110 protein-coding genes, 1 tRNA gene and 1 pseudogene (2 of these 112 only partly in view) are annotated in these 114168 nt (G+C 59.9%); 86 read left to right on the forward strand and 26 right to left on the reverse strand.

What is annotated here, in order from left to right; all coding sequences use genetic code 11:
- The 3 genes from secD to ybaL all read right to left on the reverse strand — a co-directional run.
- On the reverse strand, positions 1 to 744 hold the 5' portion of the coding sequence (gene secD / locus RGR602_RS03395) for a protein translocase subunit SecD (RefSeq protein ID WP_039843942.1). Its footprint begins 1818 nt before the window's first position; the window shows 744 of its 2562 coding nt (coding positions 1-744); the start codon lies at positions 742 to 744; the stop codon falls past the left edge of the window.
- 87 nt (positions 745 to 831) lie between these two features.
- Entirely contained in the window at positions 832 to 1251 is a 420-nt protein-coding gene (locus tag RGR602_RS03400) for a hypothetical protein (RefSeq protein WP_052451481.1), read from the reverse strand.
- Between the two features lie 15 nt (positions 1252 to 1266).
- Positions 1267 to 3078: a YbaL family putative K(+) efflux transporter gene (gene ybaL / locus RGR602_RS03405; RefSeq protein ID WP_039843943.1), complete on the reverse strand. Its 1812-nt coding sequence runs from the start codon at positions 3076 to 3078 to the stop codon at positions 1267 to 1269.
- Positions 3079 to 3112: 34 nt separating this feature from the next.
- On the opposite strand from ybaL, the gene RGR602_RS03410 reads away from it, so the two are divergent.
- Positions 3113 to 3421, forward strand: a complete 309-nt coding sequence (locus RGR602_RS03410) for a helix-turn-helix domain-containing protein (protein ID WP_039843944.1) — start codon at positions 3113 to 3115, stop codon at positions 3419 to 3421.
- On the opposite strand, the gene RGR602_RS03415 is transcribed toward RGR602_RS03410, so the two are convergent.
- Entirely contained in the window at positions 3418 to 4845 is a 1428-nt protein-coding gene (locus RGR602_RS03415) for an ArnT family glycosyltransferase (RefSeq protein ID WP_039843945.1), read from the reverse strand. The two genes, RGR602_RS03410 and RGR602_RS03415, sit on opposite strands and share 4 nt — an antisense overlap.
- Before the next feature lie 653 nt (positions 4846 to 5498).
- On the opposite strand from RGR602_RS03415, the gene RGR602_RS03420 reads away from it, so the two are divergent.
- The 13 genes from RGR602_RS03420 to visR all read left to right on the forward strand — a co-directional run bounded on the left by RGR602_RS03420 (position 5499) and on the right by visR (position 17781).
- On the forward strand, positions 5499 to 7127 hold the full coding sequence (locus RGR602_RS03420) for a globin-coupled sensor protein (protein WP_039843946.1): 1629 nt from the start codon (positions 5499 to 5501) through the stop codon (positions 7125 to 7127).
- A gap of 63 nt (positions 7128 to 7190) precedes the next feature.
- On the forward strand, positions 7191 to 7487 hold the full coding sequence (locus tag RGR602_RS03425; protein ID WP_039843947.1) for an STAS domain-containing protein: 297 nt from the start codon (positions 7191 to 7193) through the stop codon (positions 7485 to 7487).
- The gene (gene cheY1 / locus RGR602_RS03430; RefSeq protein ID WP_003570362.1) at positions 7484 to 7849 is read left to right on the forward strand and encodes a chemotaxis response regulator CheY1; all 366 of its coding nucleotides are present in this window, start codon (positions 7484 to 7486) and stop codon (positions 7847 to 7849) included. The genes RGR602_RS03425 and cheY1 overlap by 4 nt, the downstream gene beginning before the upstream one ends.
- 17 nt (positions 7850 to 7866) lie before the next feature.
- Positions 7867 to 10146 carry a chemotaxis protein CheA gene (locus RGR602_RS03435; protein WP_039843948.1) on the forward strand — a complete coding sequence of 760 codons (2280 nt, stop codon included), beginning with the start codon at positions 7867 to 7869 and terminating at the stop codon, positions 10144 to 10146.
- A 4-nt stretch (positions 10147 to 10150) separates the two neighbouring features.
- Positions 10151 to 10618 (forward strand): chemotaxis protein CheW, encoded by a 468-nt coding sequence (locus tag RGR602_RS03440; RefSeq protein ID WP_039843949.1) that lies wholly within the window; start codon positions 10151 to 10153, stop codon positions 10616 to 10618.
- Complete coding sequence (gene cheR, locus RGR602_RS03445) at positions 10615 to 11526, forward strand: protein-glutamate O-methyltransferase CheR (RefSeq protein WP_039843950.1); 912 nt, start codon at positions 10615 to 10617, stop codon at positions 11524 to 11526. The genes RGR602_RS03440 and cheR overlap by 4 nt, the downstream gene beginning before the upstream one ends.
- Complete coding sequence (cheB, locus tag RGR602_RS03450; RefSeq protein ID WP_039843951.1) at positions 11523 to 12566, forward strand: protein-glutamate O-methylesterase CheB; 1044 nt, start codon at positions 11523 to 11525, stop codon at positions 12564 to 12566. The genes cheR and cheB overlap by 4 nt, the downstream gene beginning before the upstream one ends.
- Entirely contained in the window at positions 12566 to 12955 is a 390-nt protein-coding gene (locus RGR602_RS03455; RefSeq protein ID WP_022718672.1) for a response regulator, read from the forward strand. The genes cheB and RGR602_RS03455 overlap by 1 nt, the downstream gene beginning before the upstream one ends.
- A complete protein-coding gene (gene cheD, locus RGR602_RS03460; RefSeq protein ID WP_039843952.1) occupies positions 12952 to 13506 on the forward strand; it encodes a chemoreceptor glutamine deamidase CheD in 555 nt (184 codons plus the stop codon). The genes RGR602_RS03455 and cheD overlap by 4 nt, the downstream gene beginning before the upstream one ends.
- Before the next feature lie 16 nt (positions 13507 to 13522).
- Positions 13523 to 13912 carry a chemotaxis protein CheT gene (gene cheT / locus RGR602_RS03465; RefSeq protein WP_039843953.1) on the forward strand — a complete coding sequence of 130 codons (390 nt, stop codon included), beginning with the start codon at positions 13523 to 13525 and terminating at the stop codon, positions 13910 to 13912.
- Between the two features lie 109 nt (positions 13913 to 14021).
- The gene (gene fliF, locus RGR602_RS03470; protein WP_039843954.1) at positions 14022 to 15713 is read left to right on the forward strand and encodes a flagellar basal-body MS-ring/collar protein FliF; all 1692 of its coding nucleotides are present in this window, start codon (positions 14022 to 14024) and stop codon (positions 15711 to 15713) included.
- Between the two features lie 568 nt (positions 15714 to 16281).
- Complete coding sequence (gene visN, locus RGR602_RS03475) at positions 16282 to 17022, forward strand: transcriptional regulator VisN (protein ID WP_039843955.1); 741 nt, start codon at positions 16282 to 16284, stop codon at positions 17020 to 17022.
- A 9-nt stretch (positions 17023 to 17031) separates the two neighbouring features.
- A complete protein-coding gene (gene visR / locus RGR602_RS03480) occupies positions 17032 to 17781 on the forward strand; it encodes a transcriptional regulator VisR (RefSeq protein WP_039843956.1) in 750 nt (249 codons plus the stop codon).
- A 56-nt stretch (positions 17782 to 17837) separates the two neighbouring features.
- On the opposite strand, the gene RGR602_RS03485 is transcribed toward visR, so the two are convergent.
- From RGR602_RS03485 to motA, 6 genes are all read right to left on the reverse strand, one after another.
- Entirely contained in the window at positions 17838 to 18278 is a 441-nt protein-coding gene (locus RGR602_RS03485; protein WP_039843957.1) for a hypothetical protein, read from the reverse strand.
- 5 nt (positions 18279 to 18283) lie between these two features.
- Positions 18284 to 19363 carry a flagellar biosynthesis protein FlhB gene (gene flhB, locus RGR602_RS03490; protein ID WP_039843958.1) on the reverse strand — a complete coding sequence of 360 codons (1080 nt, stop codon included), beginning with the start codon at positions 19361 to 19363 and terminating at the stop codon, positions 18284 to 18286.
- Positions 19364 to 19492: 129 nt separating this feature from the next.
- Positions 19493 to 20533, reverse strand: coding sequence for a flagellar motor switch protein FliG (gene fliG, locus RGR602_RS03495; RefSeq protein WP_039843959.1), 1041 nt, complete (start codon positions 20531 to 20533; stop codon positions 19493 to 19495).
- Between the two features lie 28 nt (positions 20534 to 20561).
- Positions 20562 to 21149 carry a flagellar motor switch protein FliN gene (fliN, locus tag RGR602_RS03500; protein WP_039843960.1) on the reverse strand — a complete coding sequence of 196 codons (588 nt, stop codon included), beginning with the start codon at positions 21147 to 21149 and terminating at the stop codon, positions 20562 to 20564.
- A 64-nt stretch (positions 21150 to 21213) separates the two neighbouring features.
- Complete coding sequence (locus RGR602_RS03505) at positions 21214 to 22155, reverse strand: FliM/FliN family flagellar motor switch protein (protein ID WP_039843961.1); 942 nt, start codon at positions 22153 to 22155, stop codon at positions 21214 to 21216.
- 6 nt (positions 22156 to 22161) lie between these two features.
- Complete coding sequence (gene motA / locus RGR602_RS03510; RefSeq protein WP_022718683.1) at positions 22162 to 23034, reverse strand: flagellar motor stator protein MotA; 873 nt, start codon at positions 23032 to 23034, stop codon at positions 22162 to 22164.
- A 248-nt stretch (positions 23035 to 23282) separates the two neighbouring features.
- On the opposite strand from motA, the gene flgF reads away from it, so the two are divergent.
- From flgF to fliP, 13 genes are all read left to right on the forward strand, one after another.
- Entirely contained in the window at positions 23283 to 24017 is a 735-nt protein-coding gene (flgF, locus tag RGR602_RS03515) for a flagellar basal-body rod protein FlgF (RefSeq protein WP_039843962.1), read from the forward strand.
- A 16-nt stretch (positions 24018 to 24033) separates the two neighbouring features.
- Positions 24034 to 25440: a flagellar protein export ATPase FliI gene (gene fliI / locus RGR602_RS03520; protein ID WP_039843963.1), complete on the forward strand. Its 1407-nt coding sequence runs from the start codon at positions 24034 to 24036 to the stop codon at positions 25438 to 25440.
- 2 nt (positions 25441 to 25442) lie between these two features.
- A complete protein-coding gene (locus tag RGR602_RS03525) occupies positions 25443 to 26000 on the forward strand; it encodes a hypothetical protein (RefSeq protein ID WP_039843964.1) in 558 nt (185 codons plus the stop codon).
- Between the two features lie 160 nt (positions 26001 to 26160).
- On the forward strand, positions 26161 to 26553 hold the full coding sequence (gene flgB, locus RGR602_RS03530) for a flagellar basal body rod protein FlgB (protein WP_039843965.1): 393 nt from the start codon (positions 26161 to 26163) through the stop codon (positions 26551 to 26553).
- 4 nt (positions 26554 to 26557) lie between these two features.
- On the forward strand, positions 26558 to 26974 hold the full coding sequence (flgC, locus tag RGR602_RS03535; RefSeq protein WP_039843966.1) for a flagellar basal body rod protein FlgC: 417 nt from the start codon (positions 26558 to 26560) through the stop codon (positions 26972 to 26974).
- Positions 26974 to 27303 carry a flagellar hook-basal body complex protein FliE gene (locus RGR602_RS03540; protein WP_039843967.1) on the forward strand — a complete coding sequence of 110 codons (330 nt, stop codon included), beginning with the start codon at positions 26974 to 26976 and terminating at the stop codon, positions 27301 to 27303. The genes flgC and RGR602_RS03540 overlap by 1 nt, the downstream gene beginning before the upstream one ends.
- Before the next feature lie 20 nt (positions 27304 to 27323).
- Complete coding sequence (gene flgG / locus RGR602_RS03545) at positions 27324 to 28112, forward strand: flagellar basal-body rod protein FlgG (protein ID WP_022718690.1); 789 nt, start codon at positions 27324 to 27326, stop codon at positions 28110 to 28112.
- Between the two features lie 17 nt (positions 28113 to 28129).
- Complete coding sequence (gene flgA, locus RGR602_RS03550) at positions 28130 to 28612, forward strand: flagellar basal body P-ring formation chaperone FlgA (RefSeq protein ID WP_039843968.1); 483 nt, start codon at positions 28130 to 28132, stop codon at positions 28610 to 28612.
- Positions 28609 to 29730, forward strand: a complete 1122-nt coding sequence (locus RGR602_RS03555; RefSeq protein WP_039843969.1) for a flagellar basal body P-ring protein FlgI — start codon at positions 28609 to 28611, stop codon at positions 29728 to 29730. Before flgA ends, RGR602_RS03555 begins: the two co-directional genes overlap by 4 nt.
- Positions 29727 to 30269 carry a MotE family protein gene (locus RGR602_RS03560; RefSeq protein ID WP_039843970.1) on the forward strand — a complete coding sequence of 181 codons (543 nt, stop codon included), beginning with the start codon at positions 29727 to 29729 and terminating at the stop codon, positions 30267 to 30269. The genes RGR602_RS03555 and RGR602_RS03560 overlap by 4 nt, the downstream gene beginning before the upstream one ends.
- Positions 30266 to 30982: a flagellar basal body L-ring protein FlgH gene (flgH, locus tag RGR602_RS03565; RefSeq protein ID WP_022718694.1), complete on the forward strand. Its 717-nt coding sequence runs from the start codon at positions 30266 to 30268 to the stop codon at positions 30980 to 30982. Before RGR602_RS03560 ends, flgH begins: the two co-directional genes overlap by 4 nt.
- Positions 30983 to 31042: 60 nt before the next feature.
- Entirely contained in the window at positions 31043 to 31516 is a 474-nt protein-coding gene (locus RGR602_RS03570; RefSeq protein ID WP_407692046.1) for a flagellar basal body-associated FliL family protein, read from the forward strand.
- Complete coding sequence (fliP, locus tag RGR602_RS03575) at positions 31513 to 32250, forward strand: flagellar type III secretion system pore protein FliP (protein WP_039843972.1); 738 nt, start codon at positions 31513 to 31515, stop codon at positions 32248 to 32250. Before RGR602_RS03570 ends, fliP begins: the two co-directional genes overlap by 4 nt.
- A 90-nt stretch (positions 32251 to 32340) precedes the next feature.
- Here the strand turns inward: fliP and RGR602_RS03580 are convergent, their stop codons facing one another.
- Entirely contained in the window at positions 32341 to 34215 is a 1875-nt protein-coding gene (locus RGR602_RS03580) for an O-linked N-acetylglucosamine transferase, SPINDLY family protein (RefSeq protein ID WP_082046590.1), read from the reverse strand.
- A 434-nt stretch (positions 34216 to 34649) separates the two neighbouring features.
- On the opposite strand from RGR602_RS03580, the gene RGR602_RS03585 reads away from it, so the two are divergent.
- The 23 genes from RGR602_RS03585 (at position 34650) to RGR602_RS03695 (ending at position 55905) form a co-directional block, all read left to right on the forward strand.
- A complete protein-coding gene (locus RGR602_RS03585) occupies positions 34650 to 35558 on the forward strand; it encodes a flagellin N-terminal helical domain-containing protein (RefSeq protein WP_022718698.1) in 909 nt (302 codons plus the stop codon).
- Positions 35559 to 35843: 285 nt separating this feature from the next.
- The gene (locus RGR602_RS03590; RefSeq protein ID WP_039843974.1) at positions 35844 to 36755 is read left to right on the forward strand and encodes a flagellin N-terminal helical domain-containing protein; all 912 of its coding nucleotides are present in this window, start codon (positions 35844 to 35846) and stop codon (positions 36753 to 36755) included.
- A gap of 244 nt (positions 36756 to 36999) precedes the next feature.
- Positions 37000 to 37905 carry a flagellin N-terminal helical domain-containing protein gene (locus RGR602_RS03595; RefSeq protein ID WP_022717169.1) on the forward strand — a complete coding sequence of 302 codons (906 nt, stop codon included), beginning with the start codon at positions 37000 to 37002 and terminating at the stop codon, positions 37903 to 37905.
- Between the two features lie 312 nt (positions 37906 to 38217).
- Positions 38218 to 39171, forward strand: a complete 954-nt coding sequence (locus tag RGR602_RS03600) for a flagellin N-terminal helical domain-containing protein (RefSeq protein WP_039843975.1) — start codon at positions 38218 to 38220, stop codon at positions 39169 to 39171.
- A 195-nt stretch (positions 39172 to 39366) separates the two neighbouring features.
- Complete coding sequence (locus RGR602_RS03605) at positions 39367 to 40005, forward strand: hypothetical protein (RefSeq protein WP_039843976.1); 639 nt, start codon at positions 39367 to 39369, stop codon at positions 40003 to 40005.
- Positions 40002 to 41288, forward strand: a complete 1287-nt coding sequence (locus RGR602_RS03610; RefSeq protein ID WP_039843977.1) for a MotB family protein — start codon at positions 40002 to 40004, stop codon at positions 41286 to 41288. The genes RGR602_RS03605 and RGR602_RS03610 overlap by 4 nt, the downstream gene beginning before the upstream one ends.
- A 4-nt stretch (positions 41289 to 41292) precedes the next feature.
- Entirely contained in the window at positions 41293 to 42597 is a 1305-nt protein-coding gene (motC, locus tag RGR602_RS03615) for a chemotaxis protein MotC (RefSeq protein ID WP_039846624.1), read from the forward strand.
- Between the two features lies 1 nt (position 42598).
- Positions 42599 to 44020, forward strand: coding sequence for a flagellar hook-length control protein FliK (fliK, locus tag RGR602_RS03620; protein WP_039843978.1), 1422 nt, complete (start codon positions 42599 to 42601; stop codon positions 44018 to 44020).
- Positions 43962 to 44525, forward strand: a complete 564-nt coding sequence (locus tag RGR602_RS03625; RefSeq protein ID WP_039846625.1) for a transglycosylase SLT domain-containing protein — start codon at positions 43962 to 43964, stop codon at positions 44523 to 44525. Before fliK ends, RGR602_RS03625 begins: the two co-directional genes overlap by 59 nt.
- 281 nt (positions 44526 to 44806) lie before the next feature.
- On the forward strand, positions 44807 to 45478 hold the full coding sequence (gene rem, locus RGR602_RS03630) for a transcriptional activator Rem (protein ID WP_039843979.1): 672 nt from the start codon (positions 44807 to 44809) through the stop codon (positions 45476 to 45478).
- A 128-nt stretch (positions 45479 to 45606) separates the two neighbouring features.
- Complete coding sequence (locus RGR602_RS03635; protein ID WP_039843980.1) at positions 45607 to 46917, forward strand: flagellar hook protein FlgE; 1311 nt, start codon at positions 45607 to 45609, stop codon at positions 46915 to 46917.
- Between the two features lie 19 nt (positions 46918 to 46936).
- The gene (gene flgK, locus RGR602_RS03640; protein ID WP_039843981.1) at positions 46937 to 48433 is read left to right on the forward strand and encodes a flagellar hook-associated protein FlgK; all 1497 of its coding nucleotides are present in this window, start codon (positions 46937 to 46939) and stop codon (positions 48431 to 48433) included.
- A gap of 3 nt (positions 48434 to 48436) precedes the next feature.
- Complete coding sequence (locus RGR602_RS03645; protein WP_039843982.1) at positions 48437 to 49483, forward strand: flagellar hook-associated family protein; 1047 nt, start codon at positions 48437 to 48439, stop codon at positions 49481 to 49483.
- 36 nt (positions 49484 to 49519) lie between these two features.
- Positions 49520 to 49867: a flagellar biosynthesis regulator FlaF gene (flaF, locus tag RGR602_RS03650; RefSeq protein ID WP_022717180.1), complete on the forward strand. Its 348-nt coding sequence runs from the start codon at positions 49520 to 49522 to the stop codon at positions 49865 to 49867.
- Complete coding sequence (gene flbT, locus RGR602_RS03655; protein WP_022717181.1) at positions 49864 to 50313, forward strand: flagellar biosynthesis repressor FlbT; 450 nt, start codon at positions 49864 to 49866, stop codon at positions 50311 to 50313. Before flaF ends, flbT begins: the two co-directional genes overlap by 4 nt.
- On the forward strand, positions 50304 to 50729 hold the full coding sequence (gene flgD / locus RGR602_RS03660) for a flagellar hook assembly protein FlgD (RefSeq protein ID WP_039843983.1): 426 nt from the start codon (positions 50304 to 50306) through the stop codon (positions 50727 to 50729). Before flbT ends, flgD begins: the two co-directional genes overlap by 10 nt.
- Before the next feature lie 71 nt (positions 50730 to 50800).
- A complete protein-coding gene (fliQ, locus tag RGR602_RS03665; protein WP_022717183.1) occupies positions 50801 to 51067 on the forward strand; it encodes a flagellar biosynthesis protein FliQ in 267 nt (88 codons plus the stop codon).
- Positions 51068 to 51155: 88 nt separating this feature from the next.
- Positions 51156 to 53243 (forward strand): flagellar biosynthesis protein FlhA, encoded by a 2088-nt coding sequence (flhA, locus tag RGR602_RS03670; protein ID WP_039843984.1) that lies wholly within the window; start codon positions 51156 to 51158, stop codon positions 53241 to 53243.
- The gene (locus tag RGR602_RS03675; protein ID WP_039843985.1) at positions 53240 to 53992 is read left to right on the forward strand and encodes a flagellar biosynthetic protein FliR; all 753 of its coding nucleotides are present in this window, start codon (positions 53240 to 53242) and stop codon (positions 53990 to 53992) included. Before flhA ends, RGR602_RS03675 begins: the two co-directional genes overlap by 4 nt.
- Positions 53993 to 53995: 3 nt before the next feature.
- Entirely contained in the window at positions 53996 to 54409 is a 414-nt protein-coding gene (locus tag RGR602_RS03680) for a hypothetical protein (protein WP_039843986.1), read from the forward strand.
- Between the two features lie 31 nt (positions 54410 to 54440).
- Positions 54441 to 54995, forward strand: coding sequence for a rod-binding protein (locus tag RGR602_RS03685; protein ID WP_039843987.1), 555 nt, complete (start codon positions 54441 to 54443; stop codon positions 54993 to 54995).
- Between the two features lie 11 nt (positions 54996 to 55006).
- The gene (locus tag RGR602_RS03690) at positions 55007 to 55378 is read left to right on the forward strand and encodes a hypothetical protein (RefSeq protein WP_039843988.1); all 372 of its coding nucleotides are present in this window, start codon (positions 55007 to 55009) and stop codon (positions 55376 to 55378) included.
- Complete coding sequence (locus tag RGR602_RS03695) at positions 55372 to 55905, forward strand: membrane protein (protein WP_039843989.1); 534 nt, start codon at positions 55372 to 55374, stop codon at positions 55903 to 55905. The genes RGR602_RS03690 and RGR602_RS03695 overlap by 7 nt, the downstream gene beginning before the upstream one ends.
- Here RGR602_RS03695 and RGR602_RS03700 read toward each other — a convergent pair.
- Positions 55862 to 56704, reverse strand: a complete 843-nt coding sequence (locus RGR602_RS03700) for an NAD(P)H-dependent oxidoreductase (protein WP_052451482.1) — start codon at positions 56702 to 56704, stop codon at positions 55862 to 55864. The genes RGR602_RS03695 and RGR602_RS03700 overlap by 44 nt on opposite strands.
- Positions 56705 to 56798: 94 nt before the next feature.
- Here RGR602_RS03700 and RGR602_RS03705 point away from each other — a divergent pair, with 94 nt between their 5' ends.
- From RGR602_RS03705 to folD, 4 genes are all read left to right on the forward strand, one after another.
- On the forward strand, positions 56799 to 57740 hold the full coding sequence (locus RGR602_RS03705) for a LysR family transcriptional regulator (RefSeq protein WP_039843990.1): 942 nt from the start codon (positions 56799 to 56801) through the stop codon (positions 57738 to 57740).
- 213 nt (positions 57741 to 57953) lie between these two features.
- Entirely contained in the window at positions 57954 to 58796 is an 843-nt protein-coding gene (locus RGR602_RS03710) for a WecB/TagA/CpsF family glycosyltransferase (protein ID WP_052451483.1), read from the forward strand.
- Between the two features lie 113 nt (positions 58797 to 58909).
- On the forward strand, positions 58910 to 60586 hold the full coding sequence (locus RGR602_RS03715; protein ID WP_039843991.1) for a GumC domain-containing protein: 1677 nt from the start codon (positions 58910 to 58912) through the stop codon (positions 60584 to 60586).
- 251 nt (positions 60587 to 60837) lie between these two features.
- Positions 60838 to 61737 carry a bifunctional methylenetetrahydrofolate dehydrogenase/methenyltetrahydrofolate cyclohydrolase FolD gene (gene folD / locus RGR602_RS03720; RefSeq protein WP_039843992.1) on the forward strand — a complete coding sequence of 300 codons (900 nt, stop codon included), beginning with the start codon at positions 60838 to 60840 and terminating at the stop codon, positions 61735 to 61737.
- Between the two features lie 3 nt (positions 61738 to 61740).
- Here folD and RGR602_RS03725 read toward each other — a convergent pair whose 3' ends face one another.
- Positions 61741 to 62763: a LacI family DNA-binding transcriptional regulator gene (locus RGR602_RS03725; RefSeq protein WP_039843993.1), complete on the reverse strand. Its 1023-nt coding sequence runs from the start codon at positions 62761 to 62763 to the stop codon at positions 61741 to 61743.
- Positions 62764 to 63036: 273 nt separating this feature from the next.
- On the opposite strand from RGR602_RS03725, the gene RGR602_RS03730 reads away from it, so the two are divergent.
- The 6 genes from RGR602_RS03730 (at position 63037) to RGR602_RS03755 (ending at position 70060) form a co-directional block, all read left to right on the forward strand.
- Complete coding sequence (locus RGR602_RS03730; RefSeq protein ID WP_039843994.1) at positions 63037 to 64398, forward strand: ABC transporter substrate-binding protein; 1362 nt, start codon at positions 63037 to 63039, stop codon at positions 64396 to 64398.
- A gap of 164 nt (positions 64399 to 64562) precedes the next feature.
- Positions 64563 to 65576 (forward strand): carbohydrate ABC transporter permease, encoded by a 1014-nt coding sequence (locus tag RGR602_RS03735; protein WP_022717197.1) that lies wholly within the window; start codon positions 64563 to 64565, stop codon positions 65574 to 65576.
- Position 65577: 1 nt separating this feature from the next.
- Positions 65578 to 66741: a carbohydrate ABC transporter permease gene (locus tag RGR602_RS03740; protein ID WP_039843995.1), complete on the forward strand. Its 1164-nt coding sequence runs from the start codon at positions 65578 to 65580 to the stop codon at positions 66739 to 66741.
- Positions 66742 to 66775: 34 nt separating this feature from the next.
- Complete coding sequence (gene bglA, locus RGR602_RS03745) at positions 66776 to 68428, forward strand: beta-galactosidase BglA (RefSeq protein ID WP_039843996.1); 1653 nt, start codon at positions 66776 to 66778, stop codon at positions 68426 to 68428.
- Positions 68429 to 68449: 21 nt separating this feature from the next.
- Positions 68450 to 69538 (forward strand): ABC transporter ATP-binding protein, encoded by a 1089-nt coding sequence (locus tag RGR602_RS03750; protein WP_039843997.1) that lies wholly within the window; start codon positions 68450 to 68452, stop codon positions 69536 to 69538.
- A 168-nt stretch (positions 69539 to 69706) separates the two neighbouring features.
- Entirely contained in the window at positions 69707 to 70060 is a 354-nt protein-coding gene (locus tag RGR602_RS03755) for a hypothetical protein (protein ID WP_039843998.1), read from the forward strand.
- A 53-nt stretch (positions 70061 to 70113) separates the two neighbouring features.
- On the opposite strand, the gene edd is transcribed toward RGR602_RS03755, so the two are convergent.
- From edd to RGR602_RS03780, 5 genes are all read right to left on the reverse strand, one after another.
- Positions 70114 to 71934, reverse strand: coding sequence for a phosphogluconate dehydratase (gene edd, locus RGR602_RS03760; protein ID WP_039843999.1), 1821 nt, complete (start codon positions 71932 to 71934; stop codon positions 70114 to 70116).
- 65 nt (positions 71935 to 71999) lie between these two features.
- Complete coding sequence (gene pgl / locus RGR602_RS03765; protein WP_039844000.1) at positions 72000 to 72698, reverse strand: 6-phosphogluconolactonase; 699 nt, start codon at positions 72696 to 72698, stop codon at positions 72000 to 72002.
- Between the two features lie 11 nt (positions 72699 to 72709).
- Positions 72710 to 74185 (reverse strand): glucose-6-phosphate dehydrogenase, encoded by a 1476-nt coding sequence (gene zwf, locus RGR602_RS03770; protein WP_039844001.1) that lies wholly within the window; start codon positions 74183 to 74185, stop codon positions 72710 to 72712.
- A gap of 134 nt (positions 74186 to 74319) precedes the next feature.
- Positions 74320 to 75618, reverse strand: a complete 1299-nt coding sequence (locus RGR602_RS03775; RefSeq protein ID WP_039844002.1) for an NAD(P)/FAD-dependent oxidoreductase — start codon at positions 75616 to 75618, stop codon at positions 74320 to 74322.
- Between the two features lie 12 nt (positions 75619 to 75630).
- A complete protein-coding gene (locus tag RGR602_RS03780) occupies positions 75631 to 77067 on the reverse strand; it encodes a glutamine synthetase family protein (protein ID WP_039844003.1) in 1437 nt (478 codons plus the stop codon).
- 121 nt (positions 77068 to 77188) lie between these two features.
- Between RGR602_RS03780 and RGR602_RS03785 the strand changes: the two genes are divergently transcribed.
- The 4 genes from RGR602_RS03785 to RGR602_RS03795 all read left to right on the forward strand — a co-directional run bounded on the left by RGR602_RS03785 (position 77189) and on the right by RGR602_RS03795 (position 83557).
- Positions 77189 to 78376, forward strand: coding sequence for a BaiN/RdsA family NAD(P)/FAD-dependent oxidoreductase (locus RGR602_RS03785; RefSeq protein ID WP_039846628.1), 1188 nt, complete (start codon positions 77189 to 77191; stop codon positions 78374 to 78376).
- 150 nt (positions 78377 to 78526) lie between these two features.
- Positions 78527 to 78670, forward strand: a complete 144-nt coding sequence (locus RGR602_RS36860) for a hypothetical protein (RefSeq protein ID WP_166677308.1) — start codon at positions 78527 to 78529, stop codon at positions 78668 to 78670.
- 294 nt (positions 78671 to 78964) lie between these two features.
- Positions 78965 to 81496 (forward strand): methyl-accepting chemotaxis protein, encoded by a 2532-nt coding sequence (locus tag RGR602_RS03790; RefSeq protein WP_039844004.1) that lies wholly within the window; start codon positions 78965 to 78967, stop codon positions 81494 to 81496.
- A gap of 216 nt (positions 81497 to 81712) precedes the next feature.
- Complete coding sequence (locus RGR602_RS03795; protein ID WP_039844005.1) at positions 81713 to 83557, forward strand: methyl-accepting chemotaxis protein; 1845 nt, start codon at positions 81713 to 81715, stop codon at positions 83555 to 83557.
- Here RGR602_RS03795 and RGR602_RS03800 read toward each other — a convergent pair.
- Positions 83530 to 83775 (reverse strand): hypothetical protein, encoded by a 246-nt coding sequence (locus tag RGR602_RS03800; protein ID WP_039844006.1) that lies wholly within the window; start codon positions 83773 to 83775, stop codon positions 83530 to 83532. The two genes, RGR602_RS03795 and RGR602_RS03800, sit on opposite strands and share 28 nt — an antisense overlap.
- 88 nt (positions 83776 to 83863) lie before the next feature.
- On the opposite strand from RGR602_RS03800, the gene RGR602_RS03805 reads away from it, so the two are divergent.
- On the forward strand, positions 83864 to 84733 hold the full coding sequence (locus tag RGR602_RS03805) for a LysR family transcriptional regulator (RefSeq protein ID WP_039844007.1): 870 nt from the start codon (positions 83864 to 83866) through the stop codon (positions 84731 to 84733).
- 3 nt (positions 84734 to 84736) lie between these two features.
- On the opposite strand, the gene RGR602_RS03810 is transcribed toward RGR602_RS03805, so the two are convergent.
- From RGR602_RS03810 to aceA, 3 genes are all read right to left on the reverse strand, one after another.
- Entirely contained in the window at positions 84737 to 85828 is a 1092-nt protein-coding gene (locus tag RGR602_RS03810; RefSeq protein WP_039844008.1) for a helix-turn-helix transcriptional regulator, read from the reverse strand.
- A 108-nt stretch (positions 85829 to 85936) separates the two neighbouring features.
- Positions 85937 to 86173: an SMc00767 family acetate metabolism repressor gene (locus RGR602_RS03815; RefSeq protein WP_022717214.1), complete on the reverse strand. Its 237-nt coding sequence runs from the start codon at positions 86171 to 86173 to the stop codon at positions 85937 to 85939.
- A 22-nt stretch (positions 86174 to 86195) separates the two neighbouring features.
- Positions 86196 to 87485 (reverse strand): isocitrate lyase, encoded by a 1290-nt coding sequence (gene aceA, locus RGR602_RS03820; protein ID WP_039844009.1) that lies wholly within the window; start codon positions 87483 to 87485, stop codon positions 86196 to 86198.
- A gap of 185 nt (positions 87486 to 87670) precedes the next feature.
- On the opposite strand from aceA, the gene RGR602_RS03825 reads away from it, so the two are divergent.
- The 5 genes from RGR602_RS03825 (at position 87671) to RGR602_RS03845 (ending at position 93294) form a co-directional block, all read left to right on the forward strand.
- Positions 87671 to 89083, forward strand: a complete 1413-nt coding sequence (locus tag RGR602_RS03825; protein WP_039844010.1) for a helix-turn-helix domain-containing protein — start codon at positions 87671 to 87673, stop codon at positions 89081 to 89083.
- A gap of 139 nt (positions 89084 to 89222) precedes the next feature.
- Positions 89223 to 90320, forward strand: a complete 1098-nt coding sequence (locus RGR602_RS03830; protein ID WP_039844011.1) for a polyamine ABC transporter substrate-binding protein — start codon at positions 89223 to 89225, stop codon at positions 90318 to 90320.
- 95 nt (positions 90321 to 90415) lie between these two features.
- Positions 90416 to 91558, forward strand: a complete 1143-nt coding sequence (locus tag RGR602_RS03835; RefSeq protein ID WP_039844012.1) for an ABC transporter ATP-binding protein — start codon at positions 90416 to 90418, stop codon at positions 91556 to 91558.
- Between the two features lie 2 nt (positions 91559 to 91560).
- Positions 91561 to 92472 (forward strand): ABC transporter permease subunit, encoded by a 912-nt coding sequence (locus RGR602_RS03840; protein ID WP_039844013.1) that lies wholly within the window; start codon positions 91561 to 91563, stop codon positions 92470 to 92472.
- A 3-nt stretch (positions 92473 to 92475) separates the two neighbouring features.
- Complete coding sequence (locus RGR602_RS03845; RefSeq protein WP_039844014.1) at positions 92476 to 93294, forward strand: ABC transporter permease; 819 nt, start codon at positions 92476 to 92478, stop codon at positions 93292 to 93294.
- A 3-nt stretch (positions 93295 to 93297) separates the two neighbouring features.
- Here RGR602_RS03845 and RGR602_RS03850 read toward each other — a convergent pair whose 3' ends face one another.
- The gene (locus RGR602_RS03850) at positions 93298 to 95187 is read right to left on the reverse strand and encodes an AsmA family protein (RefSeq protein WP_039844015.1); all 1890 of its coding nucleotides are present in this window, start codon (positions 95185 to 95187) and stop codon (positions 93298 to 93300) included.
- A gap of 165 nt (positions 95188 to 95352) precedes the next feature.
- Between RGR602_RS03850 and RGR602_RS03855 the strand changes: the two genes are divergently transcribed.
- On the forward strand, positions 95353 to 97305 hold the full coding sequence (locus tag RGR602_RS03855; protein WP_039844016.1) for an acetoacetate--CoA ligase: 1953 nt from the start codon (positions 95353 to 95355) through the stop codon (positions 97303 to 97305).
- 219 nt (positions 97306 to 97524) lie between these two features.
- Here the strand turns inward: RGR602_RS03855 and RGR602_RS03860 are convergent, their stop codons facing one another.
- Positions 97525 to 101067, reverse strand: a complete 3543-nt coding sequence (locus tag RGR602_RS03860; RefSeq protein WP_039844017.1) for a sensor histidine kinase — start codon at positions 101065 to 101067, stop codon at positions 97525 to 97527.
- Between the two features lie 215 nt (positions 101068 to 101282).
- On the opposite strand from RGR602_RS03860, the gene RGR602_RS03865 reads away from it, so the two are divergent.
- From RGR602_RS03865 to RGR602_RS36865, 5 genes are all read left to right on the forward strand, one after another.
- Positions 101283 to 101732, forward strand: coding sequence for a phasin (locus RGR602_RS03865; RefSeq protein ID WP_039844018.1), 450 nt, complete (start codon positions 101283 to 101285; stop codon positions 101730 to 101732).
- A gap of 131 nt (positions 101733 to 101863) precedes the next feature.
- Positions 101864 to 101940 (forward strand) — tRNA-His (locus RGR602_RS03870).
- 202 nt (positions 101941 to 102142) lie between these two features.
- The gene (locus RGR602_RS03875; RefSeq protein ID WP_022717225.1) at positions 102143 to 102388 is read left to right on the forward strand and encodes a helix-turn-helix domain-containing protein; all 246 of its coding nucleotides are present in this window, start codon (positions 102143 to 102145) and stop codon (positions 102386 to 102388) included.
- A gap of 133 nt (positions 102389 to 102521) precedes the next feature.
- Positions 102522 to 102959 (forward strand): DUF4174 domain-containing protein, encoded by a 438-nt coding sequence (locus RGR602_RS03880; protein ID WP_039844019.1) that lies wholly within the window; start codon positions 102522 to 102524, stop codon positions 102957 to 102959.
- A 25-nt stretch (positions 102960 to 102984) separates the two neighbouring features.
- Positions 102985 to 103149, forward strand: a complete 165-nt coding sequence (locus tag RGR602_RS36865) for a hypothetical protein (RefSeq protein ID WP_166677307.1) — start codon at positions 102985 to 102987, stop codon at positions 103147 to 103149.
- Here RGR602_RS36865 and RGR602_RS03885 read toward each other — a convergent pair.
- Together RGR602_RS03885 and RGR602_RS03890 are read right to left on the reverse strand one after the other, a co-directional pair.
- Positions 103146 to 104027: a LysR family transcriptional regulator gene (locus tag RGR602_RS03885; RefSeq protein WP_039844020.1), complete on the reverse strand. Its 882-nt coding sequence runs from the start codon at positions 104025 to 104027 to the stop codon at positions 103146 to 103148. The two genes, RGR602_RS36865 and RGR602_RS03885, sit on opposite strands and share 4 nt — an antisense overlap.
- Before the next feature lie 32 nt (positions 104028 to 104059).
- Complete coding sequence (locus tag RGR602_RS03890) at positions 104060 to 104392, reverse strand: putative quinol monooxygenase (protein ID WP_039844021.1); 333 nt, start codon at positions 104390 to 104392, stop codon at positions 104060 to 104062.
- A 195-nt stretch (positions 104393 to 104587) separates the two neighbouring features.
- On the opposite strand from RGR602_RS03890, the gene RGR602_RS03895 reads away from it, so the two are divergent.
- The 10 genes and pseudogenes from RGR602_RS03895 to RGR602_RS03940 form a co-directional block, all read left to right on the forward strand.
- Complete coding sequence (locus tag RGR602_RS03895; RefSeq protein WP_039844022.1) at positions 104588 to 106084, forward strand: CoA-acylating methylmalonate-semialdehyde dehydrogenase; 1497 nt, start codon at positions 104588 to 104590, stop codon at positions 106082 to 106084.
- Between the two features lie 297 nt (positions 106085 to 106381).
- Positions 106382 to 106797 (forward strand): annotated as a pseudogene (locus RGR602_RS39605) (M48 family metalloprotease); the annotation flags it as partial.
- A gap of 127 nt (positions 106798 to 106924) precedes the next feature.
- The gene (rirA, locus tag RGR602_RS03905) at positions 106925 to 107401 is read left to right on the forward strand and encodes an iron-responsive transcriptional regulator RirA (protein ID WP_039844023.1); all 477 of its coding nucleotides are present in this window, start codon (positions 106925 to 106927) and stop codon (positions 107399 to 107401) included.
- Positions 107402 to 107743: 342 nt separating this feature from the next.
- Entirely contained in the window at positions 107744 to 109339 is a 1596-nt protein-coding gene (locus RGR602_RS03910; protein WP_039844024.1) for an ABC transporter substrate-binding protein, read from the forward strand.
- Between the two features lie 87 nt (positions 109340 to 109426).
- Positions 109427 to 110431 (forward strand): ABC transporter permease subunit, encoded by a 1005-nt coding sequence (locus tag RGR602_RS03915; protein ID WP_039844025.1) that lies wholly within the window; start codon positions 109427 to 109429, stop codon positions 110429 to 110431.
- Between the two features lie 26 nt (positions 110432 to 110457).
- Entirely contained in the window at positions 110458 to 111354 is an 897-nt protein-coding gene (locus RGR602_RS03920) for an ABC transporter permease subunit (protein WP_039844026.1), read from the forward strand.
- Positions 111354 to 112370 carry an ABC transporter ATP-binding protein gene (locus tag RGR602_RS03925; protein ID WP_039846629.1) on the forward strand — a complete coding sequence of 339 codons (1017 nt, stop codon included), beginning with the start codon at positions 111354 to 111356 and terminating at the stop codon, positions 112368 to 112370. The genes RGR602_RS03920 and RGR602_RS03925 overlap by 1 nt, the downstream gene beginning before the upstream one ends.
- On the forward strand, positions 112367 to 113320 hold the full coding sequence (locus RGR602_RS03930) for a peptide ABC transporter ATP-binding protein (RefSeq protein ID WP_039844027.1): 954 nt from the start codon (positions 112367 to 112369) through the stop codon (positions 113318 to 113320). Before RGR602_RS03925 ends, RGR602_RS03930 begins: the two co-directional genes overlap by 4 nt.
- Positions 113321 to 113348: 28 nt before the next feature.
- Positions 113349 to 113882, forward strand: coding sequence for a gluconokinase (locus tag RGR602_RS03935; RefSeq protein WP_039844028.1), 534 nt, complete (start codon positions 113349 to 113351; stop codon positions 113880 to 113882).
- Positions 113883 to 113958: 76 nt separating this feature from the next.
- Positions 113959 to 114168, forward strand: the 5' portion of a protein-coding gene (locus RGR602_RS03940) for an ester cyclase (RefSeq protein WP_039844029.1). 177 nt of this gene lie beyond the right edge of the window; 210 of the gene's 387 nt are visible here — the first part of the coding sequence; its start codon is at positions 113959 to 113961; its stop codon lies off the right edge, out of view.

A 114168-nucleotide genomic window follows, 5' to 3' on the forward strand; every position in this document is an offset into this window, starting at 1 on the left:
GCCGGAGATTTCGACGCGGTCTTCCACCGGATAGGTGTTGCCCTCCTCGTCTTTCATCATGGTCACGCCCGGTGCCGGGGCGTTGTTCGGGGCAAGCATGTGGAACGTCATCTTGGCCGTGGAGCCGAGCAGCTGGCGCAGGCGGGTCGGATCCTGCGTGCCGGGAAGCTGAACGAGGATACGGTTTGCGCCAACGCGCTGGATCGTCGGTTCGGCAACGCCGACCTGGTCGACGCGCTGGCGGATGACCTCGAGGCTCTGCTCGACGGCCGAGTTCACGTTCTGTGTGATACCGGCTTTGGAAAAGGTCATCGTGACGTTGTTCGCGCCGCTGGCAGCGATATCGAGGTCGGACTGACCGGCGGTAAGGCCGACGCCCACGGGGTTCGCCAGCGTCTGCAGATCAGTGATGGCGGCATCGCGCTGCGTCGGGTCCGTCAGCGTCACGACGATCTGGTTCTGGTTGCGGGCGACCGAGCTGGTCGCAACACCCTTTTCGCGCAGCACGCGGCGGGTATCCTGCAGGAGCGATTGCAGGCGTTCCTTCGTCAGTTCCGATTCATCGACTTCGAGAACCAGGTGGGAGCCGCCGCGGAGGTCGAGGCCAAGGGAGACCTGATCGTGAGGCAGCCAGGAAGGTACGCGGTCGAGGACGTTTTGCGGCAGGACGTTCGGCAACGCCGTGAAAATGCCGAAGAGGATGATCACCGTGTAGGTGAGCACCAGCCATGGTGAGGTGCGCATGTCGTTGTATTCCTTGAATATGCGTATACCGGCGCGGTGCGCTGGCGGTGTGTCATGTGATTTTGCAAAGGCGCGATGGTCGCGATATCAAGCGGCGGGCGGGGCTCGCGGCTGATTGCCCGGCAGAGCGGCCGGACGAAGAGCAGTATCGATCGGCGGCAGAGCCGCAGGCGGGCTCCACATTGCGAATTCGAGATGCGGCGGTACCGGCAGCGGGACCGGACCCAAATCGTGAAGCGTTTGTTTCGGCGCAACTTTACGATCGGTGGCGAGAATGCCGCGAACCGCCTCGCGCGCCGTCAGCTGGAGCGGCTGCGTTTCCTTGCCGGGCAAGATCAGCGCGTTATTGTCTGAGGCAGCGGGACCGAGAACGAGATTGCCGCCGATGAGAAGGCCGATATAGGCGGCAATCGCAAGGACGAGCGAAACCGCGATGCGGGCGCTCAACCGGCGTGCATTGAATCCTTCCGCATCATTCTTTGCGATGTCGCTCTCAAATCGGCTCAAAAGCGTAAAAACCCGTCATTCACTCTCGGACGGCGCTGCGGCCGCGCCCGGAATTGTATCAGTCTCATGCCCATCTTCATAGGCCGGACTGTCATGATGCACTTGGGCGAGCCGGTCAACCATTCCCATGGCGATTTCTCGCTCGCCCATGATGACGGTATCGGCGCCGTACTGTTTCAACTCGTCGACTTCAGCGTCCGAATGGGCGCGGGCGACGATCAGGATCGACGGGTTCACGCTGCGGCCGTATTCGGCAACGCGGCACGCTTCGAAGGCATTCGGGATGGCAATCACCAAGCTGCGCGCGCCGAAAAGATTGGCGAGATCGAGCACTTCGCGGGCGCTGGCATTGCCGAGAACCGTCTCAACGCCCTGCCCAGAAAGCTCGTCGATCCGCTTTTCGGAATCCTCGATGACCAAGAAAGGCGTGCCCGAAGACTTAAGGTTCTGACCGACGATGCTGCCGACGCGGCCGTAGCCGACGAGGATGGCGTGGCCGGAAAGCGAAGTCGGCTGGGTTTCGTCTTCGAGTTCGGTGGCCTCGATGGTTTCCTCGGCGGCAGCGGTTGTATCGACTAAAGCCTCCTTCCCCCTCGGACGGTGGAAAAGCGGGCGCATGCGGTCGCAGGCGAAGAAGAGCAGCGGGTTGAGGATGATCGAAATGAGTGCGCCTGCGAGGATGAGATCGCGGCCTTCTTCCGGCAGCAAGCCGAGATCGACGCCGAGGGCGGCAAGGATGAAGGAGAATTCGCCGATCTGTCCCAGGCTCGCGGAGATCGTCAGTGCCGTACCGGCCGGCTTTCGAAAGACCAGCACGATGAGAAAGGCGGCGACGGACTTACCGATGACGATGATGAAGACGGTTGCCAGGATCGGCAGCGGTCTTTCGATCAGGATGTTCGGATCGAAGAGCATGCCGACGGAGACGAAGAAGAGCACAGCGAACGCGTCGCGAAGCGGCAGGCTTTCCTGGGCGGCGCGGTGGCTGAGTTCGCTTTCTGCAAGAACCATACCCGCAAAGAAGGCGCCAAGTGCAAGCGACACGCCGAAGAGCTTCGCGGCGCCGAAAGCGACGCCGAGCGCGATGGCGAGCACGCCGAGGCGGAAGAGTTCACGCGAGCCGGTATGGGCGATCCTGTGCATCGTCCAGGGAATGAGCTTGCGGCCGAAGACAAGCATGAGGGCGACGAAGAGCGCCACCTTCACCAGCGTCATGCCGATGATGCCGGAAATGCCGAGATCGAGCCCGAACAGGCGGTTGAAGCCGGCCGAAAGCGGCTCGACCGGCGCATGTTCACCACCGCCGATGCTGGCTGCTGCGGGTATCAGCACGAGCGCGAGGACCATGGCTAAGTCCTCCACGATCAGCCAGCCGACGGCGATCTTGCCGCGTTCCGTTTCCACGAGGCGGCGTTCCTGCAGCGCCTTTAGGAGAACGACGGTCGAGGCGACGGAGAGCGCAAGACCAAAGACGAGACTGCCGCCGGTCGACCAGCCCATCAGCGCGCCGAGACCCCAGCCGAGCAGGGTCGCGAAGGCGATCTGGGCGATGGCTCCCGGCACGGCTATGCCGCGAACCGAAAGCAGGTCCTTGAGCGAGAAGTGCAGGCCGACGCCGAACATCAATAGGATGACGCCGATTTCGGCGAGTTCGGGCGCGAGATCCTGGTCCGCCACATAGCCCGGGGTGTGCGGGCCAACGAGAATGCCGGCAACGAGATAGCCGACAAGCGGCGGCAATCTCAGGCGGTTGGCGATGGCGCCAAGGATAAATGCCAGCACGAGTCCCCCGACGATCGTCGAAATCAAAGGCGTGTCGTGCGGCATCGCTCTCTCCCGGTCTGGAGTTCCTGCTCAAAAAGTGACATATATGGTTTATATTGACCAATATGGGTGGATTGAGATCATGGGTCAAGGCGCAAAGGAGACGATTCTCACGCCTGCGTTATGCCGGGCGGCACGCGGTTTGCTCGATTGGACGCAGGCCGAACTCGCCGGCCGGGCATCGGTTTCGCGCAGTACAATACGCGACTACGAGGGGCAGAACCATGAAATCCACCGCGCCACCGAGGCGCAGCTGCGCCTGGCCTTCGAGGACGGCGGTGTGCGCTTCGTTGAAATCGAAGGAGCGGGGACAGGGCTTTGCCTGCCTGCCGCGACTAGTCTTTAGCTCGGCGGTCCAAGGCAGCTGGCAGGCGCTTTGTATGCATTGATCGTCCTACCACGGTAGTAGCCGTCGGCCGGCTGCCAGCTTTTGACCAGTTCCGGTGCCGAGGCTGCGCAGGTCAGTTCGTTGCGGGTGACGAAGAGAACCTGATCCTGCACATCCGCCGGCAATGCGAAGTTCTGCTCGTAGTAATTGTCCGGGAAGCCGGCGGGCGGACGCGAATAGATCCTGAGCGGTTCGTTCCTGAGCGTATGGAACATGTCGGCGACGAAATCGCGATTGTCGGTGACGACGATGCCAAGTCCGGCCCGCTTGGCTAGCACACCGGCTTCGCGGCTGATTTCGCTGCGGCCGAGATAGCGCTTCATCACTTCATTGCCGCCCGGCAGTATCAATTGATGCGCAAAGATCGTCGCAAGCGGAAAAAGGAAACTCGCAACGCCGCCGACGATAAGTGAAATGCGCAGGCCCTTCGGCCATAGCTGCGTGAGCACCCAGACGGCGAGGATCGTACCTGCGACATAGGCTGACACGCCCCAATTCGCCTCGGCTTTGGCGACGAAGGCCTGCAGGGTGATCAGCAGGACGACGGGCATGGAGAGCCAGATGAGGAGCTTTTCTTTCTCGCCGCTCTTGCCTTTGAGCATGCGCCAAGTCCCCCAGAGCATCGCGAAGAAGACAATCGGCCCGACGACCCCGAACTGTGCGGCGAAGAATTCAAGCGCCCCGCCAAAGTTCAGCTGCATCTGGTCCCACTTCGCGATGTCTTCGGTGTGGCGCACTGTGGTCGCGTCATGGGTGACGTTCCACCACAGGTTTGGTGAAGCGACGGCGAGGGCGGCGGCGACCGAAATGAAGAAGTCGCGCCAGGCAATCCGCCCAGCCGGAACCAGAAGCAGCGCGATCAGCCCGCCGGGAACGATAAAAAGGATCGCGTATTTCGACAGGAAGGCGCAACCGAAGGCGACACCCATGACGAGAGCAAGTGCGCCCGAGCGCTTCTCGGTCAGTCTGAAATAGGCCCACAGGCCGATCGTCATGAAGAACAGGAGAACGACATCGGTGGAGAAGAAGACGGAGGAGAGCGCGACGGCCGGCATCGTGATGTAGATGACACCGGTCCAGCCTTCAATTTCGGGACCAGCAACGCGCTTTGCGAACTGCATCAGCAGCAATGCCGTGGCCATATGCACGAGAGGCCCGCAGAGCCGCACCCAGAAGATGTCGGTTGAGCCGGCAATTTCCGTCATCGCCCGGATGAACCAGGCGATCATCGGTGGCTTCGAATAATAGCCGAAGTCGAGATTCTGCGACCAGAACCAGTATTGCGCCTCGTCGACGAAGAAATCCGTCGTGTCGAAATGCAGCGTCACAATACGCCACATGGTGACGGCGAGAATGATGAAAAAGCCGGTTCTGGCAGTCATGAACAACGTCCGCTGAGCTTGAGGCGCCTGCGATACATCAGAGGAAGAGGGCTGCCAACGGGGTGGCGCAAGAAAGCCGCACTATGGCGCAGGCGGCAACTGCATTCAGAGCACGCGGAGGGTGAGGCTGCCGCGATTGGCCTCGATCCGGTCGAGCAGGGCGATGGCGGCCAGCGTAGCGATCGCGATGAGGCAGGAGCCCAGTCCAAGAACAATCATTGCTCTATCCTTAACGACATCATGTCATGTCTGAGGTGCCGGATATAGCATGGAGCTTGCGCGGGACTTGTAGCGCGCCTGCAACTGCGCCGGACTATTTCGTTGAACGTGCTCGAAAGGCTTGGAAAGGGCGGTTTGTTAAAACGCCTATTAACCTTCAAGCAAGGAATTAACCATAAACATTGCGAGACACGTCGGAATGGGAAGAAGTTTGCTCGTTCCCACCAGGCATGAAGCCGTCCCGCCGTACCGGCTCGATCCGGTATCCATCTCTTTTCCGAAACAGATTTGCTGATCGGGATACTTCCGCCGTCCGGTTTGCGCCGGTGGCGACAAAGGTCGTTTCCCTGCATTGCGCTCGTCGGATGGAGCACAACGGTTTTTCACCGGACCCGTGTCCGGAATGTGGTTGGGGACAGGCATTGGGGCAGGACATGCCATCAGATCAGGCCAAGGGCGCGCAGGCAGGCAGCCTTCGCGATCGCCTGCGCTTTGCCGGTCTCGATGCCGCGCAATGCGAGGCGGTGCGCCGTCACCGGCCGATGCTCGAAGCCCGGCTGAAGAGCGGACTTCGCGACCTGTTCCAGCGCTTCCAATCTTTCCCGGACGCGGCCTGCAATTTCCAGAACGAGCGCCAGCTCGATCGCTTGCACGATCTTCAGTCCACCCACTGGGACGTGTTGACCGATGCGCGCTTCGACAGCCTCTATGCAGAGCGCGTCAAGGTTCTTTCCGATAGCGAAAGTAAGATGGGGCTCGATCCGCGCTGGCACGTGGCCGGCCATGGCGTCATGCTGGAGCATATCATTTCCGGTCTTGCGGGCGAGCTGGCTCGCAAGCCGCTGCTGCCGGGGGCCAAGCGCCGCGCGAAAGAAATCTCCGAGATGATGACGGCCATCATCCGCCTCGTCATGGTTGATGTCGAAATCGCCGTTTCGCTGCGCTTCAATTCACTGCGTGCCTCCCAACAGCGCGCGCTTGCCGAGCAGCGTGAAAACGACAAGGCGGAGATCGCCCGGATTTTCGGTGACGTGGTCGACGCCCTGGCAGCCCGCGACCTGACCGTGCGCGCAGCCACCGATGGCGATGCCTACGCCGATATCGCCGTTGCGCTCAATGCGGCACTCGACGGCGTTCAGGCTGAATTTGCGGCAATCAGCGAGCGCACGGCAAAAGCCGAACTCTCCACGCGTTCGCTCGCGGCTGCCTCGCAGGGCTTTTCGGGCAATGCAGCCGGTCACTCGCAGCAACTCATGACATCGGCAGCAGCGCTTGAAGCAATCGCTGGAAGCGTCCGCAACGGCGCAGCGGAAAGCCGCGCTGCGGAAAAGGCCACGGCCTCCACCCGCGCGGCGGCAGAAGAGAGTGGCCAGGTCGTCGGCCACGCCATCAGTGCGATGGCGGATATCGAGCAGTCCGCCGAAAAGATCGGCCAGATCATCGGCGCAATCGACGAGATCGCCTTCCAGACGAACCTGCTGGCGCTGAACGCGGGTATCGAAGCCGCCCGTGCCGGCGAATCCGGCCGCGGCTTTGCGGTCGTGGCTCAGGAGGTGCGGGCGCTTGCCCAGCGTTCTGCCGAAGCCGCTCGCGAAATCAAGTCGCTTGTCACGACGACCAAGGCGCAGGTCGATGCCGGCGTTCAGATGGTCGGTCGCACGCAGGATTCGATCGGCAACATCGTGCGGCAGGTAACCGGCATCAATGCGGCAATCGCGACGATTGCAAGCCAGACGGGCGAGCACGCGGCAAGCCTCGACACAGTGACAGCTGACGTCAAGGCGCTTGGCGAGCAGGTTGCCGACAGTGCGGCCTGCGCCAATCGCGCAGCCGAAGGCGCCGATGATCTGCACACGGTGATCCTCGAATTGGGGCAGACGATTCGCGCGTTCCGCATCGCCCGCGAAAACGCCCGTGTCGAGGCCGCGCCGCTCAGCGCTTCCCGCCAACGCAGTATCGAGATCGCGGCCCGTCCCGCCACGCTGGACGAGCAATACGACAACGAGGATTTCGGGTTTTCCCGTCCGGCTGTGAGTTTCGGAGGCGGCCGGAATGTTTACTAGCCTGCGAGAATATGACCGCGCCTTATTTTTTCGGGCACGAGACAAGGGGACAAGGAAAAGCTGATGGCAGCAAAGAAGAGTGGGAAGACGCTGAATTTGGCAGCGGTGCTTGACCTCAACGAGGCTTCGGCCTTGCGCGACAAGCTTATCTCAGTGCGTGGCAGCGATCTTTCGATCGATGCGTCCGCCGTTGAGCGTCTCGGTGGCCTGTGCGCTCAGGTCCTGATGGCTGGCGCGAAGACCTGGAGCGAGGACAAGCATTCGTTCACCTTCACGAAAGTGTCCGATGCATTTCACAAAACCATGCAGCTGGTTGGCGTCGACATCGACCACCTGCTTGCCAAGGAGATCCGGCAATGAAGAAAAAAGTGCTTACCGTGGATGATTCACGGACCATCCGAAACATGCTTCTCGTGACGCTCAACAATGCGGGCTTCGAGACGATCCAGGCCGAAGACGGGGTTGAAGGCCTTGAAGTCCTGGAAGAATCCAACCCGGACGTCATCGTGACCGATATCAACATGCCGCGCCTCGACGGTTTCGGCTTCATCGAAGGTGTTCGCCGCAACGAGAAGTATCGGGCGATTCCGATCCTGGTGCTGACGACCGAAAGCGACGCTGAAAAGAAGAACCGCGCCCGCCAGGCCGGCGCCACCGGCTGGATCGTCAAGCCGTTCGACCCTGCCAAGCTGATCGATGCCATTGAGCGCGTAACCGCTTAAACCCAGGATTCTCTCCTATGGATATGAACGAAATCAAAGAGATCTTTTTCCAGGAATGCGAGGAACAGCTCGCCGAACTGGAATCCGGTCTCATGAAAATGAATGATGGCGATCGCGATCCGGAAACCGTCAACGCGGTGTTCCGTGCCGTCCATTCGATCAAGGGCGGTGCCGGCGCCTTCGGTCTGGACGATCTCGTCGCCTTCGCCCATGTGTTCGAGACCACACTTGATTGCGTTCGTTCCAACAGGCTTGAGCCGACACAGGATGTCCTGAAGGTCATGCTGAAATCGGCCGACGTGCTTGCGGACCTCACCAATGCCGCCCGCGACGGCGGCAGCGTCGACGAGAGCCGCAGCCGCGGTCTGGTGAAGGAACTGGAAGCGTTGGCGAATGGAGAGCTGCCGTCACCTTCCACGGCCGCTGAAGCACCGACACCGAAACCTGTGGCAAAGGCGGCGCTTGCGCCTACCCCAGTGGCGGAGGCCACTAAGGCGGCCGATGACAGCGGTTTCCAGCCGATACCCTTCTCCTTCGACGATTTCGGCGAGGAAGAGGCCGGCTCAGGCCTTCCGGTCTATGAAATCACCTTCAAGCCGCGCTCCGACCTCTATTCGAAGGGCAACGACGCCACGCTGCTGCTACGCGACCTCTCCCGCCTCGGCGAGATGAGTAGCTACTGCAACATCGAAGATCTGCCGGGCCTCGACGATCTCGATGCCGAAGCCGCCTATTTCAGCTGGAATATAACGCTGAAGACGGACAAGGGTGAGGATGCCATCCACGCCGTGTTCGAATTCGCCGAATGGGATTGCGACCTGGCCGTCAAGGCGGTCGAAGCCGCAACGTCTATATCGTCCAACGACGAACTGCCGATGATCCCCGTTCCCTTCGACCTTTCGATCCTGGATGAGGGTGCCGTCGAGGCACCGGCGGAGCCGAAGTCGGATGCTGCAGCTGCCGTGGCCGCCGCCGAGGCGGCCTCAAACGTCACCCAGATGGCGGCCGCCGCGGCTCGCGTCGAGAAGAAGGAATCGGCCGCTTCGGCTGCCGCAAGTGCTGCCGCCGCTGCCCAGAACAATGCCGCGGCCGGTCAGACGATCCGTGTCGATCTCGATCGCGTCGACCGCCTGATCAACCTCGTCGGCGAGCTGGTCATCAACCAGGCGATGCTCTCCCAGAGCGTCATCGAGAACGACACGACCGGCACGTCGTCCATCAACATGGGTCTCGAAGAGCTGCAACAGCTCACCCGCGAGATCCAGGACTCGGTCATGGCGATCCGCGCGCAGCCGGTTAAGCCGGTCTTCCAGCGCATGTCGCGCATCGTTCGCGAAATCGCAGACATGACGGGCAAGACCATCCGCCTGATCACCGAAGGTGAAAACACCGAAGTCGACAAGACGGTCATCGACAAGCTGGCCGAACCACTGACGCACATGATCCGCAATGCGGTCGACCACGGCATCGAAACGCCGGAGAAGCGTGCAGCAGCCGGCAAGAACACCGAAGGCACTGTTCGTCTGACGGCAAAGCACCGTTCCGGCCGCATCCTGATCGAGCTCGCCGACGACGGCGCCGGCATCAATCGCGAGAAGGTTCGCCAAAAGGCAATCGACAACGATCTGATCCCCGCCGACGCTAACCTTTCGGACGAGGAAATCGACAACCTGATCTTCCTGCCGGGCTTCTCGACGGCCGACAAGATCTCCGACATTTCGGGTCGCGGCGTCGGTATGGACGTCGTCAAACGCTCGATCCAGGCCCTTGGCGGCCGCATCAACATCACCTCGCGTCCGGGCCATGGCTCCGTCTTCACGATGAGCCTGCCGCTGACCCTCGCCGTCCTCGACGGCATGGTGGTCACGGTCGCAGGCCAGACGCTTGTGGTACCGCTGACCGCTATTGTCGAAACACTGCAGCCGGAAGCTGCCGCGATCCATTCATTCGGTGCGAACCACCGTTTGATCTCGATCCGCAACAGCTTCTGCCCCCTGGTCGATGTCGGCCGCATCCTGAACTTCCGCGCAACGCAAGCAAACCCGGTCGAAGGCGTCGCACTGCTGGTGGAATCCGAAGGCGGCGGTCAGCGCGCGCTCATGGTCGATGCGATCCAGGGCCAGCGTCAGGTGGTCATCAAGAGCCTCGAGGCGAACTATACGCATGTGCCGGGCATTGCTGCGGCAACGATCCTCGGCGACGGACGCGTGGCGCTCATCCTCGATGTCGATGCCGTCGTCGGCGCTTCGCGCGGCCAGGCACTGAAACCTGAAATGTCGTTGGCAGCAGCTGGATAGCGTCATGTCGTATACCGTGAAAAATCTGAGCCAGGGGGATCGCGAGCTCATCGCGTTCCGCATCGGCGACCAGGAATTTTGCGTAAACATCATGTCGGTTCGCGAAATCCGCGGCTGGACGCCGGCAACGGCCATGCCGCATTCGCCGGCTCACATGAAGGGCGTTATCAACCTGCGCGGCGCGATACTGCCGATCATCGATCTTTCGGCGCGGCTCGGCATGAAACCCGCCGAGCCGTCGGTACGCCACGTCATCATTGTCGCGCAGGTCCGGCGCAAGGTCGTCGGCCTGCTCGTCGACGCGGTCTCGGACATCCTCACCGTGACCGACGACAATATTCAACCGACGCCGGAAGTCTCTTCCGACATAGAGCGCCAGTTTGCCCGGGGCATTCTTGCGATCGAAAAGCGGATGATCTGCCTGGTCGAATTGGAAGCCCTGTTCCCCGATACCGAAAGCGAAGCTGCATGAATGCGTTGAGTGCAAGAGATCTCAGGCAGGGGAACCCGGACGAGGTCCTGGCGAGCGGCGAATATCCGCTGACGCGCCGTGACCTCATGGAAATCGCCGCGATGATCTACTCGGATGCAGGGATTTTCCTGAACGAGACCAAGGCTTCGCTGGTCTATTCACGTCTTTCCAAGCATATCCGCAATCTCGGCCTGTCAGGTTTCCGCGAATACTGCTCGCTGGTTTCTTCGCCTGCGGGCGCCGCGCCGCGCCGCGAAATGCTTTCGCACCTGACCACCAACTTCACGCGATTCTTCCGCGAGAACCATCACTTCGAGCACCTGCGCGACCACGTGTTGCCGGAGCTTCTCAGTCGTGCCAAGACGGGCGGGCGTGTCCGTATCTGGTCGGCTGCATCGTCCGATGGGCAGGAGCCTTATTCGATTGCGCTGACCGTGCTTTCGATGATGTCCAACATCGCCGACTACGATTTCAAGATCCTTGCGACCGATATCGACCCAAAGATACTTAATCTCGCTCGCGCCGGATGCTACGACGACACGGCTCTCGAAACCGTATCGCCGGCCATGCGCAAGCAGTGGTTCACGGAAGTCAACGTGGATGGGCGCCGCAAATTCCAGGTCGATGACCGTGTCAAGCGCCTGATCACATACAACGAGCTGAACCTGATGGCGCAGTGGCCCTTCAAGGGCAAGTTCGACGTCATCTTCTGCCGAAACGTCGTGATCTATTTCGACGAACCGACGCAAATGAAGATCTGGTCGCGCTTTGCCGAACTGCTGCCGGAAGGCGGACATCTTTACATCGGCCACTCCGAGCGCGTTTCCGGCGAAGCAAAGCATGTCTTCGACAATATCGGCGTTACCACCTATCGCCACACCACAAAAGGATTGGGGAGAAAGGGATGAGCGCACCGGCAAGAGTTCTCGTCGTTGACGACTCCCCGACGATGCGCGGGCTGATCAGCGCCGTCTTGAGTTCCGATCCGGACGTCAACGTCATCGGCCAGGCGGGCGATGCGCTGGAAGCGCGCGAGGCGATCAAAAAGCTCAATCCCGATGTCGTCACGCTCGACATCGAGATGCCGAACATGAACGGCCTGGAATTTCTCGAGAAGATCATGAGGCTTCGCCCCATGCCGGTCATCATGGTCTCCACCATGACGCACCGCGGCGCGGAGGCGACGCTCGCCGCGCTCGAGATCGGAGCTTTCGATTGCGTCGGAAAGCCTGCCCCCGGCGAGCCGCGTCCCTTCGGCGATCTGGCCGAGAAGGTCAAGGCCGCCGCGCGCACGCAGCGCCAGTTCGTGCAGCCGCCGGCAGTTCCGGTTCCGCCGGTATCGGTCGCCGATTTCCGCGTCGGACGCAAGATCGTCGCGATCGGTTCGTCGACCGGCGGCGTCGAAGCGCTGATCGCGGTGCTGCAGAAGTTTCCGGCGAACTGCCCGCCGACGGTCATCACCCAGCATATGCCGCCGACCTTCACGAAAAGCTTTGCCGACCGCCTCAATCGCCTCTGTGCTCCGGTCGTTGAAGAAGCAAGGGATGGCGCGCGTTTAGAAATTGGTAAGATTTATCTGGCACCAGGCGGGGAACGTCATTTGCAGGTCGCGAATGCGTCCGCACCCAGTTGCCGTCTCGTCGAGCGCGATCCGGTAAACGGCCATCGCCCCTCGGTCGACGTTCTCTTCGATTCCGTTGCCGAACTTGCCGGACGCAATGCGGTCGGCGTGATCCTGACAGGCATGGGCCGCGATGGCGCGGCTGGCCTCTTGAAGATGCGCCATGCCGGCGCGCGCACTCTCGGACAGAACGAAAAGACCTGCGTGGTCTATGGAATGCCGCGAGTGGCTCATGAACTCGGTGCCGTTGAGCAGCAGCTGCCACTGAATGCCATCGGAGAAGAAATACTGAAAATGACAGCCGCCCGAAAGGAAGGGACAGAATAATGTCGATTGCGGAGAAAATCAAAGTTCTGATCGTCGACGATCAGGTCACGAGCCGGTTGTTGCTCAGCGATGCGCTGACCCAGCTCGGCTTCAAGCAGATCACGGCTGCCGGCGACGGCGAGCAGGGCATGAAGATCATGGCCCAACAGCCGCATCATCTGGTGATCTCGGACTTCAACATGCCGAAGATGGATGGTCTCGGTCTGCTGCAGGCCGTACGCACCAATCCGGCAACCAAGAAGGCTGCCTTCATCATCCTGACTGCACAGGGCGATCGTGCTCTCGTGCAGAAGGCCGCCCAGCTCGGCGCCAACAACGTGCTTGCCAAGCCCTTCACCATCGAAAAGATGAAGGCGGCGATCGAAGCCGTGTTTGGAGCGCTGAAATGAATGTCGAGGCAGCAGCCCGCCGCGTTCATATCATTCAGGGCGAATGGAAGGTCCTGAATGATCCGACCGCGGTTTTGACGACCATCCTTGGTTCGTGTGTGGCTGCCTGTCTGCGCGATCCCGTGGCCGGTGTCGGCGGTATGAACCACTTTCTGCTCCCAGGCACGGGTAACACGCCGATGAATGGCGGGGACGCGACGCGCTATGGCGTTCACCTGATGGAATTGCTGATCAACGGCCTTCTGAAGCAGGGCGCGCGCCGCGACCGCCTGGAAGCCAAGATTTTCGGCGGGGCGAAGACGATCTCGACTTTCTCCAATGTCGGCGAACAGAACGCCGCCTTCGCCATGCAGTTCCTGAGGGATGAAGGCATCCCGGTCGTCAGCTCCAGTACCGGCGGCGAACACGGCCGCAAGCTGGAATACTGGCCGGTTTCGGGGCGCGCGCGCCAGTACCCGCTCACCGGCGCTGAAACGCAGAAGACGGTGGCTCTCGAACAGCGCCCTGTCGCACCCCACAAACCGGTCGAAACAAGTATCGAATTTTTCTGATGACAAGGATCTTTCTATGACTTTCAGTGGAACGATAGAGCTTCCTTCGCCGGTCGAAGCGCTTCCGGACATCCTTATGCGTATCGTTTCCGAACTGCATGATGTCGCCTATCTCATCGAACGCATCGAGCCGCAGCTTCTTGAAATCGGCGGGGCCGATGTCCTGCACTCGCCCGATAGCATGAAGATCATGCAAGGCATCGATCTTGCCGTTCAGAAAACCCGCGGTCTCGCTGAATTCATTGACACGATCACCGGCGAGATCCCGCAGAGCTGGGCTGTTGACGTTGCGACCGCGCTCAGCCTGGTCAAACTTGCCGAAATGCAAAAAGCGCTCGGCGGTGCCACGCGCCACGGCCATTCCCAGCCGCTCAGCAAGGCGGCGGGCGACTTCGATTTCTTCTGATTTGAAAGCTCCCGGCCTGCCCTGACGAAACGCTCGCACAAGTTTCGCCGTCTATCAACAAATGAGGCAATAAGCCTGTTTTGTCTTTGACGGATCGTGCGAGAACAGAATGAATCTGTTAAATCAATTAGTTCAGCTCATTAAGAACTTAGGTTCGCTGGGGCGAACACGCTTGTTGGCGCTCGCTGGCGTTGGCGTTTTTTCAATTGCAATTATCTTGGCTGCTGCCCTTATCGTCAACAAGCCGGCGCAGGAAACGCTCTATGTCGGCCTTGACACCCCTGACCTCAACCAGATCAGCATGGCTCTTGCGGAAGCCAATATCGGCTTCCAGGTCGGTTCCGACGGCTCCAGTATCACTGTGCCTGCCGGCATGACGGGCAAGGCCCGCCTGCTGCTTGCCGAGCGGGGCCTACCGAACAGCGCCAATGCGGGCTATGAACTCTTCGACAATGTCGGCTCACTTGGCCTCACCTCCTTCATGCAGGAAGTCACACGCGTGCGTGCGCTCGAAGGCGAAATAGGCCGCACCATCCAGTCCATTTCAGGCATCACCGCTGCGCGCGTCCATATCGTTATGCCGGAAGTCGGAAACTTCCGTAAGGCGGAGCAGAAGCCGACAGCCTCCGTCATGATCCGGGCGAGCGCTGCGGCAGGCCGCAGTGCCGCCACCTCGATTCGCCACCTCGTCGCCTCGGCCGTGCCGGGGCTTGATGTCGATGACGTGACGATTCTTGATTCCGCCGGCCAGCTGCTCGCATCTGGCGACGAGGCAAGCAACAGCTCGCTGAACCGCTCTTTGAACATCGTCCAGAACGTCCAGCAGGAAGTCGAATCGAATATCGACAAGGCGCTGGCTCCGTTCCTCGGCATGGATAACTTCCGCTCCAGCGTGACCGCCGATCTCAACACGGATGCGCAGGAGATCCAAGAAACCGTCTACGATCCGGAATCAAAGGTGGAGCGCTCCGTGCGCACGACCAAGGAAGCCTCGCAGTCGCAGCAAAAGCAGTCCGATAACGCAACGACCGTCGAGCAGAACGTTCCGCAGGCCGCCCCCGAGCAAGGTGGCAGCAATAGTCCGGAATCGCAGGACAAGTCGGACAAGAAGGAAGAGCAGACAAACTACGAGATCAACAGCAAGACGACGGCCACGACTCGCAACAGCTACGAGATCGAGAAGCTCTCGATCGCCGTTGTCGTCAACAAGGGCCGTATCGCCCAGATGGTCGGCGAACCTGCGGATCAGGCGAAGATCGATGCTTATCTCGCCGAGATGCAGAAGATCGTCTCGTCGGCAGCCGGTATCAGTGCTGGTCGCGGCGACGTCGTCACGGTGACGGCAATGGACTTCCTCGAGAACCAGCTTCTCGAAGATGCCGCCGGCGGCGTCCGCGTCCTCGATATGCTGAGCCGCAACCTGGCGGGCATCATCAACTCGCTGGCCTTCCTCGGCGTCGCCTTCGTGGTGGTCTGGATGGGCGTGCGACCCCTGGTGCGCAGCATCAGCGGCGGCGGTGCGGGGGTCATCGGCGACACGTCTTCAGAAAGCGTTGGCTTGGAGCTTCCTGATTTCGCACCGGCCGGTGGAGCGGCTGCCGGCGGCGCGCTCATGGAGGGCTTCGGTTCGGACTTCGGCTTCGACAGCACGGAGGATCTGCTGAGCCTGGGCGACGACGACGGAAACTTCAACCGCCGCGTCAAGGAAGGCCCGGAGCGGAAGCTCGCGCGAATGGTCGAGATCAACGAGGAACGCGCTGCGAAAATCCTCAGGAAATGGGCGGTCGACAACGCCGCCTAAACGAAGGCCGGGAGACCGGCCTTTTTTAATGTGCACCCGCCCGCTCTCCAGATCACGGATTTGTTATCGAAGCTGCCGTGCGGGACATATTTTACACAAGATTGAAAAGGGCACTCGATTATTCCAGATCGAGGCGAGAGCGGAAGTCTCTCTTTGCACAAATAAAAAGAAATCGCTTGGTAGGAAGACAAAAATTTTTTCTGTAAATACATATTCATATGTCACGCGCCGCAGCGGCAGTTTTTCTCGATACTCGAGTTAATGTTAGCAATGTTTAAAGTATATATGAATTGTGGCGCAGATTTACTTATATGTTGACTCGCCCAAAAGGAGTGGCGTGTTGCGATATAGAGAGAATCACCATAGATTCCAGATACCTAATCAAGCGATGTCTGGGCGCGAATCACGCGCACGGAAAGCGGCAAGAGTAAATCCCAAGAACTCGGATATGGTAGTTTCTATCGTCTGACTTACCCTTGGGTGATTCGTTAGTCATTGCCGCAGGCCGCGTCGGCCCTGCGCAGACAATGCCTTGCAGGAACGGGCACTCAGCCGCGGGACGTTGCCTATGGATATGCACATACTGCTTAAGGGCGAAAATCAGGCCGCGAATTTCGTTGGTCTCCAGGCCGTCAATCTTTGCTCTCGCGAGGAGCTCATCGGGCAGCTCAGCGAAATTGCCGACAGTGGGAGGTTGCAGGTCGCGCTTCGCACCCTGACGGACTACGTTGGAGCGTCGCATTACCTGCTGGCGCGATCCGACCTCATCCAGGAGGCCGGCCTCGATTTCATCGTGTCCTCGGACTGGCCGTTCGATCTCGTGAAGGACCTGGCGACGTCACTGACAAGCAGCTATGCACGCACGACCGAGCTGGAAAAGTGCATGCAGCTCTTCCAGCCAAATTTTGCTCTTCTGCCCGACAATGCCGACGTGCCGGATGGCGCCAGCCGCCAGTATTGTTTCTTGACGTTAAATGTCGGCCGTTCGCGGCTGTCGCTGATGTTCCTCTTCGATGACGGCTTCATCCTATCACCGGAGCGGCTGCGGGACGTGGGGCTCCTTGCAAGTTATCTCGCAAGTTCGCTCCGGTGCGGGGCCGCCCGGGCGGAGCGCGATTTTGAGCTGACGGAGCGGGAGCTCGAATGTCTCTTCTGGATCGCCGAGGGCAAAACCAGCGATGAGATCGCGATGATCCTCGGCATCTCCCGCAATACGATCAACAACTACATTACGAGCGTCATGCGAAAGACGGCGACCAAAACTCGCTCCGAGGCCATAGCGTTTGCGGTGAGAAATAATCTCGTCTAAGGGGAATTTATGGGGCATTCGTCAAGCAGGGCGATGGGTAGTACGGAACACATACGCAGCGTGCGCTTCAACAGGATAAGCAGCCGCTCCGACCTTTTCCCGCGGCTGGTCGCGATGCAGAAGCTGGCGGATGCCCAGAATTTTGCGGTCTACCGGATGAGCGGCTCAGGTCTGCCGGCGAAGCAGCGTCTGGTCTGCGAACTGGAAAACTGGGGACCTTCGGCAGCGGCGGCCTCAAGCAAGGCCCTTGTGGACGCTTATGGCGATGCGCTGCTGGACCATATCGAGAAATCACTTTTGCCTCTGTCTTGGGCCGGCGGCCATGATCGCGCCGCGCCCGGTTCGGCCGATTTCGCGCCGTTCATGGCGCGGCTGAAGGACGGCATTCTACCATTTTCAGGCCTCGCTTTTCCGGTGCGGCTCGGTGCTGCAGGAAATGGCTTCGTCGTCTTCACCGGCGATTATCTTGATCCCGCCGGTGACATGATCGTAGAGCTTCATGGCCGTGGCTGCCAAATCATGATGGATCTGCTCTCGCTGGACGAACGCCGCGCGGCGGCGTCAGAAGCGCTGAGCGAGCGCGAGATCGCTTGCCTGCAGCTTGCCGGCGACGGACGCATCAGCGAAGAGATAGCTGACAAGCTCGGGCTCTCGGTCCATACGGTGAATGCTTACCTCGGCTCGGCGACGATCAAGCTGGATTCGGTCAATCGCATCCAGGCAATCGCCAAGGCGATTCGCCTCGGCTACATCAGCTGACAGGCCCGGCGCGGCGGACCGGCCGGGCTCTTTTATGCCTGTGTTGGAAATCTCTATTAGCCGGCTAGCGTCTGCAGCGGCCGGGTATTGTACCGGCTTTCGCGCAGGCTGCGTTCGAAGAAGGCCGTGTTCACGTCCGGATCGGCGGACGGTTCATGAAAGGCGATGTGATTGATCTCGATGCCGGCATGCTCCTCCGCCAGGGTCAGCTGCGCATAGACCGTCACGCCGTGCGGCTTGATCTCGAGATCTAGGACGACCTCCGGCTTGCCACCCCATTCCAGCGTGTAATTGCCTCCAAGGCCGAAATTGACCGTACCGGGATGAAAGAAGAGCTCCGCAGCCGAGGCCACCAGATCGGCGATGCTGCCGTAATACTCGAAGCGCAGCAGCGAAATCAGATCCGAAGCGTCGAGAAGCCGAAGCTCGGTCGCAACCGGGCTGATGGCTTCGGCAAGAATTCTTTCACGCTGAGAAGAGTAGGGGCATTTCTTCATTCGGCTTATCTTACCCGTTTGTTCCTGGCGTCGGCGGCATAAACCCGGTGAATGAGCTCTGCCACTGCCTTGTAGAATACTGACGGGATGACACTATCGATCGAGACTTGCGCAAACATGGAGCGTGCAAGGGGCGGATCTTCGAAAACCGGAATTCCGTTCTTTTCGGCTATCTCTCTGATTTTCAACGCGATGAGGTCCTGACCCTTGGCGAGTACCACTGGCGCATCGTTTTCTTCGCGCACGTAGCGCAGGGCCACGGCATAGTGTGTCGGGTTGGCGATGACGAGCGTGGCGCGTTCGACATTGGCAATCATGCGGCGGCGGGCACGGTCGCGCATCAGCGAGCGCTGGCGGCCCTTCACGAAGGGATCGCCCTGGGCCTGCTTGTTTTCTTCCTTCACCTCATGCCGCGTCATCTTGAGTTCGGTGAACCAGTGATGCCGCGACCAGAAGAAATCAGCGATCGCAACGACGGCTGTCGCGAAAAGCACGACCAGCACGATCTTGCGCATGATCGTCATCGTCCGCTCGAAGAAGGTTTGCGGGTCGGAGAACATCGCATCGATCGCGTTGAAATATTCGCTCTTCAGCACGAAGAACATGATCACGCCGACGATCAGGATCTTAAACAGCGATTTGCCGAATTCGATCAGGCCGGGCAGGCTGAATATGCGCGCAAAGCCCTTGGCCGGCGAAAGGCGCGACAGCTGCGGACGGATGCGTTCGAGAACCGGAGTGGGCAAATTCTGGCTTATGGATGCTACGACGCCGAAGATCATGAACAGCAGCATGGCCGGCGTGAGAAGCACGGCGCTCACCCAGCCGAGATGAACGAAGAGTGACATTGCGTCCGGCCCGGTCTCGATCTTCCACTGGTCCGGCTGCTCGAAGATGTCGCGAAGTGATTCGCTGACGCGGCTGATGCCGTCGGGCAGATAGAAGGTCAGATAGATGAAGGTCGCAAGAACGGTGGCAAAGATGGGCACTTCGCGTGAGAAGGGCGTATTGCCTTTCTCGGCCGCATCGGCCTGCTTTTTCGCTGTCGGGGCTTCTGTTTTGCTGTCCTTGTCTTCATCAGCCAAGTTCGCGGCCCTCCATCAATGGAAAGGGCCGCGGCAAGGCGCGGCCCGTTCCGAAAAGCGTAGTCTCGTGGTGCATCGCGATCAACGCCGTGCGCGGCCTCTCGTCGGGTTGTCAACAGAAGCAGAAGCTTAGGCGGCCGCCGGTGCTTCGCCCTCTGTCTCCTTGAGCTGGATCTGGCCGGAATTTGCCAGACGAATCGCTTCCTGGGCGACAGCACGCCGCGCAATGGCGATCTCGCGCGGATTGATGCCGACAGTGCCGCTCTGCAGGTCCGATTCGATCATTCGTCGCTGGCGCGGACTGATCGAGGAGAGAACGGCTTCGCGGATTTCGGCCGACGCGCCACGCAAAGCCATGGTAAGAATGTCGGCGGAGATATCGTTGAGCAGCATGACACGGCTGCGCTGCGGCATGAAGAGAATGTCGTCGAAGAGGAAGATCTTCGGGCGAACCTTGTTGACGGATTCGCGGCTGATCGACTCCAGCGAGGTGAGCAAGGTATCGACCTGCGGCTTGTCCATCTCGTTCATCAGTTCGGCAACTTTGTTCGAACCGATCGAATTCTTCTCGGCCTCGACCTCGGCCAGCAGCGTCATCACCTGCTTTTCGATAATTTGCGCGACCTTGGGGCTGACGGATTTCAGGTTCACGGTACGGTTCATGATGTCCGCGCGGCGGCTGTCGGGAAGCTGCATCAGCACCTTGGCGCCGAAGGAAGACGGCATCATCGAAAGGATATAGGCGACGGTCTGCGGATGTTCGCGCAGCAAGAATTTGCCGATGAAGGCCGGATCGCCCTCGCCGAGACGGTCCCAGATTGAGGTTTCGTATGCCTGGAACGCGGTGCGGCGGCCGAGAAGGCTGTCCACCTCGTCCGGTGTCAGGCCCTCCTCGAGAATGCTCTCGATGGCCTTAGCATTGTCCATAAGGCCGGCGCCTTCGGTGAAGAGATCTTCGAATTCGGCTACCAGGCCAAGAAGTTCATCCGGCGGAATGGCCCGCAGAGCCTGTGCGGAGGAAATAATCGTCTGCAACTCGGCCTGGGTGAAATACTTCAATAGCCGGCCTGCGACTCCCTTCCCCATAGCGAGGAGTACAGCCGCTGCCTTTTCAGCCTGGGTCAACGGTTTCCCGGCAAGTGCGCCGCCGAAATCGTCAAAGTCCATCATGGTCTAACCTCTCCGCCCCTAACCGGGGTCAGGCTTTTCTTGTGCTCAAAACTTCTATCAGTTTAACCCCGAAGCGGGTGTCGTCATTCTCCAGGACGGTGATTTCGCCGCGTGCGATCTTGCGGCCGTTCACCATGATTTCAACCGGCTCGCCGATCTTCTTGTCGAGGGCGATGGTCGCGCCTTCGTTGAGATTCATCAGGCCGGAAACCTGCATGCGGCTGCTGCCGAGCATGATCTGGACGTCGATCGGAATGTCCATGATCAGTTCGAAGTTTGAAGACAGCGCGCTGCCGAGCGGTGCCGGTTCGGCGCTCGCCGCGGACAAAGCCGTATCACCGAAATCCGAAGTGCCGCCAAAGTCGCCGCCACCGAAATCGCTGCTGTCGAACGATGTCTCGGCTGCGCCATCGCTGCCGAAATCGCCGAAGGCCGACAAATCGGTGCCGGTTCCGGCGCCGAATGCATCGGCTTCTTCGCCCAACTCCGCAAGCCCGCCGTCCGAATCCTGCTTCAGAACCCCGCGGAGATCATCGATCGCCTGGTCGAGGTCAGCTTCGTTGCCCGCAAGCTCCAGTGACAGATCGTCGTTCTGTTGTGTTTTCTTCGTAGCCATGAAATCACTATTCCAGTTGAAACTTGCCTCAAACTGCCGTCGCAGCCGAGGGGAGGGGAACCGATTAATTCATTAAATGACGGATGAGCTCGTCGTCGGAGCTGATCGTATCTTTGACCCGGACAGTATAATTTTCGCCGGAACGCCCGAATTCGCACACATACAATTCCTTGCTGTTCGCACTGACCTCGACACGGACGTCGCCAGTGTCGCGGAACGGAATGACATCGCCCGGCGCGAGCTTGGAGATGGTGCGCAGCGTCAGATCCTGAAGGCGGATTTTCGCGTCGAGCGTCACATGCGAACGGTGGACCTGTTCGGTGAGCTGTTCGGTCCATTGTGTGGACTTGGTGGACTGGTTCGTTGCCTTCGGTGCGGAAATCTGCGTCTTGAGCAGCGGCGCCTGGGGAACGATCACCGAGAACGCGGACGTGATACCCGAAAGCGTGATTGACATGTTGATGGCCGAGGCGAATTCGTCCGGCATATCGCTGGACGGATGGGGGCGGAATTCGTGCGGATGCGGCGGCGCGAGGTTCGGTTCGAAACCGCCCGGTGCATTGACGGCGGAACGGAAAACATCGGCGATCTTCTCGAAAACCATGACCGCAAGTTCAAGCTCGATGACCGAAAGCGACCGATCGGCCGGCTGCTCGATCGTATCGGACGCAGCCCCAAGCAGGTTTTCCATCAGTGTGATGACGAAGCTGTTGCCGCAGGCAAAGGTGATGTTCTGCGACCAGTTGCGCAATGTCGCCTCGACGAGGGTCACGTTGGCGTCGAGGTCGGCAATCAGATCGTTCTTGTGGCCGGAACTGCAGCCGAGATAGGCGACGGCGATGTCCAGCCCGGTTTCGCTCTTAAAGATATCCGGCAGGAATTCGCCATAGACCTCCGACAATGAAGTGCAGAGCTTTTCTATGGTCGCCCGGTCGCCGAGGCGTCCCGTCAGCTTCGCAAGAAGGACCGGATCCATTGCCGGCCTTTGAGGGGAAAGGTTGCTCATGGTCGTTTAGGCCGCCTTGTTCTCGCCACCCGGGTTCATCATTTCCTGTTCGACCGCGTCGATTGATGGACGCTCGTAAGCAGAAATCGTCTTGCGGCCGTATTCGAGAGCCACCTGCGGTACGGAGCCGTTCATATAGGCAAGCAAGGTCTGCTTCACGATGACGTAGAGGCGATGCTGCTTCGTGCGCACCACCTTGATCTGGGAGACGAGCGGCGAGCAGAGGCAATAAGATAGCAAAATGCCGAGGAAGGTGCCGACGAGCGCCGAACCGATCAGGTGGCCGAGGACTTCCGGCGAATCGTTGATGTGCGCCATGGCCTTGATGACGCCGAGAACGGCGGCAACGATACCGATCGCGGGGAAAGCGTCGCCCATGATTTGGATGGCGTGATAGGGCTTCATCTTGTCGTGCAGGATCGTATTGATCTCTTCGTCCATCAGAGCCTCGATCTCATGCGAGCGGGCATTGCCGATAATGATCAAGCGGACGTAGTCGCAAATGAATGCCGTCAATTCCTTGTTCTTCAGGATCGTCGGAGCTGACAGGAAGATCGAGGATTCGGCCGGATTGTCGATATGAGCCTCGATCTCGTTGCGTGATTTCGTGCGCAGGTCGCGCATCAGCGAATAGAGGACCCCTAGCGTATCGAGGTAATTCCGTTCCTTGGGCACCGTATGCTTGAAGGCTTCACCGAGTGCCTTTCCGGAATCCTTCACCACCTTCATCGGGTTAGCCATGATGAAGCTGCCCAGGCCGGCGCCGCCGATGATGACGAGCTCGAAAGGCTGCCAGAGTGCGCCAACATGGCCACCCATCGCCATGAAGCTGCCAACGATGCAGCCGCAGGTAATCACAAATCCGATAATGATATTCATCGTCAGTCCAAACCTGAACGTTGTTTTCAACCTCAGGGATAGGGTTGCAGGCTTGCGTGAGGCTGATGGTTGGCGCTTTGAGCCCGCATTCTGCATGCCAGCTTCGCACAAGGATTTGCCGTCAGGTTCAATCCGACGAATGGACCGATTCGTCCGTTTCTGAGATGCCGCCTCAGCGAAAACCGTGGTCGAACAAGCGACAGGAACCCGGTCTTCGTTCCGTTCATCGCCAATGCCAGGAGCCTATCATGCAATCCGGTCTTTATGTTTCCTTGTCATCCCAGATGGCGCTCGAAAAGCGCCTGACGACAATCGCGGACAATATGGCGAACGTGAACACGACCGGATTTCGCGGGACGGAGGTGAAGTTCAATCAATTACTGAGCGACTCCGACAACAAGCTGAACGCAAAGGTTGCCTTCGTCTCGCAGGGCAATGACTATCTATCCGGCGACAGCGGCGAGCTGCAGCACACCGGCAACATGCTGGACTTTGCGATCAAGGGCGACGCCTGGTTCGCACTGGATACGCCGGCGGGTCAGGTTCTGACCAAGGACGGCCGGTTTACCATGAAGGACACGGGCGAGCTTGTGTCGATCCGCGGATACCCGGTTCTCGACGCGGGCGGCGCGCCGATTCAGCTGAACACGGCCGGCGGTGAGCCGAAGGTCGGCAATGACGGCATGATCTACCAGGGCGGCCGGCAGGTTGGCTCGCTCGGTCTCTTCGAAGCCGATATCAGCAAGGGTTACCTCCGCTATGAGAACAGCGGCGTCATGACCACGGAGACGCCGCGGGCCGTGACCGACCGGTTCAATATCGGCATCGAGCAAGGCTATCTCGAAAACTCCAACGTCAACGCGATGCACGAAATCACCCAGCTGATCGAAGTCAACCGCGCCTTCGAGAGCATCGCCTCGCTGACGGCCGACAGCGAAAGCTCCTTCAACGAGGCCATCAAGACGCTGGGTGGCAGCCGTTGAGCGACAGGTTTGACGGATGACCAACATGCCGCTGACTGAAGACGCGCTTTCGCCGAAGCTGGATCATCTGGCCGGCCTCGTCAGCCGCTATACCAAGCCGGAACATGCGGTAGCGCATGGCGGCCATGTCCAGACGATCGCCGCCGGCCACTATACGGTAAGCGGTCTTTCCCGCCACGTCCGTCTCGGTGAATTTGTCGCCCACAAGTCGGCGACCGGCATCCATCTCGGCGAGGTCGTTCGCGTCGAGCCGGAACTGGCTTATGTCTGCCCGATCGAACCGGGTGAGCCGATCGGCATTCATGACACGGTCATCCGCAAGGGAGCGTTTCGAATATCGCCGGCCGAAAGCTGGTGCGGCCGGACGATCAATTCGCTTTGCGAACCGATCGATGGCCTTGGCCCGATCGTTGAGGGCCTCGGTCGCCGCTCGATTTCCAATGCCGCGCCGCCTTCGATGACCCGCAAGCGTGTCGACAAGGGTTTCCGGACGGGTGTCCGCGCCATCGATATCTTTTCGCCGCTATGCCACGGCCAGCGCCTCGGCATCTTCGCAGGCTCCGGCGTCGGTAAATCGACGCTGCTCTCGATGCTCGCCAAGGCCGATGCCTTTGACAGGGTGGTGATTGCGCTCGTCGGCGAACGCGGCCGCGAAGTGCGCGAGTTCATCGAGGATACGCTCGGCGAGAACATGAAGAAATCGATCGCCGTTGTCGCGACCAGCGACGAGAGCCCGATGCTGCGCAAGATGGCGCCGTTGACGGCGGTGACGATCGCCGAACATTTCCGCGATCAGGGCGACAACGTTCTGCTGATTGTCGACAGCGTCACGCGTTTTGCCCATGCAATCCGTGAAGTGGCGACGGCATCCGGCGAGCCGCCGATCGCCCGCGGCTATCCCGCATCCGTTTTTACCGAGTTGCCGCGACTGCTCGAGCGTGCGGGCCCCGGGCCGGAAGGCACAGGAACAATCACCGCAATCATCTCGATCCTCGTCGATGGCGACAATCACAACGACCCGATCGCCGACTCCACACGCGGCATTCTCGACGGCCATATCGTCCTGCAGCGCAGCCTTGCAGAGGAGGGCCGCTATCCGCCGATCGACCCGCTGGCTTCCATTTCGCGCCTTGCCCGCAAGGCCTGGACGCCGGATCAGGAAAAGCTGGTCTCGCGTCTCAAGGCGCTGATCCATCGCTTCGAGGAAACGCGCGACCTGCGCCTGATTGGCGGCTACCGACCGGGGGCCGACCCCGATTTGGACATGGCGGTCAAGCAGGTACCAATTATTTACGATGTTTTGAAACAGTCGCCGGGAGACCGCGAGTCGGCCGATGCCTTTTCTGACCTGGCGGCAGCGCTCAAGACGGCTGCCGGGATTTCGAACCAGCCGTCGACGATCCCGACGAGACCCAGAGGCTAGCTTTGACCACCTTCGACGATGATGACGAGCGCATCGCTCCCTTGAAGCCACTGGAAAAGCGGCAGGCGCTGATGCTCGACCGTGTGCTGACGGTGACCGGGCTTGCGCTCGCGGGTGCGGCGGCGTTTTTCCCATGGTATGTCTTCTTCAACGAGGACAAGTTCAGCATCAGAGTCGAACAAGGTGACCGGAGCCGTGACCTGCCGGACTGGCCGGAACGCAACGTTTTCAGCGTCTCTCCGCTTGCGATGGTCAACAAGAACGAAATGGAGAAGAAGCCCGCCCTTCCCTTCGACCCGCTGACGACCGCGACGGTTTCGAATGTCGGCAGGGAGAGCAACAGGGGTATCATTCCCGACGACCAGCCGTTTCCAGCCGTTTCCGGTTTCAAGTTGCTGCATGTCGCCAACGGCCGCGCGCTGATCGAGGATTCCTCGGGCATGTATGTCGTGCGCGTCGGATCGATCCTCCCGGACGAAAGCCGTCTGGCCACGCTGGAAGAGCGCGACGGCAAATGGGTGATCGTCACGTCCAATGGTGAAGTGTACCAGAACAATTGATCGCGATTGCTGTGATCGGTGAAGGCTCCGCGCGTGCGACGGGGTCGCTTTCCTTTTGGCGCTTCCATAAAGATAGCTTCGGCGAGAAGCCGAAATTCCCCGTAAGTCTGACGCAAGATTGCCGCCCTAGGGTCCTCTCAGTAAAAAACGGAGAGTTCCCATGCAACCGATTCAACTTTTCGACTTGGCCTCTCGGCAGGCGGAATGGCTGACGATCCGTCAGGAGGTTGTGGCCGGCAATATCGCGAATGCAAACACGCCGAAATTTCGTGCCAAGGACGTGACGCCTTTCGAGGCCGTGCTCGACAAGGCCGATATCACCATGGCCCGCACCAATCCGGCGCATCTCAGCGGTAACGATTTCAGCACCAGCGGCGGCATCGACGTCAAGGAAGCTGCACTCGACCAGGAAATCGGCGTGCAGGAATCGGGCAATACCGTCGGCCTCGCGGAGGAACTGTCCAAGTCCGGCGAGATCAAGCGTCAGTACGAGTTGAACACCTCTTTGGTGGGCTCCTTCCATCGAATGATGTTGATGAGCGTAAGGAAGTAATCTCGTGGATCCCTTGTCAGCAGCACTGAAGATTGCAGGTTCCGGGCTCGAAGCGCAGTCGACGCGCTTACGCATCGTCTCGGAAAACATCGCAAACGCCCGTTCGACCGGCGATACGCCCGGCGCCGATCCCTATCGCCGCAAGACGATCACGTTTGGCGAGGAGGTCGACCGCGCCGGCGGTGTGACGACAGTGGGCGTCAAGAAGCTTGGCGTCGACGAATCCGATTTCACGACGGAATACGATCCGAGCAATCCGGGCGCCGATGAGCGCGGCGTCGTCAAGCTGCCGAACGTCAACATGCTGGTCGAAATGGCGGACATGCGCGAAGCCAACCGTTCCTATGACGCCAACCTGCAGACCATCAAGCAGACCCGCGACCTGATCTCCTCCACGATCGATCTCCTGAAGAGCCAATAATGATCAACACCATACAGAATGTTAGCTCTCTTTCCGTAACGCGCGGCCTTGGCAGCGTTGCGACCGAGAATTCCTCCACGGCCCCTTCTGCCGCCGAAAGCGCCAAGAACGACCAGAGCTTTGCGGCCGTTCTCGGAAACATGGCAACGCAGGCCGTAGATACCATGAAGGGCGCCGAAAGCATGTCCTTCGCCGGCATCAAGGGCACGGCGACGACCCGCGAAGTGGTCGATTCCATGCTGCAGGCCGAGCAGACCCTGCAAACCGCAATCGCAATCCGTGACAAGGTCGTATCGGCCTTTCTCGAAGTCACCAAGATGCAGATGTAACTGGATTTAAGGACGAACCGATGAGAGCGCTCGCCATTGCGGCTACCGGCATGGATGCCCAGCAGACTAACCTCGAAGTGATCGCGAACAACATCGCGAACATCAATACGACAGGCTTCAAGCGTGCACGCGCCGAGTTCACCGATCTTCTCTACCAGACCGAACGCGCCAAGGGCGTCGCAAACCGCGCCAATCAGGCGATCGTTCCGGAAGGCGCCAATATCGGCCTCGGCGTGCAGACTTCTGCGATCCGCAACCTGCACATTCAGGGCGAGCTCAGCCAGACCGGCAACGATCTCGACGTGGCGCTGATCGGCAAGGGTTTCTTCCAGATCGAGGCCCCGGACGGCACAACGCTCTACACACGCGCCGGCGCTTTTAACAAGAACGACCAGGGCCAGCTCGTCACCGTCGATGGTTATGAAGTCGTCCCGGGCATCACGATCCCGACCGGTTCGACGGAACTGACGATCAGCCGGTCCGGTGAAGTCACCGCAAAGCTCCCGGGCCAGACGGATCCGACGACGCTCGGCCAGCTGACGCTTGCAAGTTTCGTCAACGAAGCCGGCCTTCAGCCGCTTGGCGACAATCTTTTCCAGCAGACGCCGGCCTCCGGCGACCCGGTCGTAGGTACGCCGGATGAAGAGGGCTTTGCGTACATGAAGCAGGGCTACCTGGAATCTTCGAACGTCGATCCGGTGAAGGAAATCACCGAGCTGATATCGGCCCAGCGCGCCTATGAAATGAACTCCAAGGTCATCACCACGGCCGACGAAATGGCCTCCATCGTCAGCAAGAACCTGAAATAAAGAGGAAAGGGCCGAACATGATGTTTCGCCGGGCGAGAAATATCGTCGCTTTGACGGCATTAGCCTCGGTTGCGATCGCAGGCATCTTCATGCCCGGCGCTGCGAGCGCCGGCATGGGCTATGCGGTCGTGCCGACGGCCATTATCTATCCCGGAGAAACGATCAGCGGCGGCCAGCTTCAGGAGGTCGAAGTCACCAATCCGAATCTTGCAAGCGGCTATGCGAAATCCATCGACGAAGTTTCCGGCATGATCTCGAAGCGTACGCTGCTTCCGGGGCGGACGATCCCTGTTTCGGCGCTGCGCGAGCCTTACACCGTCACCCGCGGATCGCAGATTCGCCTTATCTTTCGTATCGGCGCGATGACGATCTCGGCGGCAGGCTCGCCGCTCGAGGACGGCTCTACCGGCCAGGTCGTTCGTGCCCGCAACATGGATTCAGGCGTCATCGTCAGCGGCACCGTGCTTGCCGACGGCACCATACACGTGGCGGCAAAATGAAGATTGTCTCTCGCATTTTTTTCGCACTCGCGGCTCTTTCCATGTGCATGGCGCATGTGACGCCGGCATTTGCGCTGACCTCGCGCATCAAGGACATCGCCTCGCTGCAGGCCGGGCGCGATAATCAGCTCATCGGCTACGGTCTTGTCGTCGGTCTTCAGGGCACGGGCGACGGTTTCCGCGCTTCACCGTTCACCGAACAGTCGATGCGCGCCATGCTGCAGAACCTCGGCATTTCGACGCAGGGCGGCGAATCGAATGCGAAGAATACGGCGGCTGTCATGGTCACGGCGAACCTTCCGCCTTTTGCAAGCCCCGGCAGCCGCATCGACGTCAGCGTCAGTTCGCTGGGCGACGCGACGTCGCTGCGTGGCGGCACGCTCGTCATGACGTCGCTGTCGGGCGCCGACGGTCAGATTTATGCCGTCGCGCAAGGCTCCGTCGTTGTCTCCGGCTTCCAAGCGCAAGGCCAGGCTGCAACGCTGACCGAGGGCGTCACGACGGCCGGCCGCGTTCCGGGCGGCGCAATTATCGAGCGCGAGCTTCCCTCGCACTTCAAGGATTCCGTCAATCTGGTGCTGCAGCTTCGCAATCCGGATTTCTCGACGGCCGTGCGCATTGCCGATGTGGTGAACGGCTATGCCGCTGCCCGCTTCGGCGGTCCGGTCGCGGAGGCGAGGGACGCGCAGGAAGTTGTCGTCCAGAAGCCGCGTGTGGCGGACCTGACGCGATTGATGGCCGATATCGAAAATCTCGTCGTCGAGACCGATACGCCGGCGAAGGTCGTGGTCAACGAGCGCACCGGCACGATCGTCATCGGGGCGGACGTTCGCGTCTCGCCGGTCGCCGTCAGCTACGGAACTCTGACCGTACAGGTTACCGAGCTGCCGCAGATTATCCAGCCCGAGCCCTTCTCGCGCGGCGTCACAGCCGTTCAGCCGCAGACCGATATCGCCGCGCAGCAAAACGGCGGACGTGTCGCGATCCTCGACGGTCCGGACCTCCGGACCCTGGTGGCAGGTCTCAACAACATCGGCGTCAAGCCGGATGGTATCATCGCAATCCTGCAGGGCATCAAGTCCGCGGGCGCCCTGCAGGCGGAGCTCGTACTGCAATGATCGGCTTGAAGTTCGACACCAGAATTTCCAAACTGCTACGGCAGCTCTCGTTACCGGCTGCCGTGGCCGTCCTTCTTTCCATCCCCGGCGCCTTCGCCCAGGAAGCCGCAAGACCTGCCGGCGACCTGAGCTCGGAAGAGGAAATCAAGCAGTTCTGCACCAACATTGCCGATCCGGCGCGCGACCAGCGCTATCTGCTGCAGAAGCAGGAACTGGAAAAGCTGCGCGCCGATATCGACGCCCGCATGGCGGAGATGGACAAGCGCAAGGCCGAGTATCAGGACTGGCTGAAGCGTCGCGACGACTTCCTTAAGCAGGCCCAGGCGGGCCTTACCGACATCTTCAAGAATATGAAGCCGGATGCTGCGGCGCTGCAGCTTCAGGAAGTCAAGATCGAGGTTGCGGCGGCGGTGATCATGCGGCTCGGCTCGCGTCAGTCGAGCCTGATCCTGAACGAGATGGACCCGCTGAAGGCGGCCGTCATCGCCAATATCATCGCAAGTGCGTCCGATCCCAATACGTCGAAGGATCCCTCATGAACAAGCGTTTCCCGGCTGTCATGGCCGCTGTTGCCCTACTAGCCGGCTGCCAGTCGCCGCAGGCTGTGAGGGAGATCGGCAGGGCGCCTGCCATGAGCCCGATCGGCAGTGGCCTTGCTTATGGCCAAACACCGCAGATGGCGCTTTATCCGAAGCAGCCGCGCCAGGTAGCGCAGGGTTATTCGCTGTGGAGCGATTCCCAGGCGGCCCTCTTCAAGGATGCGCGCGCACTCAACGTCGGCGACATTCTGACGGTCAATATCCAGATCAACGACAAGGCGACGTTCGACAACGAAACCAATCGCAGTCGCCAGAATTCGAGCGGGCTCAATTGGGATGTGCAGGCGAACATCTTCGGCTGGAACCCGACCTCCCAGACGGACATAACCTACGGTTCCGACACGAGCACTGACGGCAAGGGCAAGATCGAGCGTTCCGAAAAGCTGACGCTCCTCGTGGCGGCTGTCGTCACCGGTATCCTCGAAAACGGCAACCTCGTCATCAGTGGATCGCAGGAAGTCCGCGTAAACCAGGAAATCCGCATCCTCAATGTTGCCGGTATCGTGCGCCCGCAGGACGTCGATGCCGAAAACCAGATCTCCTACGAGAAGATCGCCGAAGCCCGCATCTCCTACGGCGGCCGCGGCCGCCTGATGGAAGTGCAGCAGCCGCCGCGCGGCCAGCAGGCCATCGATCTCTTTTCGCCGCTCTAAGGCCGGATGACCATGGCAGACGCAGAAGAAACCGACGGCAAGCCGAAAGCGAAATCCGCCATGCTGGTCATGGCGGCGGGGCTGCTTACGCTCACCTTTCTCGGCGCCGGCGGCGGCTGGCTCGTCGGCACGATGATTGCGCCGAACGTCAGAAGCGCCGAGCAGGCGGAGGAGGCGGCACAAACGGCTTCGGCCAGCGCCGAAGATAAAAAGGAAGGCGAGGGCGGACTGCCCCATATTTCCACCGAGGCGAACAACGTCGTCCAGCTTGAGCCGATCACGTCGAACCTCGCCTATCCCTCGGAAAACTGGGTCCGCCTCGAAGTGGCGTTGCTCTTCAACGGTCCGCCTGATGTGAAAGTGGCCGAGGATATCCACCAGGATGTCCTGGCTTACATCCGCACCGTTTCCCTTCAGCAGATCGAAGGGCCGCGCGGCTTTCAATATCTCCGGGATGACATACAGGAACGTGTTGACCTGCGTTCGCAAGGACGAGTATCGAAGGTCATGTTCAGGACCTTTGTCATCGAATGATTCGATTCATAGTTTTCTTCGCTGCCATGATGGCGGCGCCGGAATTGGCGGTTGCCCAGCAGCTGCCGGCAGATCTTTTGAACATACCCGTCGATGGTTCCGTCGCCGCCTGGATCATCCGCACCTTCGGCCTTTTGACCGTCCTTTCGGTTGCGCCCGGCATCCTGATCATGGTGACGAGCTTTCCGCGCTTCGTCATCGCCTTTTCGATCCTGCGCACGGGCATGGGGCTTTCTTCCACCCCATCCAACATGATCCTGCTTTCGTTGGCGCTCTTCATGACCTTCTATGTCATGTCGCCAACCTTCGATCAGGCCTGGCAGAGCGGCGTGCAGCCGCTGCTTTCCAACCAGATCAACGAGCAGGAGGCCGTACAACGCATTGCGGAGCCCTTCCGCACCTTCATGGCCGCCAACACACGCGACAAGGATCTGGCGCTCTTCGTCGACCTTGCGCGTGAGCGCGGCCAGACCGTCCAGACCGGTGCCCAGATCGACTACCGCGTTCTTATTCCGGCTTTCATGATTTCGGAGATCAGGCGCGGGTTTGAGATCGGTTTCCTGATCGTCCTGCCGTTCCTCGTCATCGACCTGATCGTTGCAACGATTACTATGGCGATGGGCATGATGATGCTGCCGCCGACCTCGATCTCGCTGCCTTTCAAGATCCTGTTCTTCGTGTTGATCGACGGCTGGAACCTGCTGGTCGGCAGCCTGGTGCGATCCTTCAGCTAATCTCCATGGCGAATTGCGATCGGCCGGCATGGCCGCAATGAAAAACCGCCGGGCATTGCACCCGGCGGTTTCCTTCATCTTATAGAGCAGCTATTCCGCCGAGTAGAACGGCTCTGTACGCCGCGGCAAAGCCGGCACGTCGATGTGATCGGGATCAAGGCCGTTCCTGGCGCGCTCAGCCATCATTTCATAGGCTTTTTCCAGGTGATGGCAGAAGCGCTCCGCATCGAAAAGCGGCATGATCGGGCCGTTGGCTTTCAGGCGCGCCTTGTACTCGGCGATCTTTTCGGGATTTTGCGCCAGCTCGACGGCCAGCTCTTCATAAGCCTTCAGGTCCGGAGCAACGAGTTCGGGCAGGCCGATGGCGTGCTGCAGGCTCTCGCTGACGCGCGACGCGAAGTTCGTGCCCTTGACTGTGAGGACCGGCAGACCGCCCCATAGCTGCTCCGACGTGGTCGTGTGACCATTGACCGGGAATGTGTCGATGCCGATGTCGGCTGCCTGCTGGCGGGTGATATGTTCTTCGTAGGTGACACGCGGGCAAAAGATGATGCGCTTTTGCGGGATGCCGGCCTGCTGGAACCTCTTCGAGAGATTTTCCTGGTTCCGCGTCCCGTTGGACATGATCCAAAGGACGCTGTTGGGCGCGCGCTTCAGGATATTGCACCAGATGTCGATCGTCTCGGCGATGATTTTGCGGTTGCCGTTGAACGAAGCGAAGATGAAGGCATCTTCAGGCAGGCCGAGGTCGGCGCGCGTGATCGGCTTCGGTTTCGGACGGTTCGTCGGGTCATTCGGTTGGTAGCTTTCCGGCATCCGGCAGAATTTCTCATGGTAATGAGGTTTTGCCGCATCCGGAAGGACGAAACGGTCGCCGATGACGTAGTCGAGATCGATGTTGAGCGTGCTGCCCGGAAAACCGAGCCAGGCGACATGAACAGGTGCCAGCGGCAGATTGAAAGACGATGCCCGGCTGCCGGCGGTGTGGCCCTTCAGGTCGACCATGATGTCGATGTTATGCTCGCGAACGACGGCAGCGATTGCTTCATTGGAAAGGCCGTACACATCGACGACGTTTCCCCAACGGCTGCGGTCGGTCGTGTTCTTCGCCAGATGCTCCGGCTCGGTGTGGCAAAACAGCGTAATTTCGAAGCGGCTCGTGTCGTGCAGTTCGAGGATGCGCTGCAGGAGCTTCATCGTCGCGTGGTGATCCCAGAAGTCCGAGGACATGTAGCCGACGCGGATCTTGTCGGACCAGGTGTGCGGCATCTTCCGCCGCATGGCGACGCGTTCTGGATTGAGGGGGGTCGTACCGATCGTGGCAAACCGGTTGAGGCTCTCGTCGCCGTTCCAGTGGAGATGATAGAACGGGTTGTCCTTGCGAAGCACGTCAAGATCGCCTTTGGCGATGCGCTCGATGATCGGGGCGCTGTGTTTGTCGGTTTCGTCGAAATCGTTGAACTCGCGCAAGAAGACCAGATAGAGAAAGCGGAAAGCGATATTGCCGGGATACCGCTTGAACAGATTGCGCGCGAGCATCTGGTTGGTCTGATCATGCAGGTCGTCGGTCAGGAGCAGGGCGGCGAGCCTGGAGTGGTCCGGATTGGAACTTTCCGACAGCACTTTCTTGAACGGCTTTACGATGTCGCGCTGCTGGCGGTTCAGGTAGATCGAGGTCAGGATATAGGCGAGCTCCGCGTCATCCTGCGCCTTCGAAAGATTGCGCATGCCGATCAGCAATGCGTCGTCTTCGTTCCCGCACTCAAAATGCAGACGTGCGGCCTGCTTGTGGTATTCGTAGGCGTTCGGGCTGTCGTATTGAGCAGCGAGCGCATAGGATCTCGCCGCGTCTGCCTTGAAGCCCAGCTGCAGAAGGTTCTTTGCAAGCAGCGCGTAGGTCTTGGCGTCCTGTTGGCTGTCGATGAGCTGGTTCAGTGTTGCAAGCGATTGGGTATAGCGGCCCATCTGGTAGTCTTTGGAGGCTGCCGAAAACGAAACTTTGCTGTTCAAAACCAACTCCGTGCGGAAATATCCGTTTGAATGTCGCCGTTCAGGGTCGCGCCCACGGCGCCGCAAAGGCGCAATTATCCCAACCCTGGTTCATCGCATATTGCCGGGCGAAGCTTGCTTGAAACAGGTGACCAGTGAATGCGCTCTACGAATTATTTTTAGCTTGAGATTACAGATGTTTACCGCGCATTAACTACGCCTTCTGTCCGCGTTCGGGCACTGCTTCGTTTTTAAGAAGTTGGCAAGCATTGGCTGCGAGATTGCTCCCCGACATGACGGGTTTGGGCCAAGAAAACAGGGCACCGAGGGGCATGAAGCTGCTCCGTCATCGCCGGTAAGCAGTCCGGTAATGTCCTCCTTTTGTATCCAGTTTTCTAGGGGACAGACTTATGACAAGTATTAATACGAACAACTCTTCCATGGCAGCTCTCCAGACGCTGCGTAACGTCAACAAGGGCCTGAACCAGACGCAGAACCACGTTTCGACGGGTCTGCGCGTAGGCTCGGCTTCCGACAACGCCGCTTACTGGTCGATCGCAACGACCATGCGTTCCGACAACAAGGCCCTTTCGGCCGTTTCCGACGCTCTCGGCATGGGTGCCGCCAAGGTTGACACCGCCTACACCGCGATGGACAGCGCCATCGACGTCGTTTCCGAAATCAAGGCCAAGCTGGTCGCCGCGACTGAAAACGGCGTCGACAAGGCGAAGGTCCAGGAAGAAATCAGCCAGCTGCAAGCGCAGTTGATGAGCATCGCTCAGTCGGCTTCCTTCAATGGCGAAAACTGGGTTGCCGGCGCAAACAACACCACGAAGAGCGTTGTTTCGTCCTTCGTTCGCGACGGTTCGAACGGCGTCTCGGTCAAGACCACCGACTACAAGCTCGACAACACCTCGGCCGGCAACGTGCTGTTCGGCATGAGCGGTGGCTCGATCGAAACCTCCACCGGCATCCTCGGCACCTCGACGGGCGCAACCGGTTCCGTCTACTCGATGGACATCACCAACTTCACGCTGGGCCAGATCTCGACGGCTCTGTCCAACGTCGAATCCGCACTGAAGGCAATGACTTCGGCTGGTGCCGAGCTCGGCTCGCTCTCCACCCGCATCGAACTGCAGGACGATTTCGTCTCGGCTCTGAGCGACTCGATCGACTCCGGTATCGGCCGTCTCGTCGATGCCGACATGGAAGAAGAGTCCTCCAAGCTCAGCGCCCTGCAGACGCAGCAGCAGCTGGCGATCCAGTCTCTCTCAATCGCCAACTCCTCTTCGCAGAACATCCTGTCGCTCTTCCGCTAAGAGCGGTCGAAATCGACAAGCACGAGTCTTCGCGGCCGGGTCATCCCGGCCGCGAAATGTTTTAAGAACAGGTTAATCAAACGACATTTAACATTCAGAATTCATTAACTAAATTTCTTTTTTGGTTTCAGTATTCCTTAACCATCTTGCTGTTTCCTAAGCCCATCGAAATGGCGAGTTAACCTTAATGGATAGGGTTAGCAGGCATGAGGCTGATCGCTGTGGGCCGGCTAAAAATTCCGGAATGTCCCTTCCTTGTTTTTCCTGCCAAAGGGGCAAATAGACATGACGAGTATCGTTACCAATAACGCTGCAATGGCAGCTCTCCAGACTCTCCGCGGCATCAACCAGGGCCTCGGCGAAACCCAGGATCATGTTTCGTCCGGCCTGCGCGTCGGCAAGGCGGCTGACAATGCCGCTTACTGGTCGATCGCAACGACCATGCGTTCCGACAACAAGGCGCTTTCGGCCGTTTCCGACGCTCTGGGCCTCGGTGCCGCCAAGGTCGACACTGCCTATGCTGCGATGGACAGCGCCATCGACGTCGTTTCCGAAATCAAGGCCAAGCTGGTCGCCGCAACTGAAAACGGCGTCGACAAGGCGAAGGTCCAGGAAGAAATCGACCAGCTTCAGGAACAATTGCTGAGCATTGCTCAGTCGGCTGCCTTCTCCGGCGAAAACTGGGTTGCCGGCGCAAACAACACCACGAAGAGCGTTGTTTCGACCTTCGTTCGCGACGGTTCGAACGGCGTCTCGGTCAAGATGACCGACTACAAGCTCGACAACACCTCGGCCGGCAACGTGCTGTTTGGCATGAGCGGTGGCTCGATCGAAACCTCCACCGGCATCCTCGGCACCTCGACGGGCGCAACCGGTTCCGTCTACTCGATGGACATCACCAACTTCACGCTGGGCCAGCTCTCGACGGCTCTGTCCAACGTCGAATCCGCACTGAAGGCAATGACTTCGGCTGGTGCCGAGCTCGGCTCGATCTCCACCCGCATCGAAATGCAGGACGATTTCGTCTCGGCTCTGAGCGACTCGATCGACTCCGGTATCGGCCGTCTCGTCGATGCCGACATGGAAGAAGAGTCCTCCAAGCTCAGCGCCCTGCAGACGCAGCAGCAGCTGGCGATCCAGTCTCTCTCGATCGCCAACTCCTCTTCGCAGAACATCCTGTCGCTCTTCCGCGGCTAACGGGTCGAAGAACATACACCTGCCGGCTCGTCCGGCAGGCCACGATAAGAAGCCGCGCTTTGTTGGAGCGCGGCTTTTTCTGTTGGCGTTAACGATTCGTTAACCATTTTGGCGTCTTCTGCGCTCAACGAAACGGCGGGTTAACCAATATTGATTTTCGGTTAACAGGCATGAAAGCTGACCGCCGCTCCCGGTAGTCCGGAATGTCCCTTTCCAATATATGCCAACAAGGGGCAATCATTTTATGACCAGTATTTTGACCAATGTCGCTGCAATGGCCGCTCTCCAGACGCTGCGCGCCATCAATGACAGTCTGGAGGAAACTCAAAATCATGTTTCATCCGGTTATCGCGTAGAAAAAGCAGCCGACAATGCCGCCTATTGGTCGATCGCAACGACCATGCGCTCCGACAATAAGGCGCTTTCGGCGGTCTCCGATGCTCTGGGCCTCGGTGCCGCCAAGGTCGACACTGCCTATTCTGCGATGGACAGCGCCGTCGACGTGGTAACAGAAATCAAGGCCAAGCTGGTTGCAGCGACCGAGAAGGGTGTCGACAGAACGAAAATCCAGGAAGAGATCAAGCAGCTGCAGGCGCAGCTCCTCAGCATTGCGCAATCCGCATCCTTCTCCGGCGAAAACTGGGTCGCAGGCAACGAAACGAAAAGCGTCGTCTCCTCCTTCGTCCGCGACGGCAACGGAAACACTTCCGTTACGACCACCGACTATAAGCTCGACTCCTCGTCGACCGGCAACGTTCTGTTTGGCGTGAGCGGTGGCGCAATCGAAACCTCGTCGGGCATTATCGGCTCTTCCAACGGGACCATCGGTTCAATCTACTCGATGGACATCACATCCTTCGGAACGGACGGGATTTCGCTCGCTCTGACGGCCGTCGAACTAGGCCTCGAGGCGATGACGAGGGCAGCCTCGCAGCTCGGCTCGATCTCGACACGCATCCAGCTACAGGAGGATTTCGTCTCAGCGCTGAGCGACTCGATCGACTCGGGTGTCGGCCGTCTCGTCGATGCAAACATGGAAGAGGAATCCAGCAAGCTGACGGCATTGCAGACGCAGCAACAGCTAGCGATCCAGTCGCTGTCGATTGCGAATTCCAGCGCGCAGAACATTCTTTCGCTCTTCCGCAGTTAAGCTTCAGGTTGAAGCTAAGCCAGGCCCAGATCCTGGACAAGCGGCGGCTTTCGGCCGCACCAGCAGACAGCAAATCGCGCCGTGATGGCGCGATTTCGATTTTGGAAATCAAGAGCTTGCGTCAAGCTTGCCGGTGCGTTCGGCGGATGCGTTCAAGCTCTTGCCGTCAAGGTAAATGTCGGGTTAACCTCATTGTAGAGTTGATTTGTTTGCGACGTACCGGCCTGGAGGGACCAGCCGGCGGCATGAAGCCAGTTAAGTCGCTGCCGGCAATCCGGCCTGTCCCATTCATATTATTTCAGGGATTAATCGATGGCCTACACGATCACAGACGTAGGCGCGTTGAACGTGCTCACTGTTCTTCGCGGCGTTAGCAAGGAAGCCGACACCGTTCAGCGGCAGGTATCGTCGGAGCTGCGCGTCGAGACTGCGGCGGATAATGCCTCCTCATGGGCTTCGGCAACGACCCTGCGGTCGGACGAAAACGCGTTGAAGACGGTCGGCGATGCACTAGGTCTCGGTGCTGCGAAGGTCGATACCGCCTACACGGCGATAACCTCGCTTATCGACGTGGTCTCGGAGATACGCAAAACCGTCGTGTCGGCGACCGACCCCGCCAATGATCGCGACAAGCTCAGCGTCACGATGGAGCAGTATAAGTCACAGTTGGAAAGCGCCGTGAATTCCGTCAATTTTTCCGGTGAGAACTGGCTGTTGAACCGAGATGCGACGGCACCTGTGCAACGGTCGGTCATCGGCGGCTTCGTGCGCGGTCCGAACGGTGAATACTACCCGCAGAATATTACTTACCCGGCAGCCAATACGATCATGATCGACACGAACAACGCCAGCCGCGGTCTTTTGACGAAATCGATCAGCGCCGATCCGGACGCAGTGCCGGCCCGCGATTACTATCTGCTCGATGTAGGTTCGACGACGTCTGCGGCTGGTACCGAAATATCGATCTCCACAACCTCGACGTCGCAGGACCTGCAGGACATGCTGACGGTATTGGACAATATCCTTTCCAGCCTCAATGCCACCGCCGCGGGCCTTGGCACGATGAATTCGCGCATCGAAGACCGGCAGGATTTCGTCGCCACGCTTTCGACGTCGCTGAAGACAAGCATAGGCGCCCTTGTCGATACTGACATGGACGAAGCCTCGGTCCGCCTGTCCGCAGCTCAAACAGCACGTGATATGGCAACCGAAGCACTTTCTGTCATGAACACGTCCGCGAGCAAGGTCTTAATCCTGCTCGAGTAGAGTCGGCCTGAATGGCAGGTGTGGAGCCTGCCATTCATCCTCGCACAAGTTTGGATTTCTAGTCTGAAGAAGAAACGCTGTTTGAGCCGTGCGAAGGCTGAAGAATGCCTTCGCGTCCGTTGCCGGCGTAAGTGTTTGGTTCGTGCAAGGCGGGACGCGCATGTTGAAATTGATTGCAGATGCCGGGTGGTTTCAATGAGCGCTATGCTTGCTCGGTATTTGAAGGACTTCGGTGAGACGAAACCTGCCGCACCGGTCGTCGATACCGACAACTTCGCCGAGGACGTCTTCGGCGGTTTTCCGGACGTCGCGCAAGAGCCTGCGGTCGATGTCAAAGCCGAGCGCCGTCACGCCTATGGCGAGGGCTATGCCGCAGCGGCGGCCGAGCTGACGGAGCGATACGAGTTGGAGGCGCAGACGGTCGCGCTTGTGCACCAGCGCGAGATTGAAGAACTGACGGCAAGGTATGAAGAAGAGACGGCAGCAGTAATTGCCCGCCGTCTCGATGAGATCGCGGCGGAGGTCGCAAATCTCGTAAGTGCGGCAACCGCGAAAGCGATTGCGCCGATGCTGACGCAAGCGCTTGCCGTCCAGGCGGTCTCAAGTCTTGCAGCCTTGCTACGCGAAGCGATCCTGGAAGGAGCAGCAGGTTCGATGACGGTTAAAGGCCCGGTGCGGCTTTTCGAATTGCTGAAGGCCGAAATGGGTGAAAGGCCGGATCTGCTGCGCCATCAGGAATCCGATGACGCCGATCTCTCTGTTGAAGTCGGCGATTCGGTATTGGTGACGCGCATTTCCGCCTGGTCTGCCAGCCTGAAGAAGGTTCTTGAATGAGTGAAAGCGAAAACCATCACCACGGCAGGAATGAAGTCATCATCGTCAAGCGACATGGCGGCGGCGATCATGACGGCGCGCATGGCGGAGCCTGGAAAATCGCCTATGCCGACTTCATGACCGCGATGATGGCGTTCTTCCTCGTCATGTGGCTGGTCAATGCAGCAAACGAGGAAACCAAGGCCTCCGTCGCCACCTATTTCAATCCGATCAAACTTGCCGATGAGAAGCCCACCGAGAAGGGCTTGAAGAAGCCCGTCGACCAGGCCGATGGCGATCAGAAGCAGGACAAGTCGAAAGAAGAGGAAGAAGAACCCACCAAAGGCGCATCGGCCGCGAATGGTGACGATCAGACGTCGACTTCAGGCGACCAGAGGAATTACTCCGAAGCGGATTTCTTTGAGAACCCCTATTCGGTTCTTGCCGAAATCGCCCAGGAAGTCGGCCAGCAGGCAAATGTCAGCGCGAAAGGCGAGGGTGGAGCAAGCGATTCGGGTCCCGCAACCGGGGCTGATGGCGGAAAGGCGTATCGCGATCCGTTCGATCCGGATTTCTGGACGAAGCAGGTCGAGGTCACGCATGCCGACAAGGCCGAACAGGCCGCAGCCGACGAGGCCGACCCCGAACAAAAGCCCGATGCGACGGAACTGGCGAAGGCAGAGGCTCTCAAGCCCGCAGCCGCAGATCAGGCGTCCGCCTCAGCAGCCGAAGCGCAGGACAAAAGCACCCTCTTGCCGGAAAAATCAGGTGAAGCTGCAGCCGAGGCACAAAATCCCGGCCAACAGCAGGCTGCCGATGCACCAAAGCTCGCCGACGTGCACAAACAGGCCGAGGAACTGCAGCAGGAGATCGCCAGGCAGATCAGCGGTATTGCCGGCAAGCTTGCGGAGGGTTTGACCGTCACTGCAGCAGAGGGCGGCCTCCTCGTCAGCCTGGCTGACCAGAACGACAGTTCCATGTTCAATATCGGCTCGGCCGTTCCGCGTAAGGAAATGGTGCTGGCGATGGAGAAGATCGGCGAAATCCTGAAGAGCCGTCAGGGCGCTGTCGTAATCCGCGGCCATACGGACGGCCGTCAATACAAGGGCACCGACAATGAAAACTGGCGTCTTTCCATGGATCGTGCGCAGGCAGCCTATTACATGATCGTTCGGGGCGGGGTGGACGAGAAGCGCGTCTCCCAGGTTTCGGGCTTTGCTGACCGGAGGCTGAAGTTGCCCGACGATCCATTCAATGCCGGCAACCGCCGCATCGAAATCCTGGTTCAGGCGGATCAAGGATAGTTTCATGGCGCGCCCGCAGCACCGGCATCTTCTCCTGGCTCTCGGACTGGCGATCGCTTCGCCGGCCGTCGCTGCGGGTGAGGATCAGGCGAACCTTTCGCCGTACAAGATGTTGCGTTCGCTGCAGTTCGTACAGGACTCGGTCGCCCTCGGCGATCATTCGGCGGCGGAGATGCAGCGCTTCATGCTCGGCACGATCGATCAGCGCCTGCGCAGTGCAGATGCCTCAGTCTTCGATGATGACCGCAATGTCGATGCCGCACTCGTCTATGCCATGAGCGGCGGCAATCCGGCCACGCTTGAATATCTGATTGCCCGGGACGTGAACGGCTATTTCGACACTCGTGTAACCGATGTCCTGCGCAAGTACCTGAGCGGCAAGGGCCTGCTCGTTGCAAAGACACTGGTCGAAACCGCAAATGAGTACCGCGACAAGAAGATCGGTCCCTATCTCGCGCTTGTCGGCGGCAACGTCATGGTGGCGCGAAGCCCGGATGAAGCGCTCAAGCTTTATGATCAGGCGCGGCTCTCGGCGCCGGGAACGATCGTAGAAGAGGCGGCCCTGCGCCGCTCGGTGGCGATTTGCGTCGAAGCGGGTCTCCTTGACAAGGGGCTTGCCTATTCGCAGCGCTATGTGCGGCGGTTCCTCCATTCGCCCTATGCGAGCCAGTTCGCCGATCTTTTCGTCAAGCTTATCGTCGACCACGACCATGTGAAGACGGAAGATATCGTCGGCATCCTCTCCTTCATGGACGAGTCGCGGCGGCGCGAGGTCTATCTGCGCATTGCGCGCGCCGCCGGTATTGCCGGCAAGGCGGAAGTTGCGAGGACGGCAGCCGCATACGCGCAATCGCTTGCCGGCGAACCGAACAATGCGCTCGGCGCGCTCGCGGATTTCTACGGCAACATGGCCTTGGTCTCCACGCCCGACGTGGGTACGGCCGCAAAGAGCATCAGCAGCGTTGCAGACAGCGAGCTCTCCCCGCGCGACCGCGCGCTACGCGCTGCGGCCAAATCAATCGCCGAACAGGTGCTGCAGCCGCCGGATCCGGCAAGCCTGACACAAGCGTCCGATTCTAAACCTGCTAATGAAGAAATTACTTCTGAACAGGCAGCCGTATCCACGGCCGACGGAAACCAGCCCGTAGAGGTCGCGGCGCCCTCCAAGCCTGCTGACGGTGGGGCGGCGCCGGCGCTGATGCCGGACGGTGCAGGGCAAGACGCTGAAGCGTCATTCAAATCCTTTGTGACGACGAGCCGTTCGAAACTCGATGAAATCGACGGTCTCTTGAGCCAAGAGAGCAATTGAAATGATTGATATGAGCGTTACAGGGGGAGCGGCCGCAACCGAGGCGTCGTCAGCCGCCAGAGGCAATGGTCCGGCAGCCAAGGGCGGCGACGCTGGCAATGGCGGCTTTTCGGACGTGCTCTCGAAGGCAGGAAACAGTCCGCAAAACAGTACCGGCGGCGAGCCTGCTGGGGCCCCTGCGGCTGATGATGCCCAACCAGAAATCGATGAAGGCGCCGCCGGCAGTATTGCCCTCAGTCTGCGCGATCGCGCTCGCAGCAAGCCGATGATCGCCCTCAGCGATGCATCGTTGAAACAACAGGCCGCGACGCAGCCTCAGACAGTTGCAACCGTCACAGGCACATCCGGCAAGGATCAAATGAAAAGCCGCGTCGATACGGCTTCGGTAAAATTCAAAATCAAAGGAGACGCCGGCGAGGTCGCGGAAGATGCACATGTCGCAAAAGACGAAAAATCGGCAAAGCCCTTGGAGACCAAGGCCGGAGTCGATGAAGGCCCTTCGTCGGATGCGACGTCTGTTTCTGATGCGCTCGGTCTTTTGAACAAGGATGCCACGGATACGGTGATCCCGGTGGCCTTCCTGGCTGCAGCCAACGTGAATGCGAAGGACGATAAGGCCGGCAAGGAAAAGGGTGCCGGCGGTGGCACTGGTATTGCGCCTGCGGCCGATGCGCTGGCGGCGATCAGCGCCGGCGACGCGCAGATGCCGGCCGTGGACGACGCAGCCAATCTTGATGGAAAGACGTTTCGTTTGAGCCGCGCGGACGGGCGCGGCGAGTCCATGGACATCCGTATCGGTGCTGACCAGGAAGGGTCGGCCGCCAAGGCAAGGAGCGATATCGAAAACGTCACGGTTCTCGATTCACGCCGCTATATCGGCCTCGCGCAGAATTCCGCGTCCGTAACCGCTGCAATCCTTGGCGACAGGGAGTGGACGGGTGCGATGCAGCCGAGTTCCGCACTGTCGAACGCTGCCGAATGGACGAGCACCGGGAAGGTTGTCAACACCCTCAAGATCCAGATGACGCCGATCGACCTCGGCCTCGTGACGGCAACGATGCGCCTTTCCGGCGATGCCCTGAACGTCGATCTGAAGGTCGAAACCGGTGCGGCCTATCGGCAGCTCAAGGAAGATCACGGCAAGATCATCGAGGCGCTTCGCAGCCAGGGTTATGCCATCGACAACGTCACGATCAGCATGGCGCCGGTAGAAAAGCCCGACGCGGGGAACCAGGCAAATGCGCAAGAGCAGTCTTCCCAGCAACAATCCCTGCAGCAGGGGCAGGGCGGTGAAGCGCGCGAGCGCCACACCCAGACAGCACAGCGGGGCAATGGAGGCCTTAATGGGGCAGGGGAGACAAATGTTGAAGATGTTGCTTCTGGCGCCGCTGGCGGCGGCGCTCCTGGCAGCGTTTACCTGTGAGACGCGTGCCTCCAACGGTGCCTGCGAAAGGGAAATCCAGTCTGCTGCCGCCAAATACGGCATACCGGAAGGCATTCTCTATTCCGTGGGCCTGACGGAGACCGGACGCAAAGGTTCGCTCTATCCTTTTGCGCTGAACATAGAAGGTAAGGCAGTCTTCCCGCCTTCCGAGCTGGACGCCATGAGGCAGTTCTATTCGGCGCGAAAAAGCGGGGCAAAGCTCATCGACGTCGGCTGCATGCAGATCAACCATTACTTTCATGGCGAGAATTTCAGCTCGGCGGAAGCCATGTTCGACCCCCACCGCAACGTCGAATATGCGGCAAAGTTCCTTCGCAATCTTCACGACCGGCATGAAACCTGGACGATGGCGGTAGCCAGATACCACGCCGGACCAAATAACGACCCTGCGCAGAAGCGGTATGTCTGCCGCGTGATCGCCAATCTCGTCGCTACCGGTTATGGCAAGTGGACTCCCAATGCGAGTAACTTCTGCCATAACTGATGCAAGCAAAAATAGAAAAATGTGAACAAAACGGAATCGTGCCATAATGTGGCAGGAATTGGCCGAAAATTGGGTCTCCAAGATCTAATTTACCCGCCGTTAACTTTTCCACGAAATTTTTGTGTGCATAACCGAGGCGGCATACTAGATATAGAGCAAATCGGGACCCAGTTCTTAATCAACTGTTAATTCCTGCCATTAAGTTCCAGCAGCTTGTCCCAGATTCGTGCGATTCGTACCCATAGATCATCGAGGTGCCACACTGATTCGGAGGCGGACGAATGATCGTAGTGGTTGATGAGCGTGAGCTCGTAAAAGATGGTTACACATCACTGTTTGGCCGCGAGGGCATTCCCTCGACCGGCTTTGATCCAAGCGAATTCGGCGAGTGGGTGCAAACGGCGGCGGATTCCGATATCGCGGCTGTCGAAGCTTTCCTGATCGGCCAGGGCAGGCGGACCTTAGAGCTGCCACGGGCGATCCGGGATCGCTCCCAGGCCCCGGTGATTGCGGTCAGCGACCAGCATTCGCTCGAAAACACCCTTGCACTTTTTGATTGCGGCGTCGACGATGTCGTCCGCAAGCCAGTGCACCCCCGTGAAATCCTGGCGCGCGCCGCTGCAATCCGCCGCCGCCTGAAAGCGATTTCGACCCACACCGATATCGGCGCAATCCGCGTCTTTTCGGACGGCCGCGATCCGGAAATCAACGGTGAAGTCTTTGCGCTTCCGCGCCGCGAACGCCGCATTTTGGAATACTTGATCGCCAACCGCGGCCGCCGCGTCACCAAGACCCAGATCTTCAACGCCATCTACGGCATCTTCGACGAGGAAGTCGAAGAGAATGTCGTTGAGAGCCATATCTCCAAGCTGCGCAAGAAGTTGCGCAAGAAGCTCGGCTTCGACCCTGTCGATTCGAAGCGCTTTCTCGGCTACTGCATCGACTGGAACTGATTTTCAGCGGCGGGCCCGGCCCGCGGAAACGTGCCTTTCAATATTTCGATCAGGCAGCTCCGCTACAGACAGCTTCACGCAAGGCCCGCCAAATACTCTCCAGCTATCAAGGAAAACGAGGTTTTCAGATGAGCATTTTTGGCAGCATGAAGACGGCAGTGTCGGGGATGAACGCACAGGCAAACCGCCTGAGCACCGTTGCCGACAACATCGCGAATGCAAATACCACCGGCTACAAGGCTGTCTCGACCGCCTTCTCCTCTCTCGTCCTGCCGTCCACGGCAGGCAACTACAATTCCGGTGGTGTGCAGACGTCCATCCGTCAGGCTGTTTCCGACCAAGGCGACATCTCCTACACGACTTCGGGCTACGACCTCGCCATTTCCGGCGACGGCTTTTTCATCGTGCAGGGCGCCGACGGCACGCCGGTCTTGACGCGCGCCGGTGACTTCACGAAGGACGACGAAGGCAACCTCGTCAACTCGGCGGGCTTCACGCTGATGGGCTATCCTTATGGTTCGTCCGCTCCGGCCGTCGTCGTCAACGGCTTCGACGGCCTCGTTCCGATCAATGTCCTCGGCGACCAGAAACTGGAAGCCGTGCCGACGGCGAATGGTACGTGGACGGGCAACCTCAAGCCATCTTCGCCCATCGAAACCACTGCGGCAGACCTCCCGAGCGCAAACAACGCAACGGCCACATCCGACACGCAGAAATATTCGATCGTCACCTATGACAAGCTCGGCAGCAAGGTGATGTACGACATCTACTTCACAAAGGTCCCGGTAACGGCCGTGGCGCCGCTGCCGCCGACTGGCACCGCCTACGAATGGGAAATGGCCGTATTCCGCAACGCCGACAAGGCCGCGACTGGCACGAGCTCCTTCCCGTACTCTTCCGCCGCCGTTGACGTGAAGCGGGTATATTTCGACAGTGCAGGGCAGATGCTGACGGATGCAACGCATACCAGCACCACGGACATCATCGATCCGGTGACGGGTCTCACCATCAATATGAGCCTCGATCTCTCGCAGGTCGGCGACAGTTGGTCCGGCACCGGTAATGTCGATGGACAGGGCGCAAACTCGCCGGTCGATATCACCATCGACGCCGATGGTGTGGTGTATTCGAAGTACGACGACGGCAGCACCAAGCCCGTCTTCCAGATCCCGCTCGCAAACGTGCCAAGCCCCGATCTGCTGACGCTGATGTCCGGCAACGTCTACTCAGCGAACGGCAGGTCCGGCGTCACCGTCACCGGCTTCCCGCAGACGAGTGGCTTCGGCAAGATCCAATCTGGCGCGCTTGAAGGTTCGAACGTCGATATGGCGGGCGAACTCACGGAAATGATCGAGTCGCAGCGCAGCTATACGGCAAACTCGAAAGTATTCCAGACGGGTTCGGACTTGATGGACGTCCTCGTCAATCTCAAAAGATAAGTAAGGTAACGGCTAAGCCATGTCGCTCACTTCCGCACTTAATACGGCACAGGGCATATTCAACAATACAGGCGCGCAAAGCAGCGTCGTATCGAACAATATCGCCAATGCCGGCAATAAGGATTATGTGCGTCGGCAGGCGATGCTCACCACCTCCTTGAATGGCGCGCAGGTGGTCAAGATCAACCGTGCGCAGGAGGATGCTCTCCTGCGCCAATACCTGAAGAGCAATTCTCAAGACAGTGCCCAGCAGACCCTTTTGAACGGCTTGGAAGACATCAAGTCCGTCATCGGCGGCAACGATTACGAGACGGCGCCCTCCACCTACCTTGCGGTCTTTCGTGACAAGCTTAGCGCGTTCAGAGCCGCACCGAACAGCACGATCGCCGGCCAGGGCGCGATCACGGCGGCGCAGGACGTCGTGAACTCGCTCAACAATGCGACCAACGCTGTCCAGCAGGTGCGGATGAATGCGGACAAATCGATTGCAAATTCCGTAGAAGAGCTGAATGAGCTGCTGGCGCAATTCGAAACCGCAAACAACGCCGTCAAGTCTGCCACGTCCGCCGGTGCCGATCCCTCGCAAGCGCTCGACCAGCGCGATGCCTTGCTCAAGCAGATTTCGGGGATCGTGGGAGTCACGACCGTCACCCGCGATAACAACGACATGGTACTTTATACCTCCGACGGGGTGACGCTCTTCGAGACCATTCCGCGCGCGGTGACGTTCAAGCCGACCCAGAGCTACGGCGCCTCCACCGACGGCAACGGCGTTTACATCGATGGCGTGGCGCTCGGCAAGGGCTCGGGCGGCACGACGTCGGCAAAGGGCAGTCTCCAGGCGCTTCTCCAGCTTCGTGACGAAGTCGCGCCGACGTTCCAATCCCAGCTCGACGAAATCGCCAAGGGTCTCGTTGCGTTATTTTCGGAAACGAACACGGCCGGAACCAGCACGCTACCGGGTCTCTTTACCTGGACGTTGCCGAGCGGGCTTCCGGGCGGAACGCCGACGACGGCCACGATCATCGACGGCATTGCTGGTTCCATCACGGTCAATCCGGCAGTGGTGACCTCGCTGGGCGGCGATCCGATGAAGCTGCGCAACGGTTCGATCAACGGCGCCGCCTTCGATCAGAATACCGCTGCCAATGGCGGCTACACCGCCCAGCTCGACAAGTTCTACACGGCCATGGGCGCCAAGATGGATTTCGATCCGGGCGCTGGCGTAATCGGCTTCAACTCGGCGACGGGTATCGACTCGAACGTCAGCATCATGGATTTTTCGTCTAGCTCGATCGGCTGGTTCGAACAGTACCGCAGCGACGCGAGCGGTGCCACGGAGAACACGGCGGCAGCGCTTTCGCGATCCGACGAAGCCTATTCCAACGAGACCGGCGTCAACCTGGACGAAGAGCTGACGCTGCTTCTCGACATCGAACAATCCTACAAGGCGGCGACGAAGATTTTGAACGCCATCGATGAAATGTTGAAGTCATTGCTGGATATAGCGAGTTAAGCCATGAAGAGCTCTTTTATTTCTAGTTCAGCCATTCAGAACGCGATGCGATTGACGATCCGCCAGTCGCAGAACCAGATGGTCAAGGCTTCGATTGAAGCCACCACGAAAACCTACGCCGATATCGGCGTATCGCTCGGCATCGACGCGGCCAAGAGCGTGAACTATGCGCGCGAGCTTGATCGGATCTCCTCGTTCAAGGACAGCAACTCCACGGTCAATCTTCGTCTCGAAATGTCCCAGAGCGGGTTGGCCGACGTGCAGAAGGCGAGTGATGCGCTGGTCAAGAATCTGACGGCGCTCAAGGGAAGTCAGGCATCGACCGCCATCACCGTTACTCTCCAGTCCTCGGCGGCGGCACTTTCACAGCTCTTGGACACCGGCAACATGATCACCGGCGGCGAATACCTGTTTTCCGGTGTCAATACGGACGTTCCGCCACTGACGGATCGCAGCGCGACCGTTGAGGCCGATATCGTCACTGCCCTGAACACATACGCGACCGGGCTTTCCAAGCCGGTCAGCGCCTTGACCGCGGCTGAAATCGATACCTTCATGACCAGCACCGTGGAGCCGATGTTCAGCGCTGCGGCATGGACGAACCCCGCCACCGGCTGGTCCAAGGCCTCCAATCAGAACATGACGAGCCGGATCAGCAACTCGGAAGTCATCACATCGTCCACCAACGCCAATTCCGACGGCATGCGCTACCTCGCAATGGCCACGGTGATGACGAATGCGCTGATCGATCAGGGCCTTGGCACTGATGCCATGGACGCGGTTTCCTCGCGCGCCATCGGCTATGCGGCGCAGGCGACATCCGGCCTCGTGACGCAACAGAGCCAGCTCGGCCTGTCGCAGGAGCGCGTCGAGAAGGCGAACGACGCTCTCGATGCCCAGGCTGCCATCATCAACAACAAGGTCGTGGACCTCCAAGGTGTTGACCCTGCAGAAGCTTCGACCCTCGTCAAGACCTTGGAAACGCAGCTGGAGACGGCTTACACGATCGTATCGAAAATACAGCAGCTGAGCCTCGTGAATTACCTTTGATGATCAAAGGCGCGCAATACAAAGAAGGATGCATGAATGTATCAATTCTCTTATGCCGAGGTCATGCAAGACTCGGTGACCGACGCAAAAGAGCGGGAGCGGCAAGTTCTCGACCGGTCTATCGAATTGCTCTCGCTGGCGCGCGACAAGGAAAAGTACAGCCGGGAATCCGTTGAGGCATTGTTTTACACCCGGCGTGTTTGGGTGAGTTTTATCGAGGATCTCAAGCATCCCGACAATCAGCTCCAGATCGAGCTGCGGGCCAACCTGATTTCGATCGCAATCTGGATTTTGAAGGAATGCGACAAGATCAGGCGACGCCAATCGAGTAACTATCAAGGCATTATCGACGTTACCACCATCATCAGGGATGGACTTAAATGAAAAGTACACTTCGCATTTCGCTAAAAGCCGGAGAGAGAATCTTCATCAACGGCGCGGTTTTGCGCGTTGACCGCAAGGTCGCGCTGGAATTCCTGAATGATGTGACGTTTCTTCTTGAAAACCATGTTCTTCAGCCGGAAGACGCCACGACGCCACTGCGCCAGCTCTACTTCATCGCGCAGATGATCCTGATTAATCCGGAAGGCAAGGAGCAGTCGACGGCAATGTTCCGCAAGTCGATCACCATGCTTTTGACCTGCTTCAAGAACGAAGAGGTTCTCGCCGAGCTGAAGCGCATCGATGGCCTCGTCTCGACGGGGCGCGCATTCGATGCGCTGAAGGCGATCCGCGCGCTCTACCCGACCGAGGACGGCATCTTGAACAACCAGGAAATGCACCCGGCGATGGTCGAGCAAATCCGCAAGGAGATCGCACCATGGCGGTAGACGGCGTTTCCAGCGTCGGCACGACGTCGACCACGCAGACTGCGCAGCAGAAGGCAACGCTCAACTACGACAACTTCCTGCAGTTGCTCATCGCGCAGATGAAGAACCAGGATCCGACGGATCCGATGGACGCCAGCGAGCAGATGTCGCAGCTCGCAAGCTTTTCGCAGGTGGAGCAGACGATCCAGACCAACACGAAATTGGACACGCTGCTCGCAAGCTCCAGCCTCACCCAGGCAGGCAGCTATATCGGCAAGTACATGACCAGCGCCGACGGCACCGTTAAAGGCACCGTCGCCTCGGTCAAGGTGTATTCCGACGGAATTATCGCGACGACGACGGACGGGAAGAGTATTCTCGTGCAGGCGGGAATCACTCTCGCGGATGAAGCGCCCGCGTCAGACACGTCGTCGTGACCTGACTTTCAACGCAATAATGGTCCGGCCACTGAGGGGCGGACCGAAAGGCGATATGAGGTTGCCTGACGATGAATGAAGCCGATGCACTCGACCTTTTTCAGGCGGCCATCTGGACCGTTTTGATCGCAGCCGGCCCTGCGGTCGCTGCTGCCATGATTGTTGGCCTCGTCATCGCACTGATCCAGGCGCTGACGCAGATTCAGGAAGCGACGCTCACCTTCGTTCCAAAGATTGTCGCCGTTCTCATTACCGTCGGCATTTCCGCACCGTTCGTCGGTTCCCAGATCTCCATTTTCACCGACATGGTCTTCTCGCGCATCCAGTCTGGCTTCTGAGCTACCTTCGCGCAAGCTTCGCCGGTTAATTCTCGATCCGAATTGGGCAGGGCATACCTGCCTCCTCTCATGAAGAGACGGAATCGAAATGGCGCAACCACCTGCACTCCCCCTTCCGAAATCTGCTCCGAGTCTTCGTGATGTCGGTTTTGCCCTCGGCATCATGGTCATCATCTGTGTGCTCTTCCTGCCGATTCCGCCGTTTCTGATCGACTTGGGGCTGGCGTTTTCGATCGCGTTTTCCGTTCTGATCCTGATGGTTGCCCTCTGGATTCAGAAGCCTCTCGAATTTTCGTCCTTCCCGACCATCCTGCTGATCGCGACCATGACGCGACTGTCGCTGAACATTGCAACGACGCGCGTGATCCTTTCGCATGGCAATGAGGGTCATGACGCCGCCGGCGGCGTAATCGCCGGTTTTGCAAGCCTGGTGATGTCCGGCGATTTCGTGATCGGTCTGATCGTGTTCCTGATCCTGATCACCATCAATTTCATTGTCATCACCAAGGGTGCGACGCGTATCGCTGAAGTCGGCGCGCGTTTCACCCTGGATGCGATCCCCGGTAAGCAGATGTCGATCGACGCCGATCTTTCCGCGGGCATCATCGACGAGAAGGAAGCGCAGCGCCGCCGTAAGGAGTTGGAGGAGGAAAGCTCGTTCTTCGGTGCCATGGATGGTGCCTCCAAGTTCGTCCGCGGCGACGCGGTTGCCGGCCTCCTTATTACCTGCATCAATATTTTTGGCGGCATCATCATCGGCTATTTCCGCCATGACATGCCGATTTCCGAAGCGGCCGACGTTTTCGTCAAGCTCTCGGTCGGCGACGGCCTGGTCGCCCAGATGCCGGCGCTTATCGTTTCCTTGGCGGCCGGCCTTCTCGTTTCGCGCGGCGGCACCATCGGCTCGACCGACCAGGCCGTCGTCAATCAGCTGAGCGGTTATCCGCGCGCGCTTTCCGTTTCCGCCGTGCTGATGGCGGTCCTGGGCCTGATGCCCGGCTTGCCGACAGTCCCCTTCCTGTTCCTCGGCGGCCTCATGGCGTTCGGTGCGTGGTTCATTCCGAGGCAGATAGAAGCAGAGAACAAGGTCCGCCGCGAGCAGGAGGAAAAGAAGGTCGTTCAGACCAAGGAGCTCGAAAAGGACTCGGTCAAATCGGTGCTGCGCACCTCCGAAATCGAACTCGCGCTCGGCAAGATGGTGTCGACACGCCTCCTCGGCGCACACCAGGAACTCGCCTTCCGGGTCGGCAAGATGCGCAAGAAATTTGCAACGCAGTATGGCTTCGTCGTTCCGGAGATCAAGGTCACCGACGATATCAGCATTCCCGAGAAGTCCTACCAGATCCGCATCCACGGCACGACGGTGGCATCGAACGCGTTGCGTGTCGGCGAAGTGCTGGTCGTCACCGGCTCCGGCCGCAAGCCGCGCATTCCAGGAGACGAAATCCGCGAACCGGCTTTCGGCATGCCGGCGGTTTCCATTCTTGAGGCTTTCGCCGAGGACTTGAAACGCGAAGGTTTCCAGCCGATCGACAACGTCTCGGTGGTCCTCACCCACATGAGCGAGGTCATCCGCAACAACTTGCCGCAGCTTCTCTCCTACAAGGACGTGAAGGTTCTCATCGACCGTCTCGATCCCGAATACAAGAAGCTTGCAGACGAGATCTGCACCTCGCATATGTCGTATTCGGGCCTGCAGGCCGTCCTCAAGCTGCTGCTTGCCGAGCGCGTCTCGATCCGTAACCTGCATCTGATCCTGGAAGCCGTGGCCGAGCTCGCGCCGCATGTCCGCAAGACCGAGCAGATCGTCGAGCATGTGCGGATCCGCATGGCACAGCAGCTCTGCGGCGACCTTGCGGACAATGGCGTGCTGCGCGTCCTGCGGCTCGGCAGCAAGTGGGACATGGCCTTCCACCAGGCGCTCAAGCGCGACAACAAGGGCGAGGTCGTCGAATTCGACATCGACCCGCGCAGCCTTGAGGAGTTCAGCGAGCAGGCAACGAAGGTTATCCGTGAATTCATGGACCGCGGCCTGCCATTCGCCCTTGTCACATCGCCGGAAACACGCTCCTATGTGCGCATGATCATCGAACGGCTGTTCGCCACGCTTCCGGTTCTTTCGCACGTCGAACTGGCCAAGGGCATCGAGATAAAGATTTTGGGCTCTATTTCATGATTTCCGACCCGCAAGGGACTGTTCTGGCGCTCTTCCTGGTTTTCTGCCGGATCGGCGGCTGTGTCCTTGCAATGCCAGGCTTTTCCTCCGCGCGCGTGCCGGAACTGCTGAGGGTCTTTGTGGCCGGCGGCCTTTCGATCGCCATGCTGCCGGTTCTTTGGGATACGGTTTATCCGGCCGTCAGCAATACGGGCGCGACCTATATCGGGCTCATCGTCAGCGAATCACTAATCGGCGTCATGTACGGCTTGCTGGCGCGGCTCTACACGCTGGGCTTCCAATTCGCCGCCAGCATCATCGCCATGATGGTCGGATACACCTCGCCGGGTGCGGCAGATGTCATCGAGGATTCGGTGGAAACAAGTCTCTCCGGTTTCATCACCTTTGCCGGAATGATGATCCTCTTCATGATGGACTTCCATCATGTCGTGTTCCGGGCGCTGATCGATTCCTACACGACGATGCCCTTCGGCGGCATTGCCGATATGCGCGCCAATCTGATTTCGCTCACCGATACGCTACAATCGACGACCTACATCATGCTCCGGCTCGCAAGCCCGTTCCTCATCTACAGCATGATGTTCAACGTCTCGATCGGCTTCATCAACAAGCTGGCGCCGCAGATTCCCGTGTACTTCATCTCGACGCCCTACATGCTGCTTGGCGGCTTGTTCCTGTTCTATTTCTCGGTTGCTGCCTTGATCAGCCAGTATGCACAATCTTTCCCAAGCGTGTTTATCGGAAGATAGCGAATGGCCGAGAAGACCCGTTCGGAAAAACTGAAGCGGCTCGTCGCAGTCCAGCGGCATCTGGAGCAGATGGCGGAATACGACCTTGCCGAAACGAGCCGCCAGCGCGCCGAGGTCAACCAGTCGATCGACAATGTCGTCATGGCGCTCGGCTCCATGGATCCGGTCCATCGTGCGTTTTCGCAAAGCTATGCCGACCGGTTCGAGCGGCTGAGCACCAAGGACAAGCAGCTGACCGGCATGCAGCAGCTGCACGAGATGCGTCTGCAGCGCGAGCGGGCCAAGGGCGACCGGCTGGAAGAGGGCATGAAGGAAGCCCTTGAAGCCGAACGGCGCGAGGCCGATGACAACGCGGTCTACGATGTCATCGATCAGAAATTTGCAACACCAGCCTCCAGCAAGCTTCAAAAACCATAATCCCTACAACTTAACTTAGAGGATTGTGACATTGGCTATTTCACCCCCGAGTGATCTGGTCCTGGATGTTGTCAAAGCCGCCGACCCGATGGAGGTTCAGGTGGCCCAGGAGAAATTGAAAGCGAGCCGCGCGGCGTTTCGGGCAACGGGGCTTGCCGAGAACGGCGATGGCTTTTCTGCCAAGGTCGACGTGCTTGATGGCGCCACCGGCCTCGACAACGTCAAGAATCGCGCCAAGTCTGAAGAGATTCCGGAAACCTACCGGAAGTTCGAGGCAATGGTGCTTCAGAATTTCATCAAGAACATGCTGCCGAGCGACAGTGAACAGGTCTACGGCAAGGGCGCAACGGGCGACATCTGGAAGGGCATGATGGCCGAGCAACTCGGCAACGTCATCTCCGAAGGTGACGGCGTCGGCATAGCCAAGCAGATGTATAACGAGGCGCTTCGCAAGAAGGAAGGCGCCATCGTGAACGCGTCGGCGGACCAGGATGACCGGAAGGTCGCCTTTAGCATGATCGACGAATTCCAGCGCAAGACATTCGGCACGCCAACGGCGGATGCCAAGATCAATAATGAAGCATAACCGAGGATAAAATGGAAATCATCTCGAATGAATATCGTATCAAGTCGGTCCTCGGCCGCCTGGAAATGATCATTGACAACGAGAACACGCGGATTGGCAGCGACCCGCAGTTCGATCTCAAGGTCTCGAACGCACATAAGAGCCGCTGCCTCTATGAGCTGTCGATGCTCTTCCGCGATACGGACCCGGCCGAGCTTGCTGCGTCGCATCTGGAGCAGCTTCACGGGCTGAAGCAGAAGCTGACGCTGAACGCCCGGCGCGTTGAGGCACATCTCGAAGCCGTTCGTGCGGTTGCCGACCTGTTGAAGAATGCCGTTCAGGATGCGGATGCCGACGGCACCTATTCCCAGGAACAGTTCGTCGCGCGTGATGCCGGATGGTGAAGCTCGTCCTGACAGGCATCTGGGTTTGCGCCATCACGCTTGCTTCGGTCTATTTCTCCGTGAAGCTGGCGACAGCGCCGGCCCCGCCGGCTGATGATTCGAAGCAGAGCCAGCTTGAGCTTGTGAAGGGCGAGACAATCACCGTACCGATTATCGGCGACGGCGCGGTGACTGGTTACTTCCTCGGCCGCGTGTCCTTCATGATGAACAAGGACACCGTGAAGGGTATGACCCTGCCGCTTAGCGAAATGACCACCGACGAGCTTTTCACTCTGCTCGTCGGCAATAAGATGGTCGATATCAGCAAGCTGAAATCCTTCGACCCGCAGGCCTTCCGCGACGCGATCAAGAAAGGCATGAACGAGAAACTCGGCGGCGAATACGTTTCAGAGGTCATGCTGGAGCAGCTCGACTACCTTTCCAAGGAAGACGTGAAGGCCAATGCCTCAGGCCAACAAAAGAAAACGGCCGATCCGGTCAAGATCATCGAGCCGCCGCCACCTGAAGCGGCGAGCGCTGCCCACTAGTTTCGCTGCCTTCGTCTGCGCCGTTCAGGTGAAGCGCAAAGCCGGTCGCGCCCGGTTCGCCCAGCTCAGGGCGTAGCTCCATGCTGGGGATCAGATAGTCTCCGCCATTCTGCTGACGATAGGGGATAGGTGGGGTGGACTCGAGCGTGCGCATCCTCTCACGCAGGCGCTCGGCTGCGCGTTCGAAGCCGGCCTCATCCAGACCATCGACCCTGTAAGCCACGAAAGGCGGAAGAACGGCATAGCCCGGGTAATAGAGGATTCCATGATTGATCGGGAATAGGAGGTCGTCGATCGGTCCGTTGACCCCGCGGGTCGAGTAATGTTCCTCCCAGCCGCCGGTCGTCACAATCAACATGGCCCGCTTGCCCGCCAGAGTCCCTTCGCCATAGCGGTCGCCCCATCGCTTGTCGCTGTGCTCGCCGACGCCGTAGGCGAACCCATAGGCATAGACCCGCTCGACCCAGCCCTTGAGGATTGCCGGCATGCTGAACCACCAAAGCGGAAACTGGAGGATTAGCATATCGGCCCACAGGAGCTTATCGATCTCGGTTTTGACATCCTCGGTCAGCGCCCCAGTTTCGAAAGCTCTCTTGGATGCAGCGACAGGCATGAACCGCGTATCCGTTTCCAGCGATGGAAAGTCGGCACGGTCAATCTCGGATTTCCAGCCCCCGGCATACAGGTCGGACACGCGCACCTCATGGCCCTGGGCCTCGAGCGCCTTCATGGCAACGTCTCGTAGTGCCCCATTGAGCGAGCGCGGTTCGGGATGAGCGAAGACAAGCAGAACTTTCATAGCCAGTGATCCTTGATGGTGAGAACTGACCCATAGGTAGACAGGGTTTAAATCATCCACTAGATGTGCGTAATGCATAAGATTATGCCGAATAATGGATAGTTCAGACGTTACGCTGGAACGTATGCGAACCTTCATCCGTGTTGCCGAACGCGGCAGCCTGTCGGCGGTCGCGCGCGAGTTCGGGGTCGGTCAGTCGACGGTCACGCGGCATTTGCGGGAGCTTGAGGAGGCCGTCGGCGTGCCTCTGCTGAGCAGGACCACCCGGCGTGTCGCGCTGACCGATGAAGGCAGCCGATATTATGCCAACAGCGTCCAGATCCTGCGCCTTGTCGAACAGGCCGGCGATGAGGCGCGGGGCACGCGCGGTGCGACGGCCGGCACGATCCGGATCTCCTGCACTGCGGCTTTTGGGGTTCTGCACGTCAGCCGGCTGATCTTCGCGTTTCAGGACCGCTATCCCGATATCGGAGTCGACCTCAGCCTTACCGATGAGCGTGTCGACCTTGTGCGGGAAGGCGTCGATATCGCGCTTCGCTTAGGCCCGCTCACCGACAGTTCGATGAAGCTGCGGGCGCTCGGCCAGTCCCGGCGTCTGCTCGTCGCGTCACCGGACTATCTTGCAGCGCGGGGCAAGCCGGTTGTCCCGCAGGATTTGCTCGGTCATGAAGGCATCCGTATGTCGAATGTGGCAGGGAGCGACATGCTCGCTTTGCGGGGGCCTGGAGGCGAAGACCATGCCGTTCCCTTTGAAGGGCGCTTTCGGGTCGACCATGGGCTTGCTGCACGCCAGGCCATGGTCGCCGGGCGCGGCATCGCACCGACCCATCAATGGCTTGTCGACGATCTCGTGACGGCTGCCAAGCTTGAGGTGATCTTGCCGGACTATTCGCTGCGGCCTGTCCCGCTCAGCATGCTGATTGTCCCCGAACGCGCCGGCGTTGCCCGGGTCCGGCTGCTCGTCGACTTCCTCGTCGAGCAGATTGGCGGCATTGCGGGGATCGAAAAGCCGCAGCGCTTTGGCGCACAAGCTTAACAAAGCCTTGAAAGCGGCGGCGGAATTCGAACGACTTTTCTAAGAGTTGTTTGAAACCCACCTGCTATAGCTCCCTTCATATTCCCGATGCAGCATTCGGGACTTGCTGCAGGCGGGGCGGGTGCTGCCGGTTCGTAAAAACCTGCTGGTGCGGAATATATCTTGTGTTTTCCGGGATGTTGGGCGCGTGAAGCACCCTAGCTGGAGGTTGGAATGAACCTGATCGCGAATTTCGCGGTTCTCGCATCGCGCCGCACGATCTTCGACGTGCCGGTGTGCGACCTCGGATGGGACGACGCGCTCGTCTTCATCAACGAGCTCGCCTCGTTTCCTGTCGGCCAGACCGTCATTTCCTTCGTCAACGCTCACAACATGCTGACGACGCTGCGCGATGGCGAATACCGGGATATCCTCCTGCAGAATCTTGTCCTGCCGGACGGCATCGGCCTGAACATCGCTTCCAAGATAGCGCATGGGGCGCCGTTTCCTGCCAATCTCAATGGCACGGACTTCGTTCCCGCCTTTCTGACCTATATGGAAAATCCGCGCCGTGTCGGCCTGATCGGCGGCAGGCGCGAAGTCGTCGAAAAAGCCGCAGCGAATTTCCGCAAGCATGCGCCCTGGCACGAATTCATCGTCATTTCGGACGGTTATTTCGACAAGGAGAACCCAACGGAGCTCATCGACGAGGTTGAGCGCCAGGACCTCGACATCCTGATCATTGGCATGGGAACGCCGCTGCAGGAGAAGTGGGCGCATCATCACATTCGCGCCGACCATGCCCGGCTTGTTCTGACTGTCGGGGCGCTCTTCGATTTCATCTCCGGAGTTGTTCCCCGCGCTCCGGAAACCGTTCGCATGATGCGGCTGGAGTGGGCCTACCGGATGCTGCAGGAACCGGCCCGTCTCTGGCGGCGTTATGTGCTCGGCATCCCGGTCTTTCTGTTTTACGTGATGCAATACCGCTTCAATCGCCGCGAGCGCATCCTTAGCCAGGCGGGCAACAACAGCGTCCCCTTGCCGTTACCGCAGGAACAGAGCGAGGGGGCTCACTGAGACCCTGCTTCTTGCCTCGCTGTGTTAACCATTTCTTTGCCATGAAAATTTAGAGTGTCTTAATCATCCGCTTCCTACGGGCGGCTCGGCTCGTGCGCTTGAGATAGGGCGTCATGTATGACAGCAGGTTAAGAGGCAGCATTGATAGGCGTCGAGCGGCAACGGCGGGGCCTATCGATGCACGAGACCGAAATCTCGAAACCCTTCCCGTTCGCCCCTCGGAGGCCGAACTGCTGAGGGTGATCGGAAAAGCACTCGAAGAGCAGCGCCTGCAGCGGAGCGCACCGCCCCAACCGTCGCATCTGGTCGAACGCATCGAGACAATCCTCGAAACACGTCTTCGTGCCGCAAACGATGTCCGTCCGCCGCAGCCGCCGCAGTATAAACCGGAGGCGTCTGCCGAGGCCCGGCAGGTAGACGCAGCAAATCTCAGCGCTCGACCCGTCCGCCGCCGCAGTTTGGCGAAGCCGATCGGCACAATCGCAGTTGCTGCCTTGATCGGCGCAGGCATCCCCTTGCTGATGCCTGCCGACCCCCCCCATTATGCGGCGGAGGCGGCATTTCAAGTGCAGGCGGGCAAAGCCGAGCGCGGCGCCGTGACCGCGGCAGCCGTGAAACGCCTGCTTTCCGGCCGCACCATGTCTGCCGCCGTAGGGGCGCTGAAGCTCGATCGCGATCCAGAGTTCACCGGCGACCAATCCGCGATCGGCGTAGCACTTGATCTCCTATCGGGCACTGGTGTTGCGGCCGACGCGGCCTCGCGTGCGGAAGCGGCGCTTGCGGGAATGGTCGAGGCCAATGCGGATGGAACGCAGGGCGCAGTCCGTCTGACAGTCACGACGGCCGATGGCGCCAAGTCTTTGCGTATCGCTTCCTGGCTTTCCGATATGCTGACGTCCAGCGGGCCTCCTGCATCGGCGGAGGCAGGCGCAGGGTTGCGCAAGGCCTATGAGGACGTGAAGGCGCAGCTGGTCGCCTTCACCGCAAGCAGCGGCGAAGGCAACGTCAAAGTCGCAAGTGATCTTCAGCAGCGCATCAACCAGCTTGACGCCGATCTCAAGGTCGCCGAGCAGCGGATCACGCTTGCCAAACAAGAGACCGATCGTCTCAAGGTGGCCAAGCCCGGCGATGTGCTCAACGGTTCCTTGCCACTCGAAGTGATTTCGCCTGCGCTGCAGGACGCGCGCGACAAATACGTCACCGAGAAGGCGACGCTGTCGCTGCTTTCGAACGAGCTCGGTCCGCGCCATCCGCGCCGTCTCGGACAGCAGGCTGTCGTTGACGGCCTGAAGGAGAAGGTTGCGAAGGAGCTGGCTCGCCAGGCCCAAGACGCAAATGCCGCTCTCAAGGCAGCCGCAGAAGCACGAAAGACGCTGAACGATCAGCGCAACACGCTGATCGCAATGAGCCGGGACACCGGTGTCGATCTCGCCAGACTGACCGAACTGCGCGACAAGACAGAGGCGGCGAGATCGCGGATGGCAGATGCCGTTAGAGCGACGGCTTCCATCGTCGCTCCGATCACTGCCGCCAAGCCGATAAAGACCACTGCCGTTGCCGCCGGCCCCGGACTTCCGGTTCGCTCTGCTGTCGGGGCTGCACTTGCAATGGCAATCGGCCTTGCTGGCATGCTTGGTTTGCGCCTCTTGCGAGAGCGTCCCCCACGTGCCGCGCACACGCTAACGGTCCCGGAACAACCGGAGGTGGCAGCCGGCGAACTCGAACTGCTGCGCGATCGGCTCGCCTTCCTGCGCGACAGGCTGCAATCCCACGGCGCCGGCCATCGTTGATCTCGGCCGCGGCATCATCGAAATCGCGCGCGGAACCTCGTGATGCGCAAGCTTCATATCCTCGCCAACGCGCTCTTGCGCAACGGTCGGGTATGGTCCGTCAACGCCGCTTGACCAACCCAGATACTTTAGCGCCGGGAAGATGTTAAAGCTCTTGCATTTGCCGCTTTTAAACAGGATACGGCGTTCTGAGGCAAACAGCGCGGCTGGCGAGAGCCTAGTTTGCGCGCGAGGCAGTGCAGGAGAATCGCGTGACGACAGTGATCGATGGCAAGCAGGTGGCCGCTTCGATAATCGAAACAGTAAAGATGGCAGCGGCTTCGCTCGAAAAGCAGAGCGGCGTGAAGGCCGGGCTTGCCGTTGTGATCGTCGGCGACGATCCGGCAAGCCATGCTTATGTCAATGCAAAGAGCAAGATGGCCAAGCAATGCGGCTTCAAGTCGGTACAGCACACCCTGTCGGCCGAGACGACGCAACAAGAGCTTGCCGCGCTCGTTTCGTCACTCAACGCCGATCCCTCGATCCATGGCATCCTCGTACAGCTACCGCTGCCGAAGCATCTGAACAGCGATCCGATCATCCAGTCGATCCTGCCGGAAAAGGATGTCGACGGGCTGCACGTCGTCAATGCCGGCAAGCTTGCGACTGGCGACCTTGAAACTGGCCTCGTCTCCTGCACGCCGGCCGGTGCCATGGTGTTCGTCCGCCGAATGCATGGCGAGGACCTGTCTGGGCTGAGCGCCGTCGTCATCGGCCGATCGAACCTGTTTGGAAAGCCGATGGCGCAGTTGCTGCTCAATGCCAATGCGACGGTGACGATTGCTCATTCGCGCACCAAGGATCTGCCCGCCGTCTGCCGCAATGCCGATATCCTGGTTGCGGCCGTCGGCCGGCCGCAGATGGTCAAGGCCGATTGGGTCAAGCCCGGCGCCACTGTCATCGATGTCGGCATCAACCGCATCGCCGCACCGGAAAGGGGCGAGGGCAAAACACGGCTGGTCGGCGACGTCGCCTTCGAGGAAGCATCGAATGTTGCCGCGGTGATCACCCCGGTTCCCGGTGGCGTCGGCCCGATGACGATCGCCATGCTGATGGCCAATACCGTCATTGCCGGGCATCGCGCGGCCGGCCAGACGCCGCCGAAATTTTGAGGCCTATCGCGGTGCAGGGCCGGTCGAGGCCCTAACGATCAGCTCCGCTTTCCACAGCTCGTGCTCCGGATAGGAGCCGGTCTCTTTGACGGTGCCGATCAGGCGCTGCGCAATCCGGGCGCCGGCGGCACGAAGAGACGAGCGCGTCGTCGTCAGCGGGACCGAAAAATTCTCCGGCTTCAGAAGCGGCAGCTCGTCGTCATGGGCGATGAGCGAGATATCCTCACCGAGCTTCAGGCCGGCCTGGTTCAGGGCGCGGATCGCGCCGAGTGCGAGCGCGGTGCTGGAACAGAGGACGGCAGTCGGACGCTCCGCCATCTGCAGAAACTGCTCCATCGCGATCAGGCCTTGCTCGTCGGTCATCAGCGAGTGACTGACGCAGGTTTTGGAAAGGGCCAGTCCCCGTTCCGACAAGGCCGCGACGACGCCGTTCTTCCGGCGGATCGCAAAGTCGAGATGCGCCGGCCCGTTCATCAGCGCGAATCGCGTATGGCCGAGCTGCAAAAGGAGTTTCGCGGCATCGTAGAAGGTGGTCTCGTTGTCGATATCGAGAAAGGGATAATCCGGCTCCGACCCGAACGAGCGGCCATGCACTATGAACGGCATCGCCAGCGATTTCAGCATCGCCAGGCGCGGGTCGTGAGCGCGCATATAGGCAACGAAAAGCGCATCGACATTGCCGCTGATCGCGAGGCGGCGAAGTGCAGCCACTTCGTCGTCGGGGTCAGAGGGCATGATGACGAGATGGAAGTCCTGCCGGACGGCCTCTTCTCCGAGACCGGCCAGGAACTCGCCAAAATGTATATCCGATTGATGGCCGGGCGCCATCGGCATCACCAGTCCGATCGAACCCGCCTTGCCGGTCGCGAGACGCTGAGCCGCCTTGTTCGGCCGGTATCCCGTTTCCTTGACGGCGCGAAGCACACGTTCGCGCGTCGCCTCGTTGACTTCAGGATAGCCATTGAGTGCACGGCTGACGGTCGTCTGCGAAAGACCAAGCATTTCCGAGAGCTGTTTGAGATTCACCTGCCGCGTTTCCTCCTCAGCGCCCTCAACACGCCTCCCTGCGTCCAAAGCGCTTTCAATTATGTAGCAACTCCGGCGCTTGACTCAAGAAAAATCGCTCCATATTCCCCTCCAGGTGCCGCTGCAATGGGCAATGCAAGCGTCTCGTTCCGCGGTATTTTGGAAATGGCTTGACTCTTTTCTGCCGAAAGTGAAATGAGTGTCAAAGCGCTTTGAAATTTGCTCTCGGGAGGTTGGGAAGCGCCGTTGGGATTGTGATGGGAGGTTGATCACATGAAAAAAATTCTGTTGATGGGCGTTGCCGTAACGGCGCTGTTTGCCGGGGCAGCTTCTGCTGCCGATCTGAAGTTTCCTCCAGGCCAGGATACGAAGTTCAACTGGAAAAGCTATGACGAGTTCAAGGCAGCTCACGCCGATTTGAAAGGCGAGCCGTTGACAATCTTCGGGCCGTGGCGCGGTGAGGACGAGGCCTTTTTCCGCAGCATTCTGGCTTATTTCACTGAGGCGACGGGCGTCGATGCCACCTATTCATCCTCTGAAAACTACGAACAGCAGATCGTCATCGATACGCAGGCGGGCTCGCCTCCGAACGTCGCGATCCTGCCGCAGCCCGGCCTCCTGGCCGATCTCGCCAGCAAGGGCCTCCTGACGCCGCTGGGCGAGGAGAATTCCAAGTGGGTGAAGGAAAATTACGGCGCAGGCGACAGCTGGGTCGGTTACGGCACCTACAAGGGCAAGGACGGCAAGGACGGTTACTATGCATTCCCGTACAAGGCCGACGTGAAGTCGCTTGTCTGGTATGTTCCGGAAAACTTCAAGGAAGCTGGATATAAGGTTCCGACCACGATGGAAGAGCTCCATGCCCTGACGGATCAGATCGTCAAGGACGGCGGCGTTCCGTGGTGCATCGGCCTCGGGTCTGGCGGTGCGACCGGCTGGCCTGCGACCGACTGGATCGAAGACATCATGCTGCGCATGAACAAGCCGGATGTCTATGACAAGTGGACCACGAACGAAGTGAAGTTCACCGACCCGGCCGTCGTTGCTGCAATCGATGAATTCGGCAAGTTCGCCAAGAACGAGAGCTATGTCGATGGCGGTGCTGCGGCCGTTGCTTCGACCGACTTCCGCGACAGCCCGAAAGGTCTCTTCGCCGTTCCGCCGAAGTGCTACCTGCACCATCAGGCTTCGTTCATCCCGTCCTTCTTCCCCGAAGGCACGAAGCTCGGTCAGGACGCCGACTTCTTCTATATGCCGACCTATGCGGCGCATGCCGACCTCGGCAAGCCGGTTCTCGGTGCCGGCACGCTTGTCTCGATCACCAAGGATTCGAAGGCCGCCCGCGCTTTCGTCGAATTCCTGAAGACGCCGATCGCGCATGAGGTCTGGATGGCGCAGTCGAGCTTCCTGACGCCGTACAAGGGTGTGAACACCGCGGCCTATGCCAACGAGCAGATGAAGAGGGAAGGCGAGATCTTGACGACGGCCACGACCTTCCGCTTCGACGGTTCGGACCTAATGCCCGGCAAGATCGGCGCAGGCGCCTTCTGGACCGGCATGGTCGATTTCGTCGGCGGCAAGTCTGCGCAAGACACCGGCAAGGAAATCCAGGCCTCCTGGGACGCCATCAAGTAATCGCGATTGCCGGTGCCGCGGCAAACCCGCGGCATTGCTGGCACGAATGACCGGACCCGTGGGGGGCCGGTCAACGCCGGATACTGTGATCAAACGCATAAAGAATTTGACGGTAACTGGTGTCGGCCCTTCAACATGGGCAAGGGTAGCACGGGGAGGGACGAATGCTGTCGCAGATAGTTTCCGCGTTGGGCGTTGTGGTGGTGGCGGTATTCGCCTGCTCGGCCTACTTCTATTTTTCGAACAAGATTCTGGATCTGGCGCTCCCCGTGAAGGATGGCGACATTCGTTCGGCAGCGCGCAATCTGAACCGCCGTGCGATGATCCGCCCGTGGCTCTTTCTCGGGCCGGCGCTGTTTTTGCTGATCGTCTATCTCGTCTACCCCGTCGTGGCGACCCTCATCCTCTCCTTCTACGATCGCTCCGGTGAGCAGTTCGTCGGCTTTGCAAATTACCAGTGGGCCTTCGGCGATCGTGAATTTCGCCAATCCATCTTCAATAATATTCTCTGGCTTGCCGTCGTTCCGGCGGCCTGCACGTTCTTCGGCCTGGTCATCGCAGTGATGACCGACCGCATCTGGTGGGGCAACATCGCCAAGAGCATCGTCTTCATGCCGATGGCGATCTCCTTCGTCGGCGCATCCGTCATTTGGAAGTTCATCTACGAGTTTCGCGGCGGCAACGACACCCAGATCGGGCTCTTGAACGCGATCGTGCAGCTTTTCGGCGGCACGCCGCAGGTGTGGATTTCGGTGCCCTTCTGGAACAACTTCTTCCTCATGGTGATCTTGATCTGGATCCAGACGGGCTTTGCCATGGTCATTCTTTCCGCAGCGCTGCGCGGTATTCCGGAAGAAACCATCGAGGCGGCTGTCATCGACGGCGCCAACGGCTGGCAAATCTTCTGGCGCATCATGGTGCCGCAGGTCTGGGGATCGATCGCCGTCGTGTGGACCACCATCACCATTCTCGTGCTGAAGGTCTTCGACATCGTTCTGACCATGACCAACGGTCAATGGAACTCGATGGTTCTTGCCAATCTGATGTTCAACTGGATGTTCCGCGGAGGCGGCGATTCCGGCCGAAGCGCCGTCATCGCCCTCATCATCATGCTGGCCGTGACGCCGATCATGGTCTGGAACGTCCGCCGCGCCAATCGTGAGCTGGGAGGCCACTGAGATGACGCTTGCCAGAGATTTCTTCAAGATTGGCCCCGCTCGCCTTTTCGTGCACTTCGTTGTTCTGGTCATCGTGATCCTGTGGCTGATTCCGACGCTCGGCATCTTCATCAGCGCGCTGCGAGACAAGGACCAGCTCGTCGTCTCCGGCTGGTGGACAGCCTTCGCCGGCTCCTCCCGAACCGTGGCATCGCGCCTTGGACAGCCCGACCAGCAGAAGCAAGAGGGCGCGACCTATGTGATCGCCGGCAATGTCCTGGAAGGCCAGCAGGGACGTTCGATCAAAGCCTTCGGCACGCGTGTCCAGCAGCCCGCTGCCTACAGCGCCGGTGAGACCGCCGACCTCGGCGACGGCGTCTCGCTGCTCGTCGACAGCGACGGCAGCTACCGCTACACAAAGAATGGCCCCTTCGGCCCGGACGACGGCGGCCGGCGCGTCTACGTTTCGATCGCAACGCCGCCGGAATTCACGATGCAGAACTACCGGACGGTTTTGACGGGCGAGGGCATCGGCCAATCCTTCATCAATTCGCTGACGGTGACGATCCCGGCGACCATCATTCCGATCCTCATAGCTGCCTTTGCAGCATACGCCTTGAGCTGGATGGAGTTCCCGGGCCGCGCACTGTTGATCGCGCTCGTCGTCGGTCTCATCGTCGTGCCGCTGCAGATGTCGCTGATCCCGCTGCTGCGCCTCTACAATATGGTCGGCGCGGCTTTCGATGCGCCGTCCAAGACCTATCTCGGCATCTGGCTGGCGCACACGGCCTTCGGCATGCCGCTCGCCATCTACCTGCTCCGCGCATATATCGCAGGGCTGCCGAAGGAGATCATCGAATCGGCGCGCGTCGATGGCGCGAGCGATTTCGAAATCTTCGTCCGCATCGTTTTGCCTCTTTCTTTCCCCGCACTTGCATCCTTCGCGATCTTCCAGTTCCTCTGGGTGTGGAACGACCTGCTTGTTGCCATGGTCTTCCTCGGCACCGACAGGCAGCACCTCGTGCTGACCGGCGCGCTGAACGCGCTGCTCGGCTCGCGCGGCGGCAACTGGGAAATCCTAACGGCTTCGGCCTTCGTCACCATCATCATACCGTTGCTCGTCTTCTTCGGGCTGCAGCGCTATCTGGTGCGCGGCCTGCTCGCCGGTTCGGTCAAGGGGGGCTGATCATCCCAATACGACACATCCCGCAGGAACAGACATGAGCATAGCATCCCAAACCAATTTGACCGTCGACAAGGACTGGTGGCGCGGTGCGGTAATCTATCAGATCTACCCGCGCTCCTTTCAGGATTCAAACGGCGACGGCATCGGTGATCTGAAGGGCATCACCGCCCGCCTTCCGTATGTAGCAAACCTCGGTGCCGACGCGATCTGGATTTCACCCTTCTTCACCTCGCCGATGCGCGATTTCGGCTACGACGTTTCGGACTACGAGAACGTCGATTCGATCTTCGGCACGCTGGTGGATTTCGACACGATGATCGCAGAGGCCCATCGCCTCGGCATCAAGGTGATGATCGACCTCGTCATCTCGCACAGCTCGGACCAGCACCCCTGGTTTGCCGAAAGCCGTTCCAGCAAGACGAATGCAAAGGCGGATTGGTATGTCTGGGCGGATGCAAAGCCGGATGGCGCGCCGCCGAACAACTGGCTGTCGATTTTCGGCGGCTCGGCATGGGCGTGGGATCCGCGGCGCATGCAGTATTACCTGCACAATTTCCTGACCTCGCAGCCGGACATGAACCTGCACAATCCGGAAGTACAGGACCGGTTGCTCAATGTTGTCCGCTTTTGGCTGACGCGCGGCGTCGACGGCTTTCGTCTCGACACGATCAATTTTTACTTTCACGACCAGCAGCTGCGCGACAATCCGGCGCTGCCGCCCGCCCGCCGCAACGCTTCGACCGCGCCGGCGGTGAACCCCTATAATTTCCAGGAACACATCTACGACAAGAACCGGCCGGAGAACCTGGAGTTTCTGAAGCGCTTCCGTGCGGTTCTGGAAGAATTTCCGGCAATCGCGGCCGTCGGCGAAGTAGGTGACAGCCAGCGCGGCCTGGAGATCGTCGGCGAATACACTTCCGGAAACGACAAGATGCATATGTGCTATGCCTTCGAGTTTCTCGCCCCCGATCCGCTTTCGCCGGAGCGCGTCGAAGAAGTGATGGAAGATTTCGCCGCCGCAGCGCCCGATGGCTGGGCCTGCTGGGCATTCTCCAATCACGACGTCATGCGTCATGTCAGCCGCTGGGGTTCGCTCGTCGCCGATCATGACGCATTTGCCAAGCAATATGCTTCCCTGCTGATGACCCTGCGTGGCTCCGTCTGCCTCTATCAGGGTGAGGAGCTCGGCCTGACCGAAGCCGATCTTGCCTACCAGGACCTGCAGGATCCATACGGCATCCAGTTCTGGCCGGAGTACAAGGGACGCGACGGCTGCCGCACGCCTATGGTCTGGGACTCGCAGGTTTCCCAGGGCGGCTTTTCGACCGTCACGCCGTGGCTGCCGGTGCCGGTCGAGCATATCCTGCGCGCCGTCAGCGTGCAGCAGGGCGACGAGAATTCCGTGCTCGAGCACTACCGCCGCTTCCTCGCCTTTCGCAAGCAGCATCCGGCGTTTGCCAAGGGCGAGATCGAATTCGAGCAGCCGCAAGGCGATGGGCTCGTCTTCACGCGCAGATATGGCAACGAGCAATTGCTCTGCGTTTTCAACATGAGCCCGGTGGAAATCAACGTCAGCTTACCGATGGGAGAATGGCAGGCATTGACGGGACACGGTTTCACCAGCAACAACTACGGCGACAAGATCGATATTCCGGCTTGGGGGGCGTATTTCGCCCGTCTCGCCTAAGGATCAGGAGGGGAGCACCAAATGACAGGACTTACTCTAAAGGAAATCCGTAAATCCTACGGCTCCGTGGATGTCCTCCACGGCATCGACCTGGAGATCAACCAGGGTGAGTTCATCGTCTTCGTGGGGCCGTCGGGTTGCGGCAAGTCAACGCTGCTGCGCATGATCGCCGGCCTTGAGAACATCACGGGCGGCGAGATGTATATCGATGGCCAGCTCGTCAACGACGTCCCGCCGTCGAAGCGCGGCATCGCCATGGTGTTCCAGTCCTACGCGCTTTATCCGCACATGACGGTCTTCGACAACATGGCTTTCGGCATGAAGATCGCTGGCGAGAGCAAGCAGGAGATCGATCGTCGCGTGAGAGCCGCCGCCGAAAGCCTGCAGCTCACCAATTATCTGGACCGCCTGCCGAAGGCGCTCTCCGGTGGCCAGCGCCAGCGCGTTGCGATCGGCCGCGCCATCTGCCGTGATCCGAAGGTCTTCCTCTTCGACGAGCCGCTGTCGAACCTCGACGCAGCATTGCGCGTCGCGACCCGTATCGAAATCGCCCGCCTCAATGAGCAGATGGCCGATACCACGATGATTTACGTCACCCACGACCAGGTCGAGGCGATGACGCTTGCCGACCGTATCGTCGTCCTGTCGGCCGGCCACATCGAGCAGGTCGGCGCACCGCTGGAGCTTTACGAGCGTCCGGCCAACCTCTTCGTCGCGAAGTTCATCGGCTCTCCGGCCATGAACATCATCCCCTCTACCATCAGTGAAGCGGGTGCCACCACGACGATCACGCTGAAGGGCGGCAGGTCGGTCGGGCTCGACATTCCGACCGCGGCTTCCGAAAAAGGCAAGACGGCAAGCTTCGGCGTGCGCCCTGAAGACCTGCAGATCGCCAATGGCGACGACTACATCTTCGAAGGCGAGGTCTCGATCGTCGAAGCGCTCGGCGAAGTCACGCTTCTTTACATCGAAGGCCTGGTGCCGGGCGAGCCGATCATCGTCAAGCTGCCGGGCATCACCGACATCAAGAAAGGTCAGAAGATGAGGTTCGCTGCCGATCGCTCGAAACTGCATCTTTTCGATGCCGAAGGCCACACGTACAGAAGGTAGGAGACTATTTTTGGGCGGTTCTTTATGACCGCCTGAAACGCAGCGATCATCACCTTCTGTTAAACATCCGCTGCTAGCTTTCCCCTTATAGTTACAAGGGGAATCAGGGTCGTGGGTGCATCCAATCCATTGCCTCCAGGGCATTTTCTCAACAGGGAAGAATCCTTCATGTACGACCGCGAACAGCGGTTCAAAATGGAGGATACGATGAACGCTGCGCGGATCGAGTACACCGAAAAGGGGGTCATGCACATGGCGTCCCGTCGCTGCGATATCATACGAATTTCGATGAGCAGCGCGATCCTGGCGATCCTGACGCAGTTCACTTTGCCGAAGCAGTTTTATCTGGATATTCCCGATGCACGCATCACCAAGGTCGGCTGCATGCTGATGCGGGTGAACGCCAACAACACCATCGAGGTCCGCTTCCTGCGCCTGCTGACGCAGAAGGAACTGAACAAGATTTTCGTCTACAGCACGCATCCGGCGCATCGCGACTACGTTCTAGACGTTCGCGCCTGATCGGACATTTCTGGAATTGAACAAGCCCGCGATCCGTTCGCGGGTTGTTTGCGTCAGTGGAAGAGGACGCTGGCGCCGTGGTCGGAGGCGCCGACGGAGCGGCGGAACGGAGCGAAGAGCTCGCGCCCCATGCCGAATTCATTGTCCGAAAGATCGGCCGTCACCGGCTCGCGGTCTGCCAGGGTGGCGGCATCGAGGAGGACTTCCAGCGTGCCGCGAATTGCATCGAGCCGGATGATGTCGCCGTCCATTATGCGGGCGATAGGCCCGCCCTCGACAGCTTCCGGCGTCACATGGATCGCAGCCGGAACCTTGCCTGACGCGCCGGACATGCGTCCGTCCGTCAGGAGGGCGACGTGGAAGCCGCGGTCCTGCAGTACGCCGAGCGGCGGCGTCAGCTTGTGCAGCTCCGGCATGCCGTTTGCCTTCGGCCCCTGGAAGCGCACAACCGCCACGAAGTCGCGGTTGAGCTTGCCTTCCTTGAAGGCGTCCTGCAGCTCCTGCTGGCTATGGAAGACGATCGCCGGCGCCTCGATGATATGGCGATCCGGCTTCACCGCGGATATCTTGATGACCGCCTTGCCGAGATTGCCGCGCAGCATCTTAAGGCCGCCATTCGACTGGAACGGCGTTTCGATGCTGGCGAGCACCTTGCCATCGTGGCTCTTTTCCGGTGCCGGTTCGCGAACCACCGTGGCGTTGTCGCCGAGGCGCACGTCGATCGTATAGGCTTCGAGACCCTGGCCGGCCACTGTGCGCACGTCATCGTGCAGCATGCCCTTCTTCAAAAGCTCCTTGATGAGGAAGCCCATGCCGCCTGCGGCGTGGAAATGGTTAACATCCGCCAGTCCGTTCGGATAGACGCGGGCAAGCAGCGGGATTTCCTCGGAGAGTTCGGCAATATCCTGCCAGGTGAGCTGGATGCCGGCAGCGCGCGCCATGGCGACGAGATGCAGCGTGTGATTTGTGGAGCCGCCGGTTGCATGCAGGCCGACGACGCCGTTGACGATGGAGCGCTCGTCGATCATTTCGCCGGCGGGCGTGAACTCGTTGCCGAGTGCAGTGATCGCCAGAGCGCGCTTTGCCGCCTCGCGCGTCAGCGCTTCGCGCAGCGGCGTGCCCGGATTGATAAAGGAAGAGCCGGGCAGATGGAAGCCCATGATCTCCATCAGCATTTGGTTGGAGTTTGCCGTGCCGTAGAAGGTGCAGGTTCCCGGGCCGTGATAGGACTTGGACTCGGCCTCGAGCAGCTCGGCGCGGCCGACCTTGCCTTCCGCATAGAGTTGGCGGACACGAGACTTCTCGTCGTTGGGCAGCCCGCTGGTCATCGGCCCCGCCGGCACGAAGATCGAGGGCAGGTGCCCGAAGGAGAGGGCCGCGATCACGAGGCCCGGCACGATCTTGTCGCAGACGCCGAGGAAGAGCGCCGCATCGAACATGTTGTGTGACAGGCCGATGCCGGCAGACATGGCAATCAGGTCGCGGGAAAAGAGCGACAGCTCCATGCCCGGCTGGCCCTGCGTGACGCCGTCGCACATGGCCGGAACGCCGCCGGCGACCTGGGCAATGCCCCCAGCCTCCGCCGCAGCTTCGCGGATGATCGCCGGATAGGTCTCGAACGGCTGATGGGCCGAGAGCATATCGTTGTAGGCGGTAATGATGCCGAGATTGGGCACGCGGTCGCCCGCCAGTGCATCCTTTTCGGAGGGGGAACAGATCGCAAAGCCGTGGGCGAGGTTGGCGCAGCCGAGTATCGAGCGGTTCACGCCGTTGGAAGTCGCGGCTTGCAGGCGTTCCAGATATCGATCACGCGTCGGTTTTGATCGTTCGACGATGCGGGATGTGATCGCGGAAATGCGTGCGTTAGCGGACATGGGAGGTATCCTGCCTTGGTTGCTCTCAAGTTTTACATTCGGCGGCTCTGCCCGAAGGCTTGGTTTTACGGCGCCCAGTAGATTTCGACCGGGGAAGCCGCCCGGCGCAAAACGGCCCGGATCGGCATCTCGGCCTCTTCTCCGGCATCTTCCGCTTTCGACAGCGTATCTTTCTTACCCGCGCCTTCTATGTGAAGCACCAGGAGCCCGGCATCCTGAAGGCTGGAGAAGGTGAAGGTCAGGCGCGGCTCGCCGGCGCCTTCCGCTTCCATCGTGATGATGCCGCGCGGCGTCGCCGGATCGAGCGCGGCAGCAAGGTTGCTGCCGCCGGGAAAAAACGATGCCGTGTGGCCGTCGCCGCCCATACCGAGGATCACCACATCGAACGGGTTGCCAATCGTTTTCGTCTCGGCAGTCGCAAGCTTTGCCGCATCTTCGGCAGAGCCTGATTTCTGATAGAGCGGCAGGAAGCGCGCCGCCTTCGCCTTGTTCTGCAGCAGATTGTTGGCGACCAGCAGATGGTTCGAACGCTCATTGTCCGCGGGAACGAAGCGCTCGTCAACAAGCGTGACGGTCACCTTGCTCCAGTCGAGGTCGCGGACGGAGAGCTCTTGGAAGAAGGCCTTCGGGGTCGAGCCGCCGGAAACGGCGATGCTGGCCGCTGCGCGGGCTGTGATCGCTGCAGAAAGCCGCTCCGTCACCTTGTCGGCAAGGCCGCTTGCAAGTTCCGCTGCATTGGTAAAAGCATGCAAGATTGCTGCCATCGCTCGCGATCCTAGATGTTGTCGTGCCAGGTGCGGCCTTCACGCTCGATAAGCGCGATGGCCTGGCTTGGGCCCCAAGTGCCGGCGGTATAGCCTTGCACGAGCTGGCCGGTTGTTTCCCAACCCTTGAGCATTGGATCGACCCACTGCCAAGCGGCTTCAACTTCGTCGCGGCGCATGAAGAGCGTCTGGTTGGAGCGGATGACGTCCATCAGCAGGCGCTCATAGGCGTCCGGATTGCGCACATTGAAGGCTGACGCAAAGCTCATGTCGAGCGAGACGTTGCGCAGGCGCATGCCGCCCGGGCCGGGATCCTTGATCATCAGCGACTGCTTGACGCCTTCGTCGGGCTGCAGGCGGATGATGAGCTGGTTCTGGTTGATGCGGCCGGCCGCCTGGTCGAAGATTGCGTGCGGGATCGGCTTGAAGGTAATGACGATTTCCGACATGCGGCCGGTAAGTCGCTTGCCGGTGCGGATGAAGAACGGAACACCCGCCCAGCGCCAATTGTTGATCTCGGCCTTGATAGCAACGAAGGTCTCGGTGTTCGAAACGCCGCCTTCGAGCTCCTCGAGGTAACCCCTGACCGGGCCGCTGCTGGAGGCGCCGGCGCGATACTGGCCGCGCACGGTGACTTGCTCGACGTTGGAAGCATCGATCGGCTTCAGGGCGCGCAGGACCTTCAGCTTTTCGTCGCGAACCGCCTCGGAATCCATCGATGACGGTACTTCCATGGCGGTCAGGCACAGGAGCTGCAAAATGTGGTTCTGCACCATGTCGCGCAATGCGCCGGCGGTGTCGTAATAGCCGGCGCGGCCTTCGAGGCCGACGGCTTCGGCAACCGTGATCTGCACGTGATCGATGTAATTGGCGTTCCACAGCGGCTCGTACAGGGCGTTCGCAAAGCGCAGCGCCATCAGGTTCTGCACCGTTTCTTTGCCGAGATAATGGTCGATACGGAAGATCTGCTCTTCCTTGAAGACACGGCCGATCGTATCGTTCAGTGACAGCGCCGAGGAAAGGTCGCGGCCGATCGGTTTTTCGACGACGATGCGCGTCGACTTGGTGATCAGCTTATGTTCGGCGATCTTCTGCGAGATGTCACCGAAGATGCCGGGTGCGACGGCGAGGTAGAAGGCGCGGACGCGGTCCTTGCCCTCGTCCAGCAGCTTCTTCAGCTGATCCCAACCGCCGTCAGAACGCGCGTCGACGGAGACGTAAAAGAGGCGCTTGCAGAATTTCTCGACTTCGGCCTCGTCATACTCGCCCTTCTTCAGATGCTCCTTGAGGGCATCCTGGGCGAACTTGCGGTATTCGTCATCGGAAAGCGGGCTGCGCGAAGCGCCGATAATGCGCGTCGGCTCGGTGAACTGGCCCTCGATCTGGCGGTGATAAAGGGCGGGAAGGAGCTTGCGCTCGGCAAGATCGCCGCTGCCGCCGAAGACGACATAATCAAAGGGTTCGACGGGAATGATCTGGCTGCTCATGAGCTCTTCTCTCAATCAGGCTGGTTGCGGCCTTTTAATCTAATCGATTTAAAAAAGCCAGTGTGCGATGCAATGAATCTGTCGGGTCCCGGTTTTAAAGCGAATTGCCCCGGGAGGAAATCCCGCAATCGCCCTTAAAACTTGTCGCGCAGCGCGAACCAAGACAAGGCGAGGAAAAGCAGCGGCGCGCGCATTGCCGCACCACCGGGAAATGCCGGAATATCGAGCGCCTTGAGGAGCTCCAGATCGGCTGATTTCCCAAGCACCGCTTCTGCATAAAGTTTGCCGCAGTAATTTGACAGCATCACTCCATGGCCCGAATATCCGCCGATTGAGGTGACGCCCGGCATCACTTCGCGCACGAAGGGCTGGCGCGGCATCGTTATGCCGACGCTGCCGCCCCAGGCGTGCGTGATCTCGATGTCCCTGAGTGCCGGATAGATTTCGGCGATCTGGCGGCGGATATGTTCGCTGATATCGCGCGGATTGTCGGCGGTATAGGCTTCCCGCCCGCCGAATAGCAGTCGTCCATCCTTGGACTTGCGGAAATAACGCACGACGAAACGCGAGTCGGCGACGGCTTCCCCGCCGGGAAGCACGGCAGGATATTCGTGGAGCCGCACGGTTGCGCCGATGAAGGAGCGGATCGGCATGACATGGCTTGCCGTCACCGGCTCCAGATTGCCGATATAGCCATTGCAGGCAATCAGCGCGCGGGACGCGGCAAGTGTGCCCTTCGGCGTTTCGATCCTCACCTTGCCGCCGCCCTGGCCGATTGCGGTCGCCTTGGTCATCTCGAAAATCTGCGCCCCGGCATTGGCCGCAATGCGCGCCAGCCCGATCAGCAGCTTCAGCGGATGAATGTGGCCGGTGCCGGTGTCGCGCACGCCGCAGTAGTAGCGTTTGGAGCCGAGGCGTTCCTGCGTCTCTTCTTTGTCCATGAACCGCAGATGCGGATAATCGTAACGAAGGGCTGCGATCTCGGCATTTTCGTAGTAGAAACGCGTGTAGCTTTCCTTGTGCGAGACGTTCATCTGCCCGGGCATGAATTCGATGTCGATCTGATGTTCGGTCGCAAAATCGAGCAGGTGTTTCTTGGAAGCCTCCGCAAGATCGAAGAGCGCTTTGGAACGCTCGTAGCCGATCTTCTCCTCCAGTTCCTCCGGCCACCAGCGCTGGCCGGTGCCGAGCTGCCCACCGTTGCGGCCGGATGCCCCGTCGCCGAAACGGCAGGCATCGATCAGCACGACCGAGACGCCGGCTTTCGCCAGATTGTATGCCGCCTGCAAGCCGGTATAGCCGCCGCCCACGATGGCGACGTCGCATGTCTTCGATCCGTCAAGCTGCGGATAGGTCGGCCGCTCGCCTACCGTCGCCTGGTACCACGAAACGCCCGGCGCGATGGGGCTCTGCCAGTTTTCTTGCACCGTCATGCGGCGGCCTCCTCACACGTTGAGCAGCAGGAATTCGCGTTCCCAGGGGCTGATCACCTGCATGAAGGTTTCGAACTCTCCCCGCTTCACGCCTGCATAAAGGCCGATGAATTCCTTGCCGAACACCTCCTCGAATGCCGGTTCGTCTTCCAAGAGTGCCACGGCTTCGAGCAGGCCGCGCGGAAGGTCGATCGACCCTTCATTGGCTGCCTCCTCGGTCGGTGCCGTCGGCTCGATCTCCTTGATGATGCCGAGAAGGCCCGATGCCAGCGAAGCAGCCAGGGCCAGATAGGGGTTGGCATCGGAACTCGGCAGCCGGTTTTCGACGCGCCGTGCCTGCGGGTCGGAAACCGGCACGCGGAATGCGGTGGTGCGGTTGTCGTAACCCCAAGCGTTGTTGACTGGGCAGGACATGTCCGGCGCAAGGCGCCGGTAGGAATTGACGTAGGGCGCCAGCATCACAAGTGCGCTCGGCACATATTTCTGCATGCCGCCGATGAAGTGGAAGAACTCCTTCGAAGCCGATCCATCGGAATTGGAAAAGACGTTCTTGCCGGACCCGATGTTGACGACCGACTGATGGATGTGCATCGCCGAGCCCGGCTGACCCTGCATCGGCTTGGCCATGAACGTCGCATAGATATCGTGCTTCAGCGCAGCCTCGCGGATGGTGCGCTTGAACATGAAGACCTGGTCGGCAAGCTCGATAGGGTCGCCATGGCGCAGATTGATCTCGAGCTGCGCTGGGCCCTCCTCATGGATCAGCGTGTCGATCTCGAGGCCCTGTTTCTCGGAGAAATGATAGATATCGTCGATCAGTTCGTCGAACTCGTTGATGCCGGCGATCGAATAACCCTGGCCGCCGAGGATCGAGCGGCCCGAGCGTCCCTTCGGCGGGCGCAACGGATAATCCGGGTCGTCGTTGTTGGCGACGAGATAGAATTCGATCTCCGGCGCGACGACCGGTTTCCAACCGCGTTCGGCGTAAAGTCCCATGATGCGCTTGAGGAGGTTGCGCGGTGTATAAGGAACCTCCTCGCCTTCCGAATTGACGATATCGCAGATCACCTGCGCCGTCGGATCAGTCTCCCAGGGAACGACGGAAAGCGTCGAAAGATCAGGCATCAGCTTGAGGTCGCTGTCACGGGGCTCGTAGCGGAAGCTCTCGGTCTCCTCGGGATATTCGCCGGAGATCGTGTGGCGATAGATCGCCGAGGGCAGGGCGAGCGACGTATTGGACGTGAATTTCGATGTCGGCATCATCTTGCCGCGCGGAACGCCGGCGAGGTCCGGGGTGATGCACTCGATGTCCTCGATGCCGCGTGCGCGAAGCCACTGCGCCGCTTCCTTCCAGTTTGCCACACCGCGCGAAGATCCGGGATCTGGGGGAATTTTCGTAGAGGCAGGCACGTTTCTGGCAGGCTTCAGCGTCGTCTTCTTGGGTGACATGACACACATGGTCGCGGTTGATCGGAAGGTCATCATAACTGGAGTTTGGCAATTGGCGAGGGGCGGCAGCGTTGACTTTCGCCATTTGATAGAAAAAGAAGGCGCCTTTCACAGAAAGGAAATGGGCTTGAGACTGAAGAGCGACGTGATCGTCATAGGCGCGGGCGCCGCCGGAATGATGTGCGCCATTCGCGCCGGGCAGCGCAGCCGTTCGGTGGTCGTGCTCGATCACGCGAAATTGCCGGGGGAGAAAATCCGCATCTCGGGCGGCGGACGCTGCAACTTCACCAATATCCATGCTGGCCCGAAGACCTTCCTGTCCGCCAATCCGCACTTCTGCAAATCCGCCCTTGCACGCTTTACGCCCGCCGATTTCATCGCCATGGTCGACCGGCACGGAATTGCCTGGCACGAAAAGTCGCTCGGCCAGCTCTTCTGCGACAACAGTGCCAAGGACATCATCCGGATGCTGCTCGACGAGATGCGGGCGGCAGGCGTGCAACTGCGGTTGCAGACCGAAATGCTCACCGTTGAAAAAGACAGCGACGGCTTTCGCGTCAGGACGTCCGACGGCGAATACGAGTGCGCCTCGCTCGTCGTGGCGACCGGCGGCAAGTCGATACCGAAGATGGGTGCGACGGGATTTGCTTACCGCATCGCCGAACTGTTCGGTCTCGCGCTCGTCGAAACGCGCCCGGGTCTCGTGCCGCTGACGCTCGATCCCGTCCTGCTGGAAAGCATTGCGCCGCTTTCGGGGATCTCGGCGCCGTCCGAAATCAGGCATGGAAAAACCGGCTTTCGCGAGGCCCTGCTCTTTACCCACCGCGGCCTCAGCGGCCCGGCAATCCTGCAGATATCCTCCTATTGGCGGGAAGGGGATGAGATCGCCATCGATATCGAGCCGGATGTCGACCTTCTGCTGCATCTGAAAAAAGCCAAGCAGGCGAACGGCCGCCAGTCGGCCCAGACGGCGCTCGGTGAAATCCTGCCGAAGCGGCTGGCGCAATATCTGACGGAACGCCAAGCCATTTCCGGCAACATGGCCGATCTCTCGGACAAGGGGCTGATCCGTCTCTGCGATGCGGTGCAGAACTGGAAGATCAAGCCGTCCGGCTCGGAAGGCTATCGCACCGCAGAAGTGACGCTTGGAGGCGTAGATACCGCTGGGCTCGACTCCCGCACGATGCAGGCGAAAAGCGTACCCGGCCTCTATTTCATCGGCGAATGCGTCGATGTGACGGGATGGCTCGGCGGCTATAATTTCCAGTGGGCCTGGGCCTCGGGTTTTGCCGCAGGTGAATCCTTGTAGGCAGGAATCTGGAGCAGGAGATTCAAGACCTGTTAAGAAGGTTGCGCCATCGTGTCCCAATGGCCGTTAGGAAAGAGCTTCCTAAATTGCGCTTTACCGGCAAGCCGTTTTGATGGATTGTTGAGTCTTGAAAGAAGTGGGGATCTTCGCATGAACAGGAACGCTCGACGCGCCCGCGCCATCGCAATCGCCCAGGTAAAGCCTGATACGAGGCTTGCGATCTCCCGCTTCCTCATGCTCGCGACCGGTGCAACGGCGGCGCTTGTGACCCTCCTGATCGCTCAGGGCTTCTGACACATCCCTTTCGTCATACTTTTTGCGCTTTGTCCTTGCGCGGCACACTGCTGGGCGGATATGCCGATGCGGGAAGACGCGATTTCAAACGGTTCAGCTTATCTGAATATTAAGATATCTTCTGTCACATTCACCGCGAATGTTTGGGCATCGCCGCTTTTGTGCCGGAGATGATTTGGCAATGATTGCCGCCTGACCCTCGGGTTCCCCAGTGTCCCACAATCAGCTCGATGCACTCGGCCGGCGCCGATTTCGGCCGGTGGGAGGAGTGGTGTATGGAAGGCCGGTATCGCCATGTTTATTGACAAGATCCTTTCGCGCTTCAAGATCAAGACCAAGGTTCTGATCTTCGTCCTGCCTTTTGTGATCACCATTTCCGCCGTCGGTCTGACAGGCCTCTATGCCTCCGGCCTGCTGCAGGGCCGCATGGAGATTTCAAACAGCGTGCTCCAGTCGCTCAGTGGCTTCAAGGATCTGTATGGCTCGATGGGCGATTTCCTGCAGATCACCAACCAGGAAGCACGCGACAAGCTCTACACCGACATCAAGACGCAGCGGGATACGCTGAAAGCCACCCTGAACCAGATCGGCGACAATGATGGCCGCGAGAACCTGCAAGCCGCGTCGGACGGCACGGCTGGGATTGCGGATACCGTCGGCAAGCTATGGTCTCTTCATGAACAGGAGCTGGCGCTTCGCAAGTCGATCGATGACGCACAGAAGACGCTGATCAGCAGCCGTTTCAATGTCAATTACGACGCACAGCAGCTCCAGGAAAATATCCGCAACGACGAAGGCAATGCCACCGCGACGCTGCGCGCGGCAGATCGGCTGTTGAAGGGTGGCGATACGCTTGCCTCCGTCATGACCGCCTTCAACAAGGCGCAGGCGCCTGCCGACAAGCTGAAGGTCGTCACCGATGCGATCCCGCAGATCGCCAAGGCGCAGCGCCTCATCGAAATCTCCGTGCCGCAAAACCAGAAGAGCATGACGCAGTCGATTGCCCAGACGATCAACGACCTGAAGACGCAGGCGGCAGCCCCTGATGCAGCGACCGATGAAGCGATTGCCAACCTTGGCCGCCTTGTTTCCCGCTTCCGCCAGATGTCCACCTATACGCAGTTGACGGCTACGCAGATGATGCGGGAAGCGACGACGACGTTCGTCGAGCTCGACGGCCGCATCGCTCAGACGAACTCCGTTCTCGAAGACACTCGCCGTCTTGAGACCTCGATCTATTCGCTGCAGCTGGTGCTCGGCGAATTCACCGCCAAGCCGAACCCGGACAACCGCGTTCGCCTGCATCAGGAAATCACGACGCTTGGCACCAATCTGAACACGCTGCTTGCGAGCGCCAAAGGCATGGACTTCGCGGAAGATATCGTTGCCGCCATGTCGCCCGCACTGGCTTCCATGGACAGCGACGGCGAAAAGCTGGTCGCGACAATCGGCCAGCGTACCACTGACTATGCAGCCGCCCGCCAGCAGCTCGATAGCGTCTGGGGCCAACTGACGACCTTCGCCGAGCTGCAGAAGCAGTCGGCAGGAACCGAGCGCACGCAGGCAAACAGCATCTCCGTTCTGACGACGGGCCTCGGCATCCTCGTCTCGATCGTCGGCGGCTTTGCCCTGGTGCTGACGCTGCAGCGTCCGATCGGCCAGATCACTGCCGCCATGCGTCGCATTGCCGACGGTGCGCTGGATACCAGCATTTCCGGTGAGAAACGGTCCGACGAGATCGGCGACATGGCCCGCGCCCTCGGCATCTTCAAGGAAAATGCGATCTCGAAGATCCGCATCGAGGAAGAAAGCGAAGAAGAGCGCGCAGCCGCCGAACAGGAGCGCCAGCGCAACGACGCCGAAAAGCGCGAGATGGATCGCCAGATCGAGTTCGCCGTCAACGAGCTTGCCGCTGGCCTCGAACGTATGGCGCAGGGCGACATTTCGACCACGATCGAAACACCGTTCATCGGCCGCCTCGAGCAGCTGCGCCAGGATTTCAACGGCTCGATGCTGCGCCTCCAGGCAACGATGAGCCAGATCCGCGACAATGTCGAAATGATCCAGGGCAACGGCAATCAGATGGCTCAGTCCGCCGAAGATCTCGCAAGGCGCACGGAGCATCAGGCCGCGTCTCTCGAGGAAACGGCGGCTGCTGTCGATGAGATCACCGTCACCGTCCGTTCCTCGGCGGCGCGTGCCAAGGATGCCGACCAGGTCGTTCGCGAGGCCAAGCGCAGCGCCGACGATTCGGCAACCGTCGTCAGCAACGCCATCGACGCGATGACCCGCATCGAGGACGCATCGCGCCAGATCGAACAGATCATCGGCGTCATCGACGAGATAGCCTTCCAGACCAACCTCCTGGCGCTGAACGCCGGCATCGAAGCCGCGCGGGCGGGCGATGCAGGCAAGGGGTTTGCAGTTGTTGCCATGGAAGTCCGCGAACTGGCGCAGCGTTCCGCCGCTGCCGCGCAGGAAATTAAGGGCCTGATCAACAAGTCGACGACGGAGGTCAGCTCAGGCTCGCAGTTCGTGCAGGAGACTGGTACCGTGCTTGCAAAGATCAGCGCGCAGATCGTGACGATCAGCCAGCATGTCGAGATGATCGCCCGTGCAAGCCATGACCAGTCGGGTGCGCTGCAGGAAGTCAACGCGACCGTCAATCAGATGGACCAGATGACCCAGCAGAATGCCGCGATGGTGGAGGAGACGACAGCCGCGAGCCGCGAACTTGCCGGTCAGGCGGATGCGCTTCTCGGTCTCGTCCAGCAGTTCAAGATCGACGGCGAAGGCTCCGACGCAGCGTTCTATCGCGCGGCATAAGCTTTGCGCCATCTTGCCACTCGAAAAGCGGCTTCGGTCTGCGGAGCCGCTTTTCCTATGGTTGCAAACTGGCCATCCCGGTGCGGCTAATCCGGAAGGAAGGAAAGCAGCTGCCAGAGGGCCACTGGCAACTTCTTTGAAGGCAAGCCGTTTGCGAGAAAAATCCTTAACGCTTTTCTCTTATTCTTACTTTGGTTGTACTCACCGGAGGTCTTCATGCCGCGATTCTTTTCGACGTCCATCGTGCGTCAGGTGGTTGCGATCACGCTTGCTCTGCTCGCCATCAGCACCGCGGCGATTGTCGCTGTCACATACCACAATCTCGGCCGATACGTGATGGAAAGCGCCGTTTCGGACGCAAGGGGCGCAAGCCGCACGATGGCGGTACTCTATGGTGTGGCGGATGCGAACGCGGCTGTCGGCGTGACGGGGGATGAGCTTCTCTCCGTGACGGAAGATGGCATTCCCGAATTCAAGGACCATGCCCTCGTCGATCGCACGGCCCAGTCGATCGCAGGTGTCGCGACGGTCTTTCAAAAGCAGGGCAATGACTATGTCCGCGTTTCGACCAACTTGAAGAAGGAAGATGGCAGCCGCGCTGTCGGCACCAAGCTTGCAGCCGATCATCCCGCGCAGCCGGTTCTCGGCAACGGCAAGGCCTACTACGGTCCGGCGCAGCTCTTCGGCCGGAATTTCATGACCGGCTACTTCCCGGTCAAGAGTGCCGCCGGCGCCAATATCGGCATCCTCTTCATCGGCATTCCGATGGAGGTCTATTTCGCCCGCATCAATCACCTGCAGACGATGGTTCTCGGCGTCGGCGCCGCCGTCATGCTGCTTGTCGGCATGCTCGGCTTTTTTGCGATCCGCGCCTGCGTGAAGCCGCTGTTTGCGCTGACGCAGACCGTGCACTCGATCTCGGCCGGCAATCTTGACGGCACAATCCCCTGCCTCGAGAAGAAGAACGAATTCGGGGAGATCGGACGTGCTTTGGCCGCCTTCCGCGACAGCGCCCGCGCCCAGCAGGATCTCGAAACGCAGGCTGTGGAACAGCGGGCATTGAGCGAAGCCGAGCGTGCCCGCAACGACGCCGACAAGCGTTCGCTCGATGGTCAGATCGACTTTGCCGTGAACCAGCTTGCGGCCGGCCTCGGACGCCTCGCTAAGGGCGATGTCTCACAGACGATCGAGACGCCGTTTGTCGGCCGGCTGGAGCAGTTGCGCGTCGATTTCAACGCATCGCTTGTCCGCCTGCAGGATACCCTCGTGCAGATTCGCGAGAACGCCAATGCCATCCAGCGCAATAGCGGCGCGATGCTGACATCGGCCGGCGAGCTTTCCAAGCGAACCGAAGCGCAGGCCGCCAGCTTGGAGGAAACGGCAGCTGCCGTCGAAGAGATTACTGTGACCGTGCGCTCGTCTGCAGGGCGCGCTCGCGAAGCAAACAACGCGGTCACCGCCACGAAGAAGACCGCCGACAGCTCCGGGGTCGTCGTCAGCGAGGCCGTGGCCGCCATGGGGCGCATCGAGCAGGCTTCGCAGCAGATCGAACAGATCATCGAAGTCATCGACGACATCGCTTTCCAGACGAACCTTCTCGCCCTCAATGCCGGTATCGAAGCGGCTCGCGCCGGCGAGGCTGGCAAGGGCTTTGCGGTTGTCGCCCAGGAAGTCCGCGAATTGGCACAGCGCTCGGCCGATGCCGCCCGTGAGATCAAGGGTCTGATCGAGAAGTCCAGCCAAGAAGTGACGGCGGGCTCTGCGCTGGTGCAGAAAACCGGCAGCGTGCTCGCCTCGATCAGCGAGGAGATCATTGTGATCAGCAAGCACGTCGAAACCATTGCCACGGCGAGCCAGGATCAGTCGGCGGCGCTGCAGGAGGTCAACGGTTCGGTCAACGCCATGGACCAGATGACCCAGAAGAACGCGTCGATGGTCGAGGAAACCACACAAGCAAGCCGCCAGCTCGCCGAGGAGGCCGACACGCTGATGAGCCTGCTGCAGCAGTTCCGCATCGAAGCGTCGGCGCAGTCTCATGGCCGGGCAAGGCAGGCAGCCTGATCGGGCTTGCAGCTTGAAGGTATTGAGGAGGATCGCGCCGGAAAGGCGCGGTCCTTCTGCCTTTTGAGGCTGATGCTTGTAAGCCACGCGGTGACGCTTACGAAAGGCGAGCTTCCAAAATCCCTGTAGAAGTCGTCCTCAGTCCGCTCACGCTTTTGGATTGGCTGGAAGGCCTGCGAAAGGCCGAGAAAATTGGCAATCATGATCTGCTCGATCATTGGTGATGTCCTCCGTTAAAGACATCCCTTCAAATACACATCAAAAATCGCTTCATAAACATCGAAGATCCGGCTATGTTTTTCATCAATGAAAAATACCCCATGGGATTCCTATCAGCTTTTCCTGCAGGTCGCGCGCCGCGGCGGGCTGACGGGCGCGAGTGTCGTGAGCGGCTTGAGCCCGGCCACGGTCGGCCGGCGTATGCTTGAACTGGAGCAGGAAACGGGACGGATGCTCTTTGCCCGCAGCCAGACCGGCTACCGCTTGACGGCCGACGGTCAGACGCTCCTCGACCATCTCCAGGAGATGGAAGCGGCGGCCCGGAAAGTCGATGCCTGGCGCCAGGCCGGCGAGGGCGGCGCAACGGTAAAGATCGCAGCCGGGACCTGGGTGGCCTGGCTGCTGACAGAAAACTTCTCCGCAATCCGCATTCCTGCCGACGCTTTCAACATTGTGCTGACGATCGGAGAGGCGCGGGCCAATCTCGCCTACCGCGAGAGCGATATCGGCATCCGCGCTTTCGAGCCGGACGAAGCCAATCTCGCCGCTCGCCTTTTGGGCGAAGTCGCTTATGCCGTCTATGTCCGGCGCAATGCCGGCGAGTTGGAAACCCGATGGATTGCGGTTGCTGAGGATGAGGCCATTTCTGCCTATCTCCGCTGGCCGTACCGCCAGACGCCGGAGCCGATCGTGGCGACGGTCAACCGGCCCCGGTCACTGCCGGACCTCGTCCGTGCCGGTGCGGGAAAGGCGGTGCTCCCCTGTTTCGTGGGTGATCTCGATCCGGAACTGCAACGGCTCGGCGGCGAGCTCGCGGAACTGCGCCACCGGCAATGGATCGTGTTGAACAACGAGGATCGCCATCGCCCGGAGATCCGCACGGTCGCAGATCGTATGACGAAGCTGCTGAAAAGCTACGCCGATCTTTTCGCCGGCAAGCGCGCCAGCCGCAGCTGAATTCTACGGCATCAGACGTCGCACAAGCGCGACCTGGCTGTTCACGCCGAGCTTGGAATAGATGTTCTTCAGATGCGTCCGGGCCGTCTCGTAGCTGATGCCATGCAGCTTGGCCGTCTCGCGCGGCGAGAGACCCGCGGCGATGGAGGAGGCGATCCGCAGTTCGGCAGCAGTCAGTTGCCGCTTTGCAGGCAAATGATCGTTCAATTCGGGGCGCGCAACGGGTATTCGCTCGATGACGACTGCTGCGGTTGGTCCCTGCAGGAACTCGGTCATGAAATCGGAGGTGAGGCGCACGAGCGTGCATTTGAACGAGGCGCAGGCAGAATCGAACCTCGCGGTGAACGGCCCCGCTGCGGCGGGGGGGCGGTAGCGAGAAAAGGAGCCGAGATGTTCGAGGAAATCCCGATCGCTGGAGCTCAGACGTCCTGTTGGCGTGACGCTGATCCCGGCATCTGTGGCGAGCATCTGTTGCGCGGCAAGATTCATCGATCGGATCTGGCGGCCTTCGCTGATATAAATGAGCCCGACGCCGATCGCGTCGAACAGCGAACGGCCCGTCTCATTGCCTGCTTTGTCCCGGCGGATGAAATCGAAGGCCCGCTGTAAATGCGGCGCAAGCCGCGTCAGGAGATCGGCGTTGACCCGGTTAAACCCGGTGTCGGTGCTCGATGTCAGCGTCGATAGATTGAAGGACCGGTTGTTCTCGCGAAGGATCGTCACGCCAACGCTGCTGCGGCAGCCGATACTGCGCATAAAGTCATTGTAGAATTCCGTTTTGACGAGTTCGGCATGCGGCAGCATCTGGTCGGCGATGACGCCGAGGCCGACCGGCCGGACAGCTGCCTTCGGCATCCACGGGTTTATGGTGCAATAATACCGGTTGTAGCCTTCCAGGCCGGTATCGTCCAAGCCCGAGCAGAGCGAAAAGGCACCGGCGCCCGCCACGCTGTCATGGTAAAAGAGCGTCGTCTTGGCATCGGGCATTCTCGTGTTGAGGGTGTCGAGAAAGTCCTGCCAGTCCGTTTCGCCAAACAATGCGCCATAGACCAGGTCAGTTAGAGATTCAAGATTGGCGTGCGTCGTGGCGGGCATCCGGCGTCTCATATGAGCGGATGCTGATTATGCCCGCCTTTCGTGACAGTGACAATTACGTCGAATAACGCAGATGGCGGCGCCGGAGCGGCGCCGCCATCTCTGATCCTACATCCTGTTGGCGACGACGACGGGGATCAGGAGATCGCCCCAATTTCCGTCTCCGCCATGGTGGCGGGCGGAGCGCACGAGTTCGACCGAGACCCCGGCCTCTACGGCCTTCATCACGGACTGATTGAGCCGATGCAGGTCGTTTGCGAGCATGCGGATGGTGGCCTGCTGATCGGCGCTCATGCTGGAGGATTGTTCTTCCGCTCTTTCGCGGACACGTGCGATGGAAGCCATGGCCTTTTCTCCTTTGGTGTGGCTACTCGGCTGCGGGTTTGAACTGGGCATGTTCGGTCGATTCCTTCATTGCGGTGGTCGAGGACTTGCCGCCGGTGATGGCGAGCGAGACGGCATCGAAATAGCCGGTCCCGACTTCGCGCTGGTGCTTGGTCGCTGTGTAGCCCTGTGCCTCGGCGGCGAACTCGGCCTGCTGCAGTTGCGAATAGGCGGCCATCTGCCGGTCCTTGTAGCCCCGCGCCAGTTCGTACATGCCGAAGTTCAGCTGGTGGAAACCAGCGAGCGTGATGAACTGGAATTTGTAGCCCATCGCGCCGAGTTCCCGCTGGAACTTGGCGATCGTCGCGTCATCGAGGTTTTTCTTCCAGTTGAACGACGGTGAGCAGTTGTAGGCAAGCAGCTTGCCGGGATGGATCTTGTGCACGCCCTCGGCAAAGCGCCGCGCCTGCTCCAGATCCGGCTTGGAGGTTTCGCACCAGATGAGATCACAATGCGGCGCATAGGCAACGGCACGGGCAATGCAGGGCTCAAGGCCATTGCGCACCTGATAGAAGCCTTCGACCGTGCGGCCGGCATCGTAGTCGACGAAGGGCCGGTCGCGCTCGTCGATGTCCGAGGTCAGAAGCTTTGCCGCTTCCGCATCCGTACGGGCGATAACGAGCGTGGGAACCCCCATGACGTCTGCGGCAAGCCGCGCCGCGTTCAGATTGCGGATGTGGGCCGCAGTCGGAATCAGCACCTTGCCGCCGAGATGCCCGCACTTCTTTTCCGATGCCAGCTGGTCCTCGAAGTGGACACCGGCAGCGCCAGCTTCGATATAGGCCTTCATGATCTCGAAGGCATTGAGCGGTCCGCCGAAGCCGGCTTCGGCATCGGCAACGATCGGCGCAAACCATGTTTCGACGGAAAGTCCCCGATCCTCCGATGTCTCGATCTGGTCGGCGCGCTGAAGCGTGCGGTTGATCCGCTTGGCGAGTTCTGGCCCGGCATTGGCGGGATAAAGCGACTGGTCGGGATACATCGCCGAAGCTGTGTTCGCATCGGCCGCGACCTGCCAGCCGGACAGGTAGATTGCCTTCAGTCCGGCACGGACCATCTGCATGGCCTGATTGCCAGATAGCGCTCCGAGCGCATTGACGAAATCATCGTGATGCAGCAGTTGCCACAGCCGGTTCGCCCCCATCTCGGCAAGCGAATAACGAAGTTCGACGGAGCCCCGCAATCTCTTCACGTCCTGGAGCGAATAGGGCCGCTCGATACCCTCAAAACGGCCTGCCGGAGCATTGCGGATAAGCTTGTCAAATTCTGTCACGATTTCCTCCTTCGCGATAATTATTGCCTCAACAGCTATGTGACATATTTTACAAAAACACGCGCGATGCCAGGAAAAGCTTGATTTGTAGGAGGGAATTGAGGTTAGGTTGCGAGAGCATTTACAACAACACTTTGTAAATTTGTGAATGTTTGTAAACATTCGTACGATGCGGGAGGTGTCAAATGGTCGAGCGGAAGATATTTGCTGGTCCGAAAGTTCGCCGGATTCGCAACGGCCTGGCGGTCACGCAGACGGCGATGGCCGAGGCATTGGGAATTTCGCCATCCTACCTCAATCTGATCGAGCGCAATCAGAGGCCATTGACGGTGCAACTCCTCTTGAAGCTGGCGTCGGTCTACAAGGTCGACCTTGAGGAGCTGCAGAGTGAGCCTGGAAACAATCTTGCGCAATTGCGCGAGGTTTTTGCCGATCCCTTGCTTTCGGGCGAACTGCCAGGAGACCAGGAACTCATCGAAGTCGCAGAAGCCGCGCCCAATGCGGCAAGCGGTGTCGTGAAACTCTATCGCGCCTATCGCGAGCAGGCCATGCGGCTTTCCGACTTTGCGGTCCTGATGGCGGGAGAGGGGCAGGCGCCGGCCGCTGGCGCACGGCTGCCGGCAGATGAGGTGCGCGACGTGCTGGAGCGCCGTTCTGCCTATTTCGGCGCGCTTGAAGAGGCTGCGGAGGCTTTCTTCGTCACTCTGCCAGCGGGTGAGCGCACGCAGGTTCTGAAGGACTGGTTGCAGAAAGAGCGTGGCATCAGCGTCCGCATCCTGCCGGTGCACGTGATGCCCGATCTGCGTCGCCGCTTCGACCGGCATTCCATGCGGCTTTTTATTTCGGAGCGCCTTGCGGCTTCCGATCAGCTCCAGGAAATCGCCGTCGAGGTCTCAACGCTCGCGCTTGGCGACGCCATTGCGCGAGAACTGGAAACGCTCAGCCTCTCGACGCAGGAAGCGAGGCGCATTGTCCGCTTCGAGCTTGCGCGCTACGCAGCACTTGCGCTGATGATGCCTTACGATGCGTTCCTTTCCGCAGCAAAAGCATCGCGTTATGACATCGATATTCTTTGCGCGCGCTTCGGCTGTTCGTTCGGCCAGGCCGCGACACGGCTGACGATGCTGCAGCGGCCAGCGAATGCCGGCGTTGCGTTCTTTGTCATGGAGGCCGATGCCGCAGGCCATCGGCTGCGGCGGGGAGGAGCGGCAGGTTTTCCCCACGCCCGCTTCGGCGGCGGCTGTCCGAAGCTTAACATCCACGCCGCCTTTCTCCAGCCGGGCCAAGTTCTGGCCGAAGCTGCCGAGATGCCGGATGGCTCCGCGTATCTTACCATCGCGCGGACGCTTGAAGGGCCGCATGCGCCATTTGGCGAACGGGTCCGGCGTACAGCACTTCTGCTCGGCTGCGATATCGCGCTCAAAGACAGCACTGCCTATGGCCAGGCCCTTTCTGCGAACCTGCATCCGGTGGCAATCGGGCCTGCCTGTCGCCTCTGCGAAAGGAAGGGTTGTCTTGCGCGCGCCGAACCGCCTGTCACTCGCCCGCTTGGGTTAGATGAGATGGTAGCAGGGCTCAGTGCCTTCGATTTCCAGTGACGGGTGAAATCATTGAGAGTGCAGGATTTTGCGCTTGTCGCCTCACAAAATCCTTTCTAGTCTACCTGAAAATCCAGAGGGAAACGGTGTCCGGAGTGATGCCTGCAAACGCTTATAATAAGAACGGACAGGAGATAATATGAGGTCAAGAATCGCAAGACTTGCGGCCACGGCCGTCGTTGCCGTTTTCGCTGCAACGCCGGGCTTTGCGCAGGAGCGTGTCGTCAACGTCTATAACTGGTCGGATTATATCGACAGTTCCATCCTCGAGGATTTCACCAAGGAAACCGGCATCAAGGTCGTCTACGACACCTTCGATTCCAATGAGACGCTTGAAACCAAGCTTCTTGCAGGCGGGACCGGCTACGACGTCGTCGTTCCGACCGCGGACTTCCTGCAGCGCCAGATCCAGGCGGGCGTTTTCCAGAAGCTCGACAAGTCGAAGCTGCCGAATATCTCCAACATGTGGGACGTGATCCAGCAGCGCACGGCGCAGTACGATCCCGGCAACGAGTACGCCATCGACTACATGTGGGGCACCAACGGCATCGGCTATAACGTCAAGAAGGTGGCCGAAATTCTCGGTCCGGACGCCAAGCCGGGTCTCGAAGTGATCTTCGATCCGAAGGTTGCCGAGAAGTTCAAGGATTGCGGCATCTATCTGCTCGATGCGCCGAAGGACGTGCTCTCGGCTGCCTTCCAGTATCTCGGCGTTGATCCGAACACGACCAGCGCGGATGACTTCAAGAAGGCCGAGGATCTGATGACCTCGATCCGCCCCTTCGTCCGCAAGTTCCATTCGTCCGAATACATCAACGCGCTCGCCAACGGCGACATCTGCATCGCCTTCGGTTATTCCGGCGACATGCTGCAGGCCCGCGACCGCGCTGCCGAAGCCAAAGGCAATGTCGAGGTCAACTACTCGATCCCGACTCAGGGTGCCCAGATGTGGTTCGACATGATGGCAATCCCGACCGATGCGCCGCATGTTGCCGAAGCGCACGAGTTCCTGAACTACATCATGAAGCCGGAAGTCATCGCCAAGGCGAGCGACGTTGTTTTCTACGCTAACGGCAACAAGGCTTCGCAGCAGTTCATCAGCAAGGAGGTTCTCGAAGATCCGGCGATCTATCCGACCGAGGACGTGATGAAGAAGCTCTTCACGGTTTCGCCCTGGGATCCGAAAACGCAGCGCACCGCGACCCGGCTCTGGACGAAAATTGTCACTGGCCAATAAGAAAATTCAGGCCCGGACGGAAACGCCCGGGCCTTTTCTTGGCGACTGCCGGCCGTGGGGAGGGCCTGTTCTCAAATCATGTCTCGGGGAACAACATGAAGTCACTTGGCAATATTCGCCGCACCTTCGCGCCTTGGGCCGATCCGGCTTCCAAGCCGTTTATCTCCTTCAAGAACGTGACGAAGAAGTTCGGCGACTTTACCGCCGTAAATGACCTGTCGCTGAATATCTATCATCGCGAATTCTTTGCATTGCTCGGCGCATCGGGCTGCGGCAAGTCGACATTGTTGCGCATGCTTGCGGGCTTCGAGCAGCCGACCTCCGGCGAAGTGATCCTCGACGGCACGAACCTGGCAGGTACTCCGCCCCACAGGCGGCCGGTCAACATGATGTTCCAGTCTTATGCGCTCTTCCCCCACATGACGGTCGAGAAGAACATCGCTTTCGGCCTTCGCCAGGACGGCATGCCGAAGGACGAGATTATCGAGCGCGTTATGCAGATGCTGAAGATGGTGAAGCTGGAGCAGTTTGCCTCCCGCAAGCCGAACCAGCTTTCGGGCGGTCAGCGTCAGCGCGTGGCGCTCGCCCGCTCGCTTGCCAAGCGCCCCAAAGTCCTTTTGCTCGACGAACCGCTTGGTGCACTCGACAAGAAGCTGCGCGAGGAAACGCAGTTCGAGCTCATGGACCTGCAGCAGAATCTCGGCCTCACCTTCGTCGTCGTGACCCACGACCAGGAAGAGGCGATGACGATGGCGGATCGCATCGCAGTCATGAGCCACGGCAAGGTCATCCAGGTGGCGACGCCGGCGGAAATCTACGAGGCCCCGAACTCACGTTTCGTTGCGGATTTCATCGGCGATGTGAACATCTTCGACGGCCAGGTCGCTTCCGCCGGGGCCGGTAGGGTCGAGATTGCGGTCGACAGCGGCCTCACCATCAAGGTCGCGACATCCGACAAGCCCGCGAAGGGCAGCAATGCCGGCTTTGCGATCCGCCCTGAAAAACTGAAGGTGCTTCGTCATCCGCCGCCGCACTCTTCGGTCAATGCGGCCTCCGGCGAGCTTTGGGATATCGGCTATCTCGGCGATATGACGGTTTTCCATGTCAAGCTGAAGAGCGGAAAGGTCGTGAAGGCTTCCTCGCTCAATGCGCAGCGTGCGGTCGATGATCCTTTCACATACGATCAGGAAGTGTGGATCTCCTTCGCCGAAGATGCCGGCGTGCTGCTGAGGGATTGACCATGGGCAAGCTCGGTTCCGCGATCTACAGCCGCCTCGTGATCATCGTTCCCTATGCTTGGTTGCTCATCTTCTTCCTCGCGCCGTTCTTCATCGTCTTCCGCATCTCGATGTCGGCAACCGCGATCGCGATGCCGCCCTATACGCCCGTCTTTTCGCTCGGCGATGGCTGGACCGGCTTCTGGGACAAGGTATCGACCTTCTCTTTCGAAAATTACAGTTACCTCATCGACGATCCGCTGTATTTCAACGCTTATGTCTCGAGCGTCGTTATCGCCGCGATCTCGACATTCCTGACGCTACTCATCGCTTATCCGATCGCCTATGGCATGGCGCAGGCCCCTCGCAGCATCCGTCCGACACTGCTTATGCTCGTCATCCTGCCGTTCTGGACGAGCTTCCTGATCCGTGTCTACGCCTGGATCGCGATCCTGAAGCCGGAAGGCTTGCTCAATCAGGTGCTGCTGGCCACCGGGATCATCGACAGTCCGCTGATCATCCTAAACACCAACATCGCGGTCTATATCGGCATCGTCTACTCCTACCTGCCGTTCATGGTTCTGCCGCTCTATTCATCGCTGGAAAAGATGGACGGGACGCTGATCGAGGCCGCGCAGGATCTCGGCTGCACGCCGATCACGGCCTTTTGGCGTGTGACGTTCCCTCTTTCGCTCCCGGGCGTTATCGCCGGCTGCATGCTGGTTTTCATCCCGGCCGTCGGCGAATTCGTCATCCCCGATCTGCTCGGCGGATCGCAGACGCTGATGATCGGCAAGACGCTCTGGAGCGAGTTCAATTCGAACCGCGATTGGCCGGTCTCCTCCGCGGTCGCGACGATCCTGCTGTTGATCCTGGTGATCCCGATCGTCTTCTTCCAGAACGCGCAAGCCAAAGCCGACGAGCAGGGAAGGTAAGCCATGCTGCAATGGACCCGCTTCAATATCGTCTCGGTTACGCTCGGCTTCGCCTTCCTCTATCTGCCGATCGTCCTGCTCGTGATCTTCTCGTTCAACGAATCGAAGCTCGTCACCGTCTGGGGTGGCTTCTCGACGAAATGGTACGCACAGCTGCTGTACAATCAGGCTTTGCTCGACGCTGCCTGGGTGACGGTGCGCGTGGGCGTGCTCTCCGCCACGTTGGCTACCATCCTCGGCACGCTCGCCGCGCTCACGCTCGTGCGCTACACGCGGTTTCGCGGACGCATGCTCTTCTCCGGGATGGTCTATGCCCCGCTCGTCATGCCCGAGGTGATCACCGGCCTTTCGTTGCTGCTTTTGTTTGTGGCAATCGGGTTTGACCGCGGCTTCTGGACGATCACGCTGGCGCATACGACGCTGACGATGTGCTTTGTCGCCGTTGTCGTGCAGTCGCGCCTGGTGAGCTTCGATCATTCAATCGAAGAAGCGGCGCAGGACCTCGGCGCTCCACCCGTCAGGACGTTCTTCGAGGTGACGCTGCCGATCATTGCGCCTGCCGTCTTTTCGGGCTGGATCCTGGCATTCACCCTGTCGCTCGACGACCTCGTGATTGCGAGCTTCACGTCAGGCCCGGGCGCCACGACCCTGCCGATGCGAATCTATAGCCAGGTGCGCCTCGGCGTGACCCCGGAAATCAATGCGGTCTGCACGATTTTGATCGGTATTGTCACGGTTGGGGTGATCTGCGCCTCGATCGTCTCCAAGCGCCGCGAGATACAGCGCGAACGCGATGAGCGTGCGGCAGCCAACGCGCCTTGAAAATCACTGGACGCCGGGTGGCTGCTGATTGATCAGCGGAACCGGCGAAATCACCGGGTTCGGCCAAGAGCCGCCGACGAAGAACGGCAGAAGTGGCAACACCGCCTTCTTGGTGTCATCGGTCGCCTGCAGCGATCCGGAAAGGGCCAGTCCGTTGGATTCGTAGGGGATGATGCCTGAAAGGGTCAGCGTCTCGTCTGTACCTTGAACGCTGACGCCGCGAAGTTCGGCCGAGCCATCCGCGAGACTGGCAGCCACATCAATCCGATTGAATTCGAACGCGCGGCCCGAAACGGCGCTCAGCGGGAAAAATTTCTGCAGGGCGGCCTGGCTTCGGATGGCTTCGACGTCAAGGCCGGCGATCGAGCCTGCATTGCCGCGGAATGCAAGCTGTCCGCTCACGTCGGCAGCACCTGCCGTCCAGATCGGCTTGTTGGTTTTCAGCGAAATGTCGAGCGATCCATTGGCAAGCGGTAATGGGCCCTTCAACTGCAGCCGTTCGATCAGCCCAGCAAAATCGGCACCGCGGATCGAGACCTGCAGCTTGCCGCCGCCGTCGAAGTTCCCTCGCATTGCCTCCAGATGCGCCGTCATCTCTCCGCCTTCGAACTGGCTGTCGCCGACGTCGAATTTGGCTTCGTTGCTGGAAACGATAATGCTTGCGGCGACATCAAAGAGCTGGAAGGGCGGAAGCTGCATTTCCTTGGCGGAAAGCCTGAGGTCGACATCAAGCTTCTGCAGCGGACCGCCATCGTCCGGCGCGCCCGCTTCGCCGGCGGCCAGGCGCAGAGTAAAGGCGTCGAAGAAGGGCTTCAGGTTCATACGGTCGAAGGCCAGCGTGCCGCCAAGTCTTGCCCGCGCGTTTGTGCCAATGGAGATGTCCATGACGCCGGTTGCATTCGCATCGTTGAGCCCAAGCGCGACTTCGTTGAAGCGCAGGCCGTTGGCGGCGGAAAATATGTCGCTCTGGATCGAAAACGATCTCAGCGTCTCAACGTCCGGAATGGATATGCCAGACCAGGCCAAAAGCGCCGGCAGGTCGGGAATATTGACCGACATGTTACCGGATAGTCCGGCAAGATCTGAGATACCGCCGATACCGGTGAACTCTGCCGTCACGAGCTTGGAGGTGAGTGCGGTTTTGATCTGAGCAACCTTGCCGCCGAAGATCAGTAAAGGGCTGTTGGACGAGAAGTCGAGCTTCAAGTCTTGCCCGCTCGTTCTCGCGATCAGCACCGCCGTCATCGGGCTTGAAAGCCGCGGCCAGGTGATATCGGCGGTCACGCCTTCGAAGTGATAGGTCTTGCCGGTTGCAAGGTCGGCGACATTGAGCGTGCCGTCTTCGACGGTGATCGCACCGATCGTCGCATCAAGCCTTTGATCGAGGACTTCGGCTCCGCCTTCCTGGCGCGCGCTGGTGATCGCCTTGGCAAGCTGCCCGGCATAGGTCCAGTCGATCAGCCCCTGTTGGTCGCGCGTGAGGGAAAGATTGGGGCGCAGCAGGTGGAATTCATGAAAGCGGGCGCTGCCTCGGATGGCGTCGATGAGGCTGAAATCGGCCGAAAGGCTCTCGATCGTGCCGAGCAGCTTGTTGCCGCTGCTTTCGGGCTGTCGGATGGTGATCTGGTTCAGCGTAATGCGCGGTGTCGGCCAGAATTCGAGAACCGGCGTGCCCTTGATCTCGGCCTGATAGCCGGTCCATTTCGACAATACGTCCTCGATGCCGGAGCGCACCAGTCCGCTCGAAACAAGGTAAGGGGCGGCAACACGAAGCGCCACGAAAATGATGGCGGCGAAAAGGATCAGGCTGGTTGCAATTCGCGCGAAACCCGGCAGCCAGCGGGAAACGGGTATCATCTTGCGCCGCCATTTTGGTTGTCTTGACGTACCCATAAGCTCCGCCAGTATTTTCAGCTGCTTATCCGTTAGCTATCGATTTCGCCGGATATATGAAACAGGAGACATATGCAAATCTCGGAGAGCCTGCGTCCGAAAGCGAAGCACACTTTATAATGCGGTGCAGCATGGTATATAGCGGATAATTGGGGAGGAGATTAAATGAGTGACACCGTGCCGCTTTGGGTGCCTTCGAAAGAGTCGATTGAGGCAAGCCCGATGCATGCCTTCATGCAGCGCTGCAACGCCGAGTTTGGTCTAGAGTTTGAGACCTATCTGGACCTTCATGCCTGGTCGACCGACGAGCCCGAAAAGTTCTGGACCTCGGTTTGGGCGTTTTGCGGTGTGAAGGGGGAGCAGGGCGCACGAGCGCTCGCCGACGGCGATCTCATGCTCAAGGCTCGTTTCTTTCCTGATGCGAAGCTGAACTTCGCCGAGAACCTGCTTTCGAGCGAAGGGCCGGCTGACGCGATCGTCTTCCGCGGCGAGGACAAGGTCGAGTATCGCTGGTCGTGGGAGCGCCTGCGTGCGCTCGTATCCCAGCTGCAGCAAGCCTACCGCGCGCTCGGCATCGGTGAGGGGGATCGCATCGCCGCGATGATGCCCAACATGCCGGAGACGGTCGCCTGCATGCTGGCCGCCGCCTCGATCGGTGCCATTTGGTCGTCCTGTTCACCGGATTTCGGCGAACAGGGCGTGCTCGACCGCTTCGGCCAGATCGGCCCCAAGCTTTTCATTGCCTGCGACGCCTATTGGTATGGCGGCAAGCTGCAGGATGTGAAGGCGAAGGTTGCTTCGGTCTCAAGGAGCCTCGGTGCTCCGGTTGTGATTGTCCACTATGCCGGCGATGCCGCAGCGGTTGCGAGCGAGACCCCGAAGGCGAAGACGCTGGAAGAATTTATCAAACCTTACCAGCCAAAAGTCGTCGAGTTCGTGCGGCTTCCCTTCGCGCATCCGCTTTATATTCTCTTCTCCTCCGGCACCACCGGTGTGCCGAAATGCATCGTTCATTCCGCTGGCGGCACGCTTTTGCAGCATCTGAAGGAGCATGTGCTGCATTGCGGCCTCAAGCGTGGCGAGAAGCTCTTCTATTTCACCACATGCGGCTGGATGATGTGGAACTGGCTTGTAAGCGGCCTTGCGGTGGGCGTCACGCTTTGCCTGTTCGACGGCTCGCCGTTCGCGCCGGACGGCAATGTGCTCTTCGACTATGCGCAGGCTGAAGACTTCGCGGTCTTCGGCACTTCCGCGAAATATATCGACGCGGTGCGCAAGGGAGGGCTGACGCCGCGCACCACGCATGATCTTTCGAGCCTGCGTCTCATGACATCTACGGGATCGCCGCTTTCGCCCGAAGGCTTCACCTTCGTCTATGAAGGCATCAAGGAAGACATCCAGCTAGCCTCCATCTCGGGCGGCACGGATATCGTCTCATGCTTCGTGCTGGGCAATCCGCTGCAGCCGGTCTGGCGCGGCGAAATCCAGGGGGCGGGCCTCGGCCTTGCCGTCGACGTATGGGACGATGAAGGCAGGCCTGTGCGCCAGCAGAAGGGCGAACTGGTCTGCACCAGGGCCTTCCCGTCGATGCCGGTCGGCTTCTGGAACGATCCGGATGGCGCGAAATACAAAGCGGCCTATTTCGAGCGCTTCGAGAATATCTGGTGCCATGGCGATTTCGCCGAATGGACGGAGCATGGCGGCCTTGTCATTCATGGCCGCTCCGACGCGACGCTCAACCCCGGCGGTGTGCGCATCGGCACCGCCGAGATCTACAATCAGGTCGAGCAGATGGAAGAGGTGGCCGAAGCACTTTGCATCGGCCAGGATTGGGAAGACGACGTCCGGGTGGTTCTCTTCGTTCGCCTCGCGCCGGGCGTCGCATTGACGGACGACCTCGTCAAGGCCATCAAGACCCGCATCCGCACCGGGGCCTCGCCGCGCCATGTGCCGGCGAAGATCATTGCGGTCCGCGATATTCCGCGCACCAAATCCGGCAAGATCGTCGAGCTTGCGGTGCGCGAGGTCGTGCACGGGCGGCCGGTGAAAAACAAGGAGGCGCTCGCCAATCCCGAGGCGCTCGACCTTTTCGTCGGACTCGAGGAATTGCAAGTCTGATCTCAATCCAATGCACCGCAAACTATCAGCTATCGTTTGATCGTTTCCGTCGCCTGGAAACCTTTCGTTAAGAAAGGTTGGTCAAGGGTAAAAAGAATTCGGGGCTGCGCATGAACGAAGCAGCTTGCCTGCGGGCTCCCGAAACATGATGTTGATCGACGAAGCTCTTGTTGAACAGCACCGAATTCCAGGCAGCCATTCGTGGCTGCCTTTTTTGATTCAGCCTGCCAGCACGCGCTGCGACGGGAAGGTGACCTCAACCAGCGTGCCCTCGTTCGGCGCCGAATTGATCGAGAAGATCGCCCGGTTTGCATCCACCATCGCCTTGGTCAACGGCAAGCCGAGACCCGTACCGTCGCCGCGGTGGCGCGACTGGGCGGAAACCTGCCGGAACGGCTTCATCGCTTGGTCGAGTTCGCTGCGCGTCATGCCGATGCCTGTATCGCGCACACGCAGCACGACGCTGCCATTCGCTTCATATGACGTTGAAACCACGATCTGACCGCCTGACGGCGTGAAGCGGATGGCGTTGGAAAGGATGTTGAGGGCGATCTGCTTGACGGAGCGGAGATCGGCAACGACATTCGGCACCGACTGCGACAGCGCCGTGCGAATTATGACACGTTGTCCGTTTGCCTGCGGCTGGACCAGAGCCACGGCCTCCGAAATCGCTTCGTTGAGGCCGACGGATGCGAAATCGAGATCCATCTCGCCCGCTTCGATCTTCGAGATATCGAGCAGATCGTTGACAATATCGAGAACATGGCGGCCCGACCGGCCGATGTCGTTCGCATATTCGATGTAGCGCGGATGGCCGATCGGTCCGAAGCGCTCGCTCGCCATCATGTCCGAGAAGCCGATGATGGCGTTGAGCGGCGTGCGGATTTCATGGCTGATGCGCGCCAGGAAATCCGTTTTGTGGGCATTCGCCGTTTCGGCGGCGCCCTTGGCATTGCGAAGCTCGTCCTCGGTGCGCTTCCACTGGGTGATGTCGCGGATGACGGCGCAATAGCCGCTCGAGGAGGTGAGCCGGCCCATGGTCATGAACAGCGGAACAAAGCCGCCGGATGACTCGCGGCCGATCACCTCACGCCCGTCGTTCAGAACGCTTGCGACGCCATGGCCGGAAAGGCCGTTCAGATAGTCGAGCACCGCCTTCTGGCTTTCATGCGCAAAGAGTATCACGAAGGGTTTGCCGCGGGTCTCTTCCTCATCATAGTTGAAAAGCGCGCTTGCCGAGCGGTTCATCGATCGAATGTCGCCTTCTGCGCCGATGACGACCACGCCGTCCGTCGCCGTTTCCAGGATGGAGCGAAGTTCTTCCACCTCGACCTGCAGCTTGGCGACCTTTTCGACCATGCGGTCGGAACGGAGGTCCGGACGGGGTTCTTCGTTCTGGGCCGGCGCGACGTCGCTTCCCTCGACAGGCATTAGCGCCAGCATGAGCGCGCTGGATTCTTCCCAGCGGATCGATTGCAGGCGGGCGGTGACCGGTACGAGCGAGTCGTCGGCCGTCACGAGCACCATTGCACCCGGGCGTCCCGCTTTTTCATCCAAGTCGCGGCGTTGAAGCAGCGCGTCGATCCCGCCCACATCGCTGAGATCCTCAAGCGAAGCATAGCCGGTCATTCGCATGAATTCGGGATTGGCGTGGATCAGCGCATCGCCGGCATGGACGAGCACGGCAACCGGCAACTGGTCGACGGTATTGGCCGATAGCCCGTCCGTCATCTTCACCCGCGGCGGGATGGCACTGTGCAGTACTTCGATCGGGCTGAAGGTTTCGTGCAGGCCTTCGGTGGCGTCGTCTTCATTCGGCTCGGGCGTTTCGACATGCTCTTCCGCTCGCTCCGCTGCATCGGCCGGTTCTTCGGCGGCCCCGCTCGCGCTCTCGAAGATTGCCTCGTTCGGCTCGCCTTCAAATGCAGCTTCTGCCGGCTCTGTGGAAGCCGGGCTCTCTGCAGCATCGGCCTCGGCGGGAGCCGGCTCATCGTCGCGAACGCCGAAAGCCTCCAGGCGTTTGGCGATCTCGCGGAAGTTTGCCTGCTCGGCCGCGCTCAGCGTCGGGCCTGCACCATGGAGTTGAACGATCTTGTCCGTCAGCCGGCGGCTCGGCGTTTCCACCACGCGCAGGACTGGCGGCTCTTCGCGAGGCACGGTTTCGGAGGCTGCCTCGGGCTCCGGTGCGGCTGCCGGCACTTCGGGCTGGGGATGCCCGTTGGATGCCTCCGGAGCAGCCCCTTCCGACGGCTGTTCGAGGCTGGCCGTGTCGCGGCCGAAGGCATCGGCGCCGAGCGCCAGACCGAGCGCCAGCGGATCCTCGGTGGCATCGGAAAGCCGGACAACGCCGAAGCCGCGGAAGCCGTCGAACTCCCGGTTGCGCGTATAGGTCGGCAGCGCGGCGAGATCGACGGGAACGATCAGGCTCGTCCCCTCGATCGGCCAATGGATCGTCTTGCCTGACCATGTGTCACGGCGCTCGAGTGCTTCGGCGATCTTGCCTTCGGGATCGAGGTTAAAGAGTGCCGCAATGTCGGAAAAGGCAACGCCGATGATATTGGCTGCGTGTGGACCAACGGCGTCGGCGAATTCACCCGACACTTCGCTGAAGTGGCCGTCGGCGTCGATCTTCCACACAAAGCGCGTCGCGCGGCTGTTTGGCTTGAACGCAAAGCCGTTTGCTGTTGGCGGGGCGGCAACCTTGTCTTTGCCGCCATCTTCGGTTTCGTGCCCCGGATTGCTTCCGACAGGTTCGATCTCGCGCCGCACCTCGGCATCGGCAGGCTCTGTCCCGGTCTCCGAGTCTACCGTATCGTCCCCGCCCGCCTCAGCGCGGTCGGTCAGCGGCATCTCGGGTTCAGACAGGATAAGCTCTTCTGTTTCTTGGTGATCGATGAGCGGCTCATCTGCGGCTTCCGCTGCCGGTTTGGTTTCCTCGCCGTCGACAGTCTCCAGCGCCTCTTCGAGGTCCTCGATATGCGCAACTGCATTGAGCGCGTCGTGGAATTTCGCGCCCTTCGGCTCGTCGATATGGTTAACGGCGGCTGTGGACAACGGCTCTTCCGGCGCTGCCGCGTCGATCGAGTCGAGATTGCCAAGCACGGTTTCGACGGCAAAGAGTAGATTGAGCGCCGGTTCGTCGCTGAGCTTGCCGACGGCAGCAGGCAGATAACCCTTGCCGGTTGCGACCGGCCGCTTGACAAGCCGGTCGGGATGGGCGCCTGCAAGGTTCGTCAGCGTCTTGGCGGTCTGCTGGGTGATGCCAAGCGACGCAAAGCCGGGCGAGGACGCGATGACGTCGCCTTCTGCGCCGATCACGGCCATATGCGTATCGGGATCGTCGAGCCCCTGTAGCATTCTCGCGGCCGTTTCTGCGGCAGGAAGCGGTTGTGAAGAAACGGGAACCGAGAACAGAATGCCGCGCTCGCCGGACGAGAGCCCGATCATTTCGGCCGTTGCTTGGGCCGGAGCCCGCTGGAAGCCCTTGGCGATCCGAATCATCAAGCTTCTGGTGTCGCCAATTGCGGCGAGTTGGCGAGCGGTCGTCTCGATCTGGCGGAAGGTGATGTCGGTGCGATTCACACCTTGATCGAGAAGATCATAGACGGCGGTCTGGCTGAAAAGTTCCGCGCCGGCGCCATTGGCCCAGAGCAGGCGGGAAAGATCGGCCGAGAAAAGCACCATGGCTTCGCCACGCGAAAAGCGTTCCCGCACCCGTTGATGCACGGCAATGTCGATGAACGGGTATTGGACTGCGGGCATGTCGGAACCTTGTCCCTTTCGGCCTCTTCAAAAATTAACAGTCTATTAATAACGACGCGCCGGAAATGGGTCCAGCGTAGGGGTCGGGTTTCGGGTGGAAAGGTTAATTCGTTGTGCGACGCACAATTATGTTGCAATGCACAATGGAATGCCTTATATAAGATATATCCAAACTATGCAGGCGTTATCGGCCTGAACCCAAGGAGCTTAATTCGATGGCTAACATAAAGATCGACGACGTTTTTTCAATGTCCTCCTTCGACCCGTCCAAGTTCGCCGAATCCTTCCGCGACTTCGCCGAAAAAGGCGCCCAGCAGTCGCGTGAGGCCTATGCAAAGATGAAGGCCGCCGGCGAAGATGCCGGCAAGACCCTCGAAGCCACGGTTCAGACCGCGCAGGCCGGCACGGTCGAAATCGGCCTGAAGGCGATCGACGCACTCCGCACGAACGCTGAAAATTCCCTCTCGCACATGGAAGCTCTGCTCGGTGTGAAGTCGATCGCAGAACTCGTCGAACTTCAGACTGCTTTTCTGCGCAAGCAGGCGGAACTGACCGTCGAGCAAGCGAAGTCGATGCAGGAAACCTCCAAGCAGGTTGCCGAGAAGCTCGCAAAGCCCAGCAAGGAAGCCGCCGAAAAGGTCATGGCCTCCTTCAAGGCTGCCTGATCCCATACGGGTGCAATCAAAACAAGAGGCTGGACCGTATGTCCGGCCTTTTTGTACATTGAGGGGAGATAGGACTTGAATTAATTTCCAAGTCCTCGTATGTGACCCCCGTCGCGCCAGGCGCGATTTGTGCGGTTGTAGCTCAGTTGGTTAGAGCGCAGGTTTGTGGCACCTGAGGTCGGTGGTTCGAGACCACCCAACCGTACCATTCCTCTCAAAAAACCGAAATTCGGCAGATCCACTTCGGCCGTCCGGCCTGTTATCTGCTGAACTATTGCCCTCTGGCACCGGCTCCCTATCTAGCCAACGCAGCACAGGTAAACTTTGTGTTATATTGCGTTGCAAAATGTGAGCCGGAATGTCATTTTGTGCCGGGGGTTACATCAGAGTGCTTTTAGAAGGAGACTTTAATGTCCATTTCTCTCAAGAATCTGGATGAATCCAAAGCGACGGTGGTTTCCGCGATGAATGTTGCCGCCGAGGTCAGGAAAGCGCGTGAGGCCGTTGGGTACAGCGTCGATGATCTGGCGGTCACCTGTGGCCTCGTCACCAATGAAATCATCGAAATCGAAAATGGGGAAAATGCAGATCCTGCAAAATTGCGACGCATTGCTGCCGCCTTGCAGGTTCCGCCGTCCGATTTCGTTCCTCTGTAAGGCTACACTGTGAACGAACTAAAAAGCCGGTCAAATTTGACCGGCTTTTTTTCGGCTTTGCGCCATGCTCTGCGAAATGATGGAACCTGCCCATCCTCCCGCCGTTTTACAGGCGACGGGAGAGAAAATGAGAATGTCAAAAAGGTTTCTTTACGGTGCAACCAAGGTCGAGGAGACGGACGGCGCTCAGGCGCCGGTCGCAAGCCTCGAAACGTTCCGGTGGAAGAGCCGGGTTCTGGTGATTTTCGCCGACAGGGACAATAGCCGCGCTGCGCGCCAGGAAAACCAGCTGCTTGCCGATCGCACCGGCTTGGGCGAGCGCGACATGGTCGTTCTCAAGATTTCCGGCAGCACGGTCAAGTCGATCTTCGGCGCAGGCGGCAATCTGAATGAAGGGGCGCTTCGAAAGGAGCTTGGGGCTCCCGAGACTGGTGAATTCGGAGCCGCCCTTGTCGGCAAGGACGGCACGGTGAAGCTTAAGGTCAGCGAGCCGGTGAGCAACGGCGAACTCTTTGCCATCATCGACAGCATGCCGATGCGTGCGGCCGAAGCCCTGAAACCCGACAAGTAAGCAAATCGAAGACGGAAGGAGCAGGATGTCCGTTCCCAACGAACCTATCCCCGATCAGCCGCCGATGCCCGGACCTGGCTGGAAACCGGAGCCGCCTGTCAAGGAGCCGGATCCCGATCGCCTGCCGGACGAGACGCCCAATCCCAATCCGGACGAAAACGACGCGCCACCAAAGCAGGCCGGCGGTTAGAGAAATATCTGCCGTTCCGCGCCGACCAGTTCCTGAAGAAAGTCGGCGACGGTGCGTACGCGCACCAGATCGCGGGCGCTCTCGTGATAGGTCGTCCAGTAGGCACGCCGGATCGAGACATCGGGCAGGATACGAACCAGTTCGTCATACTGCCGGGCGATGTAGTCGTGTAAGATTCCGATACCGGCGCCGGAACGCACCGCTTCGGTCTGACCGGTCGCCGAGGAGATCTCGAAGGAAGCACTCCAGTTGCGCATGACCTCGCCGGTGAAATTCAGCGATTGAGAGAAGAGCAGGTCCTCCACATAACCAATGCGGCGATGCTGCTTGAGCGCCTCGTTGTTGTCGGGCAGGCCGTTTTGTTCGGCGTAACCGCGCGAGGCATAGAGCCCCAGCGTATAGTCGGTCAGCTTCGAGGATACGAGGCGACCCTGTTCGGGCCGTTCCAGCGTGACGGCGATGTCCGCCTCGCGTTGCGAGAGTGAAAAAGAGCGCGGCACCGGCACCAACTGGATTTTCAGCTCCGGATGACGCTCGATCAGCCGTCCGATACGCGGCGCCAAAAAGGAAACGCCGAAGCCGTCCGGCGCCCCGACGCGGACCGTGCCAGCGATAGCCGTGTCTGTGCGGCCGAGGTTGGCCTGCGCGGCGAGCATTTCCGTCTCCATCCGCTCTGCCGAGGCGAGGAACACTTCGCCCTCGGCGGTCAGTTCGCAGCCATTGGTGCGGCGAGTAAAGAGGCGGGTCTTCAGTGCCCCCTCGAGCGACGTCACCCGCCGCGAGAGGGTGGCGTGGTTAAGTCCCAGCCGCTTGGAGGCGGCAAGGATCTGCCCGGTTCTCGCTACGGCGAGGAAGATGCGGACGTCGTCCCAATTCATGTCATTAAGTCCTTGCTGCCCGAGTCCCGACCCTACCTCACCAAGTGATCGCCGGTCTTAGCGAGCAGAATGATGGGGTCGACATCAATGAGTGACAGCGACCTGACCATGCGGGCGGTCGACGACTTGTACTTGAGGAAATGCGGCGTCTGGAGGTGCGCTTCGTAGTCCTCCTGGCTGGCATAGACTTCGAAGATGCGGATTTTTTCCGGATGATCCTTGATCGAGACCGCGTATAGGGTCAACACGCCTCGTTCGGACGTGACCGACGCCTCGATTTCTTCAGCCAGGAGCGCACGATAGGCATCGAGCTGCGCAGGGTCTATCTCCAGTTCCGCCATTCTCACGACACGTTTGCCGCTCATCGGTGGACGACCTCCTCTTGCGTTCGGCCTCGCGCGCGGCTGTCCAGGGTTGCGCCTTGGAGAAGGCCTGCCGGAGGAGTGCTTATACGTTTTGGCTTCGATTTTTGCACAACGGTTGCTTATAGCATTGCATTGATTTGTGCAAATTGAAGTGCGATTATGCGCTATCAACGGAAATCAAGAGGAGGCACATCCATGCGTGAGATCGGTCATTTCATTGGCGGCGAGCATGTTGGGGGCAAAAGCGGCCGCAGCAGCAACATCTACAATCCGGCAACCGGTGAGGTTCAGGCGACGGTGGCGCTCGCAAGCCTCGAGGAAATCCGTGCCGCGGTCGAAAACGCCAAGGCGGCGCAGCCAAAGTGGGCCGCAACCAATCCGCAGCGCCGCGCCCGCGTGTTCTTCAAGTTCGTGGAACTCTTGAACAAGCATATGGACGAGCTTGCCGAGCTGCTCTCCAGGGAGCACGGCAAGACCGTCGAAGACTCCAAGGGCGATATCGTCCGCGGTCTTGAAGTCTGCGAGTTCGTCTGCGGTATCCCGCATCTGCAAAAGGGCGAATTCACCGAAGGCGCAGGTCCGGCGATCGACATGTATTCCCTGCGCCAGGCCGTTGGCATTGGCGCTGGCATCACGCCATTCAACTTCCCAGCCATGATCCCGATGTGGATGTTTGCGCCGGCAATCGCCTGCGGCAACGCCTTCATCCTCAAGCCCTCCGAGCGCGACCCGTCCGTTCCTCTGCGTCTGGCCGAACTGATGATCGAAGCGGGACTTCCGGCCGGCATCCTGAACGTCGTCAACGGCGACAAGGCCGCCGTCGATGCGATCCTGACGGACCCGGATATCGGCGCCGTCTCCTTCGTCGGTTCCACGCCCATCGCCCGTTACGTCTATGGCACCGCCGCCATGAACGGCAAGCGTGCCCAGTGCTTCGGCGGCGCCAAGAACCACATGATCATCATGCCGGATGCCGACTTGGACCAGGCCGTCAACGCGCTGATGGGCGCAGGCTACGGTTCGGCTGGCGAACGCTGCATGGCGATCTCGGTTGCGGTCCCCGTCGGTGAGGAAACCGCAAACCGCCTCGTCGAGAAGCTTGCCCCGAAGATCGAGTCGCTTCGCATCGGCCCTTATACCGATGACAAGGCCGACATGGGACCGCTCGTCACCAAGGAAGCCTATGCCCGCGTCAATAGCCTGATCGATCGCGGCGTCGAGCAGGGCGCGAAACTCGTCGTCGACGGCCGCGGCTTCAAGCTGCAGGGTTATGAAGACGGCTATTTCGTCGGCGGTTCGCTCTTCGATCACGTCACGCCTGACATGGATATCTACAAGACCGAAATCTTCGGACCCGTGCTTTCGGTCGTGCGCGCCAAGAACTACGAAGAGGCCCTCGATCTGCCGATGAAGCACGAATACGGCAACGGCGTCGCCATCTATACCCGCGACGGCGATGCCGCCCGCGACTTTGCCTCGCGCATCAATATCGGCATGATCGGCATCAACGTCCCGATCCCGGTTCCGCTCGCCTATCACTCCTTCGGCGGCTGGAAGGCCTCCAGCTTCGGCGACCTCAACCAGCACGGTACGGACTCGATCAAGTTCTGGACCAAGACCAAGACCGTGACCGCCCGCTGGCCGTCAGGCATCAAGGACGGCGCCGAATTCGTCATGCCGACGATGAAGTAGTATCGAAAAGCGTCAGCTGGTGCCAATGCGGCTTTCGCGCCCATGCCGACCACGATGCTGCAATCGACATCCTGGTCGGAACACGGCGTCTATGATCGCGGAGGAAGGGCAGCGGCTTTCCGTTGAAGCGATAACTATCGGCGGAGCTTCCCGCCCCTTCCGAAATCCCCCGCTTTCGAGCGGGGGAAGATTAACCGGTGCTGGACAATAAGCCTTGTCTGCGGATCGCCCGCAACTCATCCTCGAGCGCTTGGCGCGCGTGGGCGTTAATGCGCAGGGTGGCGTCAGGGTTGCACGCTCAACGTCCGCTCGGGGGGCCTGATCGGCTCGAATGCCTTTGTGCTCCGGGGCAATATCGTCCTGACGAACGCGTGGAATTGGCAGGCGGCGACACCGAAGTGATTGCCTCCGTTCGCCCACGAGATCGGCATGTCGAGCAAAAGTAGAGCCTGCGTCAAATCTATCGCGCCGCCGGCATCAAGGCGGTTGGATGGCTGGCAATTTCCTACTCGCGATCCGCCGAAAGCGGAGCCGATCTCAGGTCCGTCGACCTCCTGAGAAGGTCCGGTATGGACCCGGCCGCGATCGTGCGATTTTTCGGTATGATCGAAACGAAGCTCGGCGAGCACTCCGAAACCAGCATGTTCTCCACCCATCCCGGTACGCCAGAGAGGAAAGGGGCCATCTTGAAATATGCCGGAAACGCCGACTGAAATGGCGCGGCCGTGATGACGGTGCAAACGTGAATGTGAATTTCATATTTTGGAATTGTTCAAAACTACGAAAGCCACTATATAGCATCCATAGGGGTATCCAGCCCACGCGATTCAGGAGAACGGCATGCGATTGACGAAGCAGACCAACTATGCGGTTCGCATGTTGATGTATTGCGCTGCCAATGAAGGACATCTGAGCCGGATTCCCGAAATTGCCAAGGCATACGGGGTTTCTGAACTCTTTCTATTCAAGATTCTGCAGCCGCTGAATAAGGCGGGCCTGGTCGAAACGGTCCGGGGCCGCAACGGTGGCGTCCGGCTCGGCAAACCGGCGAAGGAGATCAGCCTCTTCGACGTCGTCAAAGTGACCGAAGACAGCTTTGCGATGGCCGAGTGCTTCGAAGACGGCGCCGTCGACTGCCCGCTGGTCGACAGCTGCGGTCTGAACTCGGCGCTGCGCAAGGCGCTCAACGCTTTCTTCGACGTGCTGGCCGAATATTCGATCGACGATCTCGTGAGGGCGCGCCCGCAGATCAACTTCCTTCTCGGCCTGACTGGCGAAGATTTCCGCAAACCCGTCATCAGCGCTCCGGCTGCCTGACGCCTGACACGTAATAGTCGAATATGCTCATTGACCGCAGCTGCAGCATGCATCTGCGGTTTTTGCGTTTAGCGCCCCGGGATTGAATGCAGAGAGGCAATTTCGCGTATCCAAAAAGCGCGAAATTATACCAAAAGCGACAAAAACTCAGCTTCTTACGTCCGAATATTTCCAAATGAGGCCGATTTTTGACGGAAAATTTCTAAAGTTGTCCAACTGGAAAAATTTTCTGCGGATACCGTTGCTTTCAGCAAATAAATATCGTTCCATCGGCCCGCTGATCGGGAATATTTGTGCTCGATCTCCAAAGATCAAAAAAGAACAAACCTGGGAAACAAAATTATGAAAAAGCTCTCCGTCCTGCTGGCAGCGACGGCCCTGGCTTCGGTCATGGCGACGTCGGCCTGGTCAAAAACCCTTGTCTATTGCTCTGAAGGTTCGCCGGAAGGCTTCGATCCGGGCCTCTACACCGCAGGCACGACCTTCGACGCGACCTCGCGCACGGTCTACAACCGCCTCGTCGAATTCAAGCACGGCAGCACCGAGATCGAGCCGGGTCTCGCTGAAAGCTGGACCGTTTCCGACGACGGCACGGTCTATACCTTCAAGCTGCGGTCGGGCGTCAAGTTCCAGACGACCGAGTTCTTCACGCCGACGCGCGATCTCAACGCCGACGATGTCATCTTCTCCTTCGAGCGCCAGCTGAAGGCCGACAATCCGTGGAACAAGTATGTCGAAGGCGGTTCTTACGAATACGCCGCCGGCATGGGTTTCCCGGAGCTCATCAAGTCGATCGAGAAGGTCGACGACCTGACGGTCAAGTTCACCCTGGCGCATCCTGAAGCGCCCTTCATGGCCGACCTCGCCATGGACTTTGCTTCTATCCTGTCGAAGGAATATGCCGACAAGCTCGCGGCCGACGGCAAGATGAACCAGATGAACCAGATGCCGCTCGGCACCGGTCCGTTCACATTCGTCGCCTACCAGCCGGATGCCGTCATCCGCTATAAGGCCAACGAGAGCTACTTCAAGGGCAAGGAAAAGATTGACGATCTCGTTTTCGCGATCACCTCCGACGCTGCCGTGCGCGCGCAGAAGCTGAAGGCCGGCGAATGCCACATCATGCCGTACCCGAATGCTGCCGACGTAGCCGAATTGAAGAAGGACGAGAACCTGACCGTCATGGAACAGGCCGGCCTCAACGTTTCCTACGTTGCCTACAACACGCTGATCCCGCCGTTCGACAAGGTTGAAGTCCGCAAGGCTCTCAACATGGCGATCAACAAGCAGGCGATTATCGATGCCGTCTTCCAGGGCGCTGCAGCGGTTGCCAAGAACCCGATCCCGCCGACGATGTGGTCGTATAACGATGCCGTCGAAGACGACAAGTATGATCCGGATGCGGCAAAGAAGATGCTTGCCGATGCCGGCGTCAAGGATCTCAAGATGAAGCTTTGGGCGATGCCCGTCTCGCGTCCGTACATGCTCAACGCTCGCCGCGCAGCTGAACTGATGCAGGCCGACCTCGCAAAGATCGGCGTCGAAGTCGAGATCGTGACCCATGAATGGGCCGAGTACCTGAAGCTCTCCTCCGCCAAGGACCGTGACGGTGCCGTCATCCTCGGCTGGACCGGCGACAATGGCGATCCGGACAACTTCATGGATACGCTCCTCGGCTGCGACGCCGTCGGCGGCAACAACCGCGCGCAATGGTGCAACAAGGAATTCGACGACCTGATGACCAAGGCCAAGACGACGGCAGATGTTGCCGAGCGCACCAAGGCCTACGAGCAGGCTCAGCTGATCTTCAAGAAGGAAGCTCCCTGGGCAACGCTTGACCATTCGCTCGTCTTCATTCCGGTCAGCAAGAAGGTTTCCGGCTTCGTCCAGGATCCGCTCGGCTACCACCGCTTCGACGGCGTCGACATTTCCGAATAACAAGAATTATGCAAGAATGCCCGGCTAACGCCGGGCTGGCCGGCGGTCAGGCTCTCCTGACCGCCGGAAACTATTGGAACATCTGCCATGTTGCGATTTCTCATCGGGCGCCTCGCGGTCCTGATCCCAACATTCCTCGGCGTCACGCTCATTGCCTTCTCGTTCATCCGCATGCTTCCCGGCGATCCCGTCATGCTCCTGTCGGGTGAACGTGTGATGGCGCCTGAGCGTCACGCCCAGATCATGCACGATCTCGGTTTCGACCGGCCCATGTACATCCAGTACTTCGATTACCTCGGCAAGGTGCTGCAGGGCGACTTTGGAACGTCGATCGTCACGAAGCGCCCGGTTCTCGGTGATTTTGGTGCGCTCTTCCCGGCAACGCTCGAGCTCTCGCTTTGTGCCATCCTTCTCGCGGTCTGTCTTGGCGTGCCCGCCGGCGTCTTTGCCGCCGTCAAGCGAGGCACGTGGTTCGACCAAAGCGTGATGGGGGTCGCCCTTGTCGGCTATTCGATGCCGATCTTCTGGTGGGGCCTGCTGCTCATCATCTTTTTCTCCGGCTATCTCGGCTGGACGCCCGTTTCGGGCCGCATCTCGCTCATGTATTTCTTCAAGCCGGTCACCGGCTTCATGCTGATCGACAGCCTGCTGTCGGGGCAGGCGGGCGCCTTCCGCTCGGCCGTCAGCTATCTCATTCTGCCGACGATCGTGCTTGCCACCATTCCGCTTGCCGTCATCGCGCGCCAGACGCGCTCGGCGATGCTCGAAGTGCTTGGCGAAGACTATGTGCGTACTGCCCGCTCAAAGGGTTTGAAGCCGCTTCGAGTCGTTGGCGTGCATGCGCTGCGCAATGCCATGATACCGGTTGTGACGACCATCGGTCTGCAAATCGGCGTCCTGCTCGCGGGCGCGATCCTGACCGAGACGATCTTTTCCTGGCCAGGCATCGGCAAGTGGATGGTCGATTCGGTGTTCAAGCGGGACTATGCGGTCGTCCAGGGTGGTCTTCTGCTGATCGCCGGCATCATCATGCTGGTCAATCTGATCGTCGACATCACCTACGGCTTCATCAACCCACGTATTCGGCACTAGGAGCGGTCCCCGTGAGTACGACAAACATGCAAACCGGCACGGTCGCTGCAAAAACCGCCCACCCATCGGCTCTTGCGGAATTCTGGTATTATTTCTCGCGGAACAAGGGCGCCGTCATCGGCCTCGCCGTTTTCATCTTCATTCTCGTCGTGGCGCTATTTGCGCCGCTCGTTGCGCCGCATACGCCAAACGAGCAGAATCGGCAGATGCTTCTTCTTGCTCCGTTCTGGATGGAAGGCGGCAGCTCGTCCTTCCCGCTCGGGACGGACGCTGTCGGACGCGACATTCTCTCGCGCCTCATCTATGGCGCGCGCTTCTCGCTCTTCATCGGCGTTGTCGTCGTGACGATCTCGGTAATCGCTGGCGTTCTGATCGGCCTCGTGGCCGGCTATTTCCGCGGCCGCATCGATATCGCCATCATGCGCCTGATGGATATCATCCTCGCCTTTCCGTCGCTGCTTTTGGCCCTCGTGCTGGTTGCGGTCCTTGGCCCCGGCCTCATCAATGCGATGATTGCGATCTCCATCGTCAACCAGCCGCATTTCGTGCGCCTGACGCGTGCCTCGGTCATGGCAGAGCGTGAGAAGGAGTATGTCATCGCCTCCCGCGTCGCCGGTGCCGGCACCTTGCGACTGATGTTCAAGACCATCCTGCCGAACTGTCTCGGGCCGCTGATCGTCCAGGCGACGCTCGCCTTCTCGGCGGCGATCCTCGATGCTGCCGCCCTCGGCTTTCTTGGCATGGGGGCCCAGCCTCCGACACCCGAATGGGGCACGATGCTCGCCGAAGCGCGAGAATTCATCCAGCGCGCCTGGTGGGTCGTAACGTTCCCGGGTCTTGCCATCCTCGTCACCGTTCTCGCCATCAACCTGATGGGCGACGGGTTGCGCGATGCGCTCGATCCCAAGCTGAAGAGGTCATGATGCCACTTCTCGATATTCAGAATCTGACCGTCGAATTCCAGACGTCTTCCGGTCTCTTCCGCGCCGTCGACGGCGTATCGCTCAGCTGCGACAAGGGCGAGATCCTCTCGATCGTCGGTGAATCCGGCTCCGGCAAGTCCGTTGCGATGCTCGCCATGATGGGGCTTCTGCCCTGGACGGCGAAAATTACCGCTGACCGCATGACTTTCGACGGCAAGCAACTCATCGGCATTTCCGGCCGACAGCGCCGCAGGATCATCGGCAAGGACATGGCGATGATCTTCCAGGAGCCGATGTCGAGCCTGAACCCGTGCTTCACGGTCGGCTTCCAGCTTGGTGAGAGCCTGCGGGTGCACATGGGTCTGAACCGCAAGGAGCGCCGCGAGCGCTCGATCGAGCTCCTGAACCTTGTCGGCATCCCGGCGCCGGAAGATCGCCTGTCGAACTTCCCGCACCAGATGTCCGGCGGCATGAGCCAGCGCGTGATGATCGCCATGGCGCTCGCCTGCAATCCGAAGCTCTTGATCGCCGACGAGCCGACGACCGCACTCGACGTGACGATCCAGGCGCAGATCCTCGATCTGCTCGTGCGCCTGCAGAAGGAGCAGGGCATGGCGCTGGTATTGATTACCCACGACATGGGCGTCGTCGCCGAAACTGCAGAGCGCGTGCAGGTCCAGTATGCCGGACAAAAGGTCGAGGAGCAGCCGGTCAAGGCACTTTTCCGCGACCCGCATCATCCCTATACCGCCGCATTGCTTTCCGCCCTGCCGGAGCGTGCCCAAGTCGGCCAGCATCTGCCGTCGATCGCCGGTGTCGTTCCCGGCCAGCATGACCGCCCGCGCGGCTGTCTCTTTGCGCCGCGCTGCGGCTACGCGACGGTCGAATGCGATCGTGGCGTTGTCCGCCAGGGGCCGGAACTCGGCCTCGCGCTCTGCAACTATCCTTTGAAAGACGGCAAGCCGCTCGGTCATCCCGGCGTGATGCCGAAGCAATCCGCTGGAGACTTCGTATGACCGGCGCCGTTCTCGAGGGCAGGGATCTTGCCCGTTTTTACACTGTCAATCGCGGCATGTTCAAACCGGAGGCGACCGTCAAGGCGCTGAACGGCGTGAGCTTCAGTCTCTATTCCGGCAAGACGCTCGCCGTTGTCGGCGAATCCGGTTGCGGCAAGTCGACGCTCGCGCGCCTGGTCACCATGATCGAAGACCCGACGGCAGGCGAGCTGCTGATCGACGGCAAGCCTGCTCGCGTCGGCGACCGGAGTCTCCGCAGCCAGGTGCAGATCGTTTTCCAGAATCCTTACGGATCGCTCAATCCGCGCCAGAAGGTCGGTGCGATCCTGGAAGAGCCGCTGAAGATCAACACCGATCTTGATGCCGCGCGCCGCCGCCGCAAGGCAGAGGAAATGATGGCGCGCGTCGGGTTGCGGCCGGAGCATTACGACCGCTATCCGCACATGTTCTCCGGTGGCCAGCGCCAGCGTATCGCCATTGCCCGCGCGCTCATGCTGCGACCGAAGGTGCTGGTGCTCGACGAGCCGGTTTCGGCACTCGACCTGTCGATCCAGGCGCAGGTGCTGAACCTGTTGATGGATCTACAGAAGGAAATGGGGCTTGCCTATCTCTTCATCTCGCATGGTCTATCGGTCGTTCGCCATATAGCCGACGATGTGATGGTCATGTATCTCGGCCGCCCGGTCGAGACGGGGCCGGCGGCCGAAGTCTTTGCGCACCCGCGTCATCCCTATACGGCGGCACTTCTGTCGGCGACGCCGATCGCAGATCCCGATCGCGCCAAGAGCCGCATCCGTCTGCAGGGCGAGCTTCCCTCGCCGCTGAAGCCGCCGAGCGGCTGTCATTTCAACCCGCGTTGCTGGAAGGCCCAGGACTATTGCCGCCGGGTGGAGCCTGAACTAAGTGGAGAGGGCGAACAAAAATACGCCTGTCACTTTCCGCTCGACTGAACGGACGCAGGCGACGACGGAGGACCGAATGCCGGAGCGGACGAACAAGGCCCATGCAATCATCGTCATGGGCGTCAGCGGCTCGGGAAAATCCTCAATCGGCGAGAAACTGGCGGAGGCGCTGAGCCTTCGCTACATTGAAGGCGACCAGCTTCATCCGGCATCCAATGTCGAGAAGATGTCGAAAGGCATTCCACTGACCGATGCGGACCGCATGCCTTGGCTCGACCTCATCGGTGAAGCCATGAAGGCGGCTCTTGCAAAAGGCAATGGCGTCATCGTCTCCTGCTCGGCGCTGAAGCGCATTTATCGCGAGCGGCTGCGCGCTGCGGCCGGCGGCAATCTCTTCTTCGTCTATCTCGAAGGCTCCAGGGAGCTGCTGAGCGAGCGGATGGGGCATCGCTCGGGTCATTTCATGCCGACGTCCCTGCTTGAAAGTCAGCTCGAAACGTTGGAGGTGCCGACCGGCGAGCCAGGCGTCGTGACGGTGGATATCGACGACACGATCGAAGACATTGCCGCGGAAGCTCGAAAGAAGCTAGCGCCGCTCGGCGTTGGCTGAACACGATCTATTGACGGCCTCTTAGAAGCGGCCATCTTTGATTGCTCAGAGAAATCCAGTGCCCGGAGGACTTGCCTTGAGCAGGGCTGAACTCTCAGCGATTTATCGCGATTACATCGCCTGCCTGAACGCGCGGGGCTGGCAGCGGCTGGGGCGCTTTGTCGGCGACGATGTGCGCCACAATGGCCGGCCGCTTGGCCTGGCAGGCTATCGGGCGATGCTGGAGCGGGATGTCGAGGAGATTCCAGACCTTCGTTTTGACGTCCAGTTGCTGACGTCCGACCCA

Source organism: Rhizobium gallicum bv. gallicum R602sp, from assembly GCF_000816845.1.
Taxonomy (GTDB): Bacteria; Pseudomonadota; Alphaproteobacteria; order Rhizobiales; family Rhizobiaceae; genus Rhizobium; species Rhizobium gallicum.

Bases quoted from the DNA above. Each gene is read 5' to 3' on its own strand.
- RGR602_RS03425 (WP_039843947.1), top strand. From the start codon at position 7,191: ATGGCAGCAAAGAAGAGTGGGAAGACGCTGAATTTGGCAGCGGTGCTT.
- RGR602_RS03420 (WP_039843946.1), top strand. From the start codon at position 5,499: ATGCCATCAGATCAGGCCAAGGGCGCGCAGGCAGGCAGCCTTCGCGAT.
- RGR602_RS03835 (WP_039844012.1), top strand. From the start codon at position 90,416: ATGAAGTCACTTGGCAATATTCGCCGCACCTTCGCGCCTTGGGCCGAT.
- fliN (WP_039843960.1), bottom strand. From the start codon at position 21,149: ATGGCTACGAAGAAAACACAACAGAACGACGATCTGTCACTGGAGCTT.
- RGR602_RS03855 (WP_039844016.1), top strand. From the start codon at position 95,353: ATGAGTGACACCGTGCCGCTTTGGGTGCCTTCGAAAGAGTCGATTGAG.
- RGR602_RS03925 (WP_039846629.1), top strand. From the start codon at position 111,354: ATGCCACTTCTCGATATTCAGAATCTGACCGTCGAATTCCAGACGTCT.
- RGR602_RS03440 (WP_039843949.1), top strand. From the start codon at position 10,151: ATGTCGTATACCGTGAAAAATCTGAGCCAGGGGGATCGCGAGCTCATC.
- RGR602_RS03735 (WP_022717197.1), top strand. From the start codon at position 64,563: ATGCTGTCGCAGATAGTTTCCGCGTTGGGCGTTGTGGTGGTGGCGGTA.
- RGR602_RS03645 (WP_039843982.1), top strand. From the start codon at position 48,437: ATGAAGAGCTCTTTTATTTCTAGTTCAGCCATTCAGAACGCGATGCGA.
- RGR602_RS03590 (WP_039843974.1), top strand. From the start codon at position 35,844: ATGACGAGTATCGTTACCAATAACGCTGCAATGGCAGCTCTCCAGACT.
- RGR602_RS03825 (WP_039844010.1), top strand. From the start codon at position 87,671: ATGGTCGAGCGGAAGATATTTGCTGGTCCGAAAGTTCGCCGGATTCGC.
- rem (WP_039843979.1), top strand. From the start codon at position 44,807: ATGATCGTAGTGGTTGATGAGCGTGAGCTCGTAAAAGATGGTTACACA.
- RGR602_RS03675 (WP_039843985.1), top strand. From the start codon at position 53,240: ATGATTTCCGACCCGCAAGGGACTGTTCTGGCGCTCTTCCTGGTTTTC.
- motA (WP_022718683.1), bottom strand. From the start codon at position 23,034: ATGAATATCATTATCGGATTTGTGATTACCTGCGGCTGCATCGTTGGC.
- motC (WP_039846624.1), top strand. From the start codon at position 41,293: ATGGCGCGCCCGCAGCACCGGCATCTTCTCCTGGCTCTCGGACTGGCG.
- flgF (WP_039843962.1), top strand. From the start codon at position 23,283: ATGCAATCCGGTCTTTATGTTTCCTTGTCATCCCAGATGGCGCTCGAA.
- cheT (WP_039843953.1), top strand. From the start codon at position 13,523: ATGACTTTCAGTGGAACGATAGAGCTTCCTTCGCCGGTCGAAGCGCTT.
- pgl (WP_039844000.1), bottom strand. From the start codon at position 72,698: ATGGCAGCAATCTTGCATGCTTTTACCAATGCAGCGGAACTTGCAAGC.
- RGR602_RS03755 (WP_039843998.1), top strand. From the start codon at position 69,707: ATGTACGACCGCGAACAGCGGTTCAAAATGGAGGATACGATGAACGCT.
- RGR602_RS03680 (WP_039843986.1), top strand. From the start codon at position 53,996: ATGGCCGAGAAGACCCGTTCGGAAAAACTGAAGCGGCTCGTCGCAGTC.
- flaF (WP_022717180.1), top strand. From the start codon at position 49,520: ATGTATCAATTCTCTTATGCCGAGGTCATGCAAGACTCGGTGACCGAC.
- RGR602_RS36865 (WP_166677307.1), top strand. From the start codon at position 102,985: ATGTCCGTTCCCAACGAACCTATCCCCGATCAGCCGCCGATGCCCGGA.
- RGR602_RS03880 (WP_039844019.1), top strand. From the start codon at position 102,522: ATGTCAAAAAGGTTTCTTTACGGTGCAACCAAGGTCGAGGAGACGGAC.
- RGR602_RS03700 (WP_052451482.1), bottom strand. From the start codon at position 56,704: ATGAAAGTTCTGCTTGTCTTCGCTCATCCCGAACCGCGCTCGCTCAAT.
- flgH (WP_022718694.1), top strand. From the start codon at position 30,266: ATGAACAAGCGTTTCCCGGCTGTCATGGCCGCTGTTGCCCTACTAGCC.
- flgD (WP_039843983.1), top strand. From the start codon at position 50,304: ATGGCGGTAGACGGCGTTTCCAGCGTCGGCACGACGTCGACCACGCAG.
- RGR602_RS03800 (WP_039844006.1), bottom strand. From the start codon at position 83,775: ATGATCGAGCAGATCATGATTGCCAATTTTCTCGGCCTTTCGCAGGCC.
- fliF (WP_039843954.1), top strand. From the start codon at position 14,022: ATGAATCTGTTAAATCAATTAGTTCAGCTCATTAAGAACTTAGGTTCG.
- RGR602_RS03570 (WP_407692046.1), top strand. From the start codon at position 31,043: ATGCTGGTCATGGCGGCGGGGCTGCTTACGCTCACCTTTCTCGGCGCC.
- visR (WP_039843956.1), top strand. From the start codon at position 17,032: ATGGGGCATTCGTCAAGCAGGGCGATGGGTAGTACGGAACACATACGC.
- fliP (WP_039843972.1), top strand. From the start codon at position 31,513: ATGATTCGATTCATAGTTTTCTTCGCTGCCATGATGGCGGCGCCGGAA.
- RGR602_RS03785 (WP_039846628.1), top strand. From the start codon at position 77,189: ATGGGCTTGAGACTGAAGAGCGACGTGATCGTCATAGGCGCGGGCGCC.
- RGR602_RS03715 (WP_039843991.1), top strand. From the start codon at position 58,910: ATGTATGACAGCAGGTTAAGAGGCAGCATTGATAGGCGTCGAGCGGCA.
- RGR602_RS03710 (WP_052451483.1), top strand. From the start codon at position 57,954: ATGAACCTGATCGCGAATTTCGCGGTTCTCGCATCGCGCCGCACGATC.
- fliK (WP_039843978.1), top strand. From the start codon at position 42,599: ATGATTGATATGAGCGTTACAGGGGGAGCGGCCGCAACCGAGGCGTCG.
- flhA (WP_039843984.1), top strand. From the start codon at position 51,156: ATGGCGCAACCACCTGCACTCCCCCTTCCGAAATCTGCTCCGAGTCTT.
- RGR602_RS03795 (WP_039844005.1), top strand. From the start codon at position 81,713: ATGCCGCGATTCTTTTCGACGTCCATCGTGCGTCAGGTGGTTGCGATC.
- RGR602_RS03505 (WP_039843961.1), bottom strand. From the start codon at position 22,155: ATGAGCAACCTTTCCCCTCAAAGGCCGGCAATGGATCCGGTCCTTCTT.
- bglA (WP_039843996.1), top strand. From the start codon at position 66,776: ATGAGCATAGCATCCCAAACCAATTTGACCGTCGACAAGGACTGGTGG.
- flgB (WP_039843965.1), top strand. From the start codon at position 26,161: ATGCAACCGATTCAACTTTTCGACTTGGCCTCTCGGCAGGCGGAATGG.
- rirA (WP_039844023.1), top strand. From the start codon at position 106,925: ATGCGATTGACGAAGCAGACCAACTATGCGGTTCGCATGTTGATGTAT.
- RGR602_RS03580 (WP_082046590.1), bottom strand. From the start codon at position 34,215: ATGGGCCGCTATACCCAATCGCTTGCAACACTGAACCAGCTCATCGAC.
- RGR602_RS03485 (WP_039843957.1), bottom strand. From the start codon at position 18,278: ATGAAGAAATGCCCCTACTCTTCTCAGCGTGAAAGAATTCTTGCCGAA.
- visN (WP_039843955.1), top strand. From the start codon at position 16,282: ATGGATATGCACATACTGCTTAAGGGCGAAAATCAGGCCGCGAATTTC.
- RGR602_RS03895 (WP_039844022.1), top strand. From the start codon at position 104,588: ATGCGTGAGATCGGTCATTTCATTGGCGGCGAGCATGTTGGGGGCAAA.
- RGR602_RS03705 (WP_039843990.1), top strand. From the start codon at position 56,799: ATGGATAGTTCAGACGTTACGCTGGAACGTATGCGAACCTTCATCCGT.
- cheD (WP_039843952.1), top strand. From the start codon at position 12,952: ATGAATGTCGAGGCAGCAGCCCGCCGCGTTCATATCATTCAGGGCGAA.
- RGR602_RS03865 (WP_039844018.1), top strand. From the start codon at position 101,283: ATGGCTAACATAAAGATCGACGACGTTTTTTCAATGTCCTCCTTCGAC.
- RGR602_RS03815 (WP_022717214.1), bottom strand. From the start codon at position 86,173: ATGGCTTCCATCGCACGTGTCCGCGAAAGAGCGGAAGAACAATCCTCC.
- RGR602_RS03690 (WP_039843988.1), top strand. From the start codon at position 55,007: ATGGAAATCATCTCGAATGAATATCGTATCAAGTCGGTCCTCGGCCGC.
- RGR602_RS36860 (WP_166677308.1), top strand. From the start codon at position 78,527: ATGAACAGGAACGCTCGACGCGCCCGCGCCATCGCAATCGCCCAGGTA.
- flgK (WP_039843981.1), top strand. From the start codon at position 46,937: ATGTCGCTCACTTCCGCACTTAATACGGCACAGGGCATATTCAACAAT.
- RGR602_RS03585 (WP_022718698.1), top strand. From the start codon at position 34,650: ATGACAAGTATTAATACGAACAACTCTTCCATGGCAGCTCTCCAGACG.
- RGR602_RS03740 (WP_039843995.1), top strand. From the start codon at position 65,578: ATGACGCTTGCCAGAGATTTCTTCAAGATTGGCCCCGCTCGCCTTTTC.
- RGR602_RS03790 (WP_039844004.1), top strand. From the start codon at position 78,965: ATGTTTATTGACAAGATCCTTTCGCGCTTCAAGATCAAGACCAAGGTT.
- fliI (WP_039843963.1), top strand. From the start codon at position 24,034: ATGACCAACATGCCGCTGACTGAAGACGCGCTTTCGCCGAAGCTGGAT.
- RGR602_RS03830 (WP_039844011.1), top strand. From the start codon at position 89,223: ATGAGGTCAAGAATCGCAAGACTTGCGGCCACGGCCGTCGTTGCCGTT.
- RGR602_RS03750 (WP_039843997.1), top strand. From the start codon at position 68,450: ATGACAGGACTTACTCTAAAGGAAATCCGTAAATCCTACGGCTCCGTG.
- RGR602_RS03850 (WP_039844015.1), bottom strand. From the start codon at position 95,187: ATGGGTACGTCAAGACAACCAAAATGGCGGCGCAAGATGATACCCGTT.
- RGR602_RS03555 (WP_039843969.1), top strand. From the start codon at position 28,609: ATGAAGATTGTCTCTCGCATTTTTTTCGCACTCGCGGCTCTTTCCATG.
- RGR602_RS03560 (WP_039843970.1), top strand. From the start codon at position 29,727: ATGATCGGCTTGAAGTTCGACACCAGAATTTCCAAACTGCTACGGCAG.
- RGR602_RS03635 (WP_039843980.1), top strand. From the start codon at position 45,607: ATGAGCATTTTTGGCAGCATGAAGACGGCAGTGTCGGGGATGAACGCA.
- RGR602_RS03935 (WP_039844028.1), top strand. From the start codon at position 113,349: ATGCCGGAGCGGACGAACAAGGCCCATGCAATCATCGTCATGGGCGTC.
- RGR602_RS03810 (WP_039844008.1), bottom strand. From the start codon at position 85,828: ATGCCCGCCACGACGCACGCCAATCTTGAATCTCTAACTGACCTGGTC.
- RGR602_RS03455 (WP_022718672.1), top strand. From the start codon at position 12,566: ATGTCGATTGCGGAGAAAATCAAAGTTCTGATCGTCGACGATCAGGTC.
- RGR602_RS03875 (WP_022717225.1), top strand. From the start codon at position 102,143: ATGTCCATTTCTCTCAAGAATCTGGATGAATCCAAAGCGACGGTGGTT.
- RGR602_RS03845 (WP_039844014.1), top strand. From the start codon at position 92,476: ATGCTGCAATGGACCCGCTTCAATATCGTCTCGGTTACGCTCGGCTTC.
- RGR602_RS03605 (WP_039843976.1), top strand. From the start codon at position 39,367: ATGAGCGCTATGCTTGCTCGGTATTTGAAGGACTTCGGTGAGACGAAA.
- RGR602_RS03775 (WP_039844002.1), bottom strand. From the start codon at position 75,618: ATGACGGTGCAAGAAAACTGGCAGAGCCCCATCGCGCCGGGCGTTTCG.
- RGR602_RS03920 (WP_039844026.1), top strand. From the start codon at position 110,458: ATGCAAACCGGCACGGTCGCTGCAAAAACCGCCCACCCATCGGCTCTT.
- RGR602_RS03890 (WP_039844021.1), bottom strand. From the start codon at position 104,392: ATGAGCGGCAAACGTGTCGTGAGAATGGCGGAACTGGAGATAGACCCT.
- RGR602_RS03695 (WP_039843989.1), top strand. From the start codon at position 55,372: ATGGTGAAGCTCGTCCTGACAGGCATCTGGGTTTGCGCCATCACGCTT.
- flbT (WP_022717181.1), top strand. From the start codon at position 49,864: ATGAAAAGTACACTTCGCATTTCGCTAAAAGCCGGAGAGAGAATCTTC.
- RGR602_RS03885 (WP_039844020.1), bottom strand. From the start codon at position 104,027: ATGAATTGGGACGACGTCCGCATCTTCCTCGCCGTAGCGAGAACCGGG.
- RGR602_RS03910 (WP_039844024.1), top strand. From the start codon at position 107,744: ATGAAAAAGCTCTCCGTCCTGCTGGCAGCGACGGCCCTGGCTTCGGTC.
- RGR602_RS03860 (WP_039844017.1), bottom strand. From the start codon at position 101,067: ATGCCCGCAGTCCAATACCCGTTCATCGACATTGCCGTGCATCAACGG.
- cheR (WP_039843950.1), top strand. From the start codon at position 10,615: ATGAATGCGTTGAGTGCAAGAGATCTCAGGCAGGGGAACCCGGACGAG.
- RGR602_RS03840 (WP_039844013.1), top strand. From the start codon at position 91,561: ATGGGCAAGCTCGGTTCCGCGATCTACAGCCGCCTCGTGATCATCGTT.
- zwf (WP_039844001.1), bottom strand. From the start codon at position 74,185: ATGAGCAGCCAGATCATTCCCGTCGAACCCTTTGATTATGTCGTCTTC.
- cheB (WP_039843951.1), top strand. From the start codon at position 11,523: ATGAGCGCACCGGCAAGAGTTCTCGTCGTTGACGACTCCCCGACGATG.
- flgA (WP_039843968.1), top strand. From the start codon at position 28,130: ATGATGTTTCGCCGGGCGAGAAATATCGTCGCTTTGACGGCATTAGCC.
- RGR602_RS03930 (WP_039844027.1), top strand. From the start codon at position 112,367: ATGACCGGCGCCGTTCTCGAGGGCAGGGATCTTGCCCGTTTTTACACT.
- RGR602_RS03600 (WP_039843975.1), top strand. From the start codon at position 38,218: ATGGCCTACACGATCACAGACGTAGGCGCGTTGAACGTGCTCACTGTT.
- RGR602_RS03540 (WP_039843967.1), top strand. From the start codon at position 26,974: ATGATCAACACCATACAGAATGTTAGCTCTCTTTCCGTAACGCGCGGC.
- cheY1 (WP_003570362.1), top strand. From the start codon at position 7,484: ATGAAGAAAAAAGTGCTTACCGTGGATGATTCACGGACCATCCGAAAC.
- fliG (WP_039843959.1), bottom strand. From the start codon at position 20,533: ATGATGGACTTTGACGATTTCGGCGGCGCACTTGCCGGGAAACCGTTG.
- edd (WP_039843999.1), bottom strand. From the start codon at position 71,934: ATGTCCGCTAACGCACGCATTTCCGCGATCACATCCCGCATCGTCGAA.
- ybaL (WP_039843943.1), bottom strand. From the start codon at position 3,078: ATGCCGCACGACACGCCTTTGATTTCGACGATCGTCGGGGGACTCGTG.
- RGR602_RS03805 (WP_039844007.1), top strand. From the start codon at position 83,864: ATGAAAAATACCCCATGGGATTCCTATCAGCTTTTCCTGCAGGTCGCG.
- RGR602_RS03415 (WP_039843945.1), bottom strand. From the start codon at position 4,845: ATGACTGCCAGAACCGGCTTTTTCATCATTCTCGCCGTCACCATGTGG.
- RGR602_RS03435 (WP_039843948.1), top strand. From the start codon at position 7,867: ATGGATATGAACGAAATCAAAGAGATCTTTTTCCAGGAATGCGAGGAA.
- RGR602_RS03915 (WP_039844025.1), top strand. From the start codon at position 109,427: ATGTTGCGATTTCTCATCGGGCGCCTCGCGGTCCTGATCCCAACATTC.
- RGR602_RS03780 (WP_039844003.1), bottom strand. From the start codon at position 77,067: ATGTCACCCAAGAAGACGACGCTGAAGCCTGCCAGAAACGTGCCTGCC.
- fliQ (WP_022717183.1), top strand. From the start codon at position 50,801: ATGAATGAAGCCGATGCACTCGACCTTTTTCAGGCGGCCATCTGGACC.
- RGR602_RS03610 (WP_039843977.1), top strand. From the start codon at position 40,002: ATGAGTGAAAGCGAAAACCATCACCACGGCAGGAATGAAGTCATCATC.
- RGR602_RS03595 (WP_022717169.1), top strand. From the start codon at position 37,000: ATGACCAGTATTTTGACCAATGTCGCTGCAATGGCCGCTCTCCAGACG.
- flgG (WP_022718690.1), top strand. From the start codon at position 27,324: ATGAGAGCGCTCGCCATTGCGGCTACCGGCATGGATGCCCAGCAGACT.
- RGR602_RS03730 (WP_039843994.1), top strand. From the start codon at position 63,037: ATGAAAAAAATTCTGTTGATGGGCGTTGCCGTAACGGCGCTGTTTGCC.